Source organism: Bradyrhizobium sp. LeoB3 (genome assembly GCF_055456055.1).
In genome coordinates, this window is sequence record NZ_JBVBEF010000029.1 from 1 (window position 1) to 83,846 (window position 83,846).

The window sequence follows — 83,846 nt, forward strand, 5'->3', positions numbered from 1 at the left end:
CACCCGGATCGCATCTCACGATGCGATCCGACCTCTCCCCGACGGGGAGAGGTAAGGCACCTCCGACGTGGCGCCAATTCGACCTGATCTCATCATGCTCTAGGACCTACCGCTGTGAGACCCTCATGGTGAGGAGCCGCAAAGCGGCGTCTCGAACCATGAGGCCCAGCCGGTGGCCTCATCCTTCGAGACGCCTGCTGCGCAGGCTCCTCAGGATGAGGGCGGCTGATGTGCTTCGTAATGACGCGCAAGGCGCCAGCAACACCTACTTCGCAAACGAGCGCGAGGGCGCGAGATGCAGCGCATACGCATCGACCTTGTCGCTCGCGCGCGGATAGATCTCGGCGACGATTGGATCATGCCCGGGGATGAAACGATCGGGATGTCCGGCGAGCCGCTCGACGGTTTCCCAGCCGATCGCCATGTCGCCGACATTGTAGACGATCGGAAACGGACTGCGCTTGTGCAGATTGGCGTAGTAATGCGCGGCATCGGATGCCAGCACCACGGGGCCGCGCGCGGTCTCGACCCGCACCACCTGCAGCCCATCTGAATGGCCGCCGACGCGGTGCACGGTGATTCCAGGCGCGACCTCGCCATCTCCGGAGTGGAACGTGACGCGCTCGCCATACACGTGGCGAACCATCAGCGTCACATGCTCGATCGAGAACGGGTGCCGCAGCATGCCGTTGCACATGCACCGTCCGGTCGCGTAGCTCATCTCGCGTTCCTGCAAATGGAAGCGAGCGTTCGGGAAGCGATCGAGATTGCCGGCGTGGTCGTAATGCAAGTGGGTGACGATCACGTCCCGAATCGATGCCGCCGAAACGCCAAAGCGATCCAGCGCATCGACCGGATTGAGAGTCAGCTTGCGGGCGCGCAGCTCGGCCTCCTCAGCATTGAAGCCGGTATCGACCAGAATGTCGCGGCCCGCTCCCCGAACCAGCCAGACGAAGTAATCGAGGGCCTGCGCCGCGGTCTCATGCGGATCGGGCGCAAGAAAGTTCATGTTCGGGGTGCGCGGCGACATCGTCGCATAGCGCAGAGCATAGATCTCGTAGGCGTTTCCCATTGGCGTCGCTTTTCTTGGTTGAGTGGCCGCTTGCGCGACAAGCAAGCCATTGTCATCCGCAAAGGTCAAATCCTGCAGGCCTGCTGCGGCTGCATGACAGGACCGTGCGAGCCAATGTGAGAGGGCGTCAGGGTGTGAGGGGTGTCGCATTGCGGTCCGCGGCGTTGTCGACGGAACCAGCGCTGCCACCGGAACAACCGCGCTTCATTCCCTGCCGGAAGCCGCTTCTTCGCGCTTAATTGTCGCAATTAACGACGACGGCGCAAGTGGTTGACGGCCCATGGGCGCGGTTTGATAATGCCGGTTGCGTGAAGTAAGGTCGCCGCGGCGCAGACCGGGATCGGCGTCTTTTTGGCTAGACTGCGGCGATTATGCACATCTGCTTTGCTTTACTCCTCACATTGATTTTTGCCGTCGCCTCGACCGCACCCTCTTTCGCTGCGGGCGACCGCTTTGCCCTGGTGATCGGCAACGCCAAATATCCGGACGCGGATGCGCCGCTGAAGGAGCCGATCAATGACGCGCGCGACGTCGCCGACGAGCTCAAGCGCGACGGCTTCAGCGTCGACATCGGGGAAAATCTAACCGGCGAACAAATGCGGCACGCCTTCGAGCGACTCTACGGCAAGATCAAGCCGGGCTCGGTCGTCCTCTTGTTCTTCTCGGGCTATGGTATCCAGTCCAGCCGCCAGAGCTATATGATCCCGATCGATGCCCAGATCTGGAGCGAGGCCGACGTCCGCCGCGACGGTTTCAGCCTCGAGACGGCGCTCGGCGAGATCAACAGCCGCGGCGCCGGCGTCAAGATCGCGCTGATCGATGCTTCCAGGCGCAACCCGTTCGAGCGCCGATTCCGCAGCTTTTCAGCCGGCCTTGCGCCGGTGATCGCGCCGAACGGAACGCTGGTGATGTATTCGGCGGCGCTGTCGTCCGTGATCTCGGACAATGGCAGCGACCACAGCCTGTTCGTGCGGGAATTGCTCAAGGAGATCCGCACCCCCGACCTGATGGCGGAGGAGACGCTGAATCGCACCCGTGTCGGTGTCACCCGCGCCTCGCGCAGCGAGCAGGTGCCGTGGATCTCGTCTTCGCTCGCGGAAGATTTCTCTTTCGTTCCAGGTTCAGCGGCGCGGCCGCAGAGCCCGCCGCCGCCCGAACCTCCGCCGCCACCGCCGGCTCAGTCGGCGGTCGCCCCGCCGGCTCCACCTGCCCCGCCGTCGCCGCCGCCCGCGCCTCCGGTGCAGACCACCACGGCGCCGCCTCCATCCGAGCAGTTGCCATTACCACCGCCGCCGATGCCGCGGCCGGCGGACGTCGCTACACCGTCGACACCACCCGCCCCGAAGCAGGCCGACACGCTGGCCGATGATCCGACCATCAAGACCCTGACGGCACGGCTCAACGACAATCCGGATGATGCAGCAGCTCTTTACCGCCGCGGTCAGGTCTATGCCAGCAAGGGCGCCTACGAGCTCGCGATCAAGGACTTCGACAACTCGCTTCGATTAAACCCCAAGGATGTCGAAGCCTACAACAACCGCTGCTGGGCCCGCACCGTGATCGGCGACCTGCAGGCTGCGCTGAAGGATTGCAACGAGGCGCTGCGGCTGCGGCCGAATTTCGTCGACGCGCTCGACAGCCGCGGCCTTTTGAATCTGAAGAGCGGGCAGACCAAGAACGCCATTGCCGATTTCGATGCGGCGCTGAAGCTCAATCCCAGGTTGACGTCATCTCTCTACGGACGCGGGCTTGCCAAGAAGCGCAACGGCTCGGTCGCGGAAGGGGATCTGGACATCACCAACGCCAAGGCGATGGACCCGAATATCGTCAAGGAATTCGCCGATTATGGCGTGCAGTGACGATAATTTGGATAGCTAGTTCCGTCCGGCCTCGAACCTCGGACGGGGATGTGCGAGACTAAGAATTTAAGATGGGCCGGGATCGAGCACCGGCAGTGATTTGGCTAATCGATTTGAAATCGCGCGCACGGCGCAACGGGGGCTGACAATGTTCGAGATCACCGCGAAGAAGAATCTTGCTGCGATGCTTTCGGTTGCGACGATCGGCGCAGCGCTTGCCCTTGGCGTGGTGGCCGCCCGGGCCGGCGACAACGTCACCGAAGAGCAAATCCTGAGGGCGCTGACGCCAGAGAAGAAGCCGTTGACCCGCGGCCTGTCGATCGCGCCGAAGGTCGAGCCAGCCGCAAACGCCGCGGAGGACAAGTTCGTGCAGACGATCCGCGGCCGCTCCACCCGCTCGCTGTCGTCGGCCGAGCGCGAGGAGATCGCGACCATCGTCAAGGACAAGCCCAAGATCGATCTGGAGATCAACTTCGATTACAATTCGGCGCAGATCAACGCCAAGTCGCTGCCCTCCGTGCAGGCCTTGGGCCGCGCTCTGACCAATGCCGACCTGAAGGGCTCGACCTTCGTCGTAGCCGGCCACACCGACGCCGCCGGCAGCGAGGCCTTCAACCAGGACCTCTCCGAGCGCCGCGCCGAGGCGATCAAGCGCTATCTCGTCGACAAATATGGCGTCAACGGTTCCGATCTCGTCACCGTCGGCTACGGCAAGAGCAAGCTGAAGGATCCGAGCCAGCCGCTGGCGGAAGCGAACCGCCGTGTGCAGGTCGTGAACATGGAAAACAAGGCAACCGCGTCCAAGTAATCCCGTCCGGGTAAACGGCGTAGCGCCACGTGCTATTTTGAGGGTAATATGCGTCTCGCATCCCCTGCGAGACGCATTTGTTTTAGCAATAAGACTGAAAACAATTCGAAGCGTTCCGCTTCAGCTAAACTTCAGGTCTGGATCGATCCGGCGATGAAATTCTCCGAATACCTAAAGCCTGTGCTCGGAACAGTCTTCGTCGTCGCACTCGGCGCCGGCTACTACTGGTTCGAGCACCGGCCGCGTCCGGAAGAGAAGGACACGCCGGGCCAGGCCCTCGTCGTCGTCACCAAAGCCACCAATGCCTGCTTCTCCGACATGGTGCGCGTCACCGGCCATATCGTGCCGCGTCGCGAAGCGCAGGTTGGCGTCGATCACGAGGGCTCCAAGGTCAGCGATGTCCTGGTCCGCGAGGGCGACACCGTGACCGAGAACCAGGAACTGGCGCGGCTGACCCCGCCGCCGCAGCAACAACAGCAAGCAGCCCAGGGCGGCGGACGCGCAGCATCGCTTTCCTTGCGCGCGCCGGCCGCGGGCCTGGTCACCGAGGTGCGGACCGCCGTGGGCGCCCCCGCCTCGCCGCAGGCCGGACCGATGTTCCGCATCGCGATCAACAACGAAATCGAGCTGGAAGCCGAGGTGCCGAGCATTCACCTCTTGAAGCTCAATCCGGGCGCAACCGTGCGGATCAGCCGCGACGATGCGCCCGACATGGTCGGCAAGGTACGGCAGATCTCGCCGCAGATCGACCGCAACACCCAGCTCGGCCGTGTCAGGATATCCCTTACCAACAATCCTTCGCTGAAGGTCGGCATGTTCGCCCGCGCCAATATCGACGCCAAGCGCTCTTGCGGCGTCGCCGTTCCGCGCACCGCGATCGACCGCCTTACGTTGCAGGTCGTCAAGGGCAACACGATCGAGACACGGAAAGTGCGGGTCGGGCTGACCTCGGACACCTCAACGGAAATCCTTGAGGGCCTCGACGTCGGCGAAATCGTCGTCGCCGACGCTGGCACCTCGCTGCATGATGGCGACCAGATCAAGATCATGTTCGCCGACGAACTCGAGCGCACGCGGACACGCTAATGGCTTTGAATATCTCGGCTTGGTCGATTCGGAACCCGCTGCCGTCGATCGTCTTCTCGATCATCCTTTTGGTGCTGGGCTGGGTCTCCTTCACCAAGCTTGCGGTCACGCGGCTGCCGAGCGCCGATATCCCCGTGATCTCGGTTGCGGTGTCGCAGTTCGGCGCAGCACCGTCGGAACTGGAAGCGCAGGTCACCAAGACGATCGAAGACGGCGTCTCGGGCGTCGAGGGCGTGCGCCACATCTCCTCTTCGATCACCGACGGCCTGTCGGTGACCACGATCCAGTTCGCGCTGGAGACCAACACCGATCGCGCGCTGAACGACGTCAAGGACGCCGTCACCCGCGTGCGCGCCAACCTGCCGCAAAACGTCACCGAACCGCTGATCCAGCGCGTCGACGTCATCGGCCTGCCGATCGTCACCTATGCAGCGATTTCACCGGGCAAGACGCCGGAGCAGCTTTCCTATTTCGTCGACGACGTGGTCAAGCGCGCGCTGCAGGGCGTGCGCGGCGTCGCCCAGGTCGAGCGCATCGGCGGCGTCGAGCGCGAGATCCTGGTCTCGCTCGATCCCGACCGGCTGCAGGCGGCGGGGCTGACAGCCGTCAATGTCAGCCAGATCCTGCGCGGCACCAATGTCGACCTCGCCGGCGGCCGCGCCGAGATCGGCAAGAACGATCAGGCGATCCGCACGCTCGCCGGCGCCAAGACGCTGAACGAGCTTGCCGGCACCATGATCCCGCTGTTCGGCGGCGGCGAGGTGCGGCTCGACGATCTCGGCACGGTGACCGACACCATCGCCGATCGCCGCACCTTCGCCCGCTTCAACGGCGAGCCGGTGGTCGCGCTCGGCATCAAACGCTCCAAGGGCGCGAGCGATGTGGTGGTCGCCGCCGCGGTGCAGAAGCGGATCGATGCGCTGAAGGCCGCCTACCCCGATGTCGATCTCAAGCTGATCGACACTTCGGTCGAATTCACCAAGGGCAACTATGAGGCGGCGATCTCGACCCTGTTCGAGGGCGCGATCCTCGCCGTCATCATCGTGCTGTTGTTCCTGCGCGACCTTCGCGCCACCATCATCGCCGCGGTCTCGCTGCCGCTATCGATCTTCCCGGCATTCTGGGCGATGGACATTCTGGGCTTCTCGCTCAACCTCGTCAGCTTCCTCGCCATCACGCTCTCGACCGGCATCCTGGTCGACGACGCCATCGTCGAGATCGAGAACATCGTGCGCCACATGCGCATGGGCAAATCGCCCTATCGCGCTGCGCTGGAAGCCGCGGACGAGATCGGGCTTGCGGTGATCGCGATCTCGCTCACCATCATCGCGATCTTCGCGCCGGCAAGCTTCATGTCTGGTATCGCCGGCCAGTTCTTCAAGCAGTTCGGCATCACGGTGTCGGTTCAGGTGTTCTTCTCGCTGCTTGCAGCGCGCTTTGTCACGCCGATGCTGGCTGCCTATTTCCTCAAACATCAGGCCCACGAGGAGCCGCCGCCGGGCCGCATACTGCGGACCTATCACAGCCTGGTCACTTGGTCGGTGAAGCATCATTACATCACAGTGGTGATCGGCTTTGCCGTCTTCGCGGCATCGATCTGGAGCATCAAGCTGCTGCCGCAGGGATTCCTGCCGGCGCAGGACACCGCGCGCTCGCTGCTGGCGATGGAGCTGCCGCCGGGGTCGCAGCTTGCGCAGACCGAGAAGGTGACGGAAGAAATCGTCGCGCGCCTGCGCAAGCGGCCGGAGGTGAGAAGCATATTCGTCGACGGCGGCCGGGTTCCGCCGGGCACGCAGGAGGTGCGGCGCGCCGCGCTCATCATCAACTACACGCCAAAAAACGAGCGCAAGATCACCCAGCGCGAGCTCGAGCTCTCGATCGGCAATGAGCTCGAGAACGTCCCCGACATCCGCTACTGGTTCCTCGACGAGAACGGCCTGCGGGCGATCTCGCTGGTCGTGACCGGCGTCGACAGCAATATCGTCAACAACGTCGCAAGCGAGCTGGCGACGCAGATGAAGCGGATTCCGATCATCGCCAATGTGATCTCGGAAACCGCGCTCGATCGTCCCGAACTGCGCATCCGCCCGCGCTCCGAACTGGCGGCACGGCTCGGCGTCTCCACTGAAAGCCTGTCGCAGACGATCCGCGTGGCGACCATCGGCGATGTCGGCCCGGCGCTGGCAAAATTCGACGCTGGCGACCGCCAGGTGCCGATCCGCGTCCAGCTCGAGGATAGCGCGCGCAGCGACCTGCAGATGCTGCAGCAATTGCGGGTGCCGCTCGGCCAGCGCGGCGAACGCGGTGGCGTGCCGCTGTCCGTTGTCGCCGACATCCAGCTCGACCAGGGCCCGACCAGCATCAACCGCTACGACCGCGAGCGGCAGGCCACCGTCGCGGCCGACCTCGTCGGCAACGCCGCGCTCGGCGATGCCACCAAGCAGATCTATGAACTGCCGGTGATGAAGAGCCTGCCGAAGGGCGTCAAGGTGAGCCCGTCGGGTGACGCCGAAAGCCTCAACGAGCTGTCAGATGGCTTCGCCACCGCAATCACCGCCGGCCTGATGATGGTCTATGCGGTGCTGGTGTTGCTGTTCGGCACCTTCCTGCAGCCGATCACCATCCTGTTCTCGCTGCCGCTTTCGATCGGCGGCGCGATCGCCGCTCTGCTGCTCACCGGCAAGCAGCTCACCACGCCGGTGTGGATCGGCATCCTGATGCTGATGGGCATCGTGACCAAGAACGCGATCATGCTGGTGGAATTCGCCATCGAGGCGATCCGCGCCGGCAAACGCCGCGAGGAAGCGATGATCGATGCCGGCATGAAGCGCGCGCGCCCGATTGTGATGACGACCGTTGCGATGGTGGCCGGCATGATGCCGAGCGCGCTGGCGGTCGGCGCCGGCGGCGAGTTCCGCTCGCCGATGGCGCTCGCCGTGATCGGCGGCCTGCTGTTCTCGACGGTGCTGTCGCTGGTGTTCGTGCCGGCGATGTTCATGGTGATGGACGACGTCGGCAACGTGATCTGGCGCTTCGGCAAGCGGCTGATCGTCTCGCACGCCGACGAGGAACCGCCCTCCGACCACCACGGCGAGCCACCGGCCAAGCAGCCGCCCACGATGGTGTCGCCCGCGGCCGAGTAGCGCTACTCGTTCCTCGCCACTGCGGTCAGTTTGGGCATGTCGTGCAGCAGGATCCGCCCGCGCTGCACGTCCAGGATACCGTCCTTGCGCCAGAGCTGGAGTTGTCGATTGACGCTTTCGCGCGCCGCGCCGACGCAGGTGCCGAGCTGTTCCTGCGAAATGTGGACTTCGGAACCGGAATCGGAGGCCAGCGCACAGAGCCGCTTGGCGAGGCGGACCGGCAAGGGCTGCAACGCCGACTCCTGCATCCGCTCGCTCATCCAGCGGATGCGGTGGCAGAGCAGCTCGATCAGCTTCACGGCAACCTTCGGCTCGCGCTCGAGGAAACGGTGAAAATCCTGGCGGCTCAGCACGAACAATTCGGTTGCTTCGCCGGCGGTCGCGTCCAGGGTGCGGTCCTGGCCGTCGAGGACGGCAACCTCGCCGAACAGCTCACCGGGCCTCATGAAGTTGAGCGTCAGCCGGCTGCCGTCGGAGGCGCCGGTCTCGAGGCGAATCTGGCCGCGTCGCACCGCGAACAGGGCGTCACCGGCATCGCCCTTCTGGAACAGCACCTCGCCCGCCTGGAGGTGCCGGGTGTGACAAAGGCCCGCAAGCCGCTGCAATTCGTCCGCGCCCAAATCGGCGAACATCGGGTTCATCTTCAAAATGACCGCAAATTCGGCCTGTTTGCTCATTGTACTGCCTTCCACAACAATCTCCCGTGCGGCTTGCGTTGCGGCCCGGATTAACAAAATCCACCCCCCTGGAAGTGTGGCATAAGTCACATAAGTTCGCAGCTGCGGCGGATTATTTTCGGCCGCTTTGAGCGGGAAACCTGTTTCCGGGATAAACTTGCGCGTGACGCTGGCGCGGTCTGGAATGTCGAGATGAGAGCACTGAAAATCGCAGGCGCCGCGATCGGAACCGTGATCGTGGTCATCGCGCTGCTTGCCGTGATCGGCATCCCCTCCGGTTTCCTGACGTCGGCGATCCAGGATCGGGTCGAGCGCCAGACCGGCTATCGGCTCGCCATCAATGGCAGCGCCAAGATCAGCCTGTGGCCGTCGCTCAACATCACGCTGAACGACATCGCGCTGCAGGATCCGAAAGACCGCGAGATCAACAACCGCCTGACCGCGAGCAGCATCCGGGCTGACGTCACGCTGGCGAGCCTGTGGTCGGGCCAGCCGCACGTCACCGACCTCCTGATCGTGCGGCCGGTCCTGACCATGCCGCTGCAGCGCGTGCGCGAGCCAAATCCGCCCGCAAGGAACGGCGCCGCCGGCACTGGCGAGGCCGAATTCGGCATCGAGCATGTCAGCGTCACCGGCGGCACGATCGTGTTCTCCAATGTGCGCGACCGCGTCGAAGGCCGCATCGAGGCTGTCAACGCGGATATGGCCGTCGGCAGCGACCGCAAGATCGTCATCAGCGGCAATGGGCGCGGCGGCGGCCAGCCGCTGAAATTCGAGATCAAGGCGACCGCGCCGGCGGCGCCGATCGAGCGGCAGAACATCCCGACCGAAATCGCCTTTGAGGCGCCCGGCCTGTTGCAGGCGCCGCTGTCGGCGCGCACCGAGGTGCGGCTGAGCGGCGCGGTGGTGATGTTCAACGGCGTCAGCGGCACGCTCGGCGACGGCGCGTTCAACGGCTGGGCCTCGGTCGATGTCGCCAGCAACAAGCCGCTGGTGAAGCTCGATCTCGACTTCCAGAAGCTCTCGCTGGCGATGGAGCGCGGCCAGGCGGGGACGGCGGCGCAACCTTGGAGCAGTGCCACGTTCGACCTCATCGGGCTGAACTATGTCGACGCGCAGGCGAAGATTTCCGCCGCCGAGCTCAACATCGGCGACGGTCGCTTCGCCCCAGCGGCGATCGAGGCGACGCTGATGAGCGGCGTGTTGAAGGCGCGCCTCGCCAATCTCGGCGCCTATGAGGGCAACGCCAATGGCGATCTCGCCATCGACGTTACCACCAGCAATCCGACTTACGCGCTCGGCGCCGACCTCAACAATGTGCGGGCGCTGCCGCTGCTGCGCAGCCTCGCCGATTTCGACAAGATCGACGGCAGGATGCAGGCGAAGATCGCGGTGCGCTCCTCCGGCAACAGCCAGCGCGCCATCATGGGAAATATGAGCGGCACGGCCTTCGCCGTGTTCCGGGACGGCGCGATCCGCGGCCTCAACGTCGCGCAGATGATCCGTTCGCTGACGACGAGCCCGCTCTCCGGCTGGCAGGAGGGCGATCAGCTCGCGACCGATCTGAGCCAGCTCTCGGCCTCGTTCAAGATCGACAAGGGCCAGGCGGTGACCACCGATCTCAATCTGGTCGGCCCGCTGGTGAAGATGACGGGCGTCGGCACCATCGACCTCGGCACCAAGATGATCGGCTTCCGCGTCGAGCCGAAGCTGGTGCTGACCACCGAGGGCCAGGGCCGCAGCTCTGATCCGGTCGGCCTCGGCATCCCCGTGATGATCGAGGGGCCGTGGGATAGCCCGCGCATCTATCCGGAGATGCAGGGCATGCTCGACAATCCCGAAGCCGCCTATGCCAAGCTGCGCGAGATGGGCAAGGGCCTGTTCGGGCCGAACGGCGCGCTCGGCGGCAGCCAGGGCAGCGGAGCCGGCGCCCAAGGCGGCAACGCGAACGGCCAATCCGGCCAAGGTGGCGGACTGCTCGGCGAGACCATCGGCAATTTGATCCAGCAGGGCCTGAACAGCGGGACCCAGCCGCCGCGCCCGAGCCGCAGCATCCCGCCGGCGCAGCCGCAGCAGCCCGAACCGCAGCCCCAATCCGCCGCGCCCGCGCCGCCGAGCGATAGCGGCGAGACGCAGGACAGCCAGGCGATGAACGAAGTGCTGCGCCAGCTCTTCAAGCGCTGAGGCGCGCTGAAATTCGATTTTCAAACAGCCACTCCGCTGTCAAACAGCCATGCCACTGTCATCGTCCGGCTTGACCGGAAGACCCAGTATTCCAGAGGCATCCGCGCGCGGGGCATGACGAACAGAGTTTGAGGAAACACGCGTCCGCATTCTCGCGGCACGACCTGCCCGAGCTTTGCGTCCGTTTCACCCGTCTCGAGAAAGAGAGGGCGCAGGGAAGACCGGGTGCCGATTGCACCCGTGGGCCCCGTGCAACAAAAAGCACGGGGGTAGGACCACAGGTGAACCGGAGCAACGCCGGCCTTCCCTGCGCAATGGTTTTAACGGTTTCCTTCGCGCTCTCCCCGGTGACCGGGCTTTCTTGCCACCGTCATCCTTGGAGATGTCTCCAACCCGCAAGGATTTAGCGCCAGCGTCGGGGCGCCAGGACCACACGACTTCGCCGTCCGCGAAGAGCCGGGCGTTCGTCGTTCGCCAGCCCTCGCGTCCACCGCATCCCGCCGCGCGTTCGTGACGATCGCGATCCGCCCCTCTTGCCGGGCGGGACGGCGGATTTATATGGGTGATTTGGGGTGAAACCGAAGCGGTTTATTTTCCGCTGATAGCCTGGACGGGCCAAATCATATTGATTTAATTGGGATAATTCGTCTCGCCGCGCAACGCGAAGGGAACCTTTGGTCGCCTCGCGCGTTGAAGCTGCATGTCTGATTCATACACACCCCGTGAAAAGCCAACGCCGGAGCAGCGCAAGGCCAGGGAGGCCCAGCGACGGCACGATGCGGAGCAGGCCATGCGAGAGCATCAGCTCGCGCAAGAGGCCTTTCATAAAAACCGCGAACGGCTGAAAGCCGAGCGACTGGCGCGCGAGGCAGCGGCCGGAAAGTAGCGTTTTATTTGGAGCATGATCTCCGCGCAAACGCTACGCGGTTGTCGCGAGGGAAAACCGGTTTCCACTTTTCCCGATCATGCTCTGACCGCCAGCGCCAGATAGATCGCGGTTGCAGCCAGACCCAGTGCCGTGCGCACCGCATGCATCCAGCCCCAGGAGACGACAAGCGCACGCGACTCGCTATTCGCCTGTTCGGGCGGCCATGCTTCGATCCGCTTGTTGGTCGGCAGCATCACCAGCAGCGTATAGGGCCAGTTCGCCAGCATCAGCACCGCCGCGACCGACCACCGCCAATCCTGCAACTGCCAGCTCGCGAGAAACCCTGATAGCGCCGAGATGACGGCAAGGCTCGCCTGCATCGCAAAACCGCGCGCATAACTCGGCTTCCACTGCCGCAGCAGATTCGCATCATCGAGCAAGAGCCGCGCCGGCTGCTCGGCGACGTTGATATAGAACGCCGCCCCGGCAAACGCCGCCGCGGCGACGAGGGCGAACAGTCCGGCCACCATTGTTCTCTCCACAGCAAAGCCCGCGGCCTCTCAATATGGATGCACGTTGACACGCAGCAAGCTCCCTCGCCCGACCGCGAAACCGACGCGCTGACGCAGCTGATCCTGGAAGTATTCCGCCTGAACGGTGGCCTGATCGCGGTAGAGCGAAGGCCGAAGCCGCAGGGAGGTTGGTGAAGGGCATTGGCGCGAAGGCTGCTGTCTCGGCGGACACTGTACTGAAGATGGTAAGAGAGAAGTTAGGGCTAGTGCATTGGAGTATTAACGCCAGCCACGTCCACGTTCGTGACGATCGCGATCTACCCCTCTCGCCGTGCAGTATGGCGGACTTATTGGGGAGAGCGAGCGGCTTATCTTTCGTGCGAAGAGGGGACGGAGCAACTCAGTTTGAAACCACTTTCGAATTTTCGCAGAGGCCGCAAAAGCTTTTATACGCGTCGACGCGACAACGCGCGTTCACACCCGCTGCAGGCAATGGCGGTCTGAGGACGAGGGCGGCCAGCAACGAACCATGAAGGCCGACCGACATTAGCGTCCATCGCCGCACATCCGCCGATCCTTCCCGAAGAGATGACCGCGATATCTCCGCGTCAGAAACTGCGTCATTAGATCGTCGACAAAGTCCAGTGCGACGCGGGAGATAGGCTTATGAACGGGTTCACAGTGCGACGCCGACACGCCAGTCTTGGAACTATTTGCGCGCCGCTACTTGGACCCAAAACCGAAAGGTGTTGAAGTCACTAGCGTATCGCCAACCGGCTATCGCGCGACGGTGCGGTTTTGTGTCGAAAACCGGTCTTTGACCTGACCGAACGCTTCGGGCACGGAACACGGACTCTCGAGAGACAGCCACCCAAAGCCGCGCGCTTTTGGCGACGTATAGCAGTCGTCGAATGAGGTACAATCTGTGATTGCCGGCAACTCTCTTCGAACACCCGACCGATCCGACGCGCAAGATCGTTAGTGATGACCTTCTAAGGCGCCTGCCTGATGAAGAGGTCGCTAACCTTCTTTGCCGTCAGAAGGCGCGAATAGGTGGTGTAGCGCGGCCCTTGCATTGAACCCGAGGGAGCGTCAGCGAAGGGTATCGGGCCGATTGGATGCGCCGGCTCGGAGAAGAGGAGCTTATATTTTCCGTCTTCGCCGTAAGGCTCGATTGATGCAACCGGAGCGACGTGGGTCACGGCACTAATCGGCTGGCTCTGATAGGCCGCGATGTACTTGATCTTAGAGATCATGCCGCCGCCGATCCTGATCGCGTACCAGGCATTTTGACCGAGAAAGACCTGATCGAATCCGTCTTTCTGAGCGGGACAATCACCGTGTCCGGCTCGTCCGAGATTTTTGGTGTCGTTGTTGGTCCAGGATCTGTTGCGTTGGGTGTTGCTACCGGCGTTGGAAACTCAAACGCTCTCAGGCCGACTAAAGGAAGGACCTGCAGGATTTCCTTCAGGAACAGGCTCGTATCTGCCCTATCAGCCTCGGAAAGCGTTGGCTCAGTCGGCATGTTGCCGTTGTTTAGATGACTGCGACCTGCTCGCTTCGCACGATCGACCAGCATATGCTCTAGCCAGGTGATGTGCGCTCGGTTGAAGCCGCTATCGACGGACTTGGTGACAAATGCAAAACCCCAATCCCAGAAGTCTTTGGCAGCGTGGTGATCATCGATGCGATCACCCACGCCGTCGCCCTGACCTATGTACAAGGTGGGCAGATCGGCATCTTCAGCTGTGTACCCTACAAGCACATAGACACCGGCGCGCTCAAACTCTGGTCGGGCTCGAATGCTCGACCACCGGATTCTTGGAAAGGTAATGGCTAGGCCGGTGGATGCCATCCTGTCGATTATGCGAACGCCCTCAGGATCACCTTCGGGCACAAATATGCGGATCGTGAAGCCATCAATTGCCATTCTGCACCAAGATTGGACTTTGGAATTGGGTCGCTCGCCGATAGCCTTCATATCTGCTACCGACATCACGCCGCCCAGTCGACCACAATCAGCCCCGGCACCCGCGCGAACTCGCGCGTGTTGAGAGTTACCAGTGCGGCGCCGTGCCGGCGTGCCTGGGCTGCGATCAGATAGTCGTAATGGCCGATCGGCGTGCCCGCGCTTTCCAGGTGGGCGCGGATTTCGCCGGCGTGCATCGCGTCGTCGGGTTCGAACGGGAGGACCTCGATGCCCAGACCAAGAAAACGTTCGAGCAGGCGTTCGTTGTGCTCGCGCCGGCCGCTCTTGGCGAAGCCGTAGCGCATTTCAAACAAGGCGATGACCGGTAGCGCAACCGACGTGCCTGCCCGTATCTGCTCGCCGAGCCGATGGCGAAGCGACGAACTGCGCCCGTTGACGATCCGGATGACGATGTTGGTGTCGAGGCAGATCATTCGTCGAAGAACACGCGCGGGTCCGGTTCGGCCGGCGGCTCGTCCGGAATGCCGTCCGGCAGGAAGTCCTTTGCCCCGAGCGCGTCGAGCTCGGACCAGAATTTGTCGAGATCAACGGGCTGCTTCCTGATCGGCTCAAGGATCACCTTGTCGCCGACCTTGCTGACGCGCACCTCGCTGCCCTCGAAACGAAACTCCTTGGGCAGGCGCACGGCCTGGCTGCGGCCATGCATGAACAATTTGGCGGTTGCACTCATGATCCGCCTCCTCGATTTTTGATAGATACTCATGGTATATATCGCGCGATGCTTGGCGCGTTCAAGGGCCATCTGGTATCGATGGAGCCGAACCCGGGAACGGAATTTAATGCGCAGCCTTCTTGCCCGCCCTTTTGCGTCCCTCGCCCTCGCCGCCACTCTCAGCGCGGCCACCATCTCCCCCATCCTCGCCGCCGAGGAGCCCGAGTCCCCCAAAGGCGCGACCGTCACCGTCCTGAAAGCCTCAAAGACCTGCTTCGGCAATATCGTCGAAGTCTCCGGGATCATCATGCCGCGGGAGGAGACGCAGGTGCGCCCCGAGCGGTTCGGGCTGAAGGTGGCGGAGGTGATGGCGGATCCGGGGGATAACGTTACCGCGGGGCAGCAGTTGGCGCGGCTGAACCTGCCGGAGGGCGGGCAGCTCAACATCACCGCGCCGGTGGCGGGGACGATCTCGGCCTCGAGCGCGATCGTCGGCACGATCGCCGGCGGCAAGGGCGAGGCGCTGTTCTCGATCATTGCGCGCAACGAATTCGACCTGATCGGCATGGTGCCGACGCGGGATCTCGGCAAGCTGCAGGCGAACCAGACGGCATCGATCAAGGTGATCGGCGCCGGCGAGATGGACGGCAAGGTGCGGCGGGTGGCGCCGACGGTGGAGCCGAACAGCCAGCTCGGCCAGGTCGTCGTCGGCATCAACGCGCCGCGGCGGCTGCTGGTGAATTCATCCGGCCGCGCGCAGATCAAGACCGGGCAGAGCTGCGGCGTCGCGGTGCCGCTGACCGCGATCCTCTATGGCTCCGCCGGCACCGTGGTGCAGGTGATCAAGCGCGACCGCGTCGAGACGCGGCGGGTGGAGACCGGGCTGATGCAGGCCGGACAGGTCGAGATCCGCGAGGGCGTGCAGGAAGGCGACATCGTGGTGGCGCGCGCGGGGGCCTTGCTGCGCGAGGGCGACCCGGTGCGGCCGGTGATGGCGAGCGCGGAGGGGAAGTGAGAAGCGGGTGGTGAGGGTCGTGGTCCCCTGAGAGAGCGGGACCCCTCACCCGGATTGCATCTGGCGATGCAATCCGGCCTCTCCCCACGGGAGAGGCGTTCTTCAATTCGTGAAGCTGGTGTTCGTGGAGACAGGATCCCCACCCGGTTTGCGCGTGATCGCGCAAACCGACCTCCCCTTTTCAAGGGGAGGTGGAGGATGTGGCGGCTAGCCGCCGAGGCGGATGTCTTCCAGCAGCGACGACGACACCGACGGGACCTGCTCGCCTTCGCTGGCGCGGGAGATCGAGACGCGGGTCTTGTTGAAGGCGGACTCGATGCCGGGCTGAGTTTTCAGGTTATTGAGGAGTTCGGAGACCAGCACGCTGTTGGTGGCCTTGGATTCCTCGGTGACCTTGCCGGGCGTCGCCGATGATATCACCAGCGTGTTCTCGGGCGGGCTGATCGGGGCGAGGCCGTGGCTGTAGGAGCGGAAGCGGCGCTCATAGGGATTGCGGCGGGAGGCATCCAGCACCACGAGCTTGGCCTTGGCGCCCTTCTCGTCCATCGCGCCCAGCACCTGCTCGACGCTGAGGCCGTCGCGGCGGACATCGCCTTCCTTCCAGATCGCGGCATCGACCGGGAGCATGAAGCTCTCGCGGCCGGCCTGCACGCCGAAGCCGCCGAAGAACAGCATCACCACGGTATCCGGCCCGACCTTCGCCTTCAGGCGCTCGACGGCGCGGCTCATATCGTCCTTGGTCGCGTCCTCGACGACGTCGACATCGAAGCCGTTTTGGCGCAGCGCCGCGCCCAACTCACGGGCGTCGTTGATCGGCTGCTGCAGCGGGTGGTTGGCGTCGGGATAATGGCCGTTGCCGATGATCAGCGCGACGCGGGACGCCTGCACGGGCACGACGCCCTGCTCGGTCGCGACCATCTTGGGCGCTTCCAGCGGCCGCTTATTCAGCGCGGCATGCGCACCAATCGCCAGCGACACCATCGCAACATAGGCGGCGACGACGGTGAGCGTGCGGCGGGAAAGGGAGAGCTGCCTGAGCTTCATGCGTTTCGGATCCCAATCGTTGACGAAGGCGCGACTGTGTAGTCGCGTCAAAGCCGTCTGTGGTTTTAGGGGTTGCCTGATCGAGTGCCGTCAGATTGTGCGCAATTTGCGGCACCGCAACACAGAAACCCTTAACCTGCGAAGCCTTCCGGGGCAACCTGATTCGGCCTTTCGGCCTTATCCGTAATGCGCCGGGGTCAAACTTGTGCCAAAACGCGGCGGCGTATGTGATATCGGTCACATTTGTGTTTCCCGCGATTTTGTGCTGCGATTCAAAGGTTTGCAGGGGGCTTCTGGGTGGGGCCTCCTTGGATTGCGCAGGATTTTTCGGCCGCAGCCGGGTTCCCGGCTGTTCCGGATCGTGCGTGCCAGAAAGGGGTGGCATGGGTTTTCATGACATTGCCGGGGCGGTCTGCCGATCGCTCACGGTCCGTAAGGACGGGCCGTCGCTTTACGACGTCTGCGATCCGCTGCTGCTGAAATATCGCGGCGGCGATGCGCATTTGGGAAAATTCTACCGGACCGCGATCGGCAATCCGGCGCTGCGCGGCCTGCTCCGACGCACCGGCCTGCCGGCCTTGCGCGATGGCGCGCGGCTCGGCGCGCTGCAGGCGGCGCTGCTCGAGGCGCGCGATGCCGAGGCGCCGGACTGGGCGGCGATCGGCGCGCCTGTGGCTGCGCTGATGGAAGGTATCGACGTGCGGCATCCGCTGCCCACGGCGGCGGCGCCTGCGCGCGCGCCCGCGGCGGCCGAGATCGAGCGCGTGATCCGGGCCTGCGGCGCGCATCTGTTGCGCGCTTACGCGAAGAACGGCTTCATCCCGACCTATGCGGCGTTCAACCTGATCGGCGATGCCGACATGGGCGGGCGCGAACTTCTGATGGCGCTGACCGGGCTGAACTCGCGCGGCTATAAGAACTCGACTTTGCTGTTCAACCTCGCGCGCATCTACATCGCGCATTCGCCGGCGCGCGCGCTGATCAACCCGCCCTGGCGCGGGATCGCCGAGCCGATGTGGCAGCCGATGCAGATCCGCCATCGCTCGGCCTATTACGATGCATTCTTCACCGAGGCGCTGCTCAGCTTTGTCGAGACCGGGCTCGCCTCCAGCGCGGAGACCAGCGCCGCGCGCGGGGCGATCGCCGACATGGTCGACTTCTGCTTGCGGATCAGCGCCGAGGAGGTGCCCTCGCATGACGGCTCGACCGTGAACGTAATCACCGCGCTGGCGCCATTGCCGCATCCGCGCTTCTCGCGCTTCTTCGCCCAGATCAAGCAGGATCTCGGCTTCGGCATCTATGTGCCTGATTGCGACACCACCGCCTGCTCGTTCTCCGCGGCGACGCAGGCCGGCAGCGAGCATCCGATCCTCAAGCAACCGCTTTTGGATTTCTACCGCGGCTACCAGGTGCGGAGCGGGGCGAACGAGCCGCGCGTCACCGTGCCGCTGAACGACAATATCGATTACGAGGGCGGCGTCGTCACCTGGATCGACAATCTCGCCGGTGATCGTCCCTACGGCAACGACCTCGATCCGACGCTCAATCTCGACATCCTCGAGGTCAGCTTCCGCAACCTCAAGCGCTGGCGGATCCTGGAGACGCCGCAGCGGTTGGAGACGGTGCAGCGCATCATCGACTTCCAGCGGCGATTGGTGGAAAGCGGCGCGTTCAGGAAGCCGCGCTCGCATATCTATTATCTGCCGGAGCTTTACTGCGCCTATTTCGGCCGCTGCTACGCCGCGTTCATCGCGCTTCCCTCGGCGGCGCAGCGCGTGATCGATCCAAGTGGGGTGTTCGCAATGATCCGCGCGCAGGTGCTGCTCTACGTCCAGCAGGAATTGATCGCCTATGAGATGAACGCGTTCGACGCCGCGCTGGCGCTGATGGCGCTGGCGCATCTCGGCGCCGAGGTCGCGACCTTCACGCCGGCGCTGCACTGCATCGTCGCGAGCTTCGGCGAAGGCGGCCGGCGTTCCCCATACGAGGCCTATGAGTGGAACAAGATGAAGACGCCGACGCGGATCCTGGTCGGCGGCCCCGAGGTGACCTCGGCCTTCGTGCTGATGGCGCTGGCGCTGGCGCGGCGGGCAATGACGCGAAGTTGAAAAGGCTGCGGCGTTCGCGCTACTGGTTTGCCTGCCCGAATCTCCGCACAATTGCTCGCCAATCCGTGAACCTGCCGATGCGATCGCTGCTCCTCACCGCCGCCCTCCTGCTGTTGCCCGCGCTGGCGCAGGCCGCAGACATCACCGGCGTGCCGAAAATCCGCGAGGGCGACCAGATCCAGATCGGCTCCGCCCGCATCCGTCTCGGCGGCATCGACACGCCCTCCACCGACCAGCTCTGCCTCAACACCCTGGGCGAGCGTTGGACCTGCGGGATCGCCGCGCGCGACGAACTCATCAAGCATGCCGGCGGCAAGAGCTGGACCTGCCATACCCGCGGCACGACCGACCGCCGCGGCCGCACCCTGGCGCGCTGCGAGGTCGAGGGGCAGGACATCCAGAGATGGCTGGTCGCCAACGGCTGGGCGCTCGCCTATACGCGGGCGTCGCACGAGTATGAGGCCGACGAGAAGGCCGCGCGTGACGCCAAGGCCGGCATGTGGCAGGGCGCCTTCATCGCACCCTGGGACTGGCGCATCCGCAACAAGAAGACGCCGATCCTCGGCGCCGTGAAGCCGCCGGAGAACGCGCGCAACATCCTGCTGGCGTCCGCGTCCGGCCCGGTCGCGCCCTCGCCCGACTGCACCATCAAGGGCAACGTCAACACCTCGGGCGAATGCATCTATCACACGCCGCAAAGCCGCTGGTACGCCAAGATCCAGATGAAGATCGCCAAGGGCACGCGCTGGTTCTGCTCGGTCGAGGAGGCGGAAGCCGCGGGCTGCCGCGAGACAAGGCGCTGAACAATCTCTAAACTGCCTGCGCAACCTCGGTTCGAGAGCGCGGCACGGTGACAGAGCTCGACGACAAGGCGCAACCTTCGGCGCGGCGGCGACGGGTCCGGCGTATCCAATTGCTGCTGGTCTTGATACTCGCAGTCTACGGCCTCGCCGCCTATCTGCTGCTGCCGGCATTGTGGACCCATCACGAGCACCAGAAGGGCCTCGCCAACCTGCCGATGGTGACGCGCACCGCGCAGGGAATTCCCGGCGATCCCCTGAATATCGGATTGATCGGCGACAAGTACGACGTGGTCTGCGCCATGCACGCCGCCGGCTGGTATCCCGCCGATCCGATCACGCTGAAATCATCGATCGAGATCGTCGGCAGCGTGCTGCTCGATCGCCCCTATCGCGACGCGCCGGTCAGCAATCTCTTCTATCTCGGCCGGCGTGAAGACCTCGCCTTCGAGAAGCCGATCGGAAACAGCGCCGATCGCCGCAACCATGTCCGCTACTGGCAGGTGCTCGACAAGGGCGAGGAGGGCCGCCCGGTGTGGCTCGGCGCCGCCACGCAGGATCGCAGCGTCGGCGTCAGCCATTACACCGGCGCGATCACGCATCACATCGGTCCCGACCTCGATGCCGAGCGGGCCCTGCTCACGGCCGACCTGGAAAACGCCCGCATGGTCACCGCGAAATATCAGGTCACCGGCATCGGCCCGACGATCGCGGGCCGCAATGGCGGCGGCGACCTCTATTACACCGATGGCGAGATCTGGATCCTGCGGCTGGTGGAAGCCTGCAAGCCGCGCGATGGCCCGGCAACGACGATCCCGAGCCCGCCCGCGATCGAGATCAAGGATCAGATCTGGCATGCCGTCGCCGACGCGATCGGAAAATAACGCCTCTGTGGGTTGAAATTTTCAGCCAATCCCTGCATCCACGTGTGCGAGACAGATCAAGCAGGAACCGAACAATGACCGTTCGCGCGGGCCGGGAATTTCTGGCCATCCCCGGACCGACCACGATGCCCGATGAGGTGCTGCAGGCGATGCATCGCCCGGCGCTCGATATCTATTCGGCGGAGATGGTCGAACTGACCGAGAGTCTCTTGCGCGATCTCTCAAAACTGTTCGCCACCAAAGGCAAATCCTACATCTATATCGCCAACGGCCATGGCGCCTGGGAGGCGACGCTCTCCAACGTGCTGTCGCGCGGCGACAAGGTGCTGGTGCTCGAGAGCGGCCGCTTCGCCATCGGCTGGGGCCAAGCCGCGTCCGCAATGGGCGCCGAGGTCGAAGTGTTGAAGGGCGACTGGCGCCGCGCGATCCGGCCCGCGGAAGTGGAAGACCGGCTGCGGCGCGACAGGGAGCACACGATCAAGGCGATCCTCGCGGTGCAGGTCGATACCGCCTCCGGCGCCTATAACGACATCGAGGCGATCGGCAAGGCGATCGAGGCGAGCGGCCATCCGGCGCTGTTCATGGTCGATACCGTGGCTTCGCTCGGCTGCATGCCGTTCGAGATGGACGCCTGGGGCATCGACGTCGCGATGTCCGGCTCGCAGAAGGGCCTGATGACGCCGCCGGGTCTCGGCTTCGTCGCCGCGAACGCGCGCGCGCAGGAGATGCACAAGCGCGCCAATCTGCGCACGCCCTATTGGGACTGGACCGAACGCGAGGGCACCGAGCACTATCGCAAATATGCCGGCACCGCGCCGGTGCATCTGTTGTTCGCGCTGCGCAAGGCGATCGACATGCTGACGGCTGAGGGACTGCAGAACGCGCATCTGCGCCATCGCCTGCTTGCCGAAGCGGTGCGGCGTGCCGTTGCGGTATGGGCAGAGGGCCAGGTGCTCGGCTTCAACATCACCGAGGCCGCCGAGCGCTCCAACACGGTGACCACAGTCACCATGAACGGCCACGACCCGGCGGCGCTGCAGCGCTATTGCAAAGAGAAATGCGGCGTCGTGCTCGGCACCGGCATTGGCGATCTGCAGGGCCAGGCCTTCCGGATCGCCCATATGGGCCATGTGAACGCGCCGATGATCCTGGGCACACTCGGCGTGGTCGAGGTCGCGCTCAACGCGCTCGGCATTCCCCACGGCAAGGGTGGAACCGAGGCCGCGATTGAATGGCTCGGTGAAAGCGTGCGCGCCTGACCGCATCTGGCAATCCACCCATTCGAACCGATATATGTCTCGATGACATCTCGTTCCGACGGTGGTCGTCATTGCCGGGCTCGACCCGGCAATCCATCATCTTGCGAAAAACGCCTTTCTTTGATGGATGCGGGGGTCAAGCCCGCGCATGACGAGCGAACAAGACCACGGAACCGAAAGACCATACGAGGACCGAGTGGACCAATCCGCCACCAAGAAACCTGCCCACCCCGCGCCCGTCGCGCCGCGACGGCCGCACTCCTTCACCCGGCACGGAATCACCGTGTCAGACGATTACGGCTGGCTGAAGGATCCGAAATGGCAGGAGGTGCTGCGCGATCCTTCGATCCTTGATCCTGACATCAGGAGCTATCTCGAAGCCGAGAACAGCTATACCGAGAGCCTGCTCGGCCACACCGCACCGTTGCAGAAGAAGCTGGTTGCGGAGATGCGCGGGCGGATCAAGGAAGACGATTCCAGCGTCCCCTCGCCCGACGGCCCGTTCGCCTATTTCCGCAAATTCCGCGAGGGCGGACAGCACGAGATGTTCGGCCGCATGCCGCGCGACGGCGGCGAGGCGCATGTCGTGCTCGATGGCGACGAGCTGGCGAAAGCCACCGAATATTTCAGGTTCGGCGGCAGCCGGCATTCGCCCGACCACAGGCTGCATGCCTGGAGCGCCGACACCAAGGGCTCGGAATATTTCTCGATCCGGGTGCGCGACTGGGCAAGCGGCGCCGATCTCGACGACCTCGTCGAGGAGACCGATGGCGGTGTGGTCTGGAGCGCGGACGCGAAGAGCTTCTTCTACGTCAAGCTCGACGACAACCATCGCCCGATGCAGGTCTGGCGCCATCGGCTCGGCACCAAACAGGCGGACGACGTGCTGGTCTATGAAGAACAGGATTCCGGCTGGTTCACCCATCTGCATGAGAGCGCGAGCGGGCGCTTCTGCGTGATCGCGGGCGGCGACCACGAGACCTCGGAACAGCGGTTGATCGACCTCCGAAATCCCGAGGCGCCGCCGCGGCTGATCGCCCAGCGCGAAGAGGGCGTGCAATATTCGATCGTCGACCGCGGCGACGAGCTGTTCATCCTCACCAATGCCGATGACGCGATCGACTTCAAGGTGATGACGGCGCCGCTCGCCGCGCCGGAGCGCAAGAACTGGCGCGATCTGATCCCGCACCGCGAAGGCATCTACATCCTCGATCTCGAGCTTTTCTCCGGCCACATGGTGCGGCTGGAGCGGGCCAACGCGCTGCCCGCGATCGTGATCCGCGATCTCGCCACGGGCGAGGAGCATGCGATCGCCTTCGACGAGGCGGCCTATTCGCTCGACACCATGGGCTCCTACGAATTCGAGACGACGAACCTGCGCTTCTCCTATTCGTCGATGACGACACCGTCGGAAGTCTACGACTACGACATGACGAAGCGGACACGGGTGCTGCGCAAGCGCCAGGAGATTCCCTCCGGCCACGACCCGGCCGATTACGTCACCACGCGCATCATGGCGACATCGCATGACGGCGCAGAGGTCCCGGTCTCGATCCTGCACCGCAAGGATTTCGTCCGCGACGGCACAGCGCCGCTGCTGCTCTACGGCTACGGCTCCTACGGCATGGCAATGCCGGCCTCCTTCAGCACCAACCGCCTGTCGCTGGTCGACCGCGGCTTCGTCTACGCGATCGCGCATATCCGCGGCGGCGCCGACAAGGGCTGGGGCTGGTATCTCGACGGCAAGCGCGAGAAGAAGACCAACAGCTTTGATGATTTCGCGGCTTCCGCCCGCGCGCTGATCGATGCAAAATACACGAGCACTAAACGCATCGTCGGCCATGGCGGCTCGGCCGGCGGCATGCTGATGGGAGCGGTCGCGAACCGCGCCGGCGAATTGTTCGGCGGCATCGTCGCCGAAGTGCCTTTCGTCGACGTGCTCAACACCATGCTCGACGACACGCTGCCGCTGACGCCGCCGGAATGGCCGGAATGGGGCAACCCGATCGAGAGCGAGAAGGACTTTCGCACCATCCTGTCCTATTCGCCCTACGACAATGTCGCGGCGAAGGACTATCCCGCGATCCTCGCAATGGGTGGATTGACCGATCCGCGCGTCACCTATTGGGAGCCGGCGAAATGGATCGCGCGATTGCGCGCCACCATGACCGGCGGCGGGCCGGTGCTTCTCCGCACCAACATGGGCGCTGGCCACGGCGGCGCATCGGGACGCTTCAACCGGCTCGATGAAATCGCGATCGTCTATGCGTTCGCGCTGTGGGCAGTGGGATTGGCGGACGCGGCGGTGTAGATATCGTAGGGTGGGCAAGCGCAGCGTGCCCACCTTCTCTTGCACCGAGCGTGGATGGTGGGCACGCTCCGCTTTGCCCACCCTACGGGCCTGAGATGAGCCCCACTCTCTCTCCCCGCGTCGTCCCGGGCTTGACCCGGGACCCATCACCACCAAACATCGTTGTTGAACCACGCTGTAACTCCGAGTCTTCGTCACCATAACTGCCTGTGGTTATGGGTCCCGGCTCGCGCTTCGCTTGGCCGGGACGACGGCGGAGTTTGAAGCGCAAACGAGGACGACGACTGAGAGGAGGCCCCATGCCGCGCTACACCAAGACGGATTTTCCTGTCGACAACGTGCGCCGCTTTCTCGAGCCGGGGCCGATCGTGCTGGTCTCCTCCGCGCACAGGAATGAGACCAACATCATGACCATGGGCTGGCACATGATCATGGAGTTTCAGCCCTCGCTGATCGGCTGCTACATCTGGGACGCCAACCATTCCTTCGAATTGATCCGGCGCAGCAGACAGTGCGTGATCAACGTGCCAACCGTCGAGCTGGCGCCGACGGTGGTCAAGATCGGCAACAGCTCCGGGCGCGACATCGACAAGTTCGCCGAGTTTGGCCTGACGCCCAGGTCCGGCGAGCAGGTGCGCGCGCCGTTGATCGCGGAGTGTTACGCCAATTTCGAATGCCGGCTGATCGATTCAAGCCTGATCTGGAAATACAGCCTGTTCGTGCTGGAGGTGGTGAAGGCGCATGTCGCGACCTCGCCGAAATATCCGAAGACCATCCATTATCGCGGCGACGGCGAGTTCATGATCTCCGGCGAGAACACGCGGAAATATCGCAAGCTGTTCAAGCCGGAGATGTTGTAGCGGCGGGACCGAGCCCCGCCGCCCGAATGCGTTCTTACGGATTCGTATAGGCGGTCTTCACCGTCGTGTAGAACTCGGCGGCGTATTTTCCCTGCTCGCGCGGACCATAGCTCGAGCCTTTTCGGCCGCCGAACGGGACGTGATAGTCGACGCCGGCGATCGGCAGGTTGACCATCACCATGCCGGCCTCGGCGTTGCGCTTGAAGTCGCTGGCGTATTTCAGGCTCGTGGTGCAGATGCCGGCCGACAGGCCGAACTCGGTATCGTTTGCAGTCGCCAGCGCCTCCGCATAGTCGTTGACGCGAATGACGCCGGCGACCGGTCCGAAGATCTCCTCCCGCGCGATCCGCATCTTGTTGGTCACCTCGGTGAACAGCGCCGGCTGCAGATAGAAGCCCGGCGCGTCGCGCTTCAGCAGCTCGCCGCCGAACACCAGCTTCGCGCCCTCGTCCTTGCCGATCGAGAGATATTTCAGGTCCTGATCGAGCTGGTTCTGGTCGACGACCGGGCCGATGTCGGTGCCGGCCTTCAAGGCGTCGTCGACCTTGAGGCCGCCCAGACGCTCGGTGAGCGCGGCGACGAATTTGTCGTGAATGCCCTTGGTGACCATCAGGCGCGAGGCTGCCGTGCAGCGCTGGCCGGTGGAGAAGAACGCGCTGTTGACGGCACATTCGACTGCGACCTTCAGGTCGGCATCGTCGAGAATGACCAGCGGATTCTTGCCGCCCATCTCGAGCTGGAATTTCTTCATCGGTCGCGATGCCACGCAGGCCGCAGCGACCTTCTGGCCGGTTGCCACCGATCCGGTGAAGCTGATCGCCGTGACATCGGGATGTTCGAGCAGCGCGGCGCCGACCTCCGAGCCGCGGCCGATCACGAGGTTAAGCACGCCCTTGGGCAGGCCGGCACGCTGCAGGATATCGACCAGCGCCCAGGTCGAGCCCGGCACCAGGTCGGCCGGCTTGATCACGACCGTGTTGCCATAGGCGAGCGCGGGCGCGATTTTCCAGGCCGGAATCGCGATCGGGAAGTTCCAGGGCGTGATCAGGCCGACCACGCCGAGGGCCTCGCGGGTGATCTCGACGTCGATGCCAGGCCGCACGGAAGACAGCTTCTCGCCGGCCATGCGCAGGCACTCGCCGGCAAAGAACGCGAAAATCTGCCCCGCACGCGCGGCCTCGCCGATGCCCTCGGGCAGGGTCTTGCCTTCCTCGCGCGACAGCAGGCGGCCCAGTTCATCCTTGCGCGCCAGGATTTCATCCGACGCTTTCTTGAGGATGTCATAGCGGACCTGCGGCGTCGCGCGCGACCATGCCGGGAATGCCGCCTTGGCGGCCGCGACCGCGGCATCAAGCTCGGCGCGGGTGCCGCGCACGGCCTCGCCGACGATGTCGTTGGTATCGGACGGATTGACATTGGGCGAGCGCGCGCCGTCCGACATCCATTCGCCGTCGATCAGATTGTTGAACATCAGCATGGCTTTCCTCCGTCTTGATCGGGCTTGGCGCCGACCATATGCGTGAAGTGGATCAGCGCCCGTTCTTTTTCCGCCATGCCGCGAAATCGGTCAATGTCTGCGGATCAGTGGCGGGATAGAGGCCGAAGATGCCGCGCCCGCTATGGACTTCCTCGGCGACGAAATCCTCGAATGCGGTCATCTCGAAGGTTTCCTCGGCGATCTCGTCGGCGAGATGCGCGGGGATGACGATGACACCGTCACTGTCCCCGAGGATCACATCGCCGGGGAACACCGGCGCGTCGCCGCAGCCGATCGGGACGTTGATCTCGATCGCGTGGTGCAGCGTCAAATTGGTCGGCGCGCTCGGCCGGTGATGATAGGCGGGAAAGCCGAGCCTGGCGATCTCGGCGGAGTCGCGAAAGCCGCCGTCGGTGACGACGCCGGCAACGCCGCGCTTCATCAGGCGCGTCACCAGGATCGCGCCGCCTGAGGCGGCGCGCGCATCCTTTCGGCTGTCCATCACCAGCACCGCGCCGGGCGGGCAATCCTCGATCGCCTTGCGCTGCGGATGTGAACGGTCGCGGAAGACCTCGAGCTTGTTGAGGTCCTCGCGCGCCGGCATGTAGCGCAGCGTGAAGGCTTCGCCGACCATGGTCGGCTGGTCCGGGCTCAAGGGGTGGACGTCCTGGATGCACTGGATGCGGAAGCCGCGCTTGTACAGCGCGGTGGCGACGGTGGCCGTGGAGACGGTTTTCAGCTTGTTGCGGGTGGTGTCGCTGAGTTTGGACATGTGAACTGCTCCTTCGTCATTCCGGGAGAGATGCTGCGGCTCCCCCTCCCGCTTGCGGGAGAGGGCTGGGGTGAGGGTTCTCTCCACGAGTCCCCCAGCGGAGAGAGCCCTCACCCGGCGCTATGCGCCGACCTCGCCCGCAAGCGGGAGAGGTGAAAAAAGTTAATAAATCGACGGCTCATCGACCGGCTTGCCGAAGCCGGTTTCAAGAAAATCGAAATCGCAGCCTTCGTTGGCCTGCTTGATGTGGCGCGTGAACATCCAGCCATAGCCGCGCTCGTAGCGGCGCTCCGGCGGCTTCCAGGCGGCGCGGCGACGTACGAGCTCTTCCTGCGGCACATCGAGGGTGATGCTGCGGGCGGCGACGTCGAGGGTGATGAGATCACCGTTCTGCACAAGCGCGAGCGGACCGCCAATATAAGCTTCAGGCGCGACATGCAGGATGCAGGCGCCATAGCTGGTGCCGCTCATCCGCGCGTCCGAGATCCGCACCATGTCGCGCACGCCCTGCTTCACGAGCTTTGTGGGGATCGGCAGCATGCCCCATTCCGGCATGCCCGGACCGCCCTGCGGCCCCGCATTGCGCAGGATCAGCACATGATCGGCCGTCACATCCAGATCGGGATCGTCGACCGCCTTCTTCATGGAGGGGTAATCGTCGAACACCAGCGCCGGGCCGGAATGCTTCAGGAAGCGCGGATCGCAGGCGCTGGGCTTGATCACGCAGCCGTCGGGCGCGAGATTGCCCTTGAGCACCGCGAGCGCACCCTCCTTGTAGATCGGGTTGGCGACGCTGCGGATGACATCGTCGTTATGGACTTCGGCGCGGGCGATATTCTCCCCCAGCGTCTTGCCGGTCACGGTCAGGCAGTCGAGATGCAGATGATCCTTGATCTGGCTCATCAGCGCCGGCAGGCCGCCGGCGTAGAAGAAATCCTCCATCAGATAGAGATCGCCGCTCGGGCGGACATTGGCGATGACCGGCACCTCGCGGCTCGCCTTCTCGAAATCGTCGAGGGAGATGTCCTGGCCGGCGCGGCGGGCCTGCGCGATCAGATGGATGATCGCGTTGGTCGAGCAGCCCATCGCCATCGCCACCGTGATCGCGTTCTCGAACGCCTTCCGGGTCTGGATCTGTTGCGGGGTCAGATCCTCCCAGACCATCTCGACGACGCGGCGGCCGCATTCGGCGGCCATGCGGATATGACCGGCATCCGCGGCCGGAATCGAGGAGGCACCCGGCAGCGTCATGCCGATGGATTCGGCGATCGCGGTCATGGTGGAGGCGGTGCCCATGGTCATGCAGGTGCCGTAGCTGCGGGCAATGCCGGCTTCCATGTCGACCCAGTCATCATCGGAAATCTTGCCGGCACGCCGCTCATCCCAATATTTCCAGGCGTCCGATCCCGAGCCCAGCGTGCGGCCCTTCCAGTTGCCGCGCAGCATCGGACCGGCCGGCAGATAGATCGTGGGCAGGTTCATGGAGGTGGCGGCGAGCAACAGCGCCGGCGTGGTCTTGTCGCAGCCGCCCATCAGCACGACGCCGTCGACCGGATGGCCGCGCAGCAATTCTTCCGCGTCCATCGCCAGCATGTTGCGATAGAGCATGGTGGTCGGCTTCAGGAACGATTCCGACAGCGACAGCGCCGGCAGTTCCATCGGAAAGCCGCCGGCCATCAACACGCCGCGCTTGACGTCGTCGACGCGGCTCTTGAAATGCATGTGACACGGCTGGGCGTCCGACCAGGTGTTGATGATCGCAATCACCGGCCGGTCCTTCCACTCCTCCGGCGCGTAGCCCATCTGCATGGCGCGCGAGCGGTGGCCGAAGGCCCTGAGATCATCGGGCGCGAACCAGCGCGCGCTGCGGAGTTGGTCGGGGCGCTTCTTCTTGCTTTTGTCGCTCATGTCTGGGTGCCCCACTTCTGGACCGTGTTCCGCTCGATGGTGCGGAAGATCAGGTTTTCGACGATCAGGCCGATGATGATCACCGTCAATAATCCGGCGAACACGGCGGGAATGTCGAGCAGGTTGCGGTTCTCAAAGATGTACCAGCCGAGCCCGCCCTGTCCCGACGACACGCCGAACACCAGTTCGGCGGCGATCAACGTGCGCCAGGCAAAGGCCCAACCGATCTTCAGCCCGGTCAGGATCGAACTGAAGGCCGCGGGGATCAGGATGCGCGCCACATAGGGTAGTCCGCGCAGGCCATAATTGCGGCCGACCATGCGCAGCGTGTTGGACACGCCCTTGAAACCGGCATGGGTGTTGAGCGCCACCGGCCAGAGAACGGAATGAATCAGCACGAACACAAGACTGCCATTGCCAAGCCCGAACCAGATCAGTGCAAGCGGCAAGAGCGCAATCGCCGGCAACGGGTTGAACATCGCCGTGATCGTCTCGAGGAAATCCGTGCCGATGCGGGTCGAGATCGCAAGGATGGTCAAGATCGAGGCCAGGGCGATGCCGGCGGAATAACCCATGAACAGTACTTTTAGCGACGCCCAGGCCCGCATCGGGATGGTGCCGTCGCGCACCTTCTCGAACATGGTGACGACGGTGTCATGGAAGGTCGGGAACAACAGGGGATTGTCGAGCCACAGACCGTAAGCTTCCCACGCTGCCGCCAGGAAGACAATGATGAGCCCCTTGCGCACAAAGCCGTCGTCCCAGAGCAGCTCCCACACACTCAGCTTGCGCTCGACCTCGCCTGCGGCCGGCGCGGCCACTGCATTGCTCTCGCGCAGCAGGATCGTTGCTTCTCCCATCGCGCCTCTCCTCAGTGTGCGGTTGCCGGCTCAGCGAACAGCAGATCGTGTATCTGCTTCTCCAGCCGTGCAGCGCTGCCGTCTTCGCTGGAGACGCGGTCGACGCCGGCGACTTCGGCCTTCACCCGCCCCGGATGCGGCGACAGCAGCAGGATGCGGTTGCCGATCTTGATAGCTTCCGCGATTGAATGGGTGACGAACAGCACGGTGAACTTGGTCTCGGACCAGAGCTGCAGCAATTCGTCCTGGCAAGTCCGGCGCGTCAGCGCGTCCAGCGCCGCGAACGGCTCGTCCATCAGCAGAATGTCCGGCTCCATCGCCATGCCGCGGGCGATCGCGACGCGTTGCTTCATGCCGCCAGACAGCGTATGCGGATAGCTATCGACCACGCGGGTCAGCCCGACCTTCTCGATATAGGCCCGAGCCTTCTCCTCGGCTTTCTTGCGAGGCAGCCGCCGCGCGGACAGGAGCGGAAACATCACGTTCTCCAGCACGGTTTTCCACGGCAGGAGTTGATCGAACTCCTGGAAGATCATCATCCGATCGGCGCCCGGCTCGACGATCTCGCGGCCATCAATCCGCATCTTGCCCTCGCTGGGCCGCAAGTAGCCGCCGACCGCCTTCAGCAGCGTGGATTTGCCGCAGCCGGACGGCCCGAGCAGCACGAAGCGATCGGAGCGATCAACCTTGAAGGAGACGCGTTCGGTCGCTGTGATGACCGCGTTCGACGTCTTGTAGCGCAGCGTCACATCGGAGACGTCAAGGAGCGGCGCCATGGGATCAACTGCCCTTCAGGTCATGCGCGACCGGCAGGTAATAGTCGGTCCACGCCTTGGGCTGCGTCTTCAGCGTGCCCGCCTTGAAGAGATGGTTGGCGAATTTCATGGTGCCCTGCGGCTCCAGATTCCACTCCATCATGCCGGGCTCCTTCAGCCAGGCCAGCAGATCTTCAACTGAAGTCTTGTCGCCAGTGATCTCCTTGTAGATTTCGACCGCGAGCTTGGGATCGCTTCGGATCAGGTCATGCGCTTCCTTGGTCGCCAGCCGCACGGCCTGGATGATTTTTGGATTGGCGTCGGCGAATTTCGTCGTGGTGAAGAATTGCGCCTGGCTAAGCGGGCCACCCATCACGTCAGGCGAGTTCAGCACGACATGCGCGCCCGGCACATTCTTCAGCTCAAGGAAGGTGTAGGGAGGGATCGAGAAATGACTGCGCACCTCATGCTGCGGATTGGACATTGCGGCATAGGCATCGGGGTGGCCGAGCTGCACGGTGTTGGAATCGAGCTTCGACCATTGATCCGAGCCGAACAACTCGCCGGCCGCGATCTGCAGCACGATGGCCTGCGTCGAGACCTTCACGGTCGGCAACGCGATTTTATCGTTCGGCCCAAAATCCTTCAGCGACTTGATGTTGGGATCGCGGCTGATCAGCGTCATCGGCTGCGCGGAAGTGGCGACGATGCCTTTCACGCCGCCGCGGGTCCGATCCCACAGCAGCAAGAGATTGCCGGTGCCGGTTTTGAGGATGTCGACGCCGCCCGCAAGCAGCGCATCGGTCTGCGCGCCGCCGCTGGAGAATGTCAGCCATTTGGTGGTGATGCCGGGCACGCCAAGCGCTGCGGCATGTTTCTCGATCAGCTTCTGCTTCTCGATAATGTGGCTCGGAATATAGAAAATACCCGGCTGCCGCGACAAGGCGATTTCCGTCTTTTGCTGCGCCAGTGCCGCCGGTCCCTGCAGCAAACCAAACGCCACGGCGGCGCCCGCAAGCGTCCGCCACATCATCCTGTTCATTACGCGCTTCCTCTCAGGGTTGCGGATTGACCACCCCTGCGGAAATGCACTAATGTATTAGTGCATCGTTGGCAAGCCTCTCGCGGGCGTAACGGCAATTCAAATGGATCCACCGGTCATCGGCCAGCGTCGTGTCGTCCCGCGATCGAGCGGGCTGCTCGATCGCGACCGTCAGGCGGCGCCGCAAGTGTTTGAGCGCCTGCGCGGCATGATCATCGCGCTGGAACTGCCGCCGGGCTCACCGCTGTCGCGCGCCGCGCTGGCAGAACAGTTCGGGGTGTCCTCGACGCCTATCCGCGACGCGCTGAAGCGGCTCGAGGAGGAAGGTCTCGTCGAGGTGTTCCCGCAATATGCGACGGTCGTCAGCCGGATCGACCTGCGCCGCGCGCAGCAGGCACATTTCCTGCGGCAGGCAGTCGAGCTGGAGATCGTGCGCGTGCTCGCGCTGCAACCGGACGAGGCGCTCGTCGCCGAGCTCAACTCCACCATCGCGCGGCAACAGCAGTTCGCAAAGGCCGGCGCGTTCGAGAAATTCATGGCCGCCGACAACGAGTTCCACGCGCAGCTATACGAGGCCGCCGACAAGCAGGAAATCTGGACCCTCATGCGCAGCCGCAGCGGCCATATCGACAGGTTGCGCCGGCTGCATCTGCCCTCGCCCGGCAAGGCGCAGGATATCGTCCGCCATCACAAGCTGATCGCCAAGGCTATCGCCGGCGGCGAGCCGGAGGAAGCGCAAAAACATCTGCGAACCCATTTGTCGGGGACGCTGAGCGAGCTCGCGCAGATCCGGGCGCGGCATCCGCACTATTTCAACGACTAGAGCTTCGGTTCTGATGGAATCAGAACCGAAGCTCCAGGTTTTTGTTTTGACGCGTTTTCTTCACGCGAACCGGTGGTCACTTCGCTCGAAAACGCTCTAATGCGCGGCGCGCAGGCATCGAACTGACTTTTCTTCGAATTGTCATCCCGCTTCGGCTCTTTGTATGAGCATGATCTCCGCGCAAACGCTTTTGCGTTTGTCGCGAGCGAAAAACCGGTTTCCACTTTTCCGGATCATGCTCTAGCATCGGTCGCCCGGGCCATGGCGACACCCCGTCGCCTGGTCCGGACAGAGGAAGGCCGCGACCGCACAGATGACGCTCACAACCAGACTCGCCATCGCCATGATTGCGCTGGTTGCGATCACAGTGGGCGCGGTCGCGTGGCTGAGCCATCGCAGCCTGGAACAGGAGATCGTGCCGCGTGTGCTCGATCGGATCGAGGCGCATTCGCGCTTCGTCGCGGGCGACCTGGCCACCTATACCGACAGCGCGCGCGCCGACATCGTGATCTTTCGCGATTTTGCCGCGGTGATCGGAATGATGCGGGCCCGTCTCAATGATGGAACGGATCCGGTCGATCATGTCGGCGAGGCAGTGTGGCGCGAGCGGCTGGAAGGCCGCCTCGCCGCGCAGCTTGCGATCAAGCCGGCTTACGCGCAGCTGCGCTATATCGGCGTTGCCGATGGCGGGCACGAGATCGTCCGCGTCGACCGTTCGGGGCCGCATGGCGCCGTTCGCGCCGTGCCGGAAGCAGAGCTGCCGCGCGCCGGCGACGCGCCCTATGTCCGCGACACGCTCGCGCTTGGCGTCGGCGGAATCTATGTCTCGCCGGTCGAACTGGATAAGGACGCCGGCGCGGCGCAGCCGGCGCCGATCCTGCGGGTGGCGACGACGGTGCCGGCGGCCGACGGCAAGCCGTTCGGGATCATCCTGATCGAGATCGACATGCGCAGCGAGTTGGACCGCGCGCGAAACTCGGTACGGCAGGGCGAAACGGCCTATGTGGTCGACGGCAGAGGCAACTACCTCGTCCATCCCGACCGCACGCGCGAATTCGGCGGGCAGACAGGATCGGGAGCCGACTGGCGGCGCGACTTCCCCTATCTGGCGTCGGCGCAGGGGACCACGCAGGGCTTCTCGCGCATGGTCGAAGGCGCGGGCGGACGGCCGAACGGCGTCGCGCTGGCGCCCGCGCTGCTGGTCGACAATCAATGGATCGCGGTGATCGAGACGGTTCCGAACGCGGTGTTCATGGCGCCGGCGGCGACGATCCGCAACAGCTCGATCGTGGTCGGCCTGCTCGCCGTGCTGGCCGCGGCGGGACTGGCGATCCTGATCGCGAGATCGCTGATGCGGCCGATCCGGCAATTGACGGCGGCGGTCGAGAGCGTCGCACAGAAGGGCACCGACGCCATTCCGGTCGACGCGCCGGGCGAGACCGGCGTGCTGGCGCGCGCCTTCGTGCGCGTGATCAGTGAGGTGAATGCCAAGACGGTTGCGCTCGAGCGCGAGGTGGTCGAACATCTGCGGACCGAAGCCGCGCGCGACCGCCTCGCCGGGCGCGAGCGCCTGTTCAGCGCCGCGGTCGAATCCGCCAACGACGCCGTCATCACGGAGTCGCTGGACGGCATCGTCACCGGCTGGAATCCGGCCGCGGAGCGCCTGTTCGGCTACACCGCGACTGAGGCGGTGGGCCGGCACATCTCGCTGATCGTGCCGCCCGACCGCGCCGCGGAGACCGACGACGTGCTGCGCCGGATCGGCTGTGGCGAGGCGATCGCGAACAACGAGACCGTGCGCCTGCGCAAGGACGGCACGCCGGTCGAGGTCTCGCTCTCGATCTCGCCGATCAAGTCGGCATCCGGCGCCATCATCGGCATCTGCAAGACCGCGCGCGACATGACCGAAAGCCGCAAGGCGCAGGAAAATTTGCTCGAGAGCGAGCAACTGGCGCGCGGCATCATCAACAGCGCGCTCGATGCCTTCGTGCAGATCGATCAGAAGGGCATCATTCGCTACTGGAATCCGCAAGCCGAGAGCCTGTTTGGATGGCCCCGCGACGAGGCGCTCGGCAAGAACGTGTTCGAGCTGCTCGGGCGGCCGGACGGCCCGCTCAAGGCAGCGCTGGGGGCCTTCCTGCACTCAGGCGGCGTCCAGTTGCAACAACCGCGCCGCGAGGTGCAGGCGCGGCGGCGCGACGGCACCGAGTTCACCGCGGAACTGAGCATCGCCGCGCTGAAGACCCGCGACGGTTTCGTGTTCAATGGCTTCGTCCGCGATCTCACCGACAAGATCGCCGCCGAAGAGCGCATGAGGCAGGCCGAGAAGATGGAGGCCGTCGGCCAGCTCACCGGCGGCATCGCGCATGACTTCAACAACATCCTGACCGTCATCACCGGCACGATCGAGATCCTGGCCGACGCGGTGAAGACCGAGCCGCAGCTTGCCGCGATCACCAAGATGATCGACGAGGCGGCCGCGCGCGGCGCCGAACTCACGCAGCATCTCCTTGCATTCGCCCGCAAGCAGCCGCTCGACCCGCGCGAGATCGACGTCAATCTCCTGATCGTCGAGACCACCAAGCTCTTGCAGCGAACGCTCGGCGAGCATGTCGAAATCGAGTCGATCTTCGAGGACGAGACCTGCCTTGCCATCGTCGATCCCAACCAGCTCGTTACCGCGATCCTCAACCTCGCGCTCAACGCCCGCGATGCGATGCCTGATGGCGGCAAGCTCGTGCTCGAGACGGGAACCGTGTTCCTCGACGAAACCTACGCGAGACTGCAGGGCGATGTGCGGCCGGGGCGCTATCCGATGATCGCGGTGAGCGACACCGGCACCGGAATTCCCTCCGACATCATCGACAAGGTGTTCAATCCGTTCTTCACCTCGAAGGGCCCCGGCAAGGGCACCGGGCTCGGCCTCAGCATGGTCTATGGCTTCATCAAGCAGTCGGCGGGGCACATCAAGATCTACAGCGAGGAAGGCCACGGCACCACGGTCAAGATGTACTTGCCGCCTGCGACCAGCGCCACGGCCACGATCGAGCCGACGCTCACGGCGAAACTGCAGGGCGGCAACGAAACCATCCTCGTCGTCGAGGACGACAAGCTGGTGCGCGACTATGTGCTGACGCAATTGCACTCGCTCGGCTATGTCACGCTGGATGCCGCAAACGCTGCCGACGCGCTCGCCATCGCCCGCGCCGGCAAACCGTTCGACCTCTTGTTCACCGACGTGATCATGCCCGGCATGAACGGTCGCCAGCTAGCGGAAGAGATCCACAAGCTGAAGCCCGACGTGAAGGTGCTGTTCACCTCGGGCTACACCGAGAATGCCATCATCCATCACGGCCGGCTCGACGAAGGCGTGCTGTTGCTGGCGAAACCCTATCGCAAGTCGGACATGGCCATCATGATCCGCAAGGCGCTGGCTGGATAGCGACGCAATCGATTGCATCAGACGTCGCAATTAGCCCGCGCAACAAAGACGATGTCGTCCCGGCCTTGAGCCGGGACGACGGCTAGGCCGAGCGCTGCTGTTGCTGCTGCGCGGTCATGACGATGCGCACGAGGTCGGCGGCGTTCCTGGCGCCGAGCTTCTTCATGATGTTGGCGCGGTGATCCTCGATCGTGCGCGGGCTGATGCCGAGGTGACGTCCCGCTTCCTTGTTGGAAGCGCCCGCCGTGAATTGTTCCAGCACCTCGCGCTCACGCCGCGTCAATGGCTCGCGTCCCGGGAAATGCAGCGTCGCTATCTGCGATGCGGAACTGTCGGCCTGGCGCCGCGTATAGGCGCCGATCGCCTCGTCGAGGCGAGCGACGATCTCGCTGCCACGGAACGGCTTCTCGATGAAGTCGAGCGCGCCGTTCTTGATGGCGCTGACGGCCATCGCGATGTCGCCCTGTCCCGAGATCATGAAGATCGGCGCCGGATACTCCTCGCCGTGCAGTTCCTTGAGAATGTCGAGGCCGGATTTGCCGGGGATGTGGACGTCGAGCAGGATGCAGGCCGGCGTCCTGGTTCGCGCCACCGACAGCAGCGCGGCGCCGTCGGCAAAACAGATCACCTGATAGCCGGCTGCGGACAGCACCATCGAAAGCGTGTCGCGGACGGCGGGATCGTCATCGACTACGAAAATCTCCCCGCGGGAGGGGGCACTCTCAGCCATAGGTCATTCCGTCCCTACTGGTGAAACCGGCAACCGAAACAATGGCTCCGACCGACATCGCATCGCATTGGCCCGTATTTGTACGGGACGACGGCTTAACGCACAAGTAGCACCGCGGTCCCTAAAGATAGGCTCCCGTGGAGAATGCGCATGCAGAAAGCTGCAGGAAACAATATCGCCGCCAAGGCCGTCGATGGAAACGACGCCTATGAATCGATCGTCTCGGACCTGATGTGCCTGATCGGGCAGGTGCAGGCGAGCCTGTCGCGGATCGAGAACGCAATCGTCTGCGAGACCTCGCTTGCTTCCATGGAAGCCGACGCCGACATTTTCGTGCTTGATGACGTCACGCCCCGCTATGCCGTAGCGGGAGCGGCGCTGAAGGCATGCGACGCCGGCCTCGGCGCGGCCCTCGAGTTCCTGCTCGAGGCCAAGGCAATGAAGCACCAGCTAAACTAGAGCATGATCCGGAAAAGTGGAAACCGGTTTTCCGAAAAAGATCATGCTCAAACAAAGAGCTAAAGCTGGATGACGATTCGAGGAAAAGTTATCGCGCTTTAGCCGGCCGTCTTGGGGCTTTCAGTTCCCGACGCCGCGGCGAGGCGCTTTCTCACAGGCTTGCCCCGGATGAACTGGATGTCGATCTCGGTGCCGTTGACGCGGACCAGTTCGCAGCGGCGGTAGGCAAGCCCGGTCGAGGACAGCAGCAGGAAGAATTCCTTAAGGTTGAGGCCCTGGATGGAGCCTTCGACGTTCAGGGCCGCGTCATTCTCGGAGATGGCGTTGAGCACGCAATTGCGCCGCCAGGTTCCATCGATGGCCATGATGCACACCTCATAGCCGCGACTGAATGTCACTCGCTCCGCTGCCCTGCTGGTCTCCTTCATCGTCAGCGTCCTCCGATCGCGGCCATCCTGAGCATTGCGGCAGTCGCCATCGGGGCGACCGCGGGACGGGTGCCGGTCGGCCGATAGAGGCCGCGCTTTTCAGGACAGGGTTTGAAGACGTCGGTCAGGCCGACGACGGTTTCGGCCGCGCCGAGCACCAGGAAACCATCTCCTTCGAGCGACCTGGTGAGGCGGTTGAAGATGTTGATCTTGGTGTCCTGGTCGAAATAGATCAGGACGTTGCGGCAGAAAATGACGTCGAAAGTGCCGAGCTGCGCGAAGTCATGCAGCAGGTTGAGCTGCCGGTGCTGCACCATCGCGCGGATGTCGGCGTTGAGCTGCCAGAGCTCGCCGTTCTGCTTGAAATACTTCACCAGCAATTGGATCGGCAGGCCACGCTGAACCTCGAACTGGCTGTAGATTCCGGCCTTGGATTTCTCCAGCACATCCTGCGACAGATCGGTCGCGAGGATCTCGGTGCGCCAGCCCGCAAGCTGCGCGCTCATCTCCTTCAGGCACATCGCGAGCGAATAGGGCTCCTGCCCGGTCGAGCCGGCGGCGCACCAGATCCGGATCGTCCTGCGGCCCGCCCGCGCCTTCAACAGCTCCGGGATGATCGTATCGCGGAAATGATCGAACGGCGCCTTGTCGCGGAAGAAGAAGGTCTCGTTGGTGGTCATGGCCTCGACCACCTGCGCGATGTGGCGAGCCGATCCGCCCTTCATCTTCTGCACGAGATCGTCGATGCCGGAGAGGCCGCATTTGCGCGACAGCGGCAGCAGGCGGCTTTCGATCAGATATTGCTTGTCCGCGGACAGGTCGAGACCGGAATGGTCCTTGAGCAATTTGCGCAGATACTCGTAGTCGGAAGCGTTCACGATGGCCTCTTGGCGCAAGGGATTTTCGAATGATCAGGCGGGCATCGAGGCCGCACAGAGGCCGACTTCGTGGAACTTGGCGGCGATGATGTCCTTGTCGAACGGCTTCATGATGTATTCGTCGGCGCCCGCCTCAAGCGCGCGCGAGATGTGATCCATGTTGTTCTCGGTCGTGCAGAACACGACCTTGGGCAGGTCGCCGCCGGGCAGCCGGCGCAGATGGAGCAGGAATTCATGGCCGTCCATCACCGGCATGTTCCAGTCGAGCAGCACCGCTGTGGGCATGGCACGACGACAGGCGTCCAGTGCCCGCTCACCGTTCTCGGCCTCGATGATCTGGAAATTGAGTTCTTCCAGGAAGCGGCGCGCGATTTTCCGCACCACGCTGGAATCATCGACGACAAGGCAGGTCCGCACCTGCTCGCCGACACGGGGATCGTCCATCTGAATTCGCCTCTCGATTGTTCTTGTAGATGCTGATCAATCGATAGGCCTTGGCGGGCTCACAACCACTTAATTTTACCGTCCGTGCGAATACGGATGGCATGTTGATACCGTGCGGCAGGGAACCGCCGGAGGCGCGTCATCGACGGCTGTCGCGCGCCCAGACACGAAGACAATGAATTCGCTGGAGTTTTCGCGTGTGAGGCGGAGCCGGCAGGCTCAGGCCGCGGCGCGCTGCTGCTCGCGCTGCATCAGCTTGCGGATTTCCTTGAGCGCCTTGTAAAGCGCGCCATCCGCGACATGACGGTTAACCAGATCGAGCGCCTCGCGCGTGCTGGCATCGGCCTCCCGCAGCTCCTTGACGAAGCCCAGATAGGCGGTCCGATAACGCTGGACCTCGTTCTTCAGATACATGGTCTGGACGCAGTGATAGAGCCGCCTCGCCGGGGTGTTGGCGGTCTCCGCGGTCACGGTGTCACGTTCGCGCAGGATCGGCGCTTCGCCGTCGATCAGGAAGGACGTGCGGGTGCCGGAATTGATCAGCACGGTCTCGCCGATGACGATCCGTTCAAACGGCTTCAGCTCGACGCGTAACGGCATGATCGTCTCCTTTTCTAGGCAACGGCGCGGGCGCTTGCTCGCCCTCGATCTTCGAAATCTTCGTCGCGCAAACCGGCAGCAGGTGGGCCGCCATCCGGTCTCGCAATTCGTCAGTCCGAAAGCGGCGGAGTTGCCTCCGCCGCTTCCTTGTTCGGGTTCGTCGCAGCGCTCAGCGGAGGAGCTGGAGCACGCTCTGTTGGCTCTGGTTGGCGAGCGCCAGCGCGGACACCGCGATCGACTGGCGGGTCGACAGCGCCTGGCTGTTGGCCGCTTCCTCGTTGGTGTCGGCCAGCGTCAGGTTGGACGAGCCGGTCTGCAGCACGTTGATCAGGTTCTTGGAGAAGTCCTGGCGGATCTGCACGATCGACAGGTTCGAACCGAAGGCCGACGCCTGCGAACGCAGCGTGCTCGAGGCGTTGTTCAGCGAAGTGAGAACCGTCTGGGTGGTGTCGTTGTCGATGAAGTCGGTCCCGGCAGTCAACGACGCCAGGCCGAGACCGGCCGGATCGTCGGTCACGCCGTTGATCGTCAGCGTCGACTTGCCGGTTTCGTTGAACACCAGCTTGAGCTGATCGCCGTTCAGCAGATTGATGCCGTTGAAGGACGCATCCTGCGCGGTCGTCTTGATCTGATCGATCACCGTATTGTACTGGCGGACCAGATCGGCGCGGGTGTTCTGCGCGTTGACGTCCTTGACAGGCGCGGTCGTGGTGAGAGCCCCGAGCAGAGTGCCGGCACCCGTGGCGCTGCCGGTGAGCTTGCCGGTCAGATCGATCGACGCATCGTCGTTCGCGGTCGTGATGGTCAGCTTGCCATCGCTGGAGAGCGAAGCCGACAGGTTGCTGTCTGCGAGCTTCTTGTTCAGATCGTCAAGGGTGTTCACCGCACCGGCGCCGGTTCCGATGGTGATGGTCTGAGCCGCCTTGGTGCCGATCGCAGCGATATTGAGGACCTGGCCATCGGTGGCATCGGCCGGCCTCGTCGTACCTGCTGAGAGGCCGAGCTTGGCGAGGACGGTGCTGGACCCACCAAGGGTGATGTTGTTGGACTTGTCAGTGGCGGCGTTGTTGATGGTCAGTTGGTTCGTGGCGATCGACGTGGTGCCACCAGTGATACCGTTGATTGCGGCAGTAACATCCGCCACGGTCGTGTCGGTGCTGCCTGCGCCCCACGTCAGGTTGATCGTGACGTTGCCGTTGGCGTCCGTGCTCGAGGCGGCGGTGGCGCTGGTGCCGCCCGTCGCAAACGTGATCGTCTTGCCGTTGATCGTGAACGAGTCACCGTTGGCAAATCCAGCCGCGGTGGTGGTTGTAGCGGCGGTGAGGCCACCACCAACCGCAGTGCCCGTCACAGTCGCGGCCGTATCGCCATCGCCGAGCAGGTTCGTGGCGGTCGCGCCGGTGATGGCCGCCGACGTGGCAGTCGACTTGGACGAATAGCCTGAGGTCGCCTGCAGCGCCTGGTTGGCGATCGACTTGGCGCTGTCGACCAGCTTCTGCAGCGAGGTGATGCCGGTGTTGGCTGCCTGCAGCACCTGCACGCCATTGCCGATGCCATCGAGCAGGTTGTTGATGTCGCTTGCGCGGTTGTCGAGCGAGGCGGCGGTGAAATAGTTGGTGGGATTGTCGAGGGCCGAGTTGACCTTCTTGCCGGTCGAAAGGTGGCTCTGCGTGGTGGCGAGCAGATCAGCGGTCGACTGCAGCGAGAGCAGGTTCTGGCGAACCGAAGCCGAGAGAATAATGCCGGACATAGTTTGATACCCTTCTGGATGAACACACGATTGACGCAGCCGCCGGAAACTTCACTCCGGCGACCGTGCCACACTGTTCCGGCGGCGCTACCCGTTCGTTAAATCGCTCCTCAGTACAAATACCCAGAAACTCCGCGCGCGGACGCATTTCTCAGTAGTTCTACTGAGATGATCGCAAGTGTGAACGCGCAGATCGAAACAGCAGCACGCATGATGGATTGCGATCGCGGATCGCACAGCAGCAACTCTCGTCGTCGACAGACAAAGCGAGCGTGATGGATTTGGAATGTTTCGTGCTCGTCTCGTCGGAGAAGACAGCCACGTTGCGCGAACAAGTTCCTTTCGATCGTGCGTGGTATTTCGCATACACACAGCGCCGCCATTCGCACAGCCGTTTCGCCGTTAATCGCTTGTCCCACCTCGCACGAATCAGCGCGCGATTTTTGGTTCGGTCGCAAACGAAAACGTCTATCTGCCCGGTAAGGTGTATAGCCACGCGCGTGTAGCTCTTGTGCAATCGTGAGGGAAAGCTATTCTTCGCGCTATCCGACATGCCATGAGTAGGTGACGCGAGACGGTGAGCTCCCGCCTTTCGGCAGGAGAGGGAATGTCTGGATCATCGCGTCCGTCCAATCATCTGTTGCAGACTCTGCCAGCGGCGGAAATCGAGTTGCTGCGGCCGCATCTCGCAATCGTCGAGCTGACGAAAGACGCCGTGCTGTTCGAGGCCGGTGCGCCGATCGGCGATGTCTATCTGCCGCATAGCGGTGTGGTTTCACTGATCGTCGGCTTCACGGAAGGTGAAACCGTCGAAGTCGCCAAGATTGGACGCGACAGCATTGTCGGCGGCACTGCCGTGCTCCATGACGGACCATCGCTGGCGGATGCCGTCGTCATCATACCAGGCATCGCCTCGGTTCTCGCAACCGATCGCCTGCGCGCCGCGAAGGAGGCGAGCAGCACTCTGCGGCAAGTTCTGGTCAGGCACCAGCAGGCGCTGTCCGTGCAGGCCCAGCAAGCCGCGACATGTCATGCATCTCACACGGTCGAATCCCGGCTGTCACGCTGGCTGCTGCACGCGCGAGAGTTGTGCGGCGGAGAACCACTCCCGTTGACGCAGGAATGTCTGTCGCAGTTGCTCGGCGTCCGGCGCAATGCCATTTCGATCGTGGCACACGCATTCCAGGAGGCTGGGCTGATCCGCTACAGCCGCGGGAATATCGAAATCATCGATCTCGAAGGTCTGCGGAAAACCGCCTGTGAGTGCTACACCGCGGTGAGGACGCAATGCGGTCGACTGCTCAAGACGGAATGAGAAGCCTCTGGAGCATTTTCGGTTCTGATGGAATCAGAACCGAAGCTCCAAATTCTTGTTCTGACGCGTTTTCTTCACGCGAACCGGTCTCCGCTTCGCTCGAAAACGCTCTGAGCAGCGGAACCTGCGTCGCTGAGGCCACAGTCGCCGACGAGTATCAAACGACATCAGTCAGATGGACAGGTTTTCCTTGCCCGCGATGCGCGGCAAGGCCATCTTGCAACTCGGTCAGCGTGTGTCAGCTGCCAGGCCGAGATACGCTCTAGCAATGAGGCAGGAGACTGCTTTGGATTCGGTTCCTCGTTCGCTGAACGGATTCTTGTCCGCGCTGTCGGCATCCGATTTCGAACTGATCCGCCCCCATCTGCGCACAGTCGATCTCATCCAGGACATGGTCCTGGTCGAGGTCGATGAAGTGCTCAAGCGAGCCTACCTGCCGCAGAGGGGTGCGATTTCCCTGGTCGTGAAGCTCGCGCGCGGCGAGCACGTGCAGATCGCCTTGGTCGGGCGCGACAGCATCTTCGGCGCGTTCGCCGCGCTGGGGGACGCGACCGCGCTGAACTGCGCGGTGGTGGTGGTGCCCGGCATCGCTTCGACCATCGAGCTCGAGCAGCTTCGCCTCGCCGCCGACCGCAGTGCGACGTTGCGCTATGCGCTGGCCCGGCACGGACTTGCAGTCGATGCGCAGGTCCAGCAGACCGCCGGCTGCAACGCTTCGCATCCCGTGGAATCGCGGCTCGCACGATGCCTCCTGCACACCCGCGACCTGTCCGGAAGCGACAAGATCGTGCTGACGCAGGAAGCGATGGCGCAGATGATCGGCGCGCGCCGCAACAGCGTCTCGCTGGTGGCGCACACGCTTCAGCAGGCGGATTTCATCCACTACAGCCGAGGCCATATCGAGATCACCAATCTCGACGGCCTGATGAAGACCTCTTGCGAATGCTACGCGACGGTGAAAGCCCAATACACCCGCCTGATTCAGGGGTACGAATCGGTTACGCCATAAGCGCGACTGCGCGCTCGCTTCCCGCGTGGAAACCCGGCCGTACTTCTACGGCTCTCAATTTTCACGGACGGCTAAGCTTAACCGGCGATAATCGGAGTGAACACGGGAGAGCTGACATGTTCACGTTCGAAACGACGGACCAGAAGGAAGCCAGGCGTTTTCGGATCGCACAGTTCAACGGCAGGACCGCAACCGCGCATTCGGCCGGCGCGACGGTCACGGGCCACGTTCGATCCATCGTGGAAAACAAGTCGCGCGTTCCGGCGGCCTGGACCATCACGATCATCCCGGAAACGCCGAAGCCTGCCGCGGTAAACCTGCGGCCAGCCCCACGCATCCGCACCTTCGCGGAAGATTACATCTGAATCACCTCGTAGCCCGGTGACGCGAATGCGTAAGCCGGGAGATCTGTGCCGATGTCGACCAGCGGCCCCGGACTACGCCGGCGCTTCCTTATCAATTTGAATCGAATCGTTGTTTGCTCAAGCGCAAGCTCGGCGCAAGCGCATCGTGCTTTGTTGCGCTTTACTGCTTCGACCTGCCGCAGGCATAGGCCGTGCCCGTCGGCCGTCGCGCGCCCAGCGCGAATTCGGTTCTGATTGAATCAGAACCGAAGCTGTAGATTCCTGTCTTGACGTGTTTTCTGCGCAGATAAGTCTACGCAATCTGCGTAAACTTGATTGCGACGCGGGCCTGTGCCCGCTTCGCTCGAAAACGCTTCCAGCGCTCAGGACGACTGCATCAGCGCCTTGCGGACGAGATCGGCGGTGTTGCGTGCGCCGAGCTTGCGCATCGCTTCGGCGCGATGGCTTTCGAATGTCCGCGGGCTGATCTTCATGCGCAGTGCGCCTTGCTTGTTCGAATAGCCCTCGCTGATGAGACGGAGCACCTCGCGCTCGCGCCTAGTCAGCGGCTTCTGGCCGGCCTTGGATACAACCGTCACCTTTGGCGGCGGGCTTTCGTCCTTGATGCGCGCAGGCGGACTGTCCCATCCCGCCTTCTGATCGATAACGGGAGCGGATCCCGGATGAATCTCCGAAATCTGCTTCAGCATCGCGCAGACGCGCTCGGTCTGCTGCAGGGCGTTCTCGACCACCTGCTGCAGGTAGATTCGGGCTGCCGGCGAATGCGCGAACTGATGACTGTGCTGCTTGATCTCGTTCATGTAGAGCAGGAGCGCCGTCATCGGACCGTTGAACTGGCGCGCGATCGCAGCGCCCGCCTCTTCCGTAGCGCGCGCACGCTGTGCGGCGAGTTCCACAATCTCACGATTGCTCTCGAATGGGGCGCGGTCTTCCATCCACTTCGACAGATGTGACCCGTCGGCTCGATGCTCGTGCTGTGTCATGCGACCGATCTAGCGACCCTAAGGCTGTTCCCGCGTTAACTCGGCACTCAGTAGGAATACTGAGAACGCGACCATGTGTTGCCAGCTCACAAGGAAATAGAGGCAGACGCGCCTAGAGTTTGCAACAATTCTCGCAGGAATGTGGCAAATCTCAGTATTTCTACTCATCGGGAAAATACTGAAATTGTGGCGGAATGGCGTACTTTCACGAGCATCTTTGTGAGTTCCATGTGGAGGTTCCCGAACGCGCAGCGAATCACCGATGACGCGAATGGCAGCGCACCATCGATGCGCTGGTTCGAGAGCTTTCCAGAGGACGCTTATGCGGGCCTGTCGACGACCACGCGGCGCTTGCACTGACATGACACGAAGATGAGGTCGGCGCGCGATGCATGCGCGAGAAGTCAACCCGCTACAGTGCATTGCTGCATGATTTGTGATCGATGCGCGGCGCCTCGCACCGGGGTTTGCGATTTACAGCCTTCACCGGCACCGCGATGATCGCGATCTCAATCTTCACGGCAATGAAGGGAGACCGCGATGGCGCGAGCAACCGGATCATGGCTTGCGATGGCGACCTTGGCTTGCGCCTTGACGCTCACATCAGCCGCGAATGCGCAGACCGCGCCCGCGGAGAATGCAGCGCCGCCGACCGCCGACAATGCGGTGATGATCACGGTGTTCCTGAAGCACGATCAGTCGCGCCCGCTCAGCGAACTCAACGCACAGCTCGAGAAGCAGGGCTACTACAAGGCCTTTCCGCCCGCGGGCGTCGAGGTCGTGAGCTGGTATGTGATGATGGGCATCGGCCAGGTGGTGACGCTGCGGCTGCCGGCATCGCGACTGCGCGAGGTCAATCGCGCGCTCGAGGACAAGGCCTGGGGCGCCTATCGCACCGAATTCTATCCGACCTATGATTACAAGGCCGTCGGCATGGCCGCGCACGAGAAGGCGCAATAATTAGCAATAGTTGATTGTCCGTCTCGGCGTGGCGCCAACGAGGGCGCGTCACGCTTCATGGCAACGCACCCTTGCTCTCAGCTTGCGCCATGGCGGTCAGTTCGGCTTCGTTGATCGTGGCCCCGGATGCATCGAGCACCGAGACCGTGCGGAACCCGTCGTCGCGAAACTCCTCCATCTTTCGCAGCGCCGCCGCCGCCGTCGCGAGGATGACGGAGACGCCGCCGGGACCGTTCCTCGCAAATACCCGGAACATGATCCCCCCAGCCCCTCACGTGCTCTACGCCGCCAGCGCGACGCGCGAGGTCGATTTCCGCCGGTACGGCTTGCCGCCTGGCGATCCCGATGGATCGGGGTCGAGCGCCGACAGCGCTTCAAGTACCTCGTCGATGCTGACAGCGCTCTTGGCACCCGGAAGTTCACGCAACGCCGGATTGGACGAAACCGCAGCCGCATCCGACGCCCATGACGCCAGCACGGCGCGCTTTTCCGCCACCGACAGCCGGGCATCCGCCAACACATCGCGCGGATGGTCGTAAACCGATGCCGGGTGCAGGATGACATTCAGATCGACGATATTGTCAGTGCGATCGATCATTGGTTGCTCCCATTACTTGTTCAGGCACGTGTCAACCGTCCCGCCCGGCAGGTACACCGGGCGGGGCATCCGTCTGCGTCGCGAACGCGTTACGCCGCTTTCGCTTCGAGTTGCTGCACGTTGGCTGCCGTCGCGCCATCGATGGCGATCCGCCGCGGCTTCATGGCCTCGGGCACCTCGCGGACCAGTTCGATCTTCAGGAGTCCATTGTCGAACGCGGCGCTCTTCACCTGCACGTAATCGGCGAGATTGAAGTGCCGCTTGAACGGCCGCGCCGAGATACCGCGATAGAGGTATTCATGTTCGGCCTTCTCGGACTTGCTGCCTTCGATCGTGACCACGTTGCTCTCGGCGGTCACCGAGATCTCGTCGGGCGAGAAGCCCGCGAGCGCAAGCGATATCTGGTAGCGATCTTCACCAAGCCGTTCAATGTTGTAGGGCGGGTAATTGTCCTCGCCCGTACGTGCCGCCGCGTCGACGAGATCGAACAGGCGGTCGAAGCCGATGGTCGAGCGCCACAGGGGAGCAAAGTCGTAGCTGCGCATAGCCAAATCCTCCAATGAGCAAGTTGGATACGAGCGGCACCGGACAGAACCGGTGCCCGTTCTGGTCCAGACCCATCAGGCGTCCGGACGCCATCCGTCGGATGGCGAAAAAAATCTTGGAAAAGGCCGATCCAGTTTCAAGGGGAGGCTACAAAAAATTTTTTGGCCCTTCGACGCAAGGCGATGCCCCCCGACATACGGGGCTCTCACCGCGTTTGTGGGCGCAGGCGACTTGCCCCAGCTCAGCGGGCAAAGGTTGGAAGCAATCGAAGGTGCCACTTGTCGCGATATGGATCGCTTCGTCGCGTGCACTCGTCGCAATGATGCCAGACAACCCCTCGCGCTCGTCTGGGGCGCGGCGAGTCCGGGGACACGACCGATCAAGGCCTCAGGCGTGCGCCCTCGGCTGCTGGCTCAGCTTCTTGGCCAGCGTCTTCAAATCTTCGACCCGCCGGCTGCACAACAGCCGGGCGAATTCGTCGGCATCGATGGAGGATTGCGGAAGGACGGGCGGTTGGCGCAGCTCCCGGCGCCGCCAGAACAGCCGGGAGAGACGCTGCAGCAGCTTCATTTTCTTGAGCCTCGATGAGAGCCTGCGCGGATAAGTCGCCGAACCGGTCCTTGGTTCCGCGCGTTGCCCCTTTCCCCGTTCTTTTCCGCAAAGAGCAGCCGCCCCGCTCCCGCCGAGGCTCCCGCTTTCGCATCCGCGTAATAATGCTTGGCGACAATCTTGCCGGCCGCTGCCGCCGGGCTCATTCTTCCGGCGCCACGCGTTCAGGGGGAAGACAGATGCCTGAGCCGGACCTCACCGGCGCTCCGATGGGCGGCACGCTCGTGCCCGGCGGGGCGATATTCCGCGTCTGGGCGCCGCGGGCCAGCGCGGTCCATGTCTCCGGCGACTTCAACGATTGGAGGCAGGATGCCGGTTCGCTGATGTCGGAGATCGGCGGCGGGCACTGGGCGAGCTTCGTGCCCGGCCTGAAGGACGGCGACGCTTACCTGTTCTACGTCGAGGGCATCGGCTCGTCCGGCTTCAAGCGCGACCCGCGGGCGCGGCTGCTCAGCGTCCAGCCGTCCTTTCCGGCCTGCAATTCCGTGCTGCGCGATGCCGGGCGATTTCCCTGGCGCCTCGAGCGCTTCGTGCCGCCGGCATTCAACGACCTCATCGTCTATCAGCTTCACGTCGGAACGTTCGCGCCGCATCCGGACAACGGGGATGGCAAGTTCTTCGACGTGATTGAGCGCGTGCCGCACCTCGCCGCGCTCGGCGTCAACGCCATCGAGCTGCTACCGATCCAGGAATTCCCGACCACGTTCAGCATGGGCTATAACGGCGTCGATCTCTATAGCCCGGAGAACCAATACGCCGAGGCCGACGAAGCAAAGCTCGGCCGCTATTTGGATCACACCAACGCGATCCTCAAGGCGGCCGGCCACGCGCCCTATCCCGGCGTCGACACCCTCAGGCACAGCGACGACCAGCTTCGCGCGCTGATCGACGTCTGCCATGTCCATGGCATCGCCGTGATCTTCGACGTCGTCTACAACCATGCCGGCGGGGGGTTCGACGACAAGAGCATGTGGTTCCTCGATCGCCACCTGCCCGGCGACAACAACAACAGCCTCTATTTCACCGACAAGGGCTGGGCGGGCGGCCTGGTGTTCGCGTTCTGGAACGATGGCGTTAAACAGTTCCTGATCGACAACGCCACATTCCTTTATGAGGAGTATCGGATCGACGGCTTCCGTTTCGACGAAGTCAGCGTGATCGATCGCTTCGGCGGCTGGGGCACCTGCCAGGACCTGACCTCGACATTGCGCGCGCAAAAACCCGAGGCGATCCAGATCGCCGAATATTGGCCGGTCAATGCGTGGATCGTGAAGGATCGCAGCGAGGGCGGCGCGGGCTTCGACGCCACCTGGAGCGACGGCATCCGCAACAGCGTGCGGGCGGCGATCGCGAGCGCCTCACAGGGCGCCAACGCACGCGTGCCGATGTCCCCGATCGCAGACGCGATCGCCGCGATCAGCCTGGGTAGCCGCTGGCGCGCGGTGCATGCGATCGAGAACCACGACATCGTCTATATGGGACGCGACGAACGGATCGCGGCGCTCGCCGACGGCAGCAATCCGCGCTCCTGGTATGCGCGCAGCCGCAGCCGCGTCGCGCTTGGCCTCCTGCTGACCGCGCCGGGCATTCCCATGCTGTTCATGGGCCAGGAGATGCTGGGGTCGAAGCCATGGAGCGACACGCCGAGCACGGATACCGAAATCGACTGGGCGGCGTTCGACCGTGGCGATGAGGTGATGGCCGGCTTCGTGCGCTTTGCACGCGAGCTGATCGGCCTGCGCCTGAGGACGCCGGGGCTGCGCGGCGAAGGTTGCGCCGTCATCCACGTCCACGACGACAACCGCGTGCTGGCGTTCCAGCGCTGGGTCGAGGGCGACGGCGGCGATGTCGTGGTGGTCTGCAGCCTGAACGAGAGCCCGCTCCACAACTACGCGATCGGCTTTCCCGTCGCGGGCCGCTGGCGCGAGATGTTCAACAGCGACATCTACGACCGTGAGGTGACCGTCACCGCCGATGGCAGCGTGCACGCCGACGGCCCGCCGCTGCACGGCTTGCCCGCGTCCGCGGCAGTGACGATCCCGGCGAACGGGCTGTTGGTTTTCGCGCGGGGCTAACGCCATCGCCGGCATCTGTCCGGCGCCGGGCGATGACATTCCCGCGCGGGTTCCGTTATGCTAGGCCTTCGTTCGAGCGGCGCTCCCCGCCGCGATGCAAGTCGAAGAGCAATGGCCGCACCTCACGTTCCGCAGATCGCCCTTTATCGCCGCTGGCTGCAGGAGCAGCGCGGCCTGAGCTTTTCCAGCTTTGAGGACATGCGCCAGTGGTCGGTGCGCGACCTCGACGCCTACTGGCAGAGCATCTGGGACTATTTCGACCTGCGCTCGCCGACGCCGCACCGCGCGGTGCTGGCGGAACGGAAGATGCCGGGCGCGCTCTGGTTTCCCGGTGCCTCCGTCAATTACGCCCAGCAGGTGTTCCGGCACGTCGAAGCCGCCGATGCCGCGGGCCTGGCGGCGATCGTGAGCAGCGGCGAAGATGGCGTGCTGAAAGCGACGAGCTGGCCCGAACTGCGGCGACAGGCGGCCGCGCTTGCGGTTCATCTACGGGAAAAAGGCGTCAAGCCCGGCGACCGCGTCGCGGCCTATCTGCCCAATATCCCCGAGACCATCATCGCCTTCCTCGCCACTGCGAGCTTGGGCGCGATCTGGAGCGTGTGCGCGCCCGACATGGCGGCGCCGGCGGTGATTGATCGCTTCAAGCAGATCGAACCGAAAGTGCTGATCGCCTGCGATGCCGTCACCTATGCAGGCCGGCGGCATGACCGCCGCGCCGTGGTCGATGAGCTCCGGCGCTCGCTGCCGACGGTCAAGCATTTCATCCTGCACAGCGACGCGGAGAGCGCCGAGACGGCCGATCCGCTGCTATCAGCGATCTTCGCCCGCCGCAGTCCCGCGATCGATACGTTCGAGCCGGTGTGGCTGCCGTTCGATCATCCGCTCTGGATCGTCTATTCCAGCGGTACCACCGGCTTGCCGAAGCCGATCGTGCACAGCCATGGCGGCATCATCATCGTGGTGCTGCCGCTGAACACGCTGCACAACGATATCGGCTGCAGCTACCAGCCGAACTCGTTTGGCGAACGCTTCCATTGGTACAGCTCGACCGGCTGGATCATGTGGAACTGCCAGGTCAACGCGCTCCTGGGCGGCACCACCTGCTGCATCTTCGACGGCAGCCCCGGCGGCTCCAAGGACAAGCCGGACTGGACGACGCTGTGGCGCTTCGTGGCCAACGCGCAGGTGACAGTGTTCGGCGCGGGCGCGGCGTTCTTTGCCAACTGCGCGAAAGCGGAGATCGATCTCGGCGCCGCCGGCAACCTCTCGCGCCTGCGCGCGCTCGGCTCGACCGGATCGCCGCTCAGCGCCGACACGCAAGCCTGGTTCAACGAGCGCTTCGCCGCGCTTTCAAAGGTCAATGGCAACGCCGCGCAGGCGAACATGTGGTGGGCGAACATTTCCGGCGGCACCGACTTCGCCGGCGCCTTCATCGGCGGCAACAGGGAATTGCCGCAGACGCCGGGCACGATGCAATGCCGGATACTGGGCTGCGCCGTGGAGGCATTCAACGAGCAGGGACAGCCCGTGATCGACGAGGTCGGCGAACTCGTCTGCACCGAGCCGCTGCCGTCGATGCCGCTGCGTTTCTGGAACGATCCTGGTGATGCGCGCTACCGCGCCAGCTATTTCGAGACCTATCCGGATAATTTCGACGGCAGCGGACGCGGCCCGGTGTGGCGGCATGGCGACTGGCTGAAGGTCGCCGCCGACGGTTCCTGCGTGATCTATGGCCGGAGCGACGCCACCATCAACCGGCACGGCCTGCGCATGGGGACGAGCGAACTTTACTCGGCGATCGAGGCGCTGCCGGAGATCCTGGATTCGATGGTCGTCGACCTCGAATATCTCGGGCGCGAAAGCTACATGCCGCTGTTCGTGGTGCTGCGCGACGGCATCGCGCTCGATGAGGCGATGAAGGCAAGGATCAACAAGGCGATCGAAGCCGGCCTGTCCCGCCGCTTCCTTCCCAACGAGATCTTCCAGGTGCCCGAAATTCCGCGCACGCTATCGGGCAAGAAGCAGGAGCTGCCGATCAAGAAGCTGCTGCTCGGCCACCCGATCGAGAAGGTCATCAACAAGGACGCGATGGCCAATCCGGGCTGCCTGGAGTGGTACCTCGCTTTTGCGGGCCACTATCTGCAGAAAAATACGGGCGCCGCTTGAGGCGGCGCCCGTATTCCAGGTTTTTGTTTTGACGCGTTTTCTTCACGCGAACCGGTGTCCACTTCGCTCGAAAACGCTCTACGTGGACTGAAGCGTCCGCTTCTTCACCCGTTCCAGCCACTCGCGCGTGAGGACGAGGTCCGCCTGCGAGAGCTGGTGTCCGGCCGGCAGGGTCCGATGCGTGACATCGGCGCCGGCATCGCCCAGTATCTCAGCCAGCTTCGCCGAGTTGGAGGCCGTTACGATCGGGTCCATCTGTCCCGCGGCGACCAGTACCGGCGCGCCGGCCAGGTCGGGGCGCGGTGGATCGGACAGCGGCACCATCGCGCGCAACAATATGGCGCCCGAAAGCGTGCCAGGGCGAAGCAGCATCATGGCTGCGGCGATGTTGGCACCGTTGGAATAGCCGACCGCCACTGGCGCGCCGATGCCGAGACGCCGCCGCATCGCGTCAACGAAGTCACCCAGTTCGGCAGCGCGCCGCCGAACGTCGTCCTCGTCGAACACCCCTTCCGCAAGACGGCGGAAGAAGCGCGGCATCCCATTCTCCAGCACGCGGCCGCGCGGCGACAGCAGCGCCGAATCCGGCGACAGCATCCTGCCGAGCTCCAGCAGGTCGCTCTCGTCGCCGCCGGTGCCGTGGAGCAGCAGGAGGGGCGGAGCGCCCGCCCGTTCCGCCGGCTCGAAGCGATAGACAAAGGGTGTCTCGTTCGTCATGCGTTTTCTCCCAAATCAGGCAGCACGCTTTCGATCTCCTTGCGATGCCGCTCGAGGAACGCCGGCAGCTTCAAGGTGTGGCCGAGGCTCTCGACGGGCTCATCCACCGCAAAGCCCGGAATGTCGGTCGCGATCTCGAACAGCACGCCGCCGGGCTCGCGAAAGTAGATCGAGCGGAAGTAGTTCCGATCCCTCCGCTCGGTCGGATGCAGGCCGTGCGCCGAGACCAGCTTCTGCGCCATCTGCCCCTGCTCCGCATCGTCAGCCGCGCGGAACGCGATGTGATGCACCGAGCCGACGCCCTGATGACCGCGCAGGAAGCCCTTGGCCTCGTAGATGTCGACGATGCCCCCTTGGGCGTCACCGGGAGCAGCGAAGCGGATCACCGAACCCTCGCGCGCGACCTCGCGGAAGCCGAACACATCGGTCAGGATGGCCGCGGTCTTCTCGGCAGTCTCGAGCAGCAAGGTCACGCCGTGGAAGCCGCGGATCGCGTGCTCGGCTGGGACGTCGCCATTGCTCCAGGCCGGCTCATCTTCCGCGCCGGGAATGCCGACGAGAGCGAGCGCCATGCCATCGGGATCGGTGAACGGCAGCACCGACTCACCAAACCGCTTCTCCAGCGGCTGATGGGGGATGCCCTTCTCGACAAAGCGCTGCACCCAATAGCCGAGCGAGCGCGCCGGCACGCGGAAAGCGGTCTGATGGGTCTCGCCGACGCCACGACGGCCGGCGGGGGCGCCCTCCCACGGGAAGAACGTCAGGATGGTGCCGGGATGGCCGACCTCGTCGCCGTAGTAGAAATGATAGGTCGTGGGATCGTCGAAATTGACGGTCTTCTTGACGAACCGCAGGCCGAGGTCGCGCGTGTAGAAGTCGAAATTCTTCAGCGGGTTGCCGGCGATGGCGGTGACATGATGGATGCCAGACATTGGTCTCTCCTGGTTAACTCGGGAACCCGATCGGGCTCGTTGACCGCAATATCGGCCCGCTATGTTCCGAGAACAATCCATGCTTTCATGGCGCCACTGTCTACGAATTGAGGACAATCGGCCGGAGGCAAGATGGACAAGGTCGCGAGCTTGCGGGCGTTCGTGAAGGTCGTGGAGACCGGCAGTTTCGCCGAGGCCGGCCGACAGCTTCGCCTCTCCCGCTCCGCCGTCAGCAAGTATGTGGCCGAGCTCGAAGAGAGCCTGGGCGTGCAGCTCCTCAACCGCACCACCCGCCATGTCAGCACCAATGAGAGCGGCCAGATGTATTTCGAGCGCGCGCTCTCGATCCTGTCCGAACTCGACGCGGCGGATCAGGCGGTGTCGCAGGCGCAATCGGCGCCGCACGGACTGCTTCGCGTCAACGCGCCGATGTCGTTCGGCACGTTGCGGCTCGGACCGGCGGTCGCGGACTTCATGGGGAAATATCCGAAGATCCAGCTTCAGCTCGTCCTGAGCGACGACCTGCTCGACCCTGTGCAGGACGGCTTCGACGTCACCTTACGGATCGCGGAGCTGGAATCCTCGAGCCTGATCGCGCGCAGGATCGTGCCGATCGACCGCATCGTCTGCGCCTCGCCGGATTACCTGGCCGAACACGGCACGCCGACCCATCCGCGCGATCTTCGCGAGCATGTCGCGCTGACTTACGGCTTCCTGCTCACCGGCAACCAATGGAAGCTGACGGGTGCGGATGGCGATCACTGGATCCAGCCATCCTGGTCGCTGTGCGCGAACAACGCAGAGGTGCTGCGCGACGTCGCCGTGAAAGGGCACGGCATTGCGCTGATCCCGACCTTCATCGCCGGCGATGCGCTCCATACCGGCGCGCTGAAGACCATCCTTTCGGACTATCACGCACCGCCGCTGACGCTCTACGCGATCTATCCTCCGACCAGACACCTTTCGGTGAAGGTGCGGCTGTTCATCGACTTCCTGGTCGAACGCTTCGGCGCGGGAGCGGATTAGCGCGGGAGATAATCCGCCGTGCTCACCAGCGTCCCATAGGACGACCCCAGCGCGTGCCATGAAGGCAGCGTGGACCTGCGCGGCGGGAACGTTGACGCCGCCGAACGCAAGGTCGCGCGTCGCGCAGGCGTCGTGCACGACGGTGGCCTTGTAGCCAAAATCCGCCGCCGCGCGAGCCGTCGCGTCGATGCACATATGGCTCATTGCGCCCACGATCACGACGTCCTCGATGGCTTTCGCATCGAGCGCCTGCTTGAGCGGAGTGTCGCGAAACGAGTTGGGATAGTTCTTCACGATCACCGTCTCGCCTTCGGCCGGCTGGACGGACCCATGGATTTGCGCGCCATCCGATCCCGCGACAAAGAACGGCGCATCCGGCCGCACGAATTCATGCCTGATGTGAATGACCGGATCGCCGCTGGCACGGGCAGCAGCGATGACCCGCGCCGCGTTGGCCGCGGCCGCGTCGATCCCGACCAGCGGCAGCCTGCCGGAAGCAAAATAGTCGTTCTGAAGATCGACAACGATGATCGCGCGCTTGCTCATGGCCGGACCGTCCTTTCCGCAGATTGGTCTTTATCTTTCTGGACAAGACTAGGCCCGCCATCGCATGCTGCAAATTGGCGATACCGACATAAAACGGGTTGATACCGACAGATGGTTTCCCGAGGCCCCACCGAGATCGGACTGGTGCATTATCCTGGCGCGCAGCTCGCCGCGATCCATGGCCTGACCGATCTGTTCGGCGTCGCCGACCGGATTGCGACCCGACATCGCAAACGCAAGTCCGCTCTGTTGCGGATCAGCCATTGGCAGCAGGCGGAGCCGAACAAGCCGCCGGCGCGGGTCTTTGACAGCGTCCCGGACAGCGATGCGAAGGCAGCGCCTGCCGCGCTGATCCTGCCGCCGAGCCTAGGCGAGCCGCCCACGCCGGAGAAGGCGGCGCCTTTCGTGCGATGGCTGCATGGCCATCACGACGCCGGCGTCACGCTCGGCTCGGTGTGCGCGGGTGCATTCCTGCTCGGCGAGACCGGCCTCTTGGCAGGACGATCGGTGACGACGCACTGGGCCTACGCCGAGCAATTCCAGAACCGTTTCCCGGAGGCGCGCGTCGATATCGACCGGCTCATCATCGACGATGGCGACATCATCACCGCCGGCGGCGTGATGGCCTGGACCGATCTCGGCCTGAAGCTGGTCGACCGCCTGCTCGGGCCGACGGTGATGATCGAGACCGCACGCCTCTTGCTGGTCGATCCGCCTGGCCGCGAGCAGCGCTATTACAGCGCGTTCGCGCCGCGGCTGACCCATGGCGACAAGGCCGTGCTCAAGGTGCAGCACTGGCTGCAGGTGACCGGAGCGAAGGACATCGCGCTGGCAACACTCGCGGCGCGTTCCGGATTGGAAGAGCGCACGTTCCTGCGCCGCTTCCAGAAGGCGACGGGCCTGACGACAACGGAATATTGCCAAAGGCTGCGCGTCGGCAAGGCGCGCGAATTGCTGCAATTCAGCCGCCTGCCCGTCGACCGGATCGCCTGGGACGTCGGCTATGGCGACCCGAGCGCATTCAGGAAGGTGTTCATGCGCATCACCGGCCTGACGCCGGGCGACTACCGGCGCCGCTTCAACGCGGAGTGAGGTTTGGCTCCCTCTCCCGCTTGCGGGAGAGGGCGGGGTGAGGGTGCTTCCGCGATTCACGCTGTTCGAACATGTGGAGAGAGCCCTCACCCGGCGCTACGCGCCGACCTCTCCCGCAAGCGGGAGAGGTTAAAGACGGCTCGACTGCATCACACCAGGAACACGGTCGATCCCGTGGTCTTGCGGGCGGCGAGATCGGCGTGGGCTTTGGGGGCGTCCTTGAGCGGATAGGTCTGATTGATCTCGATCTTGACCGCGCCTGATTTCACCACGTCGAACAGTTCGTTCGCCATCGCCACCAGGTTCTCGCGCTTGGCGCCATAGGTGTTCAGCGTCGGACGGGTCACGTACAGCGAGCCCTTCTGTGCCAACAGACCGAGATTGAGCGGCTCGATACTGCCGGAGGACTGGCCGAACAACACCGCGACCCCGAGCGGCGCCAGGCAGTCCAGCGATTTCAGGAAAGTGTCCTTGCCGACGGAGTCGTAGACAACAGGCACCAGATTGCCTCCGGTGATCTCCTTGACGCGCGCGACGAAATCCTCGCGCGTGTAGACGATCGTGTGCGCGGTGCCGTGGGCTTTGGCGAGTTTCGCCTTTTCGTCGGTCGAAACCGTGCCGATCACGGTGGCACCGAGATGCTTCGCCCATTGGCCCAGGATCAGCCCGACGCCGCCGGCCGCGGCATGCAGCAGGATCGTGTCGCCGCTCTTGACGCGATAGGTCTGGCGAATGAGGTACTGCACCGTAAGACCCTTGAGCATCATCGCGGCGGCGGTCTTGTCATCGATGCTGTCGGGCAGTTTGAGCAGACGGTCGGCGGGGATCAGCCGCTCCTCGGCATAGGCGCCGAGCGGCGAGTTGCCATAGGCGACACGATCGCCCGGCTTCAGGTCGGTGACGCCGGGCCCGACTTCCTCGACGACGCCTGCTCCCTCGCTGCCAAGGCCGCTCGGCAGCGGCACGCCATAGACGCCCGCGCGGTTATAGATATCGACAAAGTTCAAGCCGACTGCGGTGTGACGGATCCGCGCTTCGCCGGGACCGGGCTTGCCGAGCTTGACCTCCTCCCATTTCAGAACCTCGGGACCACCGGCCTGATGGAAACGAAAGGCGTGTGTCATGAGAAACTCCTGCAGCACGGGATGATTGTGAATCTCAGCGAAAGCGGCGAATGCAATCCATTTCGCCGGCGGCAGACCATATCAGCGTGCTGCACGGCGGCAAGCAGCGCCCACGGTCATCTTGCCGTGAGCCCGTGACGCAGTGCAAAATTCTTCCAATCAGATCGGACGCAGCAGAGATAATCTAGTCCTGCAGCGGATGATCGAGTCAAATCACCACGACGACCTTGCCCAGCGCGCGCCGGTCGGCAAGGTGCTGGATCGCCTTGCCGCCCTCCTGCAGCGGGAATTCGGCGCTGATGCCTGATGACAGCATGCCTTGCGAATACCAGGACTGGAGCGCCCGCCGGTTCTCGGCAAGGCGTGAATCCTGTGACAGCGTGAACGTGCGCCAGTTGATCCCGAGCACATCGCAATTCTTCAGCAGCGGAAGGTTGAGCGGCAATGACGGAATGCCGGCGGTGAAGCCGAGCACGAGATAGCGCCCGCCCTCTGCGATACAGCGAATGGCTGCTTCCGAGAGCCATCCGCCGACGGGATCGATGATCACATCGGCGCCGTGCGGCCCGACCGCCTGCTTCAGCCGCGCAGCGAGCTCGCGACCATCCCCTGTTGTCTCAGCCGAATAGATCACGCCTTCAGAGGCGCCATGCTGGCGTGCGAAGCCGAGCTTCTCTTCCGATGAGGCCGCAGCGACGACGCGGGCGCCGAGATTGCGCGCGACCTGCACGGCGGCAATGCCGACGCCCCCTGCTGCGCCGAGCACCAACACGGCTTCGCCGGCCCGCACACCGGCGCGGGTATGCAGCGCGTAACAGGCCGTCTCGAAGGTGAACTGCATGACTGCGGCATCGACGAACGACATGCCCTCGGGAATCGGGCTGCAGCGCGTGGCATCGACGGCGACGAACTCCGCCATGCCGCCGGTTCCGGTCCGCGCCGCGACGCGATCGCCGACGCGCAGCCCGGCAACCCCTTCCCCCACCGCGGCCACGACGCCGGCCACCTCGGCGCCAGGCGCGAAGGGCCGCGGCGTCTTGACCTGATAGCGATCCTGGATCGTGAGAAGATCCGGATAGTTCACCCCGCACGCCTTCACCGCCACCAGCACCTGCCCGGGTGCGGGCACCGGCTCCGGTACATCGAGCAGCCGCAGGGTTTCGGGCCCGCCCGGCTCGCAACTCATCAACGCGCGCATCAAATGTCCTCCGGCGGTACTCCCGTCAGCGACAAATGAAAAGAAGTCCCGCACCCGCAATGACGAAAACGATCAGTTGCGTTGACCTTGCCTGCCACAGGAATGGTGGCGACGGAACAATCCCGGCGCTAACATGCCAATGCCATGCCGGGAGCTTCCGCCGCACTTCGATCATCACGCGCTGCGCCGTCGCGTTCAGCGATCGACTCCGGCTATGTCGGCCTGGTCCTGAGCGGCGTGCGCGAGGCCGGCTTCGATATCGACCGGCTGTTGGCGCGCGCCGGCATCGCGCCCGAGCAACTCGAGAAGCGGGGCGCCCGGCTGCCGCAGGACCAGTTCGCCCGCCTGATCGCGATCCTGACCCGGGAAACGCGCGACGAACTCTGGCTCTTGTGCAACCGCCCGATCAAGCCCGGCACCTTCCGCATGATGTGCCGGCTATTGATCCGCTCTGCCAATCTGCGGGAGGCGATCCGGATCGGCTGCCAGTTCTATCATCTGGTCGCCGACGATTTCGTGGTGCGGCTGGCGGAAGGCCCGGATGACGCTTCGCTCTACGTCACCGACACCATCGCCCAGCCGAACCGGCGGCGCATGGTCAACGGCGCGATCCTCTTGTTCGCCTATGGGCTGATGTGCTGGCTGGTAGGCCGCCGGCTGCCGCTGATCACCGTTCACTACGTCTTCCCGGAAGAGCCGTTCAGCTCGGAACTGGAGCCGTTCTATAGGGCGCCGATGCTGTTCGACCAGCCGCGTACCGAAATCCGCTTCGATGCCGAATTGCTCGATCTGCCGATCATGCCCGACGAGGAGCGGCTGCGGCGCTTCCTCGCTTCGATGCCCAATGCGCTCCTGGTGCGCTACCGCGACGACAGCAGCATGGCCGAACGCGTGCGCGGCATTCTCCGCCGCAACCTCAAGCGCCCGTTGTCGTTTGAGGACATCGCCGGGATGCTCGCCGTCTCGCCGCAGACACTGCGCCGCCGCCTGCTCGACGAAGAGAACTGCGGCTTCCAGGACATCAAGGACCGGCTGCGGCGCGACCTCGCCACGCACCTATTGCAGAAGTCCCGCCTGTCGCTGGAAGAAATCGCGGTCTCGCTCGGCTTCTCCGAGCTCAGCACCTTCCATCGCGCGTTCCGGCGGTGGACCGGCGTAACGCCCGGCGAGTTCCGCGAGCGCCGCGGCCCTGCCGCAAAATAGTAGCGTCGGATTCCGCCAATCGGATTGGCATGCGCGGTCATTCAATGATGCAGCCTTGATGCGGATAATCCCGGCAAGGCCGACGTTCTCGGCCAACACGGGGAAGAAATGCCAATCCTGCGCCAATGGGCTGAACGTCATCCCGACAAGACCGCCGCGCTCGTCGCCTTTTCCGACCAGGCGATGACCTATGGCGAGCTCGATCGCCGCGCCAATGCCGTCACGCAGCTCCTGATCTGGATGGGGCTCGCCGCCGGCGACGGCATCGCGATCATGCTCGACAACGACCCGGCCTATTTTGAGCTGATCTGGGGCGCGCGCCGCCACGGCGTCTATTACACGCCGGTCAGCACGCATCTGAAGCCCGAGGAGGCGGCCTATATCGTGCGCGACAGCGGCGCCAAGCTGTTCTTCGTCGCCGCGCGTTTTGCGGACGCGGTCCAGGCGCTGCTGGCCGACAATCCGCACCGGTGCGCGGTCTACGCGCTGGGCGGCGCGTTGGACGGCAGCTTTGACTATGCCGCGGAGCTGGCCCGCTTCGATCGCCTGATAGAGATTCCCGACGGGCCCGTCGGCAAGGATTTCTTCTATTCCTCAGGCACGACCGGCAGGCCCAAAGGCATCAAGCAGCCGCTGTTCGCCAATCTTCGCCAGGCGCAGGCCTCCGGCGACTGGGTGCGCGACAATTTCGGCTTCGCGGAGGATACGGTCTATCTCTCTCCGGCACCACTGTACCATGGCGCGCCGCTTCGCTTCACCATGCGCACGCTGGAGAGCGGCGGCACCACCGTGATCATGAAGAAGTTCGTACCGGAGCAGGCGCTGGCCGCGATCGAGCATTACCGCATCACCCACAGCCAGTGGGTGCCGACGATGTTCTTCCGCCTGCTCGCGCTGCCTGACGAGATACGCGCCCGCTACGATCTCGCCTCGCATCGCTGCGCGATCCACGCCGCCGCGCCTTGTCCGCCCGAGCTCAAGGAGCGGATGATCGAGTGGTGGGGGCCGATCGTCTGGGAATATTACGCGGGCTCGGAGCGCAACGGCGCCACCTGCATCTCGACCGCGGACTGGCTGACCCATCGCGGCTCGGTCGGGCGCGCCTGCGTCGGCACCATCCATATCCTCGACGAAGCGCAGAACGAGCTCGGCCCCGGCGAGATCGGCGACGTCTATTTCGACGGCCCGCAATTCGTCTACCACAACGATCCCGAGAAGACCGCGCGCTCGCGCAACGCCAAGGGCTGGTCGACCATCGGCGATGTCGGCTATCTCGATCACGACGGCTATCTCTATCTGACCGACCGCCGCTCGCACATGATCATCTCCGGCGGCGTCAATATCTATCCCGCCGAGATCGAGAATCGCCTGGCGCTGCATCCTGATGTTGCCGATGTCGCCGTGTTCGGAATCCCCAATCCGGAGTATGGCGAGGAGGTCAAGGCCGTGGTGCAGCTCAGGGAGCCGTCGAAGGCATCATCGGCGCTTGCGACTGAGCTGATGGCGTTCTGCCGGGACGGCCTGTCGCACGTCAAATGCCCACGCTCGATCGACTTCGCGGCCGAGCTGCCGCGGCAGGAGAACGGCAAGCTGTTCAAGCACGTGCTGAAGCAGCGCTATCTGCAGCCGGCCTAACCGGATCATCAACAACGAAGACAGGAATAGAGCATGAAGAAGCTCATGGTGGCGACCTGTGCGATCGCATGGGCGGGGTTGTCGTTCTCCGCATTCGCTCAGGAGAAGAACTACGGACCAGGCGTGACCGATACCGAGGTCAAGATCGGCCAGACCATGCCGTATAGCGGCCCGGCGTCGAGCTTCGCGGCGATCGGCCGTGCGATGACCGCTTATTTCCAGAAGGTGAATGCGGAAGGCGGCGTCAACGGCCGCAAAATCAACCTGGTCTCTCTCGACGACGGTTATAGCCCGCCCAAGGCCGTCGAGCAGACGCGGCGATTGGTCGAGAGCGAGGAGGTGCTGGCGATCGTCGGCACCTTCGGCTCGCCGACCAACTTCGCAACGCAAAAATATCTGAATGCCAAGAAGGTGCCCGGCCTGTTCCTCGGCACCGGCGCCAACCGCGTCTCCGAGCCCGCGACCTATCCGTGGTCGATGGGTTGGCAGCCGAACAACCATGCCAAGGGCGTGATCTACGCCAAATACCTCCTCAAGGAGCGGCCCAATGCGAAGGTCGCGGTGCTGTTCCAGAACGACGATTTCGGCCGCGACTACGTCAAGGGCTTTCGCGACGGGCTTGGCGACAAGGCCGCGACGACGATCGTCAAGGAGCTCAGCTACGAGATTGCCGAGCCGACCATCGACTCGCAGATCCTGATCCTGAAAGCGACCGGCGCCGACGTGTTCCTCGACATTTCGACGCCGAAATTCTCCGCGCAGGCGATCAAGAAGATGGCGGAAACGAAGTGGGATGCGCTGCACCTGCTCAGCGATGCCGCCGGCTCGATCTCCAGCACGCTGGTGCCGGCGGGGCTGGACAATTCCAAGGGCGTCATCACCGTCGCCTTCCGCAAGGATCCGAACGATGCGGCATGGGCCGATGATGCCGGCGTGAAGGAATATCTCGCCTTCATGAAGCAATACATGCCCGAAGCCAATCCGTCCGAGACTTATCACGTGTTCGGCTATGCGACGGCGCAGACCTTCGTTCACGTCCTGAAGAATTGCGGCGACGACCTGACGCGCGAGAACCTGATGAAGCAGGCGACCAGCATCAAGGACCTCGTCCTCCCGATCATGCTTCCCGGCATCAAGCTCAATACCACCCCGACGCGCTACACCCCGATGAGCCAGGAACAATTGATGCAGTTCGACGGCGTGAAATGGAAGCCGATCGGCGAGGTGATCGACGCGGAGAAGTGAGGCTTCTCACCACCTCTCCCCGCTCTTGCGGAGAGAGGTCGGAATTCAAGCAAAGCTTGAATTCCGGGTGAGGGGCTGCTTCGGCGAGTCCGTCTATCACCGCGTTCGCGGAAAGAGCCCCTCACCCCGACCCTCTCCCCGTAAGAACGGGGAGAGGGAGGCGCAGGGCACTTGCGCTCTTCAGTCTATTCACACTCGCGCAGCACCTCCCGCGCGATGGTCATCTTCATCACTTCGGTGGTGCCCTCCGCGACCTGCGCGATGCGGCTCTGGAAATAGAGCTGGCCGAAGCGGTTTTCCCTGAGCACGCCGAGCCCGCCATGGATCTGGATGGCGCGATCGATGACCCGGCAGGCCGCGAGCGGCGCGAAGCATTTCACCATCGCGGCTTCCTTGCGTGCATCGAGGCCACGATCGAGCATCCAGGCGGTCTTGTAGACCATCAGCCGCGACTGCTCGAGGTCCATCTCCGATTCCGCCAGCATCCATTGAATGGCCTGCCGTTCCGCGAGCGGTTTGCCGAACGTCTCGCGCTCACGCGCCCGTTTCGCGGCCTGCGTCTGCGCCCAGCGCGCGGTGCCGGTGAGGCGCGCACCGATCACGGTGCGGTTGCGGTTGAGCTGGTCCATCATGTAGCGGAAGCCCATGCCCTCCGCGCCCAGCATGTTCTTCGCTGGGACCACGCAATCCTTGTACTGGTAGTCGCAGCTCCGGCCGAGATAGGTGCCCGGCGCCATGGTCTCGTATTCGCGCAGCACCGACACGCCGGGATTGGGATAGTCGACCAGGAACAGGCTGATCCCCTCATAGCCCTTGCTCGGATCGGTCACGGCGTAGCAGAGCAGATATTTCGGCGTGATGGCAGGATGGTTCGGCGGCGGCGCCCAGCGCTTGATGCCGTTGATGATGTAATTGTCGCCGTCACGAACGGCGGTGGTCTTTATCCCGGCCGCGTCGGAGCCCGCGCCCGGCTCCGAGATGTTGATGTGGTAGAACTTGTCCTCTTTCAGGATCGGATAGAGATAGGCCTCCTTCTGCCATTCCGGCGCGACGTGAAGCGCGGGATGCGGATCGAGAAAGCCCGACCAGGTCGCGAGCAGGCCATGCATCACAGGCGACCTTACGATCTCCTCGTAGACCAAGCACTTCGCGACCGTGCCTAATCCCTGCCCGCCGGCTTCCTTCGGCACCGCCAATCCCCTAAAGCCGTATTCGCGAAATTTCCGCACCACGCTCATGAAGATGTCGTGCGGCACGGCGTAATCGTCCACGCCCCAATCATCCTCGAGCGGGCGGCAGACTTCCTCCACAAAGGCAGCGGCCCGGGCCTTGATGTCGCGTTGTTCCCTGGACAGTTCAAAATCCACTGTGATCTCCAAGCCTTGTTTTGCAAGGCCGGAGCCTAGGTCGGCTGCGTCAGGACGATTATGGCGTGGAGAGCCAATCTGGTTGGCTGATTGCATCAGGCCGGGAGACCTTGCTGGCTTCGTCCTTCGCGTCGCTCGATCAGGCCGCGGTGTTTAGCGCGCGGAACTCGCGAAACAGGTCGGCAGCTCCCCAGTTGCTCAACCATCTTTGGCTGAGCAAGCGCAAGTCGATGCTCCACGGCTGGCCTGAACCGGCGGGCACGGCACCGTCCCATAGGAACAAAAAACGCAGCAATCGCCTGGCTTGGGCCTCAGGTGAGCACCGCATGCCTTGCAATCGTAGAAGAACCTGCAAGCATCTAGCGGCATGATTTCCATCTGACGATATGCGCAGTGAGGGCATGTGATGATGGATCGCAGAATAAGTGAGTTGTCCTGCATCGCCGCATCCCGCCAGAAGTCGTCTCGAAATCAGCGCCATGAGTATAGCGCCGATACGGCCTCCAGGGCACGAAAACGAGATTGCGGATGACGCGGGAAGGGACGGTGCCCCGCAAGGTCGCTTCTCCCGAGCAGAATCCGACCAGTTAGATTTTGTCTAATCGGCGCGATGACGTCTGCGTCGTGGTGCCATGTGGCAGGTTCCGTGGCGACAACCTGCCAAGCGTCACTTTTCCGGCCGGCAATAGACAATGCTTGATCTTGGCGCGGCGGGATTCATGATCGCGCCTTCCGATAGCTCCAGTTCTTGAGCAAAAGTAGCATTGCTCCAAAACCATCTAATGGTTGATTCAAAACTAATTGCTTCAATAATCTCAAAACAAATGGTCGGCCTGCGTACCAACTACTCTCGGGGCAAGCTTGATTGCATTTCTGCATTTTGCCAACGTCAAGACGAGCGATTCACGTCGCTTATCTAAAAGAACGGCAAATTTTTGGAGCGCTCGGCATGACAAAGGCGCTCCGACACAACTGACATAGCCGTTCTGCATTCGGGGTGACCACCTATGTCTTGGGGGCACCTTCACGATTGTGTGCGTGTGCGTTTGTGGCGTCTCGTCGAGTCCGAACCTCAAAAACATAAATCCACGACGCGCTGAGCTCACGCTACAACCGCTGAATCTGCAAGTGACTCATCCGGAAAACAAAGAACTGCGTGCGCAGGGCAATCTCTGCTCGCGCTGTCAGCATCACCACGGCACACGCCGAACGAAAAAATTCAACAGGCTAGGCGAATGGGGCAAATACCGCATGTATGTGATCATTGATGATCGAGAGAACGTTGCCACCGGCTACATCGGCGGTTTCGATCGTGAAGGCATTTCTTCTGTTGGATTTTCGCCAACGGAGTTCCTTGAGTGGCTGGAATCTGCGGGCGACGATGAGCTGTCGGCCATTGACGCTTTTCTTCTTGGAGATTGTGATACTCGCGCCACCTTGCCTCGCACTGTCCGCAAGCGCTGCCGTGCACCGATCATCGCGCTCAGCAACCAGAGAATGCTCAAGCACACGGTCGAGCTCTTTGAAGCTGGCGTGGATGATGTCGTCCATATTCCAGTCCACCCACGCGAGATCCTGGCAAGAACTGCCGCGATCTCCCGCCGCAGCCTCGGAATATCGACCCATGGCAGGCAAGGTGCGATTCGAGTCTTCTTTGACGGGAGAGATCCGGAAATTGGAGGAGCAGTCATGATGCTGCCGCGTCGCGAGCTCCGCATCCTGGAACACATGGTTGGTCAGCAAGGAAAATGGCTGACCAAAACGCAGATCTTCAATGCGGTTTATGGGATCTTCGAGTCAACGTTCGATGAAAACGTGATCGAAAGTCACGTCAGCAAGCTGCGCAAGAAGCTGCGTGACCGTCTCGGCTACGACCCGATCGTCTCGAGGCGATATATCGGCTACCGGCTCGATTCCTCGACAGGAGCGCCCGAAGACGACGCGACGCGAGATCTCCAAACCCTTGGCATCCTGGCCAAGCAAGCACCATCGAGGCCACGACCCATCTTCACTTGAGAGAACGAGATCATCATTCAGAACAGGTAACGCATCGCCACGAAAGTAGCCGCATGACCAACGACCGCGTGGCATCTGTGCAGATTTGGTAACGAGCTAGCGCATGCCTGCCCGTCACGACAGCAGGCGCAGCCATCCCATTCCGGATGACGGGTCTGCGCGACGCGCAGGCCCGCCGCTTACCTGTTGGCATCGCGTACCGCCTCGATAATGCTTCGATAGAGCAGCACGATTTGTCGGATCGCGCGCGAATCCTCTGGAGACGGTTCGAAACGTGAAAATCATTCTTCGAATGCATCGCTGAACCTTTCGCCTTGTGACAGCGACAATCTCGTTGTCACTGACGATCCAGGTTGCGTTGCCGCGGTGTGTAGTCCGATCCAATCGGCGGATGATTAATGAAGTCAGTGTTGCTTGCGGGGAAATTCAAACGATCAGCAGACAATTTCTTAATGGCCGACGCATTAGTGGGCTAAACGACATGCAGTTGAGTTGAACCTCGAACCAAAGCGCTCAGGGCGCTCATGAGGTGCACGCCGAGAAACTGCTCGCAAATCGTTGAGCCGAGAAACTGCTCGCAAAATCTTTTGAATTGGGTTGATCATGACGTTAGCACGCGAGACGGTTGAATTATTGGTTCAGACGGCGAGGATTTGGCACTTCGAAGGTAGTCGGCACGGGCTGCGCGATCGCGAATGGATGGCCCTGCGTTTTCTTGCTCGCGCGAATCAGTTCTCCCGGACTCCGTCGGCATTGGCCACTTTTGTCGGCACTACCAGGGGCACCGCATCTCAAATCGTCAAGGTGCTCGAAAGAAAGGGATTCCTCGTTCGCAAACCTGCTGCGGAAGACAAACGCTCGGTGATCCTTTATGTGACCGCGCAGGGTGAGAAATTTCTCGGGCATGATCCGGTCAATGTACTCGTAAAGGCGATAGGCGTGCTCAGCGTCGATCGCCAGACCAGCTCTCGCGATGCGCTCCGCCAGGTGCTCGACTGGTTGGATATTACCCAGCAACGACATCATGCGGACATTTGCAGGGAGTGCACGTTCTTGACGGAGAATAGTGCCGACGGCGCGACAGGCAACGCCCGCCCACAATTCACATGTCGCTTCTTTCGTGCAGCGATCACAGCGGACGAAACTATGCTGCTATGCGCGACCTTCGAGCGCGGCCGGCGATAGATTCATCCGACGCTGGCGCTGCGGACGTCCGCTAAAGCGTGATGACTTTTCTTCGAATCGTCATCCCGCTTTAGCTCTTTTTGTTTGAGCATCATCTCCGCGCAAACGCTTCGCGTTTGTCGCGAGGGAAAACCGGTGTCCACTTTTCCGGGTCATGCTCTATTTCGTTTCGTGATGCTGTATGCCGAGAGAGCAGGCGAAGCGCACGGCAGCTTCGAGCTGCAACCAGACGATTGCTGGAATGCCGACAATTTTAATCATCTATGAGGCAGCTCGAATCAACAATCTTCATTGCCTGCATGATAGCTCGTCACCATCAACTCCTCGCCGCCAAAGGCGAACGTGCCGACGAGACCCATGATCATGACGACGTTCTATTCGTTAATCAATGAAGTGCAAAATACAACGACATCCGGGTCGACGAAACGGCAACTAAGGGCTCTCACCCGCATTACGGACTTGTTCCTTGCCGGGTCTGGTCGCTACTCCAAGCAGCAGATCAAACTGTTTGACGAGATATTCAAAACCCTCGTTGCCGTGATCGAGTTGAAAACCCGCGTCAGGCTGGCCCGCCATCTCGCGACTGACTCGAATGCGCCGGCAACGCTGGTCAGGGCACTTGCATCGGATGATGCTGTTGCCGTGGCGGCTCCGGTTCTCAGTCAGTCGGATGCCCTTAGCGAGTCCGATCTTGTCGCCTGCGCCAGCACCCAAGGTCAGGGCCACCTTCACGCAATCGCGCAACGTCGAACAATCAGCGAGGCGATCACGGAGCTGCTGATTCTGCGCGGCGAGGCCGGCGTGGTCCATGCGGTTGCGAGCAACCCGGGCGCCCGCTTTTCGGATGGCAGCTTCGGCGAGCTTGTCGCGCGATCGAGCGAAGATACCCAGCTTGCCCTCCATGTCGGGACGCGGCATGATATCCCCAGACATCACTTCCTGAAGCTTATGGAAACTGCCTCGGCTTCCGTACGCAACAAGATCGCCGCGGCAAACCCGCAATTTTCCGACGCTGTGCATGACGCCGTGACAGAGGTCATCGACGACATAAATCTGGAGGTCCGCAATCAATCTCCGGATCACGCACGGGCAAGGAAGAAGGTAAAGCGCCGCAAATACTGGAAGGAGCTCGGAGAAGCGGATGTTCACGCGGCTGCCCGAGCGCAGGATTTTGAAACGGCTGTGATGGCGTTATCCGTCCTTGCAGCCTGTCCTATCGAACTGGTCGAACGGGCGGTTCTCAATGAGAATCCTGGCACCGTGCAACTTGTCGCAAAAGCCGGCGGATGTTCCTGGGCAACGGCCAAGGCTTTGCTGCTGATGAGAGTAGCGGACCGCAGGCTAAGCAAGATCGACCTTGATCAAGCGCGAGAAAACTTCGAGCGGATCGAGCTCCGAACGGCGCGACGTGTGCTTGAGTTCTACAAGGCACGCCGTGACGCCCGCACAAGCGAAAGCCATCCCATCACGCCGAGCGAAACCGGCTCCCTAGCGGTCGCCATGATATAGGTCCGCTAGAACAGGCGCCCGCCATTCGGAACTGGCCGCTCAGGCGCAACGAGCACCACACGGCCTTGTTCATCGGGAAAGCCCAGCGTCAGCACCTCCGAGAGGAATGGGCCGATCCTGCGCGGCAGCAGATTGACCACGCAGGCCACCTGCCGACCAATCAATGACTCGGCGGAATACAGCTCGGTAAGCTGCGCGCTGGACCGCTTCGTTCCAAGCTCGGGGCCGAGATCAATCGTCAGTTTCCACGCCGGCTTCCGCGCTTCCGGAAAATCAGCCACGTCAACGATCGTGCCGACCCTGATGTCGATGGCCAGGAACTCGTCGATCCCGATCGTTTGCGTCATGTAAACCTCGCGCAGCAAGTGTGTTTCGTTCGTGCTGTTGGCGTGACCAAAAAACGGTCATGCAAATCACGAACCGACGTTGGATACGCCAGTGATGCGATGGCTGCCAGCGGCAATATCGGATGTGAGTACGAACAGCACTCGGAGTTGCGTCGTAAAGCGGGACAGGACAGGTTTTTCACGCAACCTCGGCTCGCATCACCTCTTGCGAGCCACGATGTAAGGACGGTTGTCGTTGCCCTTGGTTGCGTGGCTTTCAGTGGCGAGAATGTCGAAGCCTGCCGCACATATTTCCCGACCCAACTCCGCTACCCGAAAGACGCCTGCATAGGGTGCTTTTCCGATCGCGCGCATCGCGGGCAGCAAGGCAAACGAGATGAGTGGGTTCATGTCCCCGACGCGGGGTGTCTTGGAGATGAACAAGCCTTCGGCTGCAAGCAAGGCGTGGATGCAGCGTAGCGTGCGAGGCAGGTCGCGGACCAGATGGAGATAGTTGAATCCCAGAACCACGTTGAACTGTGCTGCATCAGGCGTAAGCGCTTCTGCGGTCGCGGTGCGGAAGACAAGGCCCGGAATGGGCCCAGCGGTACCCCGCTATCGCCGCCACGAGACAGCGGACAGCCATTTGTGGGTGATGGACTTAGGCGTCAAGGAAGAGCGCCGCATGGGCCCGGAATAGCTCCGGATATTGGTAGATGGAGCCGTGACCCGAGTCCGGGTAGATTATGAGTTGCGCGTTCGGCAGGTTCTGCTGGAGCGTGAGAGAGTGTGCGGTCGGGATGATGGCGTCATCGCTGCCTTGCACGATCAGCGTGGGCTGCTCGATCGATTTCAGATAGTCGAGAGCGTTCTCGTCGGACATGATCCACTTGCCGATGGCCTCACCCTGAGCGGCGATGGTTTGAGCGCTCACCTCGGGATCACGATCCTGTCGGCGCAGTTTGCGCTCCAGGAAAGCGAGACCGGCTTTCCGGCTGGTCTCGGTCGGCTTGAAATGGACGGCCAGCCAAAGGTGCTCGGGCGGATCATAGCTGGCGGCGAAGATCTCAGCCGAACGGCTCGCCGTCATGTCGTTTCCGCGATGGCCTGTCCCCACCAAGATGAGCTTTCGGACGAGACGGCCGCCTTGCAACGCGATCTCCTGCGCCACGAAGCCTCCAATGGAGATGCCGAGCACATCGACCTGTTCAAGCCCCAGCGCGCGGATGAAGGCGATCGCATTGGCTCCCATCTCCTGGAAGCTGGTCGGCGTCTCGCCGGAGGAACTGGAGACGCCGGCGTTGTTGAACAGGATGACCTCGCGGTCCTTTGCCAAGCCGTCGGTCACGGCCGGGTCCCAGTAGTCCATTGTACCGATGTAGTGCTGGTTGAAGATGATGGGCACGCCGCCTGCCTTGCCGAAGCGGCGATAGGCGAAGCGGATGCCGTTGGCCTCGACGAACTGGGTCGGGGCGGTCTGGTGCGTGTGGGGCATGGCGCTCTCCTCTCTGATCGAGCGGACCGAGATCAGGCTGAAAAGCCGGGGCGCGCCGAAACAGCGTCGTACCAGCGACGGGTCGCGGTGTGGTTATCGGGGATCGGCATCGACAGCGCCTTGGTGGCGAAGTCGACCGTGACGACGGCGGTGATGTCCGCGGTCGAGAAGGTTTCACCGGCCACGAAGCTGTTGGCGGCCAAGCGTCCCTCGAGATCCGCATAGAAATCCCGGATGCGCAGAGCGCCGCGTTCCACCAGCGCCGGGATCTGATCGTAGCCGTGCGGGCCGGAGATGGCCCGTCCGGCGAGCCCCTTGGCATTGTTGCGCACGGTTTCCATCACGGCGGCAAAGCCTTCCTGCTCCATACGCCGCTCCCACATTGCGACCAGCGCCTTCTCCTTGGGAGTCGTGCCGCCGATCGGACGGTCGGAATAGGCTTCGTCGAGATACCGGAAGATCGCCTGTACCTCCCCGATCGCGGTGCCGTCTGCCAGGACCAGCGTCGGCACGACCCGGCGCGGGTTGATCGCTGCGTAAGCGCTGGAGAACTGCTCCTTTGCGCCCAGATCGACTGGCACCGTGGTTGCGCAAATGCCCCGTTCGGCGAGGTAGATGCGGACGCGGCGCGAATTGGGCGACGCACTCGACTGATAGAGCTTGAGTTCGTTCTTCATGGCGTTTTCCTGTCGGAGAAAAGATGCGGGCGCAGCCTGCCGCCGCGCCCAAAGGAGGAGGGTCAGCCAGCGGTCTTGCCGCCGTCAGCGGTCAGAATCTGGCCCGTGACGAAGGAGGCCGCGTCGGAACTGATGAACAGGATCGCGTTGGCGATCTCCTCGGGACGGCCGGTGCGGCCGAGCGGAACGCCGGCGGCGAGCTTCGCCTTGACCTCCGCGGAGCCGGTGAAGCGGTCGAGCATGCCGGTGTCGGTCGGTCCGGGTGCGACCGCGTTCACGCGGACGCCAGAACCGGCCAATTCCAGCGCGATCGACTTGGTGATCCCCTCGACCGCATGCTTGCTGCCCGCGTAGAGCGAGGCATAGGCCGCACCTTCATGGCCGTAGGTCGACGAGATGTTGGCGATGCTGCCGGAACCCTGTCCCTGCATCACCCGGGCCTCATGCTTCAGGCTGAGCAGCACACCCAGGACGTTGGTATCGAAGGTGGCGGCATAGGTCTCGGCGCTTTGTGCGGTGATCGGGCCGGGCTTGCCTTCGGTGCCGGCGTTGTTGACTGCGATGTCGATACGGCCGAAGCGCGCGACGGCGCCATCGACCAGCGCCCGCACCTCCTCATCCTTGCGCACGTCGGCGCGGATGAATTCAGCTTCGGCGCCGAGGCCGCGCAACTCTTCGGCCAGCGCGTGGCCGGCTTCCGGATTGCGGCCGGACACGATCAGGCGATGTCCAGCGCGGGCCGCCGCGACGGCGGTAGCGCGGCCAATGCCAGTGAGCGCGCCGGTGATCAGGGTGACTTTGCTTTCCATTTTCAGTCTCCTTGTTGCACTGAAGGCAAGCCGGGGGCGTTCACGAAAACCCGTTTTTTCGGGCCGTGCTGCTGTCTCGTTCGCGCTTCGATGATCGAGACTTAGGCTTCGATTGCCTTGAGCGGAAAGACTTTGTACGCTCTTAGCTATACTTCAAAGGTATGGCTGGCCATGGAGCTGCGGCACCTTCGCTATTTTGTTGCGGTTGCTGAAGAAGGCAGCGTCTCGCTCGCCGCCGAGCGGCGCCTGCATACGGCGCAGCCGTCGCTCAGTCGGCAGCTTCGCGATCTTGAACTTGAGATCGGCGCCCAGCTCATGACGCGTGGATCGCGTGGTATCGAGCTGACGGCAGCCGGCCGAGTATTCCTCGATCACGCGCGGGTGGCGCTGCTGCAGGTGGAAGCCGCCGCCGAAGCGGCGCGCCGCGCGGCGCAGCCGGCCAAATTCAGATTCGTCGTCGGCTTCCTGACCGGAATCGAGATGGAGTGGATGTCACCTCTTATGGCGGTGTTGGCCGACGCGCTCCCGACCACGGAGGTGACGATCGTCAGCCAGCAATCGCCCGATCTCGCGGCAGGGCTCATGCGCAACACGATCGATGTCGCATTCCTTCGCCCGGAGAAGAACGCGCCAGGTTTGTCATTCCGGCTCCTTCGTCAGGAGCCGCTGATCGTGCTGCTTTCGGCGGAGCACCGACTGGCGCAGAAGACGGCGATCCGGCCCGAAGACTTAAGGGGCGAGACGCTGGTTGGTGTCCCCAACTCCAATTCCCCCGCGCTGCGTGCGGTGACGGATCGCTATGGCAGGGGTATCGGCATCGACCTGACGCCGGATCACGAAGCGCTGAATATCGCGATGGCCATATCGCTGGTCGCTTCGACGAACGGGGTGAGCCTGCTCCCCCTCTATGTGCGCAACATGCTGCCGCCTTCCGTTGTCAGCCGCCCGATCGAAGGCGTCGCGCCTACGATCGATCTGGTGCTGGGTTTCAACGAGGCCAATGGCTCGCCCCTGCTCAAGTCATTGCTTGGTCGCGTTGACGATCTGAAATTCAGGGTGACTGAGGTCAATTGAAGATGGCCGCTCGCGACAATAGCAGCCACGCCCGTCAGCTGTGCTGGATGGCAGCGTCCGTAGTGTTTGCCACAGATATGGAACACGACAGATTCAGGCGAACGGTGGGCAAGCAAAGGATAATAGGAAGGCTACAGGACACTGTAGCGTAGGCTGGCGGAGAGGGAGGGATTCGAACCCCCGATAGGCTTGCACCTATGCCGCATTTCGAGTGCGGTGCATTCAACCACTCTGCCACCTCTCCCGGTGCCAAAAAGGTGATTCCTCACCCTCTGCGGTCGGGGCGTGTTCTAGGCGAGGATGCCGGGGGAGACAAGGCGCCGGGAGAAGATTTCCGCACCGCCGAAACGGCCAAAGGAGGGCGAAATGGAGCATTTGACGGTGAAAGCCAATGGGGCGGCGTTCCATGTCGCCCGGATCGGGGCCGGCAAGCCGCTGCTCTTGCTGCATGGCTGGCCGGAATTCTGGCTGACCTGGGAGCCGGTCATGGTGCGGCTTTCCGACCGTTTTGCGCTGATCGCCCCCGACCTGCGCGGCTTCGGCGACAGCGACAAGCCGGACGGCCCGTACGGGCCCGAGCAGCACACGGACGACATGCTGGCGCTGATGGATGCGCTCGGGATCGAACGGGCCGGCGTGGTCGGCCATGACGTCGGCGGCGCCGTGATGCAGCCCTTGGCACGCAAGGCACCCGAGCGGATCGTGGGGCTTTTCTTCTTCGATTTCGTCTATCCCGGCATCGGGCCTCGCATGGCGGCGCCGGATCGGCTGAACCACATCTGGTACCAGTCGTTCCACCAGATGGAGATGGCGCCGAAGCTCGTCGGCGCGACGCGCGAGAGCTGCGGCCTCTATATCGGGCATTTCCTCAAAGGCTGGTCGCATCGCCAGGATGCGTTCGACGATGTGCTGGACGCCTTCACCGACAACTTCCTCAAGGCGGGCAACCTCGCCGGCGGCTTCGCGCATTACCGCGCCGCGCACGCCGCGCGCGTGAAGATGATGCAGGGCGAAGCGCCGTCATTGCCTGCGATCACCGTGCCGACCTGCATCCGCTGGGCCGAGCACGATCCGCTGTTTCCCTATGCCTGGACCGACCGGCTCGGCGAGACCTTCGCGGACCTCGATCTGAAGATGTTCGAAGACGTCGGGCATTTCCCGCATCGCGAAGCCCCCGATCGCGCAAGCAACGAGATCTCCACGTTCTTTTCGCGCATCGGATGGATCTGAAGCGGGAGAATCAGGTTAGAAATTGGGTGGGACCGCCAGACGCGACAAAAATAACTGGCGGTCCCGTGCCGCTTCATCAAAATGCTGGCCGGGGAAGTGCGGCTTCGCCGGTCAGCGGAGGCGACGCGATCACCGTAGCAACGGGCGCCGCAACGGCCAACGCAATGTCGGCCTTAACCTAACCTTTAAACCTTACTGCACCCGGATTTCCGAGAAATCGCCCGTAAACCTACGGGAAGGTGACGAAATCAAGGGTAGGCATATACCCAGCGTCACGCGCTCTTCTTTGCTTTCTTCTCGCCGTTGTCCTTCTCGTCCTTCTCGCCATTCTTTGCGCCTTTGCCGTTCTCCTTGCGGCGGTTGGTGAAGCGCGCATTGCCGAGGCCGGTGCCGATCGTCAGCACGCCCCAGCGCTCAACGTCCTGCATGAAGGGGACTTCGGAAAGCCCCTGCACCACGCCGTCATTATGCATGACGATCGCGGTGTCGTGGTCGCCGATTTGCGGGATCGCCTCGACCAGGCTTGCCGGCAGGTTGAACTTGCTGCTCTCCCAATTGCCCGGCAGGTTCTGCGCGCCCTTCTCGATCGAGCCGTCCTCATTGATCACGCCGGGACAGGCGATCCCGATGAAGGGCGCCAGCTTCAGCCCATCGGTCTCGGCTTCCGCGATGAGGTCCTGCAGCATCTCGACCAGATGCTCCACCGCGGCTTCCCGCGTCGGGGTTTCATCGGCATGGCGCCAAAGCTCGGATTTCCAGACCGTGGCCTTGGAGAGGTCCGGCGCCTTTTTCCAGCGCGTCTCGACCACGCCGCAGCGGATGTTGGTGCCGCCGATGTCGACCGCCAGGATGCTATCATGAGCTTCGAAGATCCATGACGGCGCCAGATGCAGGCAGCCGATCAGCCCGGCTTCGTCGGGGTGATGGCGGATCGGCTGAAGATCAACCTTGAACTTCTCGTCCTTGAGGATGATCTCGGTGCGCGCGATCGCGAGCTCGCCAAGCCTGGAGTCACGGAAGCCACCACCGACCACGATGCGCTCAGTCTTGGCCCAGGCCTTGGTCTTGAGGAAACGCCGAGTCACATAGGCAAGCTCCAGCGCGAACTCCTCGATCGCGCTGTGAACCACGGCGGAGGCTTCGGTGTCGTCGCCGATCAGGATCGCGTCCAGCGTCTTCTTGCTGACCTGGTCGGACGGCTCATCGCCGAACGGGTCCTCGCCGGTCTTGCGCAGCGGCTTGCGCCAGCGATCGAGGATCTTGCGGAACGCGCTCTTGCTGGCACGGTCGCCGAGGAAACCCTCGTCGTCCTTCAGTTCGATGTTGAAGCTGTCGACGTCGACAGACGGCAACCGCGTCGCACCGTGGTGGGCGATCCCCGTTGTCAATACCAGTTCGTCGGCCATGAAATCCTTGCCCCGGTTGGAACCCGGGGATAACGGCCTGGAACGGGTTTGGTTGCGCCCACGACGGCGGCTAGATCTTCTTGTTTGAGCATGATCTTTTCGGAAAACTGGATTCCACTTTTCCGGATCATGCTCTAATCAAGCCGCCAGCCGCAGGATCTTGACGACGTCGGCCGGCTCGCGGATCGGCTGTGGATTCGATCGGGTGAAGATCGATAGCATCGCATTCTTGCCGATCAGCTCGAAGCGGTCCTCGCCCACCCCGACATCGGCCAGCCGCCGCGGCAGGCCGAGCCTGGCGATGAAGGCGGCGAAGGCCTCGCCGGCATCGAGCTCGGGCGCGCCAAGCGCTGCCGCGATCTTCTTCTGCGCCTGCTCGGTCGCGGGGCGATTGTAGCGCAGCACGCTCGGCATCATCACCGCCGTGCAGAAATAATGCGGCACATCACAGGTGCCGCCGAGCACATGGCCGATCGCGTGGCTCGCGCCCATCGGCACCCGCCCCTGCAGGCCGAACGCCGACATCCAGGAGCCCAACTGGCAATTGATGCGTGCCGCTTCGTCGTTCGGATCCTCCTTGGTGCGCAAGAGGCCGTCATGGAGATAGCGCAGGCCCTGCAGGCAGACGGCATCGACCAGCGCATTGCCGCGGATCGAGCAGATCGCCTCGATGCCGTGATCCATCGCGCGGGTACCGGAGCCGAGCCATAGCTTCTCCGGCGTGTAGCGCGTGATGGCGGGATCGAGGATGATGGTGCGCGGCATCATCATCGGATGATTGAAGATCTGCTTCAGCTTGCGCCGCGTGTCGGTGACCAGCGTGCCGGAATTGTATTCGCCGCCGGACAGCGTGCTCGGAATCGCGATCATCCGCACCTTCGGCGTGCGGAACGGACCGAAGCGGCGCTCGGGCGTGGTCTCGAAACCATCGAGCCCGGAAGGATCGAAGATCTCGTGCTCCATGCACATCAGCACGATCTTGGCCGCATCCACCACCGAACCGCCGCCGATCGCGACCACGAGGTCGGCGCCGGCCTCCTTGGCGTGCTTTGCGGTCTGCACCACGACGTCGCGCGTGGTGTGCTGCGGAATGCCGTCGAAGGTCGCGGCATAACGATCGCCGAGAGCGGTGCGGATCTTCTCGATTTCGTCGGTCGTGCTGTTGAGCGTGCGGCTGACGATTAGATAGACGCGTTTGGCGCCGAGCCTTTCTGCTTCCTCGCGCAGCGCCTCAGCCGCGGGCTTGCCATAGATAACCGAGTCCATTGGGGGATATTGATAGCTGCCCGCGGCATGCATGTTCGTCTCCTTGTCTGGTGCGTATCAGACGTCAGGCCTGGAACTTGGTGAAGTCGGGTGGCCTGCGCTCGGCGAAGGCTGCAAAGGCTTCGCGCGCTTCGGGCGTCTTGAGGCGCTCCTTGAACAGGCTGCCTTCCTCGGCCATGCGCGCCGCGATCCGCTCATGGTCTCGCATCAACTGCTTGGTGAGGCTGAGCGAGCCGGCCGGCCGCTTGGTCAGCGCGATCGCGGCATCGCGCGCCTTCTTGCGCAGCTCCGCCTGTGGCACCACCGCATTCGCGAGCCCGCAGGCCAGCGCCGCGGATGCCTCCATCGGCTCACCGAGCGCGAACATCGCGTAGGCCCGCGCATGGCCGATCCGAAGCGGCAACAGGAAGCTCGAGGCCGCTTCCGGCACCAGCGCGAGATTGACGAACGGCGTGATCAGCCGCGCATTGTCGGCGAGATAAACGAGGTCGCAATGCAACAGTATCGTGGTGCCGACGCCGACGGCATTGCCCTGCACAGCGGCAACCAGCGGCTTCTTGGCCTTGCCGATGGTGGCGATGAAGCGATGCGCTCCGCCCTCGATGGCGGAATTGTCGCTTTTGGACTGGCTAGCGAAATCGGCGAGGTCGTTGCCCGCCGTAAAGCTGTCGCCGTCGCCCTGGAACAGGATCACACGAACCGAGCCATCGGTCTCGGCGCGTTCGAGTGCGTCGGACATGGCGTCATACATCGCCACGGTGAGCGCGTTCTTCTTCTCGGGACGCTGCAAGGTCACCGTCATCACGCCGTCGACGATCTCGGTCTTGACATGCTCGCTCATGATTTGTTCCCTACCTCGCCGTTACCACTTTTCGCCGAACGGGCGGATTTCCAATTCGAACGTCCAGGCGCTCTTCGGCTGCTGGTAGAGCTGCCAATAGGAGGCAGCGACGGAGGACGGCGGCATCAACAGATCGGGATTGTCGAGCGCGTTGGGGCCCAACGCTTCGATGCGCCGCTGCCGCACCCATTCGGTGTCGACGCCGGAGTCGATGATGAGATGGGCAACATGGATGTTCTTCGGCCCGAGCTCGCGCGCCATCGCCTGCGCGACCGCGCGCAGGCCGAACTTGGCGCTCGCGAAGGCCGCGTAGCCCGGCCCTCCGCGCAAGGATGCGGTGGCGCCGGTGAAGAAGATGTTGCCTTGGCCACGCGGCAGCATCAGCCGCGCCGCCTCGCGTCCGGCGAGGAAGCCGGAATAGCAGGCCATCTCCCAGACCTTGCGGAATACGCGCTCGGTGGTTTCCAGGATCGGGAAATTGACGTTGGCGCCGATGTTGAAGATGCAGACTTCGAGCGGCGCGTGCTTGTCGGCGTCGTTGAGGAAGGAGATGATCTCCTCCTCCTTCCGCGCGTCGAGCGAGCGGGCATGGATCTCGCCGCCGGCCGCCTCGATCTCCTTCACCAGCGGCTCGAGCTTGGCGCCATTGCGTCGTCCGGCGAAGATCGTGAAACCTTCGGAGGCAAATTTCTTGGCGATCTCGCCGCCGATATAATCGCCGGCCCCGATGACCGCCGCCGTCGCATTTCTCTTCTGCATTGGCCTCTCCCGACTGCTGATTGGAAATAAATCGATCTCGCCGCGCGCTCAGGACGTGCGCAGCGACTCCGCCAGTTTGTGCTTCAATATCTTGCCCGTCGAGGTCGCCGGCAGCGCGTCGAGCAGGATGATCTCCGAGGGCCGCTTGTAGGAGGTGAGCTGCGGCGCGACATGGGCCATCAAGTCCTCCGCCGTCGCCTTCGAGCCCTGCAGCAGCTGGACGAACGCGACCACTTCCTCGTTGCCCTCGACCGGCCGCCCCACCACGGCGCACTGCACCACGGCGTCGTGGGTCGAGAGCACCGCCTCGATCTCCGCCGGATAGACGTTGAAGCCGGAGCGGATGATCATCTCCTTGGTACGGCCGACGATATAGAGGCAGTCGCCCTCGAAACGCGCGAGATCGCCGGTGTTGAACCAGCCATCGGGATCGATCGCCTTCGCGGTAAGATCGGGCGCGCGGTAATAGCCGCGCATGACGTTGGCGCCGCGGACATGGAGCTCGCCGACCGCGCCACTCGCAACCAGCTTGCCATCCCTGCCGACGATCCTGGCCTCGAGACCGGGCAGCAGCGTCCCGACGCCATGGTCGGCTCTCGGCGCCTCCGGACGGATGCCGGAAATCCCGGGCGAGCATTCGGTGATGCCGTAGCCGTTGAGCAAAGGCAGCCCGAGTTCCTGTTCGACCCGCGATTTCAGATCGAGGTCGAGCGGCGCGCCCGCGACCGAGATCAGGCGCAGCGCGCCGCGGTTCAGTTTCGAAAGACCTGACGTCCGCTTGTATTCGAGCAGGCGCTGATAGGTGGCGGGAACGCCGTTCAGGATCGTGATGCCTTCCTCCGCCATCGCCTGCACCAGCGCCGCCGGATCATACTTCGCGACCAGGCGGACCGCGGCGCCGGTCATCAGCGTCATCGTCAGCAGCGAGATGCCGACGATGTGCGAGATCGGCAGCACGCAATATTGCACGTCGTCCGACGTCATGTTGCGCAGCGCCGCGGTGGTCTGGGCGCTGAACAAGAGATTGCGGTGCGTCAGCATCACGCCTTTCGGCGCGCCCGTGGTACCCGAGGTGTAGATCAGCACGGCAACCTGGCTGGCGCCGTCGGCCTCGACCGGCTCGGGCGAGGTCGCCTCGTTCAGCGCGGATACGCCGATGCCATAGAGCGGGCCGACATCCTGCACCGGTGCGCTATAACGCGCGGCATGCGCGGCCGCTTCCTTGGAAACGTCGGTGGTGAGCAAGACGCGGCGCGCGCCGCTGTGATCCCGGATCTGGTCCAGTTCGCGCGGCGATAGCCGCGGATTGACCACGATCGCCCAGGCATCGAGCCGGCTCGCGGCGAACAGAAGGCACGCGAGCGGGATCGCATTCTCGCTGACGATCATGATGCGATCGCCGGCGCGGATGCCGAGCGCACGCAGCGCGTCCGCGGTGCCGCCGATGGCGCGATCGAGTTCGCGGTAGGTCAGGCTGCCGCCGTCATCGATCAGCGCCGTGCGATCCGGCGTCGCCGCGACATGCCGGTCGATCACCTCGTGGATCCGGTTCGGCAGATTTGCCAGAATTTCGGCCGCCGGGGCCGCTCGCTCCAATATCGTCAACGACACCTCCCGCCTCCACGACCCTTGTTCCGGGCCTTGCTGTGAATTGGTTTGCTTAGGTTCCTGGCCGTCTCGCGCAGCCTTTCGCCGCCGCGAGCTGGGCGACGATCTCTTCCTCGACTTCGCGCAGGCGATCCTTGCCGAAGAACATTTCGTCGCCGACGAAGAAAGTCGGCGAGCCGAACTCGCCGCGCGCCACCGCGATTTGCGTGTTCTCGATCAGCTTCTTCTTGACGTCGTCCTGCTGGATGCGCGCGAGCACGCGGTCGATATCGACACCGGAGGCGAGGAACGCGTCGCGGAAGACCTGCGGATCGTCCATCTTCTTCGGCTCGACCCACATGTGGTGGTAGGCCGCACGGAAATAGGGCTCGAACAATCCCTCGAATTCCGCGGCGATCACGCCGCGCATCAGCATCAACGTGTTCACCGGGAAGAACGGGTTCGACTTGAATTTCGTGATGTGGTGGCGCCGCAGGAAGCGCTCGGTTTCCAGTGCGTTGTATTCGGCCTTGTTCTTGATCCCGCGCAGCGAGTCGAACGGCGACATGTTGCCGGTCGCCTTGTAGACGCCGCCGAGCAGCACCGGGACGTAGTCGAACTTCACGCCGGTGCGCTTTTCAATTCCCGGCAGGACCAGCTCGGCGAGATAGGCGTTCGGGCTGCCGAAATCGAAATGAAACTCGACTTTGAGCGGAGCAGCCATCGATTGCCTTTCCTTGGCTAGGGCGGCCCGTCGCCGCCATCGGTTGCGACCTCGGCTTTAAAGTTCTATTTTAGAACTGTCAATAGCGGATTAGGTTCTGCGGTAACGGTCGGCGCACAAACGGTTGAACGCGCCTTAGTGCCGAATTAGAATGAATCCTGCTTCGCGGACTGCAGGTGACTGGAGACATTGATGAAATGGGATACGCTTGAAGAGGAGCCGTGCTCGCTGGCCCGCACGGTGGCCGTGATCGGCGACCGCTGGAGTCTCCTGATCCTGCGCGAGTGCTTTCTTCGCAAGCGGAGGTTCGAGGCGTTTCAGTCTTCGCTGGGCATCACCCGCCATCTGCTCGCCGAGCGGCTGAAGAAGCTGGTGCGCTTCGGCGTGCTGCGCCGAATCCCGTACCAGGAATCGCCGAAGCGCTACGAATATATCCTGACGCAGAAGGGCCTCGACCTCTATCCGATCATCATGTCGATCGTGCACTGGGGCAACATCCACATGGTCGACTCGCGCGGCCGACCGATGCTGCATCAGCACAAGAACTGCGGACACATGTTCGACCCGGTGATGGTCTGCTCGGAATGCGGCGAGCCGCTGTCGGCCAAGGCCGTCCATGTGCATCCGGGCCCCGGCGCCCGCCAGACCTCGCCGGTGCACGCCATGGCGGCGGATGATCCGAAGGCGAAGACCAAGACCGGGACGTGACTGGGGCGCGGTAGCCCGCGTGGAGCGGAACGCGCAGCCCGGGGCCGATGGATGACCCGGGTTGCGCTGCGCTCCACCCGGGCTACGCGCCGGGAAGTGAGCTCAAGCGGCCTAAAATCGCTCCAAATCCTTCAATTTGGGCGGGTTTTCGGCCCGTTTGCCTTGACTCCTGGCGCTTGGCCGCTATAACGGCGCCCAATCCGGCGTGGGATTTCTCGCGCCGCTTGTTTTTGTGCGAATTCCGGGGCAGGTCCCCGTCGCGCGAAAATCATAACCCATAGCGACTGAACAAGAAGCCGCCCGGGGTTTCCCCGAGGACGGGATCGAACACGAAGGAATTAAACGATGTTCGCAGTCATCAAAACCGGCGGCCGGCAGTACCGCGTCGTTCCGGATGATGTTCTCGAGATTGGCAAGATCGCCGGCGATGTCGGCACGATCGTGCAACTTGGCGAAGTTCTGGTGGTCGGCGGTGAAACGCCGGTCCTGGGCGCACCGACGGTGGCAGGTGCTTCGGTGGCGGCCGAGGTGCTGCAGCACAAGCGCGGTCCGAAGGTACTCGCGTTCAAGAAGCGCCGCCGCAAGAATTCCCGTCGCAAGCGCGGCTATCGCGATGAACTGACGGTGCTGAGGATCACCGAGATCCTGACCGACAACGCGAAGCCGACGATCGGCCCGCGGCCGAAGAAGGAAAAGGTTGCTGCAGCGCCCACTGAGGATGCCGCATAAGCCTTCAAAAACGCGGCGTTAGAGAAATGTGATCGTCACGTATCAAAAGTTGAAACGTGACAAAAAGTGAAATGATTCCGTCAAGGAATTGATCTAGAGAATTACTGCAGTTGGAGACGAGCTATGGCTCACAAAAAAGCAGGCGGTTCATCGCGAAACGGACGTGATTCCAAGGGCAAGCGCCTTGGCATCAAAGCGTTCGGTGGCGAGCTCGTGATTCCCGGTAATATCATCGCGCGTCAGCGCGGCACCACTTGGCATCCGGGCCTTAATGTCGGCATGGGAACCGATCATACCCTGTTCGCCAAAGTTGAAGGTCGTGTGGAGTTCCGCGCCAAAGGCAATGGCCGCACCTTCGTATCGGTAATTCCGGTGCTCGAGGCTGCAGCCGAATAGACGGTGGACGATATGAGTCCGCCGGATCCTGTTGAACCGGCGGGGCTCTAAGTGGCTCCAGGGGAGGCGGGATACCGGCCTCCCCTTTTCTGTTGCGCGTGTCCCATGTGGGGCCACGCGCAAGGATCGAAGCGTAGCGTACCGTTGTCGCATCACAGGAGCCCGACATGCTGCAGGATATCCCGACCCCAATGTTACGCGAGTCGAGAGGTTGCGTCCTCGAGACCGAACGGCTGACCTTGCGCAAGCCGACGCTCGCGGACGTAAAAGCAATTGCGCATCTCGCCAATGATCGTCGCATTGCAGAGAACACCCGCCGCCTGCCGCATCCTTATCTGAACGAGCATGCGGTCGAATTCGTGCGTGCGACTGCCGGGGGAGGCGGCGAGACCGTGTTCCTGATCGAGACCAGCTCCGCGCCGATAGGCGTGGTCGGCATCGACTGGCGCGAGCCTGATACTCCGGAGCTCGGCTACTGGCTCGGCGTCGAACATTGGGGCCAGGGCTTTGGCACCGAGGCCGCGCGCGCCACGATCGACTACTTCTTCGAGGAGTTCGGCCACGACTACCTGTTCTCCGGCGCCCGCGTCGCCAACCCGTCGTCGCGCAACATCCTGGAGAAATGCGGCTTCCAGTGGAGCGGCGTCGAGCTGCACCGCTTCGAAGCGCTCGGCTCCTCCACCCCGGTCGACTGCTTCCGCCTGTCGCGCAGCGTCTGGTCGTCGCTGAGGCGCTGGGGCTCATCGATGCGAAGGGATCGATAGCAGAGAAGACCGCGTAGGGTCTCGCCGCAAACAACACCCGTCGTCCCCGCGAAAGCGCTAGGGTACGTACAAAACGCGGTTTGGCGTGAGTGCGGCAAATCGACTCGCTGACGTCGTGAGGGATTCCCAAAGGG

Annotated in this window: 77 protein-coding genes, 1 tRNA gene and 3 pseudogenes; 37 read left to right on the top strand and 44 right to left on the bottom strand. The window is 63.3% G+C overall.

The window, feature by feature from the left end; translation table 11 throughout:
* Positions 1 to 265: 265 nt before the first annotated feature.
* The gene (locus ACZXDY_RS19810) at positions 266 to 1,072 is read right to left on the bottom strand and encodes an N-acyl homoserine lactonase family protein (protein WP_028162355.1); all 807 of its coding nucleotides are present in this window, start codon (positions 1,070 to 1,072) and stop codon (positions 266 to 268) included.
* Positions 1,073 to 1,443: 371 nt separating this feature from the next.
* Between ACZXDY_RS19810 and ACZXDY_RS19815 the strand changes: the two genes are divergently transcribed.
* The 4 genes from ACZXDY_RS19815 to ACZXDY_RS19830 all read left to right on the top strand — a co-directional run bounded on the left by ACZXDY_RS19815 (position 1,444) and on the right by ACZXDY_RS19830 (position 7,968).
* Positions 1,444 to 2,931, top strand: a complete 1,488-nt coding sequence (locus ACZXDY_RS19815; RefSeq protein ID WP_464346637.1) for a caspase family protein — start codon at positions 1,444 to 1,446, stop codon at positions 2,929 to 2,931.
* 148 nt (positions 2,932 to 3,079) lie between these two features.
* Entirely contained in the window at positions 3,080 to 3,739 is a 660-nt protein-coding gene (locus ACZXDY_RS19820) for an OmpA family protein (RefSeq protein WP_464346638.1), read from the top strand.
* A gap of 153 nt (positions 3,740 to 3,892) precedes the next feature.
* On the top strand, positions 3,893 to 4,825 hold the full coding sequence (locus ACZXDY_RS19825; protein ID WP_028162358.1) for an efflux RND transporter periplasmic adaptor subunit: 933 nt from the start codon (positions 3,893 to 3,895) through the stop codon (positions 4,823 to 4,825).
* Entirely contained in the window at positions 4,825 to 7,968 is a 3,144-nt protein-coding gene (locus ACZXDY_RS19830) for an efflux RND transporter permease subunit (protein WP_130230264.1), read from the top strand. The genes ACZXDY_RS19825 and ACZXDY_RS19830 overlap by 1 nt, the downstream gene beginning before the upstream one ends.
* Before the next feature lie 2 nt (positions 7,969 to 7,970).
* On the opposite strand, the gene ACZXDY_RS19835 is transcribed toward ACZXDY_RS19830, so the two are convergent.
* On the bottom strand, positions 7,971 to 8,645 hold the full coding sequence (locus ACZXDY_RS19835; RefSeq protein WP_028162360.1) for a Crp/Fnr family transcriptional regulator: 675 nt from the start codon (positions 8,643 to 8,645) through the stop codon (positions 7,971 to 7,973).
* A gap of 192 nt (positions 8,646 to 8,837) precedes the next feature.
* On the opposite strand from ACZXDY_RS19835, the gene ACZXDY_RS19840 reads away from it, so the two are divergent.
* Both ACZXDY_RS19840 and ACZXDY_RS19845 read left to right on the top strand, forming a co-directional pair.
* Positions 8,838 to 10,829 carry an AsmA family protein gene (locus tag ACZXDY_RS19840; RefSeq protein WP_464346639.1) on the top strand — a complete coding sequence of 664 codons (1,992 nt, stop codon included), beginning with the start codon at positions 8,838 to 8,840 and terminating at the stop codon, positions 10,827 to 10,829.
* A 700-nt stretch (positions 10,830 to 11,529) separates the two neighbouring features.
* Entirely contained in the window at positions 11,530 to 11,715 is a 186-nt protein-coding gene (locus tag ACZXDY_RS19845; protein WP_080663593.1) for a hypothetical protein, read from the top strand.
* 77 nt (positions 11,716 to 11,792) lie between these two features.
* On the opposite strand, the gene ACZXDY_RS19850 is transcribed toward ACZXDY_RS19845, so the two are convergent.
* From ACZXDY_RS19850 to ACZXDY_RS19870, 5 genes are all read right to left on the bottom strand, one after another.
* Complete coding sequence (locus ACZXDY_RS19850; RefSeq protein ID WP_464346687.1) at positions 11,793 to 12,224, bottom strand: anthrone oxygenase family protein; 432 nt, start codon at positions 12,222 to 12,224, stop codon at positions 11,793 to 11,795.
* Between the two features lie 977 nt (positions 12,225 to 13,201).
* The gene (locus ACZXDY_RS19855; protein ID WP_464346640.1) at positions 13,202 to 13,465 is read right to left on the bottom strand and encodes a hypothetical protein; all 264 of its coding nucleotides are present in this window, start codon (positions 13,463 to 13,465) and stop codon (positions 13,202 to 13,204) included.
* Positions 13,462 to 14,205, bottom strand: a complete 744-nt coding sequence (locus tag ACZXDY_RS19860; RefSeq protein WP_464346641.1) for a GIY-YIG nuclease family protein — start codon at positions 14,203 to 14,205, stop codon at positions 13,462 to 13,464. The genes ACZXDY_RS19855 and ACZXDY_RS19860 overlap by 4 nt, the downstream gene beginning before the upstream one ends.
* Positions 14,205 to 14,612, bottom strand: a complete 408-nt coding sequence (locus ACZXDY_RS19865; RefSeq protein WP_464346642.1) for a PIN domain-containing protein — start codon at positions 14,610 to 14,612, stop codon at positions 14,205 to 14,207. Before ACZXDY_RS19865 ends, ACZXDY_RS19860 begins: the two co-directional genes overlap by 1 nt.
* Entirely contained in the window at positions 14,609 to 14,869 is a 261-nt protein-coding gene (locus tag ACZXDY_RS19870) for an antitoxin (protein ID WP_464346643.1), read from the bottom strand. Before ACZXDY_RS19870 ends, ACZXDY_RS19865 begins: the two co-directional genes overlap by 4 nt.
* Positions 14,870 to 14,978: 109 nt before the next feature.
* Between ACZXDY_RS19870 and ACZXDY_RS19875 the strand changes: the two genes are divergently transcribed.
* On the top strand, positions 14,979 to 15,866 hold the full coding sequence (locus ACZXDY_RS19875) for an efflux RND transporter periplasmic adaptor subunit (RefSeq protein ID WP_464346644.1): 888 nt from the start codon (positions 14,979 to 14,981) through the stop codon (positions 15,864 to 15,866).
* A 207-nt stretch (positions 15,867 to 16,073) separates the two neighbouring features.
* Here ACZXDY_RS19875 and ACZXDY_RS19880 read toward each other — a convergent pair whose 3' ends face one another.
* Entirely contained in the window at positions 16,074 to 16,910 is an 837-nt protein-coding gene (locus ACZXDY_RS19880) for a caspase family protein (protein ID WP_464346645.1), read from the bottom strand.
* Positions 16,911 to 17,293: 383 nt separating this feature from the next.
* Here ACZXDY_RS19880 and ACZXDY_RS19885 point away from each other — a divergent pair, with 383 nt between their 5' ends.
* From ACZXDY_RS19885 to ACZXDY_RS19910, 6 genes are all read left to right on the top strand, one after another.
* Positions 17,294 to 19,018, top strand: a complete 1,725-nt coding sequence (locus ACZXDY_RS19885) for a hypothetical protein (RefSeq protein WP_464346646.1) — start codon at positions 17,294 to 17,296, stop codon at positions 19,016 to 19,018.
* Positions 19,019 to 19,095: 77 nt separating this feature from the next.
* Positions 19,096 to 19,821: a thermonuclease family protein gene (locus ACZXDY_RS19890; protein WP_464346647.1), complete on the top strand. Its 726-nt coding sequence runs from the start codon at positions 19,096 to 19,098 to the stop codon at positions 19,819 to 19,821.
* 47 nt (positions 19,822 to 19,868) lie between these two features.
* Complete coding sequence (locus ACZXDY_RS19895) at positions 19,869 to 20,702, top strand: LssY C-terminal domain-containing protein (protein ID WP_464346648.1); 834 nt, start codon at positions 19,869 to 19,871, stop codon at positions 20,700 to 20,702.
* A gap of 74 nt (positions 20,703 to 20,776) precedes the next feature.
* A complete protein-coding gene (locus ACZXDY_RS19900) occupies positions 20,777 to 21,961 on the top strand; it encodes a pyridoxal-phosphate-dependent aminotransferase family protein (RefSeq protein ID WP_464346649.1) in 1,185 nt (394 codons plus the stop codon).
* 196 nt (positions 21,962 to 22,157) lie between these two features.
* Positions 22,158 to 24,272 (top strand): S9 family peptidase, encoded by a 2,115-nt coding sequence (locus tag ACZXDY_RS19905; protein ID WP_464346650.1) that lies wholly within the window; start codon positions 22,158 to 22,160, stop codon positions 24,270 to 24,272.
* Positions 24,273 to 24,571: 299 nt separating this feature from the next.
* A complete protein-coding gene (locus tag ACZXDY_RS19910; RefSeq protein WP_464346651.1) occupies positions 24,572 to 25,132 on the top strand; it encodes a flavin reductase family protein in 561 nt (186 codons plus the stop codon).
* A 34-nt stretch (positions 25,133 to 25,166) separates the two neighbouring features.
* On the opposite strand, the gene ACZXDY_RS19915 is transcribed toward ACZXDY_RS19910, so the two are convergent.
* The 6 genes from ACZXDY_RS19915 to ACZXDY_RS19940 form a co-directional block, all read right to left on the bottom strand.
* On the bottom strand, positions 25,167 to 26,609 hold the full coding sequence (locus tag ACZXDY_RS19915; RefSeq protein WP_464346652.1) for an aldehyde dehydrogenase family protein: 1,443 nt from the start codon (positions 26,607 to 26,609) through the stop codon (positions 25,167 to 25,169).
* Positions 26,610 to 26,661: 52 nt separating this feature from the next.
* Complete coding sequence (locus tag ACZXDY_RS19920; RefSeq protein ID WP_464346653.1) at positions 26,662 to 27,381, bottom strand: ribonuclease activity regulator RraA; 720 nt, start codon at positions 27,379 to 27,381, stop codon at positions 26,662 to 26,664.
* Positions 27,382 to 27,543: 162 nt separating this feature from the next.
* On the bottom strand, positions 27,544 to 29,289 hold the full coding sequence (gene araD, locus ACZXDY_RS19925) for an L-arabinonate dehydratase (protein ID WP_464346654.1): 1,746 nt from the start codon (positions 29,287 to 29,289) through the stop codon (positions 27,544 to 27,546).
* On the bottom strand, positions 29,286 to 30,149 hold the full coding sequence (locus tag ACZXDY_RS19930) for an ABC transporter permease (protein ID WP_464346655.1): 864 nt from the start codon (positions 30,147 to 30,149) through the stop codon (positions 29,286 to 29,288). The genes araD and ACZXDY_RS19930 overlap by 4 nt, the downstream gene beginning before the upstream one ends.
* Before the next feature lie 11 nt (positions 30,150 to 30,160).
* Positions 30,161 to 30,925, bottom strand: a complete 765-nt coding sequence (locus ACZXDY_RS19935; protein WP_464346656.1) for an ABC transporter ATP-binding protein — start codon at positions 30,923 to 30,925, stop codon at positions 30,161 to 30,163.
* A 4-nt stretch (positions 30,926 to 30,929) separates the two neighbouring features.
* Entirely contained in the window at positions 30,930 to 31,937 is a 1,008-nt protein-coding gene (locus ACZXDY_RS19940; protein ID WP_464346688.1) for an ABC transporter substrate-binding protein, read from the bottom strand.
* A 112-nt stretch (positions 31,938 to 32,049) separates the two neighbouring features.
* On the opposite strand from ACZXDY_RS19940, the gene ACZXDY_RS19945 reads away from it, so the two are divergent.
* Both ACZXDY_RS19945 and ACZXDY_RS19950 read left to right on the top strand, forming a co-directional pair.
* Complete coding sequence (locus ACZXDY_RS19945; protein ID WP_464346657.1) at positions 32,050 to 32,769, top strand: GntR family transcriptional regulator; 720 nt, start codon at positions 32,050 to 32,052, stop codon at positions 32,767 to 32,769.
* Between the two features lie 313 nt (positions 32,770 to 33,082).
* Positions 33,083 to 36,211 (top strand): PAS domain S-box protein, encoded by a 3,129-nt coding sequence (locus ACZXDY_RS19950; protein WP_464346658.1) that lies wholly within the window; start codon positions 33,083 to 33,085, stop codon positions 36,209 to 36,211.
* 82 nt (positions 36,212 to 36,293) lie between these two features.
* Here ACZXDY_RS19950 and ACZXDY_RS19955 read toward each other — a convergent pair whose 3' ends face one another.
* On the bottom strand, positions 36,294 to 36,941 hold the full coding sequence (locus tag ACZXDY_RS19955; protein WP_028162383.1) for a response regulator transcription factor: 648 nt from the start codon (positions 36,939 to 36,941) through the stop codon (positions 36,294 to 36,296).
* A 150-nt stretch (positions 36,942 to 37,091) separates the two neighbouring features.
* Between ACZXDY_RS19955 and ACZXDY_RS19960 the strand changes: the two genes are divergently transcribed.
* Positions 37,092 to 37,400 carry a hypothetical protein gene (locus ACZXDY_RS19960; RefSeq protein WP_464346659.1) on the top strand — a complete coding sequence of 103 codons (309 nt, stop codon included), beginning with the start codon at positions 37,092 to 37,094 and terminating at the stop codon, positions 37,398 to 37,400.
* A gap of 98 nt (positions 37,401 to 37,498) precedes the next feature.
* On the opposite strand, the gene ACZXDY_RS19965 is transcribed toward ACZXDY_RS19960, so the two are convergent.
* The 5 genes from ACZXDY_RS19965 to ACZXDY_RS19985 all read right to left on the bottom strand — a co-directional run bounded on the left by ACZXDY_RS19965 (position 37,499) and on the right by ACZXDY_RS19985 (position 41,500).
* Positions 37,499 to 37,828 carry a hypothetical protein gene (locus ACZXDY_RS19965; protein WP_028162385.1) on the bottom strand — a complete coding sequence of 110 codons (330 nt, stop codon included), beginning with the start codon at positions 37,826 to 37,828 and terminating at the stop codon, positions 37,499 to 37,501.
* A gap of 2 nt (positions 37,829 to 37,830) precedes the next feature.
* Complete coding sequence (locus ACZXDY_RS19970; RefSeq protein WP_464346660.1) at positions 37,831 to 38,706, bottom strand: CheR family methyltransferase; 876 nt, start codon at positions 38,704 to 38,706, stop codon at positions 37,831 to 37,833.
* A gap of 33 nt (positions 38,707 to 38,739) precedes the next feature.
* On the bottom strand, positions 38,740 to 39,123 hold the full coding sequence (locus ACZXDY_RS19975; RefSeq protein ID WP_464346689.1) for a response regulator: 384 nt from the start codon (positions 39,121 to 39,123) through the stop codon (positions 38,740 to 38,742).
* Positions 39,124 to 39,369: 246 nt separating this feature from the next.
* On the bottom strand, positions 39,370 to 39,750 hold the full coding sequence (gene flbT, locus ACZXDY_RS19980) for a flagellar biosynthesis repressor FlbT (RefSeq protein WP_028162388.1): 381 nt from the start codon (positions 39,748 to 39,750) through the stop codon (positions 39,370 to 39,372).
* Positions 39,751 to 39,919: 169 nt separating this feature from the next.
* Positions 39,920 to 41,500, bottom strand: coding sequence for a flagellin N-terminal helical domain-containing protein (locus ACZXDY_RS19985; RefSeq protein ID WP_464346661.1), 1,581 nt, complete (start codon positions 41,498 to 41,500; stop codon positions 39,920 to 39,922).
* Positions 41,501 to 42,107: 607 nt separating this feature from the next.
* Between ACZXDY_RS19985 and ACZXDY_RS19990 the strand changes: the two genes are divergently transcribed.
* From ACZXDY_RS19990 to ACZXDY_RS20000, 3 genes are all read left to right on the top strand, one after another.
* Complete coding sequence (locus tag ACZXDY_RS19990) at positions 42,108 to 42,815, top strand: Crp/Fnr family transcriptional regulator (RefSeq protein WP_464346662.1); 708 nt, start codon at positions 42,108 to 42,110, stop codon at positions 42,813 to 42,815.
* Positions 42,816 to 43,083: 268 nt separating this feature from the next.
* A complete protein-coding gene (locus tag ACZXDY_RS19995) occupies positions 43,084 to 43,824 on the top strand; it encodes a Crp/Fnr family transcriptional regulator (RefSeq protein WP_155255055.1) in 741 nt (246 codons plus the stop codon).
* Positions 43,825 to 43,940: 116 nt separating this feature from the next.
* Positions 43,941 to 44,189 (top strand): hypothetical protein, encoded by a 249-nt coding sequence (locus ACZXDY_RS20000; RefSeq protein ID WP_208829482.1) that lies wholly within the window; start codon positions 43,941 to 43,943, stop codon positions 44,187 to 44,189.
* Positions 44,190 to 44,551: 362 nt separating this feature from the next.
* On the opposite strand, the gene ACZXDY_RS20005 is transcribed toward ACZXDY_RS20000, so the two are convergent.
* Positions 44,552 to 45,172 (bottom strand): helix-turn-helix transcriptional regulator, encoded by a 621-nt coding sequence (locus ACZXDY_RS20005; protein ID WP_028162393.1) that lies wholly within the window; start codon positions 45,170 to 45,172, stop codon positions 44,552 to 44,554.
* Between the two features lie 570 nt (positions 45,173 to 45,742).
* On the opposite strand from ACZXDY_RS20005, the gene ACZXDY_RS20010 reads away from it, so the two are divergent.
* A complete protein-coding gene (locus tag ACZXDY_RS20010) occupies positions 45,743 to 46,132 on the top strand; it encodes a hypothetical protein (RefSeq protein ID WP_464346690.1) in 390 nt (129 codons plus the stop codon).
* A gap of 55 nt (positions 46,133 to 46,187) precedes the next feature.
* Here the strand turns inward: ACZXDY_RS20010 and ACZXDY_RS20015 are convergent, their stop codons facing one another.
* The 4 genes from ACZXDY_RS20015 to ACZXDY_RS20030 all read right to left on the bottom strand — a co-directional run bounded on the left by ACZXDY_RS20015 (position 46,188) and on the right by ACZXDY_RS20030 (position 47,846).
* Entirely contained in the window at positions 46,188 to 46,388 is a 201-nt protein-coding gene (locus ACZXDY_RS20015; RefSeq protein WP_130229997.1) for a hypothetical protein, read from the bottom strand.
* A 24-nt stretch (positions 46,389 to 46,412) separates the two neighbouring features.
* A complete protein-coding gene (locus ACZXDY_RS20020) occupies positions 46,413 to 46,730 on the bottom strand; it encodes a hypothetical protein (protein WP_028162396.1) in 318 nt (105 codons plus the stop codon).
* Positions 46,731 to 46,819: 89 nt separating this feature from the next.
* Positions 46,820 to 47,275, bottom strand: coding sequence for an Hsp20 family protein (locus tag ACZXDY_RS20025; RefSeq protein WP_456644090.1), 456 nt, complete (start codon positions 47,273 to 47,275; stop codon positions 46,820 to 46,822).
* A gap of 388 nt (positions 47,276 to 47,663) precedes the next feature.
* A complete protein-coding gene (locus ACZXDY_RS20030) occupies positions 47,664 to 47,846 on the bottom strand; it encodes a hypothetical protein (protein WP_208829485.1) in 183 nt (60 codons plus the stop codon).
* 218 nt (positions 47,847 to 48,064) lie between these two features.
* On the opposite strand from ACZXDY_RS20030, the gene ACZXDY_RS20035 reads away from it, so the two are divergent.
* Entirely contained in the window at positions 48,065 to 49,960 is a 1,896-nt protein-coding gene (locus ACZXDY_RS20035; RefSeq protein ID WP_464346663.1) for an alpha amylase C-terminal domain-containing protein, read from the top strand.
* A 111-nt stretch (positions 49,961 to 50,071) separates the two neighbouring features.
* Positions 50,072 to 52,126 carry an acetoacetate--CoA ligase gene (locus tag ACZXDY_RS20040; RefSeq protein ID WP_464346664.1) on the top strand — a complete coding sequence of 685 codons (2,055 nt, stop codon included), beginning with the start codon at positions 50,072 to 50,074 and terminating at the stop codon, positions 52,124 to 52,126.
* A gap of 78 nt (positions 52,127 to 52,204) precedes the next feature.
* On the opposite strand, the gene ACZXDY_RS20045 is transcribed toward ACZXDY_RS20040, so the two are convergent.
* Positions 52,205 to 52,843 (bottom strand): alpha/beta hydrolase, encoded by a 639-nt coding sequence (locus tag ACZXDY_RS20045; RefSeq protein WP_464346665.1) that lies wholly within the window; start codon positions 52,841 to 52,843, stop codon positions 52,205 to 52,207.
* Positions 52,840 to 53,775, bottom strand: a complete 936-nt coding sequence (locus ACZXDY_RS20050; protein WP_464346666.1) for a ring-cleaving dioxygenase — start codon at positions 53,773 to 53,775, stop codon at positions 52,840 to 52,842. Before ACZXDY_RS20050 ends, ACZXDY_RS20045 begins: the two co-directional genes overlap by 4 nt.
* A 132-nt stretch (positions 53,776 to 53,907) precedes the next feature.
* Between ACZXDY_RS20050 and ACZXDY_RS20055 the strand changes: the two genes are divergently transcribed.
* Complete coding sequence (locus ACZXDY_RS20055; protein ID WP_464346667.1) at positions 53,908 to 54,801, top strand: LysR family transcriptional regulator; 894 nt, start codon at positions 53,908 to 53,910, stop codon at positions 54,799 to 54,801.
* On the opposite strand, the pseudogene ACZXDY_RS20060 reads toward ACZXDY_RS20055, so the two are convergent.
* Positions 54,798 to 55,347 (bottom strand): annotated as a pseudogene (locus ACZXDY_RS20060) (cysteine hydrolase family protein). The gene ACZXDY_RS20055 and the pseudogene ACZXDY_RS20060 sit on opposite strands and share 4 nt — an antisense overlap.
* A 111-nt stretch (positions 55,348 to 55,458) precedes the next feature.
* Between ACZXDY_RS20060 and ACZXDY_RS20065 the strand changes: the two are divergent.
* Positions 55,459 to 56,439 carry a GlxA family transcriptional regulator gene (locus ACZXDY_RS20065; protein WP_464346668.1) on the top strand — a complete coding sequence of 327 codons (981 nt, stop codon included), beginning with the start codon at positions 55,459 to 55,461 and terminating at the stop codon, positions 56,437 to 56,439.
* Between the two features lie 149 nt (positions 56,440 to 56,588).
* Here the strand turns inward: ACZXDY_RS20065 and ACZXDY_RS20070 are convergent, their stop codons facing one another.
* Together ACZXDY_RS20070 and ACZXDY_RS20075 are read right to left on the bottom strand one after the other, a co-directional pair.
* Positions 56,589 to 57,563, bottom strand: a complete 975-nt coding sequence (locus ACZXDY_RS20070) for a quinone oxidoreductase family protein (RefSeq protein WP_464346669.1) — start codon at positions 57,561 to 57,563, stop codon at positions 56,589 to 56,591.
* A 208-nt stretch (positions 57,564 to 57,771) separates the two neighbouring features.
* Positions 57,772 to 58,761: an NADPH:quinone oxidoreductase family protein gene (locus ACZXDY_RS20075; RefSeq protein ID WP_464346670.1), complete on the bottom strand. Its 990-nt coding sequence runs from the start codon at positions 58,759 to 58,761 to the stop codon at positions 57,772 to 57,774.
* Positions 58,762 to 58,905: 144 nt separating this feature from the next.
* Between ACZXDY_RS20075 and ACZXDY_RS20080 the strand changes: the two genes are divergently transcribed.
* The 3 genes from ACZXDY_RS20080 to ACZXDY_RS20090 all read left to right on the top strand — a co-directional run bounded on the left by ACZXDY_RS20080 (position 58,906) and on the right by ACZXDY_RS20090 (position 62,844).
* Positions 58,906 to 59,964 carry an AraC family transcriptional regulator gene (locus ACZXDY_RS20080; protein WP_464346671.1) on the top strand — a complete coding sequence of 353 codons (1,059 nt, stop codon included), beginning with the start codon at positions 58,906 to 58,908 and terminating at the stop codon, positions 59,962 to 59,964.
* A 108-nt stretch (positions 59,965 to 60,072) separates the two neighbouring features.
* Positions 60,073 to 61,599 (top strand): acyl-CoA synthetase, encoded by a 1,527-nt coding sequence (locus tag ACZXDY_RS20085; protein ID WP_464346672.1) that lies wholly within the window; start codon positions 60,073 to 60,075, stop codon positions 61,597 to 61,599.
* 33 nt (positions 61,600 to 61,632) lie between these two features.
* The gene (locus ACZXDY_RS20090) at positions 61,633 to 62,844 is read left to right on the top strand and encodes an ABC transporter substrate-binding protein (RefSeq protein WP_464346673.1); all 1,212 of its coding nucleotides are present in this window, start codon (positions 61,633 to 61,635) and stop codon (positions 62,842 to 62,844) included.
* A 185-nt stretch (positions 62,845 to 63,029) separates the two neighbouring features.
* Here the strand turns inward: ACZXDY_RS20090 and ACZXDY_RS20095 are convergent, their stop codons facing one another.
* Positions 63,030 to 64,211: an acyl-CoA dehydrogenase family protein gene (locus tag ACZXDY_RS20095; protein WP_464346674.1), complete on the bottom strand. Its 1,182-nt coding sequence runs from the start codon at positions 64,209 to 64,211 to the stop codon at positions 63,030 to 63,032.
* 198 nt (positions 64,212 to 64,409) lie between these two features.
* On the bottom strand, positions 64,410 to 64,652 hold the full coding sequence (locus tag ACZXDY_RS20100; protein WP_464346675.1) for a GDCCVxC domain-containing (seleno)protein: 243 nt from the start codon (positions 64,650 to 64,652) through the stop codon (positions 64,410 to 64,412).
* Positions 64,653 to 65,462: 810 nt separating this feature from the next.
* On the opposite strand from ACZXDY_RS20100, the gene ACZXDY_RS20105 reads away from it, so the two are divergent.
* From ACZXDY_RS20105 to ACZXDY_RS20115, 3 genes are all read left to right on the top strand, one after another.
* Positions 65,463 to 66,227 (top strand): response regulator transcription factor, encoded by a 765-nt coding sequence (locus ACZXDY_RS20105; RefSeq protein WP_464346691.1) that lies wholly within the window; start codon positions 65,463 to 65,465, stop codon positions 66,225 to 66,227.
* A gap of 603 nt (positions 66,228 to 66,830) precedes the next feature.
* Positions 66,831 to 67,412 (top strand): MarR family winged helix-turn-helix transcriptional regulator, encoded by a 582-nt coding sequence (locus ACZXDY_RS20110; RefSeq protein ID WP_028162411.1) that lies wholly within the window; start codon positions 66,831 to 66,833, stop codon positions 67,410 to 67,412.
* A gap of 363 nt (positions 67,413 to 67,775) precedes the next feature.
* Positions 67,776 to 68,921, top strand: a complete 1,146-nt coding sequence (locus ACZXDY_RS20115; RefSeq protein ID WP_464346676.1) for a DUF2336 domain-containing protein — start codon at positions 67,776 to 67,778, stop codon at positions 68,919 to 68,921.
* Between the two features lie 5 nt (positions 68,922 to 68,926).
* Here ACZXDY_RS20115 and ACZXDY_RS20120 read toward each other — a convergent pair whose 3' ends face one another.
* The 5 genes and pseudogenes from ACZXDY_RS20120 to ACZXDY_RS20140 form a co-directional block, all read right to left on the bottom strand.
* Positions 68,927 to 69,268 carry a tRNA-binding protein gene (locus tag ACZXDY_RS20120; RefSeq protein WP_464346677.1) on the bottom strand — a complete coding sequence of 114 codons (342 nt, stop codon included), beginning with the start codon at positions 69,266 to 69,268 and terminating at the stop codon, positions 68,927 to 68,929.
* Positions 69,269 to 69,466: 198 nt separating this feature from the next.
* A pseudogene (locus ACZXDY_RS20125) lies at positions 69,467 to 69,853 on the bottom strand (methyltransferase domain-containing protein); the annotation flags it as partial.
* Positions 69,854 to 69,908: 55 nt separating this feature from the next.
* The gene (locus ACZXDY_RS20130; protein WP_028162414.1) at positions 69,909 to 70,742 is read right to left on the bottom strand and encodes an alpha/beta fold hydrolase; all 834 of its coding nucleotides are present in this window, start codon (positions 70,740 to 70,742) and stop codon (positions 69,909 to 69,911) included.
* Between the two features lie 32 nt (positions 70,743 to 70,774).
* Positions 70,775 to 71,419 carry a glutathione S-transferase family protein gene (locus ACZXDY_RS20135; protein ID WP_464346678.1) on the bottom strand — a complete coding sequence of 215 codons (645 nt, stop codon included), beginning with the start codon at positions 71,417 to 71,419 and terminating at the stop codon, positions 70,775 to 70,777.
* Positions 71,420 to 71,481: 62 nt separating this feature from the next.
* Complete coding sequence (locus ACZXDY_RS20140) at positions 71,482 to 72,228, bottom strand: SDR family NAD(P)-dependent oxidoreductase (protein ID WP_464346679.1); 747 nt, start codon at positions 72,226 to 72,228, stop codon at positions 71,482 to 71,484.
* A gap of 171 nt (positions 72,229 to 72,399) precedes the next feature.
* Here ACZXDY_RS20140 and ACZXDY_RS20145 point away from each other — a divergent pair.
* Positions 72,400 to 72,528: pseudogene (locus ACZXDY_RS20145) on the top strand (LysR family transcriptional regulator); the annotation flags it as partial.
* A gap of 81 nt (positions 72,529 to 72,609) precedes the next feature.
* The gene (locus ACZXDY_RS20150) at positions 72,610 to 73,302 is read left to right on the top strand and encodes a LysR substrate-binding domain-containing protein (protein ID WP_464346692.1); all 693 of its coding nucleotides are present in this window, start codon (positions 72,610 to 72,612) and stop codon (positions 73,300 to 73,302) included.
* Positions 73,303 to 73,456: 154 nt separating this feature from the next.
* Here the strand turns inward: ACZXDY_RS20150 and ACZXDY_RS20155 are convergent.
* A tRNA-Ser gene (locus tag ACZXDY_RS20155) sits at positions 73,457 to 73,546 on the bottom strand.
* A 122-nt stretch (positions 73,547 to 73,668) separates the two neighbouring features.
* Here ACZXDY_RS20155 and ACZXDY_RS20160 point away from each other — a divergent pair.
* On the top strand, positions 73,669 to 74,532 hold the full coding sequence (locus ACZXDY_RS20160; protein ID WP_464346680.1) for an alpha/beta fold hydrolase: 864 nt from the start codon (positions 73,669 to 73,671) through the stop codon (positions 74,530 to 74,532).
* Positions 74,533 to 74,804: 272 nt separating this feature from the next.
* On the opposite strand, the gene ACZXDY_RS20165 is transcribed toward ACZXDY_RS20160, so the two are convergent.
* The 6 genes from ACZXDY_RS20165 to ACZXDY_RS20190 form a co-directional block, all read right to left on the bottom strand.
* Positions 74,805 to 75,938: an ROK family protein gene (locus ACZXDY_RS20165; protein WP_464346681.1), complete on the bottom strand. Its 1,134-nt coding sequence runs from the start codon at positions 75,936 to 75,938 to the stop codon at positions 74,805 to 74,807.
* Positions 75,939 to 76,076: 138 nt separating this feature from the next.
* Positions 76,077 to 77,237: an iron-containing alcohol dehydrogenase gene (locus ACZXDY_RS20170; RefSeq protein ID WP_464346682.1), complete on the bottom strand. Its 1,161-nt coding sequence runs from the start codon at positions 77,235 to 77,237 to the stop codon at positions 76,077 to 76,079.
* A 31-nt stretch (positions 77,238 to 77,268) separates the two neighbouring features.
* The gene (locus ACZXDY_RS20175; RefSeq protein WP_464346683.1) at positions 77,269 to 78,045 is read right to left on the bottom strand and encodes an enoyl-CoA hydratase-related protein; all 777 of its coding nucleotides are present in this window, start codon (positions 78,043 to 78,045) and stop codon (positions 77,269 to 77,271) included.
* Positions 78,046 to 78,066: 21 nt separating this feature from the next.
* Complete coding sequence (locus ACZXDY_RS20180) at positions 78,067 to 78,804, bottom strand: SDR family oxidoreductase (RefSeq protein WP_028162422.1); 738 nt, start codon at positions 78,802 to 78,804, stop codon at positions 78,067 to 78,069.
* 48 nt (positions 78,805 to 78,852) lie between these two features.
* On the bottom strand, positions 78,853 to 80,409 hold the full coding sequence (locus ACZXDY_RS20185; protein ID WP_464346684.1) for a class I adenylate-forming enzyme family protein: 1,557 nt from the start codon (positions 80,407 to 80,409) through the stop codon (positions 78,853 to 78,855).
* 55 nt (positions 80,410 to 80,464) lie between these two features.
* Positions 80,465 to 81,115 carry a DsbA family protein gene (locus ACZXDY_RS20190; RefSeq protein ID WP_464346685.1) on the bottom strand — a complete coding sequence of 217 codons (651 nt, stop codon included), beginning with the start codon at positions 81,113 to 81,115 and terminating at the stop codon, positions 80,465 to 80,467.
* Positions 81,116 to 81,307: 192 nt separating this feature from the next.
* Here ACZXDY_RS20190 and ACZXDY_RS20195 point away from each other — a divergent pair, with 192 nt between their 5' ends.
* From ACZXDY_RS20195 to ACZXDY_RS20210, 4 genes are all read left to right on the top strand, one after another.
* Positions 81,308 to 81,823 (top strand): winged helix-turn-helix transcriptional regulator, encoded by a 516-nt coding sequence (locus tag ACZXDY_RS20195; protein ID WP_028162425.1) that lies wholly within the window; start codon positions 81,308 to 81,310, stop codon positions 81,821 to 81,823.
* Positions 81,824 to 82,168: 345 nt separating this feature from the next.
* A complete protein-coding gene (gene rplU / locus ACZXDY_RS20200) occupies positions 82,169 to 82,552 on the top strand; it encodes a 50S ribosomal protein L21 (protein ID WP_464346686.1) in 384 nt (127 codons plus the stop codon).
* Between the two features lie 123 nt (positions 82,553 to 82,675).
* Positions 82,676 to 82,948 carry a 50S ribosomal protein L27 gene (gene rpmA / locus ACZXDY_RS20205; RefSeq protein WP_028162427.1) on the top strand — a complete coding sequence of 91 codons (273 nt, stop codon included), beginning with the start codon at positions 82,676 to 82,678 and terminating at the stop codon, positions 82,946 to 82,948.
* Between the two features lie 167 nt (positions 82,949 to 83,115).
* Positions 83,116 to 83,712: a GNAT family N-acetyltransferase gene (locus ACZXDY_RS20210; protein ID WP_028162428.1), complete on the top strand. Its 597-nt coding sequence runs from the start codon at positions 83,116 to 83,118 to the stop codon at positions 83,710 to 83,712.
* Positions 83,713 to 83,846 lie beyond the last annotated feature (134 nt).

Coding starts and splice junctions, on each gene's coding strand:
- ACZXDY_RS19810 (WP_028162355.1), bottom strand. CDS start 1,072: ATGGGAAACGCCTACGAGATCTATGCTCTGCGCTATGCGACGATGTCG.
- ACZXDY_RS19815 (WP_464346637.1), top strand. CDS start 1,444: ATGCACATCTGCTTTGCTTTACTCCTCACATTGATTTTTGCCGTCGCC.
- ACZXDY_RS19820 (WP_464346638.1), top strand. CDS start 3,080: ATGTTCGAGATCACCGCGAAGAAGAATCTTGCTGCGATGCTTTCGGTT.
- ACZXDY_RS19825 (WP_028162358.1), top strand. CDS start 3,893: ATGAAATTCTCCGAATACCTAAAGCCTGTGCTCGGAACAGTCTTCGTC.
- ACZXDY_RS19830 (WP_130230264.1), top strand. CDS start 4,825: ATGGCTTTGAATATCTCGGCTTGGTCGATTCGGAACCCGCTGCCGTCG.
- ACZXDY_RS19835 (WP_028162360.1), bottom strand. CDS start 8,645: ATGAGCAAACAGGCCGAATTTGCGGTCATTTTGAAGATGAACCCGATG.
- ACZXDY_RS19840 (WP_464346639.1), top strand. CDS start 8,838: ATGAGAGCACTGAAAATCGCAGGCGCCGCGATCGGAACCGTGATCGTG.
- ACZXDY_RS19845 (WP_080663593.1), top strand. CDS start 11,530: ATGTCTGATTCATACACACCCCGTGAAAAGCCAACGCCGGAGCAGCGC.
- ACZXDY_RS19855 (WP_464346640.1), bottom strand. CDS start 13,465: ATGATCTCTAAGATCAAGTACATCGCGGCCTATCAGAGCCAGCCGATT.
- ACZXDY_RS19860 (WP_464346641.1), bottom strand. CDS start 14,205: ATGTCGGTAGCAGATATGAAGGCTATCGGCGAGCGACCCAATTCCAAA.
- ACZXDY_RS19865 (WP_464346642.1), bottom strand. CDS start 14,612: ATGATCTGCCTCGACACCAACATCGTCATCCGGATCGTCAACGGGCGC.
- ACZXDY_RS19870 (WP_464346643.1), bottom strand. CDS start 14,869: ATGAGTGCAACCGCCAAATTGTTCATGCATGGCCGCAGCCAGGCCGTG.
- ACZXDY_RS19875 (WP_464346644.1), top strand. CDS start 14,979: ATGCGCAGCCTTCTTGCCCGCCCTTTTGCGTCCCTCGCCCTCGCCGCC.
- ACZXDY_RS19880 (WP_464346645.1), bottom strand. CDS start 16,910: ATGAAGCTCAGGCAGCTCTCCCTTTCCCGCCGCACGCTCACCGTCGTC.
- ACZXDY_RS19885 (WP_464346646.1), top strand. CDS start 17,294: ATGGGTTTTCATGACATTGCCGGGGCGGTCTGCCGATCGCTCACGGTC.
- ACZXDY_RS19890 (WP_464346647.1), top strand. CDS start 19,096: ATGCGATCGCTGCTCCTCACCGCCGCCCTCCTGCTGTTGCCCGCGCTG.
- ACZXDY_RS19900 (WP_464346649.1), top strand. CDS start 20,777: ATGACCGTTCGCGCGGGCCGGGAATTTCTGGCCATCCCCGGACCGACC.
- ACZXDY_RS19910 (WP_464346651.1), top strand. CDS start 24,572: ATGCCGCGCTACACCAAGACGGATTTTCCTGTCGACAACGTGCGCCGC.
- ACZXDY_RS19915 (WP_464346652.1), bottom strand. CDS start 26,609: ATGCTGATGTTCAACAATCTGATCGACGGCGAATGGATGTCGGACGGC.
- ACZXDY_RS19920 (WP_464346653.1), bottom strand. CDS start 27,381: ATGTCCAAACTCAGCGACACCACCCGCAACAAGCTGAAAACCGTCTCC.
- araD (WP_464346654.1), bottom strand. CDS start 29,289: ATGAGCGACAAAAGCAAGAAGAAGCGCCCCGACCAACTCCGCAGCGCG.
- ACZXDY_RS19930 (WP_464346655.1), bottom strand. CDS start 30,149: ATGGGAGAAGCAACGATCCTGCTGCGCGAGAGCAATGCAGTGGCCGCG.
- ACZXDY_RS19935 (WP_464346656.1), bottom strand. CDS start 30,925: ATGGCGCCGCTCCTTGACGTCTCCGATGTGACGCTGCGCTACAAGACG.
- ACZXDY_RS19940 (WP_464346688.1), bottom strand. CDS start 31,937: ATGATGTGGCGGACGCTTGCGGGCGCCGCCGTGGCGTTTGGTTTGCTG.
- ACZXDY_RS19945 (WP_464346657.1), top strand. CDS start 32,050: ATGGATCCACCGGTCATCGGCCAGCGTCGTGTCGTCCCGCGATCGAGC.
- ACZXDY_RS19950 (WP_464346658.1), top strand. CDS start 33,083: ATGACGCTCACAACCAGACTCGCCATCGCCATGATTGCGCTGGTTGCG.
- ACZXDY_RS19955 (WP_028162383.1), bottom strand. CDS start 36,941: ATGGCTGAGAGTGCCCCCTCCCGCGGGGAGATTTTCGTAGTCGATGAC.
- ACZXDY_RS19960 (WP_464346659.1), top strand. CDS start 37,092: ATGCAGAAAGCTGCAGGAAACAATATCGCCGCCAAGGCCGTCGATGGA.
- ACZXDY_RS19965 (WP_028162385.1), bottom strand. CDS start 37,828: ATGAAGGAGACCAGCAGGGCAGCGGAGCGAGTGACATTCAGTCGCGGC.
- flbT (WP_028162388.1), bottom strand. CDS start 39,750: ATGCCGTTACGCGTCGAGCTGAAGCCGTTTGAACGGATCGTCATCGGC.
- ACZXDY_RS19985 (WP_464346661.1), bottom strand. CDS start 41,500: ATGTCCGGCATTATTCTCTCGGCTTCGGTTCGCCAGAACCTGCTCTCG.
- ACZXDY_RS19990 (WP_464346662.1), top strand. CDS start 42,108: ATGTCTGGATCATCGCGTCCGTCCAATCATCTGTTGCAGACTCTGCCA.
- ACZXDY_RS19995 (WP_155255055.1), top strand. CDS start 43,084: ATGAGGCAGGAGACTGCTTTGGATTCGGTTCCTCGTTCGCTGAACGGA.
- ACZXDY_RS20000 (WP_208829482.1), top strand. CDS start 43,941: ATGTTCACGTTCGAAACGACGGACCAGAAGGAAGCCAGGCGTTTTCGG.
- ACZXDY_RS20005 (WP_028162393.1), bottom strand. CDS start 45,172: ATGACACAGCACGAGCATCGAGCCGACGGGTCACATCTGTCGAAGTGG.
- ACZXDY_RS20010 (WP_464346690.1), top strand. CDS start 45,743: ATGGCGACCTTGGCTTGCGCCTTGACGCTCACATCAGCCGCGAATGCG.
- ACZXDY_RS20015 (WP_130229997.1), bottom strand. CDS start 46,388: ATGTTCCGGGTATTTGCGAGGAACGGTCCCGGCGGCGTCTCCGTCATC.
- ACZXDY_RS20020 (WP_028162396.1), bottom strand. CDS start 46,730: ATGATCGATCGCACTGACAATATCGTCGATCTGAATGTCATCCTGCAC.
- ACZXDY_RS20025 (WP_456644090.1), bottom strand. CDS start 47,275: ATGCGCAGCTACGACTTTGCTCCCCTGTGGCGCTCGACCATCGGCTTC.
- ACZXDY_RS20030 (WP_208829485.1), bottom strand. CDS start 47,846: ATGAAGCTGCTGCAGCGTCTCTCCCGGCTGTTCTGGCGGCGCCGGGAG.
- ACZXDY_RS20035 (WP_464346663.1), top strand. CDS start 48,065: ATGCCTGAGCCGGACCTCACCGGCGCTCCGATGGGCGGCACGCTCGTG.
- ACZXDY_RS20040 (WP_464346664.1), top strand. CDS start 50,072: ATGGCCGCACCTCACGTTCCGCAGATCGCCCTTTATCGCCGCTGGCTG.
- ACZXDY_RS20045 (WP_464346665.1), bottom strand. CDS start 52,843: ATGACGAACGAGACACCCTTTGTCTATCGCTTCGAGCCGGCGGAACGG.
- ACZXDY_RS20050 (WP_464346666.1), bottom strand. CDS start 53,775: ATGTCTGGCATCCATCATGTCACCGCCATCGCCGGCAACCCGCTGAAG.
- ACZXDY_RS20055 (WP_464346667.1), top strand. CDS start 53,908: ATGGACAAGGTCGCGAGCTTGCGGGCGTTCGTGAAGGTCGTGGAGACC.
- ACZXDY_RS20065 (WP_464346668.1), top strand. CDS start 55,459: ATGGTTTCCCGAGGCCCCACCGAGATCGGACTGGTGCATTATCCTGGC.
- ACZXDY_RS20070 (WP_464346669.1), bottom strand. CDS start 57,563: ATGACACACGCCTTTCGTTTCCATCAGGCCGGTGGTCCCGAGGTTCTG.
- ACZXDY_RS20075 (WP_464346670.1), bottom strand. CDS start 58,761: ATGCGCGCGTTGATGAGTTGCGAGCCGGGCGGGCCCGAAACCCTGCGG.
- ACZXDY_RS20080 (WP_464346671.1), top strand. CDS start 58,906: ATGCCGGGAGCTTCCGCCGCACTTCGATCATCACGCGCTGCGCCGTCG.
- ACZXDY_RS20085 (WP_464346672.1), top strand. CDS start 60,073: ATGCCAATCCTGCGCCAATGGGCTGAACGTCATCCCGACAAGACCGCC.
- ACZXDY_RS20090 (WP_464346673.1), top strand. CDS start 61,633: ATGAAGAAGCTCATGGTGGCGACCTGTGCGATCGCATGGGCGGGGTTG.
- ACZXDY_RS20100 (WP_464346675.1), bottom strand. CDS start 64,652: ATGCAGGACAACTCACTTATTCTGCGATCCATCATCACATGCCCTCAC.
- ACZXDY_RS20105 (WP_464346691.1), top strand. CDS start 65,463: ATGTATGTGATCATTGATGATCGAGAGAACGTTGCCACCGGCTACATC.
- ACZXDY_RS20110 (WP_028162411.1), top strand. CDS start 66,831: ATGACGTTAGCACGCGAGACGGTTGAATTATTGGTTCAGACGGCGAGG.
- ACZXDY_RS20115 (WP_464346676.1), top strand. CDS start 67,776: ATGACGACGTTCTATTCGTTAATCAATGAAGTGCAAAATACAACGACA.
- ACZXDY_RS20120 (WP_464346677.1), bottom strand. CDS start 69,268: ATGACGCAAACGATCGGGATCGACGAGTTCCTGGCCATCGACATCAGG.
- ACZXDY_RS20130 (WP_028162414.1), bottom strand. CDS start 70,742: ATGCCCCACACGCACCAGACCGCCCCGACCCAGTTCGTCGAGGCCAAC.
- ACZXDY_RS20135 (WP_464346678.1), bottom strand. CDS start 71,419: ATGAAGAACGAACTCAAGCTCTATCAGTCGAGTGCGTCGCCCAATTCG.
- ACZXDY_RS20140 (WP_464346679.1), bottom strand. CDS start 72,228: ATGGAAAGCAAAGTCACCCTGATCACCGGCGCGCTCACTGGCATTGGC.
- ACZXDY_RS20160 (WP_464346680.1), top strand. CDS start 73,669: ATGGAGCATTTGACGGTGAAAGCCAATGGGGCGGCGTTCCATGTCGCC.
- ACZXDY_RS20165 (WP_464346681.1), bottom strand. CDS start 75,938: ATGGCCGACGAACTGGTATTGACAACGGGGATCGCCCACCACGGTGCG.
- ACZXDY_RS20170 (WP_464346682.1), bottom strand. CDS start 77,237: ATGCATGCCGCGGGCAGCTATCAATATCCCCCAATGGACTCGGTTATC.
- ACZXDY_RS20175 (WP_464346683.1), bottom strand. CDS start 78,045: ATGAGCGAGCATGTCAAGACCGAGATCGTCGACGGCGTGATGACGGTG.
- ACZXDY_RS20180 (WP_028162422.1), bottom strand. CDS start 78,804: ATGCAGAAGAGAAATGCGACGGCGGCGGTCATCGGGGCCGGCGATTAT.
- ACZXDY_RS20190 (WP_464346685.1), bottom strand. CDS start 81,115: ATGGCTGCTCCGCTCAAAGTCGAGTTTCATTTCGATTTCGGCAGCCCG.
- ACZXDY_RS20195 (WP_028162425.1), top strand. CDS start 81,308: ATGAAATGGGATACGCTTGAAGAGGAGCCGTGCTCGCTGGCCCGCACG.
- rplU (WP_464346686.1), top strand. CDS start 82,169: ATGTTCGCAGTCATCAAAACCGGCGGCCGGCAGTACCGCGTCGTTCCG.
- rpmA (WP_028162427.1), top strand. CDS start 82,676: ATGGCTCACAAAAAAGCAGGCGGTTCATCGCGAAACGGACGTGATTCC.
- ACZXDY_RS20210 (WP_028162428.1), top strand. CDS start 83,116: ATGCTGCAGGATATCCCGACCCCAATGTTACGCGAGTCGAGAGGTTGC.